The sequence below is a fragment of the Lysinibacillus sp. NPDC048646 genome, assembly GCF_050272295.1.
Lineage (GTDB): Bacteria > Bacillota > Bacilli > Bacillales_A > Planococcaceae > Lysinibacillus.
The window spans coordinates 1-115,343 of the sequence record NZ_JBNNLZ010000011.1 but is presented as its reverse complement, the minus strand read 5'-3'; the positions used below and the strand labels follow the sequence as shown (position 1 = coordinate 115,343).

Genomic DNA, 115,343 nt, shown 5'->3' with positions numbered 1-115,343 from the left:
GTACAGGAATTGTAATTTCTCCATTCACTGTAGTTATCGTTTTCGTCATGTTGGTTTGTTGTGTTTCTTCATTTGCCGCTGAGTTCGCCGTACTTTTTGTTTCTCCACAGGCAGCTAAGACTAACATTATAATCAGAAATAATGGCATGATAAACTTCTTACGTTGATATTGTGCTAAGCGCAATTTTAAACCCTCCAAATATAATCATTGATAATAATTCTCAATTGTAATTGTAATGTGGTGAGTTACCATTGTCTATGCACTAGAATGATCTACAGCTATTCATTTTTATGATGTTAACACCTTCATTAGTTCATGTAGCTGTGACTTTGTGGACAACGGATCATATCCATAAAACAAGTTTGATTGGTTAATCACATATACTTGCTTCCGTTGCACTGCCTCCATCTTTAGCCAAGATTCTGATTGAAATAATTGCTTTACCCGCCTTCTCCCCTCCTTATGTGTAGGAAGTGCCGTAATAAATATATGATCAGCTGGGTAATTTGCGATAGCCTCAATATCTTTCTCAATATAGCCGCGTTTTTCTATATTATGATTAAGCATAGAGGCGGGTAAATGAAACCCCATTTCGTCATACAAAATTTGGCTTCCTCTGCCATAGCTACTATTAATACAATATGCGGTATTTTCACCGATTTCCCATACAATGGCTGTCCCTCTTATGCCTAGATGGTAATCAAGTTGCTCATTACAATGCAAAATTAATTTATCATAATGACTAAACCATTCCTCCGCTTGTTGCTGTCTATCTACAATATCTGCAATAAGGCGAAACTGCTCACGCCAACTACTATGCATAAATGGAACTTCAAGTATTGGAGCTAATGAAAGCAATGACTTATTTCCCTTTGCTGTATCATAGTTAATGATTAAATCAGGCCGCACTGCCGCGATATTTTTATAGGTGGACGTTGTATCCTGCTCATAATTATCTAGCTTGTATACTGGGCTTACTTGCTTAACATCATCTAGCCATTCAGAATAAACCCCCAATTCAGGTATAACACCAAGTGCAAGTAGACATGCAGTATGATTCGTATTAAGCGAAACCACTCGCTTTTGCTTATTATAAAAAGCGGAAGGAGACATCCCCACCAACTGCTTAAATTTGCGGCTTAAATAGGTACCTTCTTTGTAGCCAACTTCCTGCGCCAGATTATCTAATTTAGGCATGTTATATAGCAACTTCTGCTGAGATTCACGAATCCGTAGTAAGGCGAGATATGCACTAAAAGTTTGGTCTGTATGTTTGCGAAAAGCACGTGAGAAATGCTCTGGGCTGACTTGTGCTAGTTGGGCCATCTGTTCCCGCGTTAAATCTTCATGAAAATGTGTATCCATATAATTGAGTATTTGTTCTAGCCAGGAATCACCAGGTCGAACTCTATCTTCCGATTCTTCGGAAAGTGCTTCAAGAAGTTCTAAAAATAATTTTTGAACATGGAATGGGTTACTGTTCATAGATTCGCTCGATATTATTTCTAACTCTGAAGCCATACGAATTATCTCGTAAGAGCAGTCCGAAAGCGGTTCGGAATGCTTCAATATGCTCGGTTCAGATTGGTCGTTCGTTAAACCATGGTATTGGATAAGCGTTCCTCGAAGTCTAGCATGTAACTTGGTTGTGATGTCTAATTCTTCTGCATTATGCCAAAGTACCACGCATCCACGTGATAGCTTGTATTGTTTTCCCTTTAAAGTTAGAAATCCTTGTCCATCATAAATAACTAAAATAGATGGTAACGAAGAGATTTCCTCAGATTGATTAAGGACCTTTTCTAACCTAGTAATTTGTATCGGATAATAAAATGTTTGCGATAAAAGTGCTCCATCTTGTGAAATCAGATTAGCCATCTATGTCCCCTTCAATCCTTTGACCTCTAACAAATTTGCTAGGATTGATTCCATATTTATCTTTGAAAGTTTGTGCAAAATAACTAGGGTTAGCGTAACCTACTTGACTAGATACTTCATTCACATTCATCTTCCCTTCCTGTAATAATAAATACGCCTTTTCCAAGCGTTTTTCTCGTAAATAACCAAAAACTGTTGTGCCAAACATCTCTTTAAAGCCCTTTTTTAATTTAAAATCGTTAAGTCCTATCGAACGCGATAATTCCATTAATGTGGGCGGATCTATCATATGTTCAATAATCATTGTCTGAGCTAGTTTGATTTTTGATATATCACTTTTTGAGAATTCTGCTGGTCTTGGAGAATTATCAAACAGGAAAGAACGAAATGTCATAGATAGTAGTTGTAATGCACAACATTCTAACTCTATATTTGTCATATGTTTGCTGTCTACTGCATCCAACATTTGCTTAACAATAATAGATGCGGATGGTTGCATTTTTTCTTGAAAAATTCGGAACGATTTCTCTCCAATAATATGGGAAAATTCTTTCACAATACCTCTACCACCGCCCGTTGCTTGCATAAAATGATTGAAAGTTGAAACTGGCATGCCAATGCCTACCATTTTATAACATTCATTTTTATGAAAAGAAAAATTTGCTGCTACTTGCTCTATAAATTGAAGTGAGCATGTCCCTGAAGCCATTTCGTGCTCTAATCCTGAAATCTGAATTCCTCTAGCACCTTGCATACAAAAACTAAGTTCAACCATTGGCTGTTTCGTAGACATTTGCATTTTATAATTTTGATAAAAAGTATAGTCGGAGATGACCACTTCTAAATCTGAACGTGGAATCAAGCGATGTATCGTTCCTTCTTTAACATTGGATTGGAATGCCATATACTCTGTTGGGGCGCCATGTTTCTTTGCTATGTCCAACGCATTGAAAAAATGGCTAAAGTTCTGATGAAAGTTAGTTGTCAATGTTTCATCACCATCCTTTATAACTCTCATTGAGAATGATTTTCATTATCTGTTGAAAGTATAGCAAATTCATGATTCATTTGCTATTAAATGAAAAATAAAAAAAGAGATGGGTTAGATTACTTTATTGTTACTAACAATACCTTTACTGTACTTCTTTCGATTGAAGCATCAATGTAAGAAGTACACACAAGAAAAACATAACTGCACCAAAACCGTAAGCGGATATATAACCACCAGCGTATTCTATTAATCCACCAGCAAGCACAGGGCCGATCATTTGACCAACTGCATAAAAAATAGATATAAAACCAATGGCAGTTGCAACATACTTAGGTTGCACTTGTTGACTGGCTTTCATTTGGATTAGCACAAGAACACCGCCAAGTGAAGAACCCCAAATAACTGCTGATACAATAAATCCTGCTATAGTTCCGCATACAATTGGAAGAATATCTCCAACCACAGACAATACTAAAGCAGCAAGTAATGCTTTTTTTACACCTATTCGATCAGCGAGCATTCCCCATAACGGAGCACCTCCAATTGAAACAATACCCGCTATCGCATAAACAGTTCCTGCCATTGCATTAGAAAGTCCAAGCTCTTTCATATAGCTCGTTTGATATAAATTCGGTATTAAATAGATAATACCAACGATAAAATAGAGCACTGCAATGAAATACAGTTCTTTACTTCTCCACCCATTTGTATTTTCGTCAGCATTTACATTTTCATGTGATGCATGTGGAGCTTTTAAAACAAACGCTGCAAGTAACACTACTATGATTGTTATGCTTGCAAATATTAGCCAAGGGCCTCGCCATCCAAGCTGTGGGAAATGCTGTAACATAAATGGCACAAGTATACCGGATAATAGCATCCCAATACCTGCCCCACTCATTAACAGTCCCATCACTGTTCCTCTTTTCTTTGGGAACGAGCCAACTGCTATTGATAGAAGAGGTGTATAAACAAGCGCACTACCCGCGCCTGCTAAAAACAAACTTATAGCTGCCCACCAAAAGTTCGTGACAAATACAAGACCTGCTAGGCCTGCAACAACAAGTCCACTACCAAACAGCAACACTTTTCTCGCCCCTATACGCAGCGTCAAAATGCCTGCCATCCCTACAGTTAACAAATAACCTAAAAATAATATTGTTCCTAATAATCCAGACTCTGTCGTAGTGAGTGACAGACCCTCCTGCATGAAAGGTAACATAATTCCATAGGCCATTCTGGCAAAACCCGTGGTTGTAATGATTAAAAACATACCTGTCACAACGAACATCCAAAAGTGGTTCCTGTCTTTCTTTAAAGGACTAGCCATTTCTAAATTCCTCCTACACTCTTTCTACAAATGACAATGATTAACAATAAAAACATTGTTATCGTACCCCTTTGCTTATTTGTTCTCTACCAATTGACGGATATAATAGTGGTTTCCCGGATCTTTTATGATTTAGTAATTTCCATAGCAACAAAAAAGCTCCCATACCTTAATGTAGGCACGAGAGATTTTTCAAAGGCTTATTCCTTTTTAAGTAAACATATTATTTTCCCCTTTCCAGTAAACTATCCACAATAAATTCAAGCTGTTTATCTAAGGAAATAGGATCACTGAAGAAAGAATCATATTCATCTATGATGAATACCCGGTTATTTTTAATAGCCGGCAGATCCTTCCATAAAACCCCAGATGTTGATTTTTCAAAATCGGCGTTATCTTCAACAAATATATAATCTCCAGCAAACTCTGGGAGTTGTTCTAAAGAAAAGGAGACCCATCCACCCTTTAAATCGATTGCTTCTTTCTGAATTAACTCAGGCGCCTTTAAACCAAACTCTCCGTACATGATTTCTCCGCCTCTTCCAAATTTATCACCATATGCATATATTTCTTTTTCACCCACACCGAGAATTGATATTGTTTTATTGCCTACCTTCTCTTGAATAAGTGGTTGGTACTCAGCAGTTTTTCTATCCCAATTAGCAATCCATTCTTCTGCAACTTCTTCTTTCCCAAACATTTTTCCAAATTCAAGGAATTGCTCTTTAAAATCCTTTTCTTTAGGCTTAATAGCAATGGTTGGGGCTATTTTTTGTAGGTTTTCAACATTTTCAGAGGACGTTTTTGTAATGATTAAATCTGGCTTTAATTCGAGAATTTTTTCGAGTGATTCATCATCTCCAATATTCTCGACACCATCCACTAGTCCATCAAAGTATCGATTTCTTAAGCCAAATTGAGACAATCCAACAGGTTTTATGCCAAGTGCTAGTAAGTAACCAGCGTAACTTTCTGCAGTGACAACAATCCTTTGTGGATTTTCTGGAATTTCAACTTCGCCATTACCAGTAGTGACAATTTTAGTTCTTATTTGGACTTCTTCGGCCTGAGAAGTTGTTGTCTTTGTGCTTCCGTTTGTTGAACTATTTTCTATTGCTCGCTCAGAACATGCACTCAATAACAAAGTAAAGCATAAAAATAAAGTTGCGAGCATGTGCATTTTTGTAGGTTTAACCATTAATAAGTCTCCTTTTTTAGTATATTGATAATGATTATCACCAATATATCGTTGAGAAGCTTGTCCAACAATGGATAATTCTATGAAGTTATCTGGAGAATCTTCTGTTTTTCGCTGATTTAATGCTATTTTTCTATATTTCGCAGGTGAAACATCCTTATATTTTTTAAAAAGGCGGCTAAAGTAATACGAGTCTTTATATCCTACACTTTCGGCAATCTCACTGACTGTCGCATCGGTTTCAACTAACATCATTTCAGCCTTTTCAATTCTGGTGAAGATTAAATATTCAATTGGGCTAAATCCCGTCTTTTTTTTAAATAAAGAAGATAAATGAGGTACACTGTAGTTCAAATTTTCTGCAAGGGATTCTAACATGATGTTCTCAGCATAATGCTCCTGTATATAGACAATGACTTGGTCGGCAAGCTCTGGTAGCTTCACCTCAACTCCCTGTGCGTGGAGCTGTTCCAAAATATTATAAGCAAATTGATAGAATTGCGCTTTCACATGGAATCGATCAATCAACTGTGGTTGTTGCCATGTTTGATTCATCAATTTCACCTGATAAAAAAGGGTGCTAGGATAATTCGGCAAAAAACTATATTGCATATGGAATGGATTACTTTTCTCCATCTTCTCTATGATGCTCTTTGCACATGGTAGCGGCATTGTTGCTCGATAAAATATCATATAATATTCAAATTCTGCTTCTGTTAAGGATATGCTCAGGTGAATTCCTTTGCCGCTATGTATCACTTGAAATTTTTGAAAAAGATATTCGATTTTATTCAGTTGCACCACAGCACTGCCGCGTGTTGCAAAAAGGAATACACTAGCAGGCAACTTATAGACATCCAAAGATTCATCCTTTTTCAACCTATTATGACGTACATCCAATACTTTAATAGAGGCATGATTCCATAGAAAAATATGATGATTAATGTCCAATGTATTCACTCATTTCTTTTGTTTGCAATTACTAACATAACCATTATAATGATAATGATAATTATTATCAATTATACATATTATCTTTCCATTATTCGTCTACCTTTTTTAGAGCATTTTGTATAAACATCAATTAGACTACTTTATTTTCTCCATTGTGCAAAATAACAGGCTACATTATGCTTTCTTATATCGATAATGATAATCATTATCTATTTCATTTATATATGGAGGAACTTACATGAAAAAGCTAAATCGATATATGCTCATTTGTAGCGTACTATTAATATTTGGGTTATTGCTAACTGCTTGTAGCTCAAAGAACGAAGCAACAGGTAAGAAAGAAGAAAATCCAGTGGAAGAAGCAAAGGTACGTGTTTATAAGGATACTGTAGGCCATGAGGTTGAAATTCCTGTTTCACCGGAAAGAGTGGTTTATCATGGCGAAGGATATGGTGACTTACTTACTTTAGATGTAAACACAGTTGGTGCTGGCTTCGCATGGATTACGAATTATGCATGGGAAGATCGTGTACAAAATGTTGAGGATGTAGGCTTCCCTATTAATGTAGAAAAAACACTAGCTTTAACGCCTGACCTTATTATTATTGCAACTACCGATGAAAAAATATATACACAGCTTTCCAAAATCGCACCAACTATAGTACTTGATACATTCGCTCCTTTAGAGAAACGCTTATCAGAGCTTGGCGATATACTAGGAAAAAAACAAGAGGCCACTGCATGGGTAAACAACTATAACGAAAAAGCAGAAAAGATGTGGAAATCGCTAATTGATGAAGGCACTATCAAACCCAATGAAACAGCTTCTGTTTTGACTTATTATCCCGGGGATCGTTTGTTTGTCATGGCACGTGCTGGTCTCTCACAAGTTCTTTATGAATCGGAAGGTGGCTTTAAACCAGGAGAAAATATCCAACAAATTCTTGATGAAGAGAAAGGCTTTGTTGAAATTTCCACAGAACTTCTCCCTGAGTATGCTGGAGATCAAATATTCATACTTACTCCAACAGATGATGAAGCGAAACAATCCACTAATGATATGATGGAAAGCAACATATGGAAAAACTTGCCTGCTGTCAAAAATGGACATGTTTACACGATTGATATTCAAAAAAGTGACAGTGATGCTTCTACAAGAGAATGGTTACTAGAAGAAATTCCTACTATGTTAAAAAAATAAATAATTCGTTAAGAGGCATTTCATCTATAGTTGAAATGCCTCTTTATATTTTATACAATACCATTAATTGATAATCATTTTCATTTATATAAAGGGGCGAAAAAGTTGGAACATAAAAAGCCGACTTCTTGTGAAACTGCATTGCTTTTTCATCTATCCGATATTGACTATATTACTCGCTCGACACATTGGTGCTGTCCGCAAATAATGGCTATGCAACATACATTAATTATTTTTATTTCAGGCAACGGAACGTTAACTATTGATGATAGTCCATACTTAGTTACACAGGGCAAAATCTTTCTCCTTTCGCCTGATTCGGTCATGGATTTTTCAGATATTGATAAGCATAATTATAGTTTTTATAAAATATCATTTACGACCATTCAATTACAACAACAAATACCTTCTACATACAAAGAGAGTCTTTTTTCTAATCAGGTAGAGTATCCCATCTATCCTTACGCACGCTTAATTCGACTTGCTGAGGAACTTTACAAAACACCGCTCCATTCTAATCCAATTAAACAACAAAGTCTTTTATATGAATTACTCAGTGTTTTGTGTGAATATCAACGTCAAAAAGATCATACATTTGATGTTTCAAAGGCTGTTGAGCAAACCATTGACTATCTACATAAGCACTATCAAAAACCACTAACTGTTAAACAATTAGCAAGTTTAGCACGTGTTGCCCAATGGCAATATAGTACAGTCTTTCAAACATTAACAGGTAAAAAACCGCTTGATTATTTAACTGAAATACGATTAGAGCATGCACAAGTACTTCTTCAACAAACCAATGAACCGTTAAAGGATATTGCGCAGCTAGTGGGCTTTAGTGATGAATATTATTTTAATCGACGCTTTAAGCAAATGATCGGTATGCCTCCAAAGCAATTTGCACGGAAGCAAAAGAAAAAAGTTATGGTAAAGGATTGGACCGGTCATAAAGTTGAAATCCCTTCCGCTCCTAGTCGTGTCATTTATCATGGGGAGACATTTGGAGATATGCTCATTTTTGATATACAACCAATTGGTGGAGATAAAACGGCTATTAATAAATCATTCTATAAAAATCGTGTGCCACTTGTTCAGGATGTAAATTTTCCAATCGATTTTGAAAGATCTTCTGAACTAAATCCAGATTTAATTATTTTTACGAATGCTGACGAACAGCAGTATCAGGTTTTATCAGAAATTGCCCCTACCGTTACACATAATTCTTGGGACACCCTTGAAAAACGTATTGCTCTATTAGGACAATGGCTTGGCAAGAAACAAGAGGCTGAAGATTGGCTTTTTCGTTTCAACAAAAAGGAAGATATGATGTGGCAGCAATTACAAACGACTCTTGCGCCTGGTGAAACGGCATCTGTTTTTATATTCGATCGAGGTAAACGTCTTTTTGTGATGGGGTGTACCGGTTTATCGACCGCTCTATATCATCCATATGGTTTTCAACCAAATAAATTAATAGAGCGATTAATTCAGTCAAGAGCAGGATACAAAGAAATATCGATCGCGTTACTACCTCAATACGCAGGAGATCGGATCTTTATGTTGTTCTCAGATAATCTTGAATCAAGACTCGCTACAGAGGCGCTCATAAACAGCTCCATATGGGCAAGCTTACCTGCAGTTAAGAAAGGAAATTTTTATTTTGTAGACGCGAGGAAATGGAATTATAGCGATGCTTACACAAGGGAAAAGCTCCTTGGAGCATTGCCTCGATTGATTGGACAGACAATTTAATGTTTACTCAATAAATTTCGGCAATTTTAGATTTTTGGCTGTGAGGTGGATTCGCATGTTGAATAAAGAGAAAACTTCTAGCACGATAGAATGAAGGTCTGGTAGACAGCAACATACTAACGAGTTATATGCAATTTGCTGAGGAAGAGCATGTGAGTGTCCTTCCTGTAATGCTGAGCCGAATTCCACGATTTCTTGGATAAAATCTTCACTAGCCAGTAGTCATCAGCAATAGAAGATGTAATTCAATTAGTAGTAGGTGAAATTAATTTGTATTAGCCGCCTTATTTCAACGTGCAAATTCGAGAGATAAAGCACCATTAGAGCAAAGTCTGTTCCCACTATATTAACTAGCCATGCAGGGAATCCTAGCTTGGCTAGTTTGATATTATTTTAGCTTGCTCTTTTAACCATCGCCTTCTTTCTAATAGATGGATGTCACAACTTTTTGGCCTTTCTCCTAATTCTTACAGTTATTGTGTCGTCTTAATATTTTCTACAATCATTTCTAACTGCTTCTCTAATGAAGTTGGGTCATTAAAATAGTATGCATTTTCATCTATTGAAAACACCCGGTCATTTTTAACTACAGGAAGATTTTTCCACAATTCATTTTCCTTTATTTCTTGCTCTAAACTCTCTGAAATAAAAAGATAATCTCCAGCATATTCAGGTAGCTTTTCGAATGAAAGTGTATAATAACCTTCTTTACTATCAATCGCCCTCTGCTGAATAATATCTGGCGCTTTTAACTCGAATTCTTTGTATATGATTTCTCCACCTCTCCCATAAAAATCTCCAAATGCCCCCATTGATTTAGCAGTTCCTCCGAGAATAGCAACTTTTTGATCACCTACAATTTCTTGAATGATTGTTTTATATTTCGCTATTTTTTTATCCCAATTTGTAATCCAATCCTGGGCTTCTTTGTCTTTCCCTAGTATTTGCCCATATTCAAGTAGCTGCTCTCTAAAATCTTTTTCGCCATACTTGATTGCAACAGTAGGAGCAATTTTTTCAATTTTATCGAGATTTTCCATGTTATCTAATGTAAATATTAAATCGGGCTTCATATCTAATATTCTTTCCAGTGATGTACTATCCCCATAACTCTCAATACCTTCGATTTTTCCTTCAAAAAATGGGTTACTTAATGCTCGATCTGACATTCCAACTGGTTTTATACCTAATGCTAGGAGATAGCCTACATGGTTATTTGCTACAACTATGATACGCTGAGGATTTTTTGGAATTTTCACTTCTCCATTTGCGCCTTTATATGTATACGTTTCTACGGTTGTTGTTGCACTTTGACCTTGAGTGGTTGCACTCGTATTCGTACTGCTCTCCATCGAACATCCACTAAGTAATAAAGTGAAACATAGCAATAATGATGCTAATAAAGATGCTTTTCGACCCTTAAACATAATTAAATCTTCCTCTACTTTATATTGATAATGATTATCACTATCAATATATCGCCAAATTTGGCGCCAAACAATGGACATTCCAATGGCATTTTGAGGACTATCTACTTCTTTCAGACGGCTTACTTCACGTTTTCTAAAGCGTAACGGTGAAACCCCTTTATACTTTTTAAAAAGACGACTAAAATAATATGGGTCCTTATAGCCAATACTTAAGGCAATTTCCTTTAATGTTGCATCTGTCTCTACCAATAAGTTTGCTGCTATATCAAGTCGAGTTCTGATTAAATAATCAATTACACTGTATCCTGTTTTCTTTTTGAATAACGAAGATACATGAGGAACACTGTAATTCAAGGTTGCTGAAATGGACTCCAGTGTAATGGATTGAGCATAATGGTCTTGTATATACATAACAACTTGCGCTACAAGGTCAGGCTCTATGATGTCAATTCCTTGTCTATGAAGCTGCCGTAATATACTGTGAATAAATTGATAAAACAATGCTTTAACATAGAAACGATCCAAGACATCTGCCCGATTCCATTCCTGCTCCATTAGCTTAACCCTATGAAAAATAGAAATTGGATAGCTTGGTACAAAACTGTACTGTAAATGAAACGGATTACTCCTTTCCAGCAGACGCAATATCTCTTGATGACTAGAGCTTGGAATCGATGCTTTATAGAAAATTAAATAGTATTCCAGTTCATCATCTGTAAGAAGTATATCTAAAATAGTCCCTTTTCCACTATGTAGGACTTGAAACTGGTGAATGATATATTCTATATTATCAAGCTGAACCTGTGCTTGACCTCGAGTGATAAAAATAAAACCATTAGAAGGCATTTTGTAATTGCGTAAATCCTCTCCCCATCTCAATATCTTATGGCGTACATCTAACACTTTTATTGTGGCATGATCCCAAAGCAAAATATGGTCTTTTACGTTCATTTAAATAAATCCCCCCTTTTTCTCTATTATAAATGATAATTATTATCAATTAAATTAAAAGTATGCAGAGGGAAAATTTCTTTGTAATAATAAAAAACCCACTTGATTTCGAAGGATACCTCGGAAATCAAGTGGATTATATTCTAGATAATGTGTTTACAACAACCTTATGTGATCTTACTTTTCCTTACCTAAATGTTCCTTGAGCATGTTAGCTATTTCTTCGACCTGTGCCTCTACTGCGATTGGATCATAGGGCCAAAATCGTTCTGGGTTCAATTGAAAGACGCGTTTATTTTTCACGGCATCCAATGTTGACCATACCGGGGAATGCTCATCAAATTCTGCGCCACCAGATATATCCAAAAAGATATAGTCGCCTGCATAATCAGCAATTTTCTCCTGTGAGATATTCAAAGCATTTATTTTGGTTTCAATTAAATCTTTGCGAACTGTCTCAGGTGGTGCTAAACCTAGCTGTTGGTAAATCGCCTGTCCGCCTCTATTCACACCATCACCATAAATATAAAAATCCTTACCAAAAGGACCCATAAGCGAAAAGGTTGTTCCTTCCTTAATCAAACCTTGTATCGAAGCTTTTGCGCTTATTACTTTTGAATCGAAGTCTTCTAGCCACTTTTCAGCTTCTTTTTCCTTACCTAGTATCTCTCCAAATGCTCTCATTTCTTCATGAACTTCATGATAGGTTCCATAGGGTATGACTAATGTCGGGGCAATTTTTCGATATTGTTCATTTAATTTTTCATCTCCACCAACAGTAACAATTAAGTCCGGTTTAAGTGACAAAATCTTTTCCACAGAGCCTCCATCAATTTGTCCAATGTCTGTGATACCATCGCTCAATTCCACCGTATAAGGACTTTCCAATTCCCAATATGGAGCCCCTACTGGCTTAACTCCAAAAACTAAGAAGTTTGCTAAATAGCCCTGCGTTACAATCCTTTGTGGATTTGCAGGTATTTCAACATCACCATCAATTGTTTTGATGATTTTCGTTTCTAAATTCGTAGTCGTATTACTATCCAATTTAGATGAATAGCTGTTTAAATCGCTCTCTCCTGTACTCCCACATCCACTTAAAGAGAATACTAGCAGGACTGTTAAAATAATACCTGCACAAATGTCGCGTTTAGCCTTGCACATCTTATCTCTCCCCAATCAATAATGATAATCTTTCTCAACTAATGCTTTTATCGTATCGATTTATTGGACAACCGTCTATTTCAAAATGTGACAATCTCTACATGGACAATCGTTACATCGGTAAATTCATCAGACTAAGTATTAAGGAGTTTTTCAAGCATAATATCTAGTTGTTTTTCTAAAGTAACGCCATCATTACACCAGAAATCATTGAGTTTAATAGGGTAAATTTTCTTTGAAGGATCATTTAATAGCTCCCTCCACGCCTTCCGCTTTCGTAGCTTTTCTGGGAAATGGTCGTAGTATTCCTCTGTGAGGACAATAAACATATGGTCTGCAGCATATTCAGACAATAATGCTTCAGTGATAAATAGATGATTATTCACATCTAGCACCTCTTGCTGAATACGCGGATGTGGCTTTAAATTTAATCCATTGTATAAATTATAAGTTGCTCTAGCAGTCGTATTCCAAATACAAATTGTATGATCTTCCCAAACCTCATATAACCCGACAGTCTCATCCATCTGGACAACGGATTCAAGCTTAGCACTAGCACAATGAGTAATTGCTAAATAATGCTGTATCCACTCATTTGCCGCAGCTTCACGTCCAACAATTCTCCCCATAAGCTGAACCGCTTCCAATCGATCTAACTGATTCCATGGAAGCACCAATACTTGTGCAAGCTGTTCCAACTTTTCTAGTTTTCCTGGCCAATAATATAAATATTCAGGGGCAACAATTAAATCTATGTCCATATTCACTAATTGCTGTACCCCCTTATCCTGTTCTAAGTCAACTGTACTGTAAAGCTTCTCTCGTAAAAGAGGAGATACCTCCCAAGGGGTAAAGGGAGCAGCAATGGGCTGAATGCCAAGAGCAAGTAAATCACCACTATACTGTAGGGCAACAATATGCCTAGGCTTAGGTCGCTGGCGATATTCTCTTGGCGCTATACCTACAATTTGTTTGAACTTACGGCTTAAATATAAACCATCTGCATAACCAACCTTACTCGCAATGTCATTTAATGTGGCATCACTTGAAAGTAGATACATCTTTGCCTTATCCACCCTCACCCTAGTCAGATGATTGGAAAAGCTACGCCCTACCTGTTTTTGAAACAATCTTGAAAAATAACTCGTATTAAATCCCATCAGCTCTGCCAGGTGAGAACGAGTCAGATTTTGATCGTAGTGTCGGTTTATATAGTCCAGTGCTTCACGCATAATAAAATTTACCTTTTCCCCATAAGGTTTCAGGGCTTGGGTAAACAAATGTAAAAGTTCCTCTAATAAATAATTTCGTTTTGCTACTAAGTAGGGTTCACTTGAAATTTGGTTTGTTGTAAGCTCTTGTAGAATAGTGGTTGCACGATACGGTAAAGTTTCGAAGCCCGCAACTACCCATTGAGCAGGCAGTTCATTACCCACCTGATAAAGTAATACATCATCATTTTCTTCTGCAAGATAATAGTTTTGGTATGAAACGATATTTAAATGAACCACTTGATGAGCCTCTTTCACCAATTTCACTTTTTTATCTGCGCAAAGGAAAATCATTTCCCCCTTCGAAAGGAAGAGCCTCTCATCATCTACATAAATTTTTATAGAGGTGTCGCTAGTTAACAATGATGGAAACTTGCTAAGAAGTATGTGTTGTTCATTACCCTCTCGCCATTTTATTACTTCCGCGTTCTTTAGTATGTACATTACTATCACCTCAAGATTATGTCATGTATCTCGAATCTAGTTATTGAAACTATTATAAATGATAGTATTTCTCAATAAAAGCCAAACTACGGTAGCTGTCTACAATAGTTTGGCTTATTATTTTTCACCGCGGTCAATTTATTCCACAATTACTATCCTTCATATATTCCAATACTGCACTATTGTCTACAAAAATAAAGTCTCCTGCATAATCAGGAAGCTTTTCAATAGAAAAGGCGGCCCAGCCCTTTTGACTATCAATTACTTCTTTTTAATAGAATTTGTCATTTTAAGCGTTGGTGTGATATTAACCGTATCCTTGGTTCTTTCTAAAACGGCATTAAAGGCTGGACCAACTCATTATACATTAGAGCTTCCACCATTCCTTAAACCCAAGTTTTGAAATATAATTTCACAAGCAAGAATCAATAAAGTATGGAATGTTAAAAACAGAACGGTTATCGTTGTGGCACCTGCTTCCATTTTGAATTGGGTATTCGCAAATATATACTATACGAGTATTTTAATGCACTTTGTGAACTTTTTAGATCCGTTTGGTCAAGCTCTTGGCAAGGATGGACCTTATTATGGCTGCATTTATTCTTGGTTTACCAGCTAATGAAATTGTTATCCCTATCCTGATAATGGCGTATGTATTCCAAGGAGTATGCTTGAAATGAGGGTTTATCGCAGCTAAAGTAAGTATTATCGTCGACCAAGTCTGGACTTGGCTGACAGCTTTAAATATAATGCTATTCTCACTACTGCACTTCTCTTGTGGAAAAACTTTAGTCAATATTTATAAAGTAACAAAGAGTCCCAAATGGACATTTATGTAATTAATAATTATTTGCTATAGGTGTTACATGGCTATCTGCACATTTGTTCAAGCATTTGGATGGGTATGATGATGCAGGGGCTGTCCACCAAGAAAGCGCCTCGCCATAACAAAAATTGATCTCATATTTTTGAAGGAGCACACATTATTTAATATAGCACCATGCCTCTAAATAAAGCGAAAACCAAGTGATCTTTATATGACCACTTGGTTTTTTGATAATTATTGGATTGAAGGATCTTTATAACCAACTTTCGCATAAAACTTACGGAAATTACCATACTTATCTTCTAATACAATTGTCACCCAGTCACCATTAAAGAATTTGGCTGGATGTGTCAACTCTCTTGTAATACGAGCCTCATTTGTCGCAACTATTCCTGTTCCTTTTGCTAATGAGCTATCTGTACCATTTACGACTGCCTGTATCACTTGTGCTGGTGACCTACCCGTTATAACTGAGGCATCTGTTCCTGCTGTATCTGATAAATAGTAGTACTTCAGCAATTCACCGTTCTCATAAAATTGTTGAGCAGAGCCCATCAAGTCAAATGTCACTTGAATTTTTCTATCGTCACCTGACGTATTTAAGTAACTTAGTTTAATCTCCATAAACTTCGCATCCAACGATCTGTACAGATATTGACCAGTATTAATGAACTTATGTCCTTCATAGCCTGGAATAACAAAGTCTCGAGTCTCATCTCTCATTGTAACAGTAATTGTTTTATTTGCGTCATTAGGTAATTTCGGTTTAATAATGAGCTTACTTTCTTTCGTTGTATCCGCCCCTACTGTATAAGACACAGGTTCGTATTTGTTTGTCACATCCACTTCATTACCATTCGTGTCTTTTGTCGTAATCGTCAGCATATCTGCCAAGTCTACAATAACTTTATCACTTGTATCTACAAGTTGGGATTTACCGTTTACATCACGCATAATTGTTTCACTAAACGTGATGGTAAATGTATCATCATTATTGCGGTAAATAAGTCCTGGATACTTTTTCTTGTCCATAGGGGACGTCATGCCAATGCTTGGTGGTGTACCATCAGAGTAAAAGTCTTGTTTCATCAAGCCTGTTGCTGATTTATCATGGTCATTATACGAATCGTTCGCCTTATAAATCGTTAAGTTACCAGGCGTATCCTCTACTCCAACGTAAACTACATATTCAGTATGTGGCTTTAATGTTACTCCTTTCGCATCTACTGTTCCCGAAAGACCTTTTCCTATTTTTTCAATGGATGGACTAGTTTTAAGTTTTGCTTCTAAATATTTTTCATCTGCTGGCGCAGTTAATTTAGCGTCTGGATTGTCAATTAAATTTCCATCCTTATCTTTAATTCTTTTTTCAACAAACCAGTAATGAACTATTGCTGTTTCATTCGTTTCAAAGCTAATTGTTGCTTCTGTATCTTTATTTTCCTTTGGCTTAATCTCTAAATCACGAATTAAAGGTGCCTTAGTATCTTCAAATACTTTCTTAGGATCTGATATCTTTGAAAGCTCTCCACCACGATCTCTTAGTACCATGTAAACAGAGTAGCTACTAAACGGATCCAGATTATTTTGTTCAACAGATACAGGGAATTTTTGTGTAGTTGTTTCTAAATCTGCTGTGTCTGAGCCACGTTGAATATAGATATCTTTTCCACCAATTTGGAAGTAACCAGATTTATTAGAATCACCTGCAAATTCATTAGTAAAATCACGTTCTGTAATGTTATGATCTGTTAAATACTGTTTGAAAGTCTTCGTCTCACCATTATCGACTACTGTATCTGGTAGTATCATATAGTAATACGTACCGGCCTTGTTCGGCTCGAATTCGATTTCTGCTCGACGGAAGCCATCAGATTCATCAGCTTTATTTACTATGTTTCCTATTTTTATAGTAGGCTTCACAGTATCTTCGTGTTTATATTCCGCATAGTTACGAATAGAGTCGCCTGGCTTCACTGTATTCGTATTTTCAAATGCATTGTCCGCTAAATCTTTAACACCAGGTAACACCGTCACACGCAATGTATCACCATTAACAAACCCTGTATCAGATGGAATAGTTAACAATACTTTCTTGTCTCCAGGTTTATACTCTACAGCTGATGGTTTAATCCCCTTTTCTCCCGTCAGATTAACAATAACTGTACCTGTTAACAAATAATTGTTAACATCGCGAGCACTTTCTGGATCTAGTGCTTCGCTCACAGTTAGCTCAAACTGATTGTTGCTCTTCCTTACTAGCTTTCCTTGTTCCACAAATGGGTGGATATTATCAAGTTCTCCTGTTGTAAATTTCGCCATCGCCGCTTCATCTGCGGAGTTATTACCCGATTCATCTTTCATGACTACATAAAGTTGATACACTGTATCAGCATCCAGTTTTGTTAAAATATCTCTGATTGCAAGTTTGCCTGCTAATGCCTCACCCTTCCCTGTTGGATTAGCAATAATTTCAGCAGTTGTCGGATGAGGAGCTGACTCTGTAAATTTACGTACATAATAGTAATAATCTCCTGGCTCACTTGCTGTAAATGTAAATTCAGCACGTGTTCCACCATGTAAAGGATTTACCTCTAGCGATTTTACTACTGGTGGTGATGCATCCTTCATTTGGAATGCTTGCGATACAATGTCGGAAGCATTTTTCGCTCCATCAACTACCATTATGTAGATGACATATTCTTTTTTCTCACCTAAATTAGAAACTTTGAGGGAATTAGTGCCATTCACTGCTGCACCTGTTCCACTCGCCACATTCTCAACAGAATGACGGTTCACCATTTCTCGTTTTGTCGGTACTTCAGCGCCTTTTTCACGGACAATATAGTAGTACGTACCGACTTCGTTGGAGTGGAAGTCTGCTTGAATTTCACTACCGTTCAGTACCTTGACACCTGTAATGCTAATAATTGGCTTTGTTTTGTCATCTGGCTTTTGATTCTCAATATCGTCCTTATCAATCGGTTTGCCGTCTGGATCTGTAATATTGCCTATATTATCCTTATCCTCTAGGAAGTCATCGAAAATGTTATTCGGTGATTCGCCCTTCGGAATAATGACTTTGTCAATATACGTATAGTCGCCAATATCAAACCAACCATATGCATTATCAACATATAGCGTGCCTACTCGACCATCTATATACAGCTCTAAATCCGTAAAGCTATTGTAATTGATCCAGTCGATATTACTATCTCCGTATATTGTTAGCTTTGTCTCTGTATCGAGATTCAGTGTGCCAATATTACCTTGAATTTCAAATTCACGGACATTCCCGATAATGTCTACACGTGGTAATTTCGTATTCGTTTCGATTTTCGTACCACTTTGAGACACAACGAGGCGTGACACCGAGCTATTGTAAAATTCGATGTGTTTTTCAACATTTTTCATCGTCACTTTATCTTTTGACCAGTTGACAAATGGCTTATCTTTATCAGGGTTCTGATTTGTCCAATTTTGAAGATCTGTTGATGGATTACTATTTGTCGAATTATCCTCTTCTGGTTTTTCAGGGTTAGACCAGTTGATAAATGAAAAATTATTGCTAGCTACACGTCCAATGTCTAATGGCTTATAGGTAGAAACATTTAAATGTAAAGGTGGACGTACGGTTTCGTTAACAAGCATTGTGCCCGTTAATGTTACATTTGAAAATTCAATATAGTTGCCATTGACAACAATTGTCGCGCCAAAGGATCCGTACTCACCATTTAGCTCTAAAAATCTAGAACTTGTCCCACTTGCATTCAACGTTAACTTGGATACAGAGTAAAGCGTTTTACCCGTAAGGTCCCCTTCAATCAGAGCACCCTTTAACACATCTGCATTATACTCGTTAAAAATATGTGAAAGACTTTCTGGCACTGTGTAAGGTTCAGCATTTATGTAGATAATATCATCCTCAACGCCTGTAACCTTGTAAGATGTTGCATTGCTCTTTTTGTCTTGAGAACGCACTATGAAAGACGCAATTTGTCCTCGAGTTACTGCGTTAAATGGAGAGAATGTGACAGGCGTTGTCCCTTCAGTAACTTTTAAATCTACTAATGTTTGAATATAGGCTGCGTTACTCGTTTGACTATTCACATCTTGGAAACTGTGATTGTAATTAGAAGCCACTTCAAATTTAAAGCCAAGCACTAAGATTTTCGCTAATTGCCCACGCGTTATAACTTCATTTGGCATAAATGTTCCGTTTGAATAACCAGCCATAATGCCTGCATTTTGAAGAGCAGCAACATATTTATAGTATTCGTTACTTTTTGGAACATCTTTAAAGTACGGGTCTTCTACATTTCTTACATCTAATTTTAAAACCGTCGCCAGCATTTTTGCAGCTTGGCCGCGCGTTACATTTTGGTTTGGACGGAAAGTTTTATCTGCAAACCCACTAATGGCACCCTGCGAGTATAATTTTAAAATATTTTCATAATGGCTAGAATACTGATTTATATCTATAAAGGGTGAAGTAGCGGCTGCTACCTTTTGCGGCGGTGGGATTACAACCGCAATTCCACTTGTAGCAAAAACAGTCGCAATAAGCGCCTTGTTTACCTTTTGGATTTTTGTTTTATCCATCTCACTCTTCCTTTCGATTTAGGATTGATGCGTACAATATTATTTTCATCATATCCTTTATATCGACAGGTTGATAGCGTACCTTCATAGATAATTCTAAAATAATGATGAGAAAAGCATTGATAATTCACTCGGTACAAATACGTTTTCTACCTCACTGCACATGGGCAGTAAAACTGTCATGAGTTGCCCATCAAAAAAACAGTTTGGACACTGTACGCCGCAGCAATCCAAACCGTTCTACTAACCAACCACTTATCTTTTCCCGTTTTTTAATTCCTTCAATCTACTACAATATTGGACCAAAAAATATATTCACGATCGATTGCGTAAAATTACCTATATCGAACTACTCTTCACGTGAATTATAAAAAGCCAAGAAGCATCGGTGCTCTCTTGGCCTTTACGATATATAGGCATACATCAATTCGTCCTTGTGTTGTCATAAGGGAAAGGGGGATAACCTTACGTCTTGCCAAGTCGATCGAGAGATGTGTCCCGAGATTACGTATTATTTGAACGAGGTTTTTAAGTCATATGGCGAATGACTAAAAATAGCTTGCCCAAATGATCGTTGCATTAATCATGTACCCCAATAATTACAGATGTAAGCCTGTTTATCTTCATTATTTTATATTTTTTCTTGGTCTACTACTATGACTCGATTTCGTCCAGCCTGTTTTGCGAAATATAGAGCACCATCTGCTGCTTCTATAAGCCCTTCTGTCGTATCGGCCATCTGCGGATACACTGCAACCCCTGCTGATAACGTCACTGGACGACCACATGGACTTACGGAATTGGCTAAAGTTTCACGTAGTTGCTCAGCTACTTGTGCCGCTTCACTGGCTGTTGTATTTGGCAATAGCATGATGAATTCTTCACCCCCGTAGCGACAACAAATGTCCCCATCTCGTGCAACTTTCTTCATATTATTGGCTAAATATTGTAGTACCTTGTCCCCCACAGCATGGCCATATGTGTCATTAACACTCTTAAAATGATCCAAATCCATCAAAATAATAGCATGTGGTAATTTTTCTTCCTGCCATTTTGCTAACACTGTATCCATTGTCCGACGATTCGTGACACCTGTTAAAGGATCAGTCGTGGATTGATCCTTAAAATACGACACTTGACCCTGTAAAAACGACAAGCTTCGGACAAGCGCACTTTTCAAATAATAGGCTTCAAAATACCAGCTGCGAACGGATTTTAACCCTTCTACATTTTTCTTATCCAAGCTCTCCTCTGTTAAGGTCGCTAATTGCTGCAATGGATGTGCAATACGTGCTGCCGCCCAAAGTACAATAACGATGGATATTAACATAAGGGGTAACGATTTTATCCCAACATCCTGTACACGATCGAATGACGGTTCTAATGCAACATTTAATGGTCGCTGTGAGACGACACCCCATCCTGCCACTGGAACGGCACTATAACCTGCAAGCATTTCAACACCTTTGGTATTAACAATTTGCAGTGACCCGCTCTTTCCAGCAACAACCGCCTGAACAACTTTATTTTCAATCGCGATATCATTGATGCGACTAGCATCTTGGTGATAAATAATACGTCCATCCGCATCCACTACATACACATAAGAACCATCATGATAAAAATGCTCTCCCAGTAGCGAATAAAAGACATTTTGTTCCTTCAAATAGATTGTTCCAGCTACCATCCCAAGGTATTCATTGGTTTCCGAAAAAATAGGATAAGATATAAAAATAATAAGTCGTCCTGTTATCCCCTCATAAGGCTTGGATACAAGGGGGATTTTCTTGGTTAATGCTTCTTGTGCCCCTACAGAGGTTAACACTTCCCCCTTCACTTCTACAGAGGGAGGAGAAACTGATAACACAAGACCGTCTGCATTGGTTAAAAGCACCGAATTAAACATATTATTTTGCATTTTCAGTCGTTCCGTTACTTCATTTAACGCAATTTCGTCATTCATTTTAGACGCAATGGTATCAGCACTATAGCCTAAAATCTGAAACGACTCTTCTAAATATGAACTAGCAGTTGTCGCTAACTTTTGCGCATATACACGGTTCGTTTCTAGAGAATTTTCCTTGATGGAATCGACATTCATTCGATAGCCGCTCCAAATGCTCCCTATACTCGTGAAAAAGAATGCAGCCATCGCCACACCCATAATCAGATGCTTCAATTTTATTTGTCTTGATTTCATTTCTATTCTTTACCCCTATTTATAGTATTTCATTGAATCGTGACTATCTCTCCACAATAAAATCCAAATATTTTCTCTATTCATCTATTAAAGCACAAAATATTCCCAATTAAGCATAATTCCTTGTTTTTCGTAGAAGAGAATATGTCAAAATCGTGTTGTTTCTCAGGTAATCCTATAACCAAAGTCATATAGTAGGAAAAATACCAAAATCTTTATATCGTTTAATAGGTAAAAATGTAGTAATTTTATATCTATAAAGCTACTACATTTTTGATATATTTCTATTATAATTGTGATTTTATAAAAGAGGGTTTGATTTATATATGTTGCATAGAACTGTTCCAATGATTTTCAGCTTTAGCATGGCTTTTTTGGCGAATGCTTCTCTTGTTCAAAAAAAGGCCTCGTCTTCTAAACTGACGGACAACAAAATTCAAGCTTCGCGATTCAAGTCTCTACCTCTTGCAAGCTACAAAAGTGAATATGATATGGTGTGGCATCGTTACTATGAGGATTACGCTCAATTTCATCTTATTGGTACACACCATGGCAAAGAGGTTGGTGGCTATGAAACACGTATTGGGTGTAACGTTTTTGGTATTCACATTGGCGCTAATCGTACCGATGTAGAAAAGAAATACGGCTTGCCACTCACAGCTATTCACCGTCACAGTAAGCGCTATTTGCTTAATTATAATAACCAAACAGGCAGCCCTACCCATGGGACTTATCTTATTAATCAACACTATGTCACGTTTTTCTATGATTTGCATAAAAATGATATTGTCCGCTCAGTTACGTGGGTATCCATTGCAACTGAAATGACCAAGCCCGGTTATTATAATAGTCCTTCAGAATTACTGCGTGCAGGGTATGAGGATTTGATGGCTGAACTCATTAACCAGGATCGGGTTGAAGAAGGATTACAGCCCCTGATCTATGAAAAAAGATATAAACGAATTGCTCGTCAACACAGCAGTAACATGATTACACATGATTTCTTTAGTCATGAGGATCACCTAGGCAATCATTCCAATGATCGCCTCGCGGCTGATGAGGTAAATTTCTACTGGTACGGCGAGAATATTGCCTATGGTCAGTTTAACAGTATATTTGCCCATGAAGCACTGATGAATTCAGCAGGACATCGAAGAAATATTTTGAGAAAAGAATTTACACATGTTTTTGTCGGTGTTTCTTTTAAGGATAACGGTGCACCCTATTACACGATTAACTTCTATTCCGAGTAAAGGTACTATTATTGATTTTTCACAAGTCTAAACCTATCGGCAATACTAAAAAATCTCTATGTACAGCACAGTACATAGAGATTTCAGATTGACATCAAAAGGTGTTCGGAATGTGATCATTCAGAATACCTTTTGTCATTTTATCAGAAATAGTAGTGACAAATAGCCCCTATTAACGACAGCAGCACGCTACGAGCAACTATTTTCAGACTTTGCCATTTGCGTGTCACACCTGGAAATGTTCATGATAGTCATATGCGGTCTTCAGGCATCATTTGGTCAACTGTCAGCACCTCTAATTGATATCGTTCATTATTTATATTTCTTCACCCTATCCATCACCTCAATCATTTGTAGACGTACACTAGTTGATTGGAGCGCAGGCGGCGACTTCGGCGGGAATAGTATGAGCTGAAGACCCCGCAGGAGCGTAGCGACGAGGAGACTGAAGCCATGCCAGCGAAAAGCGTCCGCCGTAGCGGAAATCAACGGGTTCATATAAATACTTAAGAAATTCCCAATTGGCGTAACTAAATGGTCTTCAGGCATCATTTGATCAAATGTCAGCACCTCTAATTGATATCGTTCATTATTTATATTTCTTCACCCTATCCATCACCTCAATCATTTATAGACGTACACTAGTTGATTGGAGCGCAGGCGGCGACTTCGGCGGGAATAGTATGAGCTGAAGGCCCCGCACGAGGAGACTGAAGCCATGCCAGCGAAAAGCGTCGCCGTAGCGGAAATCAACGGGTTCATATTTAATAGAAAAAAGACTGTAAACATACTCCATTCCGCGACTGAATTTTCAAATAACAGCTATTTATTGTCTGAATTTTGCTAAGAAATCTATATTCTAAATTTTTTTACTTTTATTGTTATGCTGACATATAATTTTCTGAAAAATTATTTTATAATGAAATTTAACATAGTCAAGACAATTGTATATCTGTTATAATACTGATAAATTTATAATATTCTGTATTAATACAGAATTTAGTAAAACACGCTTTTCACAATATGGGGATAATGAGAAAAGTGCTACAATGCTTCTTACTTTTGTAGCCTACACAAAAAGGGGTTGGGAGATTTGGGTATTTTAAAGGGGTTAAAAATTCTCGATTTTTCTGCATTAATACCGGGACCAATGGCGACAATGATATTTGCTGACTTAGGCGCTGAGGTTATTCACGTTGAATCTTCTAAGCGTGTAGATTTAACACGCATTATGCCTCCATACGATGAGGATCATGAGGCGTATATTCATCAACATTTAAACCGTTCTAAAAAGTCACTCACATTAAATTTAAAATCACCGGAGGCTGTGGAAATAGTAAAGACGCTTGTCCAAGAGTACGATGTGATTCTTGAAGGTTTTCGACCTGGGGTAATGCAACGTCTCGGTATCGGATATGAGGCGTTAAAAGAAGTGAATCCCAAGCTAATTTATTGCGCTATTACAGGCTATGGTCAAACAGGTCCATATAGCAATCGACCTGGACATGACAACAACTATCTTTCACTTGCAGGTGTACTCGATTACTCACGTCATAAAGACAAAAAGCCTGTCTCAATGGGTATTCAGCTGGCAGATATTGCAGGTGGCACGATGCACGCGGCAATTGGGGTACTTGCTGCTGCATTACATCGGGAAAAAACTGGGGAAGGGCAATATGTCGATATTAGCATGACTGATGCTGTATTTTCACTCAATGCTATGTACGGCTCGGCCTATATCGGTGGCGATCGTGTACCACAACCTGAGCAAGAAATTTTAAATGGCGGCAGCTATTACGATTTCTACAAAACAAAGGATGGACGCTTTTTCTCAGTCGGGAGCCTAGAACCACAATTTCGCAGGCTACTGTGTGAGGCACTTGATATTCCTGAACTGATTGATAACACCTTTAATGATTCGTACTACACACAAATACGTTTTAAAGAGGCTGTTCACGATGCATTTTTATCAAAAACCTATGAAGAATGGCTTGAGGTCTTTAACGAAAGTTTCGAAGGATGTGTGGAACCAGTGTTAACCTTCCCAGAAGCATGTAAGCATCCACAGCTACAAGCTCGTGACATGATTGTTGATATTCCAAAGAATGACGGCACAACACAAAAACAAATTGCTTCAGCTTTTAAGTTCGATGGTTACAAACCTGTGTATAAACATGTTGGTGCTAAACTGGGCGAGCATAATGAAGAACTTCTTTCCGCACTTGGCTATAGTGCTGAAAAAATTGCTGCTCTACAAGAAAACGGTGTTTTAGAATAAAAAGAGAGTGTCCAATGACGTCTTTATATGACGCTTTAGGCACTCTTTTTTGTATATAAAGATTATACATAAGCACTTATAAACAGTCGTAGCTTACCAAAATGATCATCAATGAGTAAATATTTTTTATATACTTCCATTAATTTTTCAAATAGCTCATACTGTTCAGTCACAAATAAAACCTTCAAAATATTTAACATGTGTAAAGAAGAGCTCTGTGCTACAAAATAATAAGGTGCATCTGGCTCACGGTAATTTTGACGCCACTCATCGACAGATAGACCAATATGTTGCAACGAATTGTTAACTTGTAGCGCAATATCTTGTTGAACTGACGCCTCAATCGCTATAAATTGCTCATTACTAAAGTTTTGTTGCACTAAAGCCGCATGTATTTTTTTGTTGGATGCCAGCACATTCTCTCTGATCAGCGTTAGCGCTTCTTGATAACGTTCCATCTTTACATAATTATCAAGTAATACTGCATATAAATTTTCTAGATAATTTAACGCATAATTTTTTATAATCGCTGGTGGTGTTGGCTTTCGATTTGGCAGTAAATCTTTATACTCTAACATAATCTCTATTGCATAATTATTCAGTCGTTCATCCTCTAATAAATACTCGCCGTAATGAATAACGGTTTCATGATCCTTTTCTTCATGCCCCATATGCAATAATAGGTACGCAATGAGTACTTTTTCTTTTTCTGTTAATGCATACATTGAATAACGCCAGTCTGCTTCAAAAGAAGTGATCAATGCCTTCACACATTGATAATCCCCTGCCGACAAACGGTAGTGAGTCACAATTTGATAAAGGCGCAGTTGCTTTTTTGCCAGACAACTAGCATTATGGTTATCCACATAAGTTATGCACTTATCCAGATTTTTTCTGTAATTACACACAAACTTATTCACATGTTCATAAGTTATTTGCGCTGAACGTTCAAAATGGCGCATCATTTCGTGGATAAATGTGAATTGTTCTAATGGCCTGTGGATAAGTAGTGAATAAACTTTTTTAGTAAAGAGCCAGTGCCAAAATAATGCTTCTTCTTTATAAATCATATGCACAAAATATTCATCTTTAAATTTATATAAAAATATTGTTTGTAAGTCATCCACAGGCAATGTTACCTGCCAACGTTTCCCGAAAACAAGCCAGATTAACCGCTCTAAGTCCATTGTATGCTGTGCGAAAAGTTGCTCAAAAAAAGTTTCTTTCCCTTTTTGCGTATAAAAAAAGGCATTGAGTCGGTCATGTACAAATTTCTCATCAAGGCCTTGCTTTTCAAAAAAAAGTTGTAGTTCTGTGGATACTCGTCCCCAATATTTCCGAGCTGTAGAAAATGCAATATTCATCGCAGCTTCCTCATTGACCAAAAATAAGTTTGGTGACAGTGTAGTTCCTAATATTTTTGGATCCGTCTGTGTGCTGCTTTCCGCCCATTTTGAAAGCAATTTTTCCGCACCTTTTTCGCCACTTTGACTATATGTCATGCATAATTGCTCATCACAATCCAACAGCATACAACCGGAGCCCCCCATCAAATTCTCCCAACAAAGATCTTCCCCCGTCATGTAAAAATACGTTCCTATAAAACACTCTTTCTCCAATATAACAAATCCTATCCAACATATGCTAAAAAATTACGGATATGCACAACAAAAGTGCAAATGCGTTTGTTCCAGTTCGACATAACTCCTTACTAACAACATAAAAAGCCATCTATGAGGATGCATATGCATCCTCATAGATGGCTCGTAAAATTTATGTTCCAATAGGACAAAATAAGGCAAATGAGCGCCATGGACAGTCGCTCATAAGTTGGTAGCCCAATCGCATTGTCACAAATAGCTCATTGCCTATGTTATATGCACAACTTCAAAAAAGTTATACACAATACCTAATTGTAAATCGAGAAACTCCACATTCTCATAGCAGTAGACGTACAACCAAAAAAATAGTTACAAAAAAAGTGTCTCAGCGGAGACACTTTTTTTCACCGAATGCAAATCTAATGACTTTCTCCAACGAAATCTGGACTTTTATGCTAGAAATTTTACCAAAACATTGGATATTTTCGAGTTTCACGTAAATTATTTATCAACAAACCAAAAACTACGATAATGAGGGCACCGATGAGTACAGGCATGACTAAATAGCTCCAGCCATAGCCTCCTAAAATAATAATAATCGGATTGGCTCCAGCTGGGGGATGTATCACCCCTGAAAGTGCCATACAAAAGATTGTTAAAGCTACACCAAGGCTAATGGATACAATACCCTATCCTAACAGAGAATACACAGACAACCCAATTACAGCCGATATAAAATGCCCGCCAATAATGTTTCGTGGTTGCGATAATGGTGCATTCCATACAACAAATACAAGAACGCAGCTGCCGCCAAGAGATGCCATTAACCACGGTGCTCCTGTATAGTTTGTTAAACAAAGCAAGACAAAAATACATATTAGTCCACCAAACGCGCCTGTTGCAGCATCAGCAAAATTTGTTCTTGAAGGAGCATGTCCCCCTCCATTCATCTTGGCTATGTATGTTTTTATACGATGATTTTTTTCTTCCTTTTCCTGCACACGAACGAAATCTGCCATCACTCGCCATCCTTTATATACAATAATTCTGTCGAACATAGTCTTTTTTCTATCTTTTCTGAGCATTTCCTATTATATCAGCTAGTGACTAGAATTCAATTTCTATTTGTCATATTTTAGACAAAACTAAACTTTATGAGCAACTCTATCAATTGCTCGAGAGATATCTTACAGTGCTCATGTCTTCAATCTGGAGCCTATCATTATGGGTTGACTCCAGATTGAAGACAAAAGGTTTCGGAATGCTGGGGATTCCTGAAACCTTTTAATTTTTCATTCAAAATAAGGATTGGTCAAGTAAAGTCAATGTCTCTTACAAGCACTATTACGCTGTTTGTGTTTCTCGCCATGTCAAAGTAGCGAGTTTTTTCAAATTCATGGCAATAAAAGTAAGCATCGCCTGCATGGACAATTTTTTGAGACCTCGAAAGGTTTTCCAACGCATACCATGATTTTCCTTTGCATCTGTGCAATGACACGTTCAAATGTTTCTTTGCGCTTAAGATTTGACACTTTAAATATATACCTGAAACTAGATATAATTCTGCCCATTTATATTTTACAAGATGAATGGGCAAGCATGTGGTAGCGATCTACGAAAATTGTTGTCAATTTTCTATGTATTTAAGGGAATTCCAAGAAGCAGTCTGGAGATTTAATTCATATTTATGGGAATCGGACGAGGTATTCAATGGCGAATTGATATGATCGCGTATTGGCATGTTGGTTAAGAAATTATGTGGTAACAAAACTATAATAGTAAAAATATATATATTATTACAAAAATACCAAATAATAATCACTATCAACCCTAAAATATTAATAACAATTATTTTTTTAAAACTGAATCGCTTGAAAATGAATCCTAAATTAAAAAAAATAGCATCTTTAATGATGTTAAAGATAAAAAATAATCCAGCATATATAAATATAACATAGCCTTCTGATTGTCCTATAAGAAATAATGTAAGAAACAAAGAAAATCCCAAAATGATAAAATAATAAATACTCATCTTATTTTGACTCATTTTTTCTACCTCTTTCATGATATTAGCGAATGTTATTACTATCTTAGTACAAAACACTAAGCCCAAGTACGGTAGTATTTTGTTTGACTTCCAGCTTTTTTAGTATAATCGGGGTCCCAATACATTTGGACAAAATACTCTTGGGCAAGGCTACCTAAAGTTTGATGATCCCATCTCTTTTTCTCATAAAAAATAGCCTGTGCATTAATATTAGTTTCTATCGCATATAAAATTAAACCAGCTGAGAATATTGTTCCAAGGACTGGATTTACTATTGATATAATAATAGCTAAGGCACCTGAAGTCATGTTTTGAATATTTTGTTTCAACTGTAAATTGCCTTGTTCCGTCCCTTTGTACTGAGTATATTCATGAGCAGGATAACCGGTATCTGAAACATAATAGGACAATGGTTGAATTATATTCTCATCCATTCCTATGAATTCTCTTTCTAAAGTAGCTATAACCTCTCCAGTTTCATCGTATATTACCTCTTTAATTATTTCAAAACTCTCCTTATCACCATCTGGACTGTATACTTCTGCTTTAATAGATCCATCGCTTTGTTCATACTTATATACCTCATAAACCCCATCATCGAATGTTATTATTAATTAATTTGTAGGGAGGGAAACTATGTTTAAAAAGCCAATATTTATCTCTCTATCATTGTTTTTAGTATTAACCCCAATGTCTCAAGCCTTAGCTAATACTTCAACAATTGAGGAAAGTAATCCCACACCGCCATCTGGTTTCGGGATTTCGACCCGACGTACTGGTTGCGGTTCATAGGTTCCCGCTAGAATTTGCGCTTTAATGGATTCCAGTTTTAAGGATGTGCTGACGTAAGGTTTGTACGGGCATCAAGTCTACTCCATGGCTTCCTTTATTCGCTTCCACTCGCTTTAATGCTTGTATCATATTCAGACGTGCTAGAATTTGATTCAACATCACCATTTCGTTCCTTTCCGTGAATAGCTTGTCTTCTTATGCCCACCTGACTGCACCCTCCGCAGATACCCTCATGGACTTCACCATTACTTTCTAAGCGTGAGGTTTCTCTGTTTTCTGTGTTCATTCATTCAAAATGGAATGCCAAGGGCTATTCTCTCTTAGTTGTTCAATCCTTCCGATTAGTTCTAGACCCAATCGTACTATGACCTCTGCTGACTTCTGATGGTTCAGCTACTTGTCACCAAGTAATTTATGAAGGGTACTTCACGTTTCCATCAGACCTCCCCGGGTAAGCGCATGCACTTTCACACCATCTATCCGCCTCATTTACTCGATATGACCCTCGACAGAAAGGACTTTGTTTTGCATTGCAAACTCATCCAATCATATCTAGCCTTCTATGAGATTCGTGTTCCTCGGACCAGTGTTTTGCCTCCAGCTTCCTTCAGATTCCGCGTCGCCACGGACACCCTTGCTCTTGGCTAACCTCTACTTCTGTCTTCGGGGTTCGGGACTTACACCCTATAGTTCATACGCATGCCGGGCGCACTTAAAAGATCTAAGTCCTGTACAATACCGGACTCAGATCTTAGAAGCTGCTTAAATTATTTGTCTAACTTATTTGGGTCAGATCAACTCGATTTTTTGTTGAGTTTATCTACAGTCTGAGCCTACCACTAAGGGTAGGCTCATGCATTAATCATATTGCTTTTTCACAGGTTTAAAAATTCGCGCTTTCTTCAGCACCGTTTTCGGCACTTGGAAGGTTGCTGTTACAACGCCAGGATGACGACCGATTTCAATAGATCCTGTTATCGTTGCACGATTCATGACTTCCGGCTCGCTCATCTCAAATAACCGTGCAGCCCGACGAATGGCATTATCTGTTGCCTCATTTAATGTTGTACCCGACCCGACAACTGATACTGGGAAGGCTTCCTCCACCTGCTTGACACCGAATTCCTCAGCTAATTCACGTGCACGTCGCTTTTCTTCTTTCGTAAAAGGCTTCGCTGTGTATGGCAAATCTTCTTCATTTGGTAAGATAATTGGACCTTCTAATGCCACTTTTTTCAAGACATTCACCTGAAGCTGAACAATACCTGCTACATCTGTTGTATGCCCAGCAATTTCCCCATCACCCTGCATCGCATGCATATCACCTATATATACACCGCCACCGGGTACCTTAACAGGACAAATAATCGTGGCTCCCTCGCGTACTCGGTTTATATCCATATGACCATCTGTTCGATGTGTATCGAGCTCAGCTTGTGTAAAGGCATATTCATGCGGTGCGCCAATCAAAAATGACCCAAAGTCACCAGCATTATGTGAATCTGGCATGGCCTTCGAAGGTGTTGTCCCTAGCTGTCCTAAAAACGGACGCATTCTAGCCATAATACCTATTAAATCGCTTGGCGCCAAAGCTACCACTGGATTTTGCACAGAATTTTCAGGAGTTCGCATATAATTTTTAGCATCGAGTGCAATACGACGAGCACCTTCACGGCCAACCGTTACACCGATGTTGCCCTTTTGATCTAGTGCCATTGTATAGCCATTTGTCATTTTAAATGGTGAAGTTTCTGTATCGCAGGTTGAACAGCGAATTGCCTGCGAACCTATGCCTCTTACTACAGTACTTGGGTGAAGCTTACCACAGCCTGGGCATTTTACTGACACGAATGGATCCCCAATAAATCGATCGATGATTGCCTCATCATGACCCGATGCCGTTGCAAGTGATGTCACCTGAATCGACTTAATTGTAATGACAATGGCGTCGCCCACCTCAGCACCTTCTACAAAAACTGGCTTTGTTACTTCGTGCCCACCACGAATCGTAGGTGTCAGCATTGGCCCCCAACATCCTGGTGTTGTGTTAGCAATGATCGTACCCCCATCTTTTACAGGGCCAAGCATTTTCTGTTGCGGGTCTAAAATACCATTAATGAACTCATTTACGAATAATGTTTCCACAGATTGCGCTTGCTGTACAATACCCTCGTCTTCCGGTTGTTTAACTTTCTCATGTAATAGCAATTTGGTTACCATGTTTTCCCACTCCAATTCCTAAAATTTTTATATGTAGTAATTTACTCCCTATAGAAGGGTAAAAGAGAGCTCTCCACTTAAACGAGCAGAGAGCTATGACAATTATTTATTCATGTACAAATCAAAAATATGTGAGAAATCTTCCTTTACATACTTCTCCTTATGGTCTATCATCCACTTATTTGCGAAGTTTGTAATTTCCTTGAATGACGAAGCTGGTGATATATTATCATTACCAATGCGTCCCATTGATGCAGATGCAATAGTAAGGCTCTGCTCCGCAACACTAAACTTGTAGGCATCCTGCTTTTGTTCGTAACTAATGGCATGTAACGCCTTATATAAGTCCTTAATCTCGTCAATATAACGCTTATGAATGTCGATAGATAGCTTATTATTGCCGATTGTAAACTTAATTTCGACATCGAGATCAATAGTTCCTGCTGTTTCGAGTAAAACCTCACTAATTTTAAACATTGAATAGTCGTATCGACGTAGTAATCGTTTTTTACTCATCGCATTTTCACCATCTACATGAATGAGGGCTCGATTTGTAAAACAATATTCATCTGCTTTTGTTTTAATTAGAAAATAGATTTTCTCGTCAATTTCATGCAGGATAAAATCATCTGCATCCGTTTTGTCAAAATCTTCATGAGATACGACTACTCCAATATCTGAAAGCCCTAGTGCATCTGCTGCAATTTTTTTGAACATCGTCATTCCTCCTGGATTGTTATTACTATTACTACGCTTAGGCACTCTTGAAAGTTTCATATAAATCAATTTCGCCTTGGCGTCATTGCGTCCGGATTTTGAATTGTACCTAGGCCTGCACGATGCAGGTCAGTTAGCAGTTTTCGCAGGATGCGAAGGTTTTAGGCTAACATCCTTATATTCATTCCTTTCAAAATCCGTGACATCCACCGGAGGCTTCGGGCCAACATGATGTTGGTCACTCAGGCGTTTTCACAGGATGTGAAGTTCTTAGCCTGAGTTCCTCTATTTCAGCAGGTGTTAGGACACCCACTGAAAAGAAACCACATCGGCATTCATCTCACCACCTTCAGAGGTGGGAGTCTTCTGTATCTGTCGCTACGCTTTCGGTACAAAAAATATCTGCTGAATGAAGATAAAAAGATCTTTGTGTACGGTTATACACAAAGACCTTAGATAGATTATTGTAAAGGTATTGTCACAGAATCCATTTTTTTTATGTCCGTACCTTTTCCTGAGCCTAAAGAGAAGTAAATTTTAGGCACCAATGTAATGGATGTGGCTGCTGGGTCAATGGCTAGCACTGTAGCACTTGATTTGTATGAGATGCCACTGTCTTTACTTTGAGCACCATTCCCATTCACAACATACGAATTCCCTAGGTTATCCTGAAGTTCATCGAATTGTACAGTAATTTCTTGCCACTTATTCAGCACTTCTGGATCCCCTTCATATTCATAATGAATCACTGTTGACATATCATTTTTTCCAATGGCTGTGAATCGAGTTGTGACATCATAGTTATTAACTGTTTCGTTTACTAGCTGTAACTCAGCTGCCAACTTCGACACTGTAAAATGAAAGTCCCAATCCCCTTTAAATCCTGTATTAGTATTTATGTTGGTAAATGCTTGGGGTTTCCACGTTATATCTATTTCATCTGGTGCTTCCTTATCGAAATAGGGTGTTAAATTGGCAAGCCCAACATATTTAGTCTCACTTATCTTTTCAAGGCGTGCACCTCCTCCCATCGCTACCGAGTCCTTAATATTAATAAAATCACCTTCGATAAATGGATTTGGCCCTAAATCAATCTCTGTTTCAAGCGCATAGGATATCGTAACTGACGTCCCATCATATACAGCACTTTCAATCATCATCGATATACCGTTACTGGTTTGCACTTGTCCAATATCCGTCGCATGACTCTGGAAATTTTCAAACATTGTATTCTTATTATCAAAATAGCTAGCGATATTGTTCATAAATGGAATTTGCGTGGCAAGTGTTGGAAAAGCAAAATTAATAGTAGTGAACGCGCTCACGCCTATTATTGCTGCCGCAGTGAAATGACGAACCCATTTCGCAGGACGCTTTTTCTTAGTCTTGCTTAAAATAGTTTGTTTTAGCTGCACCTTCTGCGTTGAAGATAATTCCATCGGTTCAATTGCGTCCACATCTATATCTAACCAATCTTTATGGCTTTTCGTCATGTTAATGCCTCCTTTAGCTGAATTGTCGTCGCTAATTTTTTCTTCCCTCGGTAAAGACGGTTTTCAACAGCTGCCTTCGTCAAATGCAAGGCCTCTGCAATTTCCCTAGTAGATAATTGTAGATAGTATTTCATCATAAAAATATCTCGATCAATACTTTCTAATTGACTAATTGCCAACAGCAATTCGTTTCTTTGCTCTTTTTTCACAAGCTCTTCCTGTACGTCTCCTAAATCGGATTTCTGAGCAAGCTCCTCGTCACTATGTTCACGCGCTTGCTGTTTTTCAAGCTTACGAAATAGGTCAATAGCTTTGTATTTGGTCAGCATCCCCATCCATTTTTTAAAATCTTCAGGCTCCCCTTTAAACTGCTTTGCATTTTGCCAAACTGCTAAAAACACATCATTTACACAGTCCTCGACAGCATCTTTACTAATGCCAGACAACACCTTAAAGGCGATAGCGTGCACAAAACCTGAATAATGTTCAATTACGTATTCAAGCCCATCTTCCTTGTGTTTCTGTAATCGATTTATAAAATTTTTAGCATTACATCCCATCTTCTCGCCTCCTTTGTTTCGTTCAAATTCTTTTTCAATAACTATATCGAAGCACGCAGGCTAAAACTCTCATTTATTTTAGTACGACATTTCGTCTTCTTAGCGGGTTTCATTTATAATTAATTTCATAATGAAGAATTGCACTCCATGCTACTTCCCAAAATACAAGCTATGCGCTATTCTTTAAGTTCTATCGGTTATGAACATCAATTATAAAATTGAAAGGGCGTGTGAAATCATGCAGGAACCAATTATTTTAGTGGTGGACGACGAAGCTGACTTAGCAAATTTACTAAAGGCTAGTCTTCAAAAAGAAGGCTTCAAACATATCCATACAGCTGGCTCAATTACCGAAGCCTGGACGAGCTTTCATCAGAATTCCCCAAATATCGTGCTACTTGATGTGATGCTACCAGACGGTGAAGGATACGATTTATGTCGACGTATTCGAGAAGTATCACATGTACCTGTGCTTTTCATGTCGGCTAAAACAGAGGAAATAGATAAAATCTTAGGTCTTGCTATTGGTGGTGATGATTATATTACAAAGCCCTTTAGCCCAAAAGAGGTAGCCTACCGTGTGAAGGCACAGCTACGCCGAGCAGGCTATCAAACACAGGAAGCACCGCCGACCAATACATCGGAAGCCTTACAGGTTGGACCTTTTCTGCTAAATGGTGATGAAACCGAGGTACATAAGGACGGCACATTATTGGAACTAACTGCTAAAGAGATTGGTTTAATGGCCTGCTTTATGCACAATCCAAATCGCATTTTAAGTAAAGAAACGCTTTTTGAACGTGTATGGGGTGAGGATTTCTTTGGCTCTGACAACACGGTCATGGTGCACATTCGACGTCTCCGCGAGAAGATTGAAATCGATGCATCGAAGCCTGTTTTCATTACGACTGTCAAAGGACTCGGTTATAAATTCATGGTTCCGAAAGAGGCACAGACATGAAGTGGCGGCTTACGGCACGCTTTTTATTTTCTGTGATATCTATTGTCATCATCGTTATTTTCGTGAATACCGCAATTCTTATTGGACTCCTTATTTATCAGCAGGTAAGCCATTTTAATAGTACTACCGCTAGTACAGAAGAGGCCTTTGTCCGAGCATTTGAGCAGTACATTGATGAGAGTGGTACTATCAGCGATGAAGGGCTACAGCAATTACATCAACGGAATGCATGGATTCAATTGCTTGATCCAAATGGGCAGGTCATTAATTCACATTTCGCCCCTGAGAATGCCCTTTCTCATTATGCGCCTGTCGATTTAATTCAAGTTTACAAATATAAGGAATTCGATGTTGATACAACCGTTTATGTAGGAAGTAAAAGTGAAAATGATATCAACTATTTAATTGGAATTAAAGGTAGTGGCGTTTCAAGGTATGTCGCCCACCTGTCTGGCGAGTCGACTTTAAAACTTATCGGGAAATACGGTCTACTAATTGTCTTCGCTGATTTACTTGTGGCGACTCTTGTAGGTTGGCTATTCGGCCGCGCTTTGACCAAGCCTCTTTACGCAATGATTGAACGCATTCAACATTTAAAAAATCACAAGCATTTACCCATAAAAATGCCGAAGGGTATCTATCAGCCTGTATTTGAAAATTTAAATGAGGTGTCGAGCGAGCTAGCTGCATATGAGCAGGAGCGTAAACGATTGGAAATAATGCGGGAGGAGTGGATTAGTAATGTCTCACACGATATGAAAACGCCACTCGCTTCTATTAGGGGTTATGCAGAGCTACTAAATGATGGGGGCCTAACGCCAAACGAACAGACCGAATATACACGTATTATCGAAAAACAGTCATTGCATATGCAAGATTTACTTGACGATTTAAACTTAACGATGCGACTAAGGCATCAGCAATTACCACTGTCATTTACCGAGGTCAACATAGTTCATTTTATACGCGAAATCGTTATCGATACACTCAATATGCCTCAATATGAGCAAGCTAATATTGATTTTGATGCCAACACTAACCTAATCCAGCATAGTATTGACATTCACTTTATGCGCCGTGCTGTCATGAATTTTTTACACAATGCATTGCTCCACAATCCCCAGGATGTAAATGTACATGTCCTTGTCGAAGAGCATTCAATTACAATTTCTGACGATGGCCATGGTATTTCCGCTGAAGATCTACCCCATATTTTTGAGCGCTACTACCGTGGTACAAATACCGAACTAACACACGGCACGGGACTTGGTACTGCCATTGCTCGAGATATTATAGAAGCCCATGGAGGGTCCGTGACCATTACTTCCGAAGAGCAACAAGGGACAACGGTTAGCATTCAATTAAAAGAAACTTTCCAAGAGGCCAAAACGCAGTAAAAAATATTTGTCGATGCTTTGCCTATGCACAGAGCTTAGATATTGCTGACACGCTTAATATTCACACAAAAGGAGGTGCCTCAGCATATTTGCTGAGACACCTCTTTGCTCGTTTTTATTTCAAATGTTTTTGTACCTTTGCAGGCATATCCTCAAACTGTACTTCATCATATGATGTAACTACGTTTTCTTTTTTCACATAAAGCTTTAAATAGGCATCATGACGTAAATTTTTTTGTGCAGAAAACTTCAGTGTCGTTTCGTCGCCCTTGTCATTAAAGGCTGGAAGCTCGTACCAATACGACTCTAAAATCTGTCCGTCACCCGCCTTATATTCCTCTACTTCACCATCAGAAGTAATATGCACATAATATGTGTCTTTATTTAAACGGTTAAAGTCTACTGTCATGAGCACGATTAGACCTGCCACGAACAATATAAACAATGCTCCAATACCAAAGAAAACCTTCTTCATTTTATTCGGCCTCCTGTCTCACAATTTTATAAAATGATCGTACTGTAAAGATATAATATAAACCATAAATTGCTGAATATGCGATCATCCATAGCATAACTGGTTTTGCCATATCCATATTAAATAACTTCGAAAAGGCGATCAGCGCAAACGAACTATGCACAATGCCCACAACGAGTGGTGCGCCAAATATCACAGCGACCTGACCTGCTACCGTCTTCAAAATTTGCTTGCTGTTAACACCAATTTTATTTAAAATTGCATATTTCGCCTGATCTTCTTCCGCTTCCGTTAATATTTTAAAGTAAATGATGCTTCCAGTAGCCGCTAGAAATACCAGCCCTAAAAAGCTTCCTACAAATAGTAGGGATCCGACTGTAGCTATACTATCTTTGTAGCTTTGGGGTACGCTTGAGAACCCCTCTTGTTGCTCTTTTGAAAGCTGTTCGTAGATTTCCTGCGACACGCTCTGTTGCTTCAAGTCATTTTCCATACCCACTACCTGCATCAAGACCTCGTCTGCATTTGCTGCCGCAAACTCCTTGTCATTGACGACAAGAACCGTACCAGCTGCAATAAAGTTTAACACACTATCTGTATACATATCATCGACATGGAATGCGTCACCGTTTTTCAACTTAAAATTTTCACCTGTAAAATCATGTGAAAAGCGTTCATCATAACTAGCATCTAGTAAGATTGTTGAACCATCTGCAATGTGAAACTTACTGTCTTTCCCCTGCAAATTTGCCAAACGATTGTAATCAGATTCCTTCAATAATGTATATTCAAAATACGCTAATTCATTATCAACACGTAAACTTTTCGCAGTAAGCGATTCATTATACAACACATTCTTTTGAGAAAATTCTACAGGCTCGCCCTTCCACATAAATGTATTAGGCAGCATTTGGCGTACTGACGCCTCTGTATTGTAATACATCCCAAAAACGCCACCACCTGCTGTAATGGTTGTTGCACTTAAAATTGCAATGATAGACAGCGATTTCGCATTTGCTCGAATGCGATACAATAATTGCGATACACCAATTAAATTCAAGCCCTTCCAAGACCAGGATGTCGCCTTTTTCAACGCTGTAAGTACAAATACACTGACACTATGGAACAGTAAGTATGTCCCAGCAATTGTCACACCAATGACCAAAAGCGGTGTCCCAAGTATTGTGAATAAATGCCAAATTGGACTCGTGAAAATATCAGAAGCCGCTGTATAATAGCCAAATGCAATGAGCGCTGTCCCAAGTATAGCCGCTACTAATGATGCACGAGGAATTTTCTCTCCCTGCTTTTCTGCATGGAATAAATCAATGAGCTTAAACTGATAAATTACTCGGTAACCCTGTAATGATGTGAATAAGAACAACACTGCAAAAATCCCTGCCGTATTTAATATGGCTTCTGACGAAAACGTTAAATTCGCTACCACCTCGTAGCCCATGAGGCGTACTAAGATTGTGAGTAGCACTTTCGACATAAAGAATCCGATGACAATGCCTAGTACGAGTGACACCAATCCGATAACTAAGTTCTCAAAAAAGAGCATTAAGCCAATTTTTTGTTTACGGACACCTAGTAGCGAATACAGTGCCACCTCTTTTTTTCGCTTCTTCATAAAAAACGAATTCGAATAAGCAATAAAAATGACAATAAAGAATAATAGTACAACCGATGATGCACTCATCAGCCCTTTAATTTGCTGCGACATTCCTGTTACGGAAGAAATATCTTCATTATATTTTAATGTCACAAATGTGAAGTAAATCATGATACTAAATACCATCGAGGCAATATATAAAAAGTAATTTGACAAATTGCGCTGTACATTTTTGCGAGCTAAGCTAAATAACGTCATTTACTCCACCTCCGATGCTAGAAAGCACCTGTAAAATCTCTTGGAAAAACTGCTTTCTTGTTTGTGTACCACGATGAATTTCCTTAGAAAGCTGCCCATCCTGGATGAATAAAATACGTTGGCAGAAACTTGCCGCAAACGCATCATGTGTAACCATCATAATTGTGGAAGCCTGCGATTGATTTAAATCACTTAAACTTTCTAATAAATCTGTCGCCGATTTTGAATCCAACGCTCCTGTTGGCTCGTCAGCAAAGATCAGCTTCGGCTCCGTTACTAGTGCACGAGATGATGCTGTACGTTGTTTTTGACCACCGGAAATTTGGTACGGATATTTATCGAGTAAATCGCGAATGCCAAACAACGCTGCTATACGGTCTACTCTGTCGTTTATTTCCTTGGTTGGTACCTTCGCAATGGCTAGTGGTAAAACTATATTTTCACGAACCGTCAAAGAATCGAGCAAATTATAATCTTGGAAGATAAATCCCAAATTGTCTCGACGAAAATCTGCGAGCTCGGTATCTTTCATGCGTGCTAAACTTACATTACCAATGACAATCTCACCTGTCGTTGGCGTATCAATCGTCGCTAACACATTGAGCAAAGTGGATTTTCCGGCACCCGAAGGCCCCATTACCCCAACAAACTCACCTTTTTCTACTTGAAATGTTATATTCGATAGCGCCGTAAAAGTATTCGCGCCCTTGCCATATCTTTTCCCTACATTTTCTACTTTTAATAATGGCGTCATATACGCTCACCTCTTCCTTCTGACTACAGTATACAACCCCAAACTTACATCAAAATTGTCGTAAGCTTACATCAACCTTAAATCAAACACAAGTTATCGGGACATTTTAGAATTTTATCGCCTAACTTTCCGAGAACACTAAAAAAAGATCCATACACAAAATTGTGTATGGATCCGTCATATCTTATACCCTTATAACGCGCCAAGTTAACTACAAACGCCCATTCATTCTTGCAGCCTGCTGTAGTGGATCCCAGACTCCATTGTATGGTGGCGCGTACGCTAAATCTAAATCTAGTAAATCAGGTAAGGTCATTTTGTTGTATAACGCTGTTGCAAAGACATCGATACGTTTATCGACTCCAGCTGGTCCCACAATTTGTGCACCCAGTAGCTGTTGATCTCGCTTCCGTACAACAATTTTAATATACAACCGTTGAGCTCCCGGATAATAGCCAGCGATATGACGCGCTGATAATTTAAATGCTTCATATTCAAAGCCAAGTTCTTTTGCCATATGTTCATTAATACCAGTTGTACCTACTGATAAATTGAAGAACTTCATAATAGATGTACCAACAATGCCACGGAATGGCGCAAACTTCCCAGCCATATTCAAGCCTGCTAGTCGCCCCTGCTTATTCGCGGTCGTTCCTAGTGGTATATAATCCAAGCGTTCCTTAACAATGTTGAAATGCGTCGCACAATCACCTGCGGCATATATATTTTCAACAGAAGTTTCTAGATGGCGATTGACGATAACTGCGCCATTTTTAGCAAGTACAATTCCTGTCCCCTCTAAAAATTGCGTATTTGGTTTAATACCAGTTGCAACAATCACCAAATCAGTATCTAGCGCCCCATTCTCTGTAATAACACGCTCTACTCGCCCATTCCCCTCAAATGCCTGCACCGTTGTATTTAGCAAAAGTTCAATGTCCTGCTTTTTTGCTTCATCATGGATATGCTGCGCTAGCTCTGCATCTAAGATTTTCGTAACATGACTGCCACGTTGAATAAGCCTTACTTTTTTACCACAAGCATGTATGGTTTCTGCCATCTCAAGTCCAATATAGCCACCACCCATGATTGTCACCTGTTCAATATCAGGTGTTAAATCCGACAGTAAATCCTCTAATTGTGGAATGGTTTTAACTGTGTGTACACCTGTTAAATCCGCTCCTTTTTTCACAGGCATCGTAGGGTCCGCTCCCGTTGCGATGAGAAGCTTATCGTATGCTATTTCGAACGGCTCTCCGGATGCTTGTGTACCCAAAACAAGCTGCTTATCTACGTCGATCCGTTCCACCTCATGGCCAACTCGAGCATCAATGCCATACTTATCACGAAAAGTCTCCACATCTCTAGCAATAAGACGTTTTGTCGATGAAATACGACCATCTACAACATAAGGCAATCCGCATTGTCCATATGAGTATATAAATCCACGTTCTAAGGAGGTAATCTCTGCCCCCGGTACATTTCTATAAATTTCCATTGCAGCTGACATTCCAGCCGCATCTCCCCCGATAATTACGTATTTCATCGTACAAGCCCCCTTATTTTTTTCTCGTCGCTACTAAGTTTGCATATTCGTCCATATACAGTCGGCGTTTACCGCCGCTCACAATCACACGCACAACATGTATGGCGATAACTAGCCATAATAAGAATGCTGCTGTAAATGCTAAGATTGTTAAGACAATTTGCAGTACATAAAATGGTGAATCCATATCTAACTTAATTTGGCCTAGTATATGAAGAATCTCAAAAACAGTGATTGTCGCTAGAATGGCCACACAACGGCGCCATGACTGCACGGTGATATTTTTCGTTTTATCGCTTGTCATCGTAAAGCGCATAACCCTCATCCCAAATGTTGCACCACGCGAGATGCTCGGTACGACACCAAATAGAAGAATATATAAAACGATTTTTACGACAAATTCGAGTATATCGCTATAGCCAGTTACAGCACCTACTAGGAGCCATACCATGTTTACAATAAATATATCTATAACAAGTGCTAATAGAATAGACAGAGGCTTGACGATATCTTTTTTTGCTACTTCTGCAGCCTTTGCCTCGACTGCCTCCTGTGATGGAAACAAAGCCCACACTATTGGCGCTAACAAGAAGCCAATCAGTGCACCTATACTATTAAGCAATAAATCATCCACATCAAAAATTCGATATGCACAATTAAAGATGCCATAAATACCTGTTACTTGTGTTGTCTCATAAAACAATGTTAACAAAAAGCTGAACATAAATGCACGTTTCCAGTACCTGCGATTTTTTAAAAAATAGCGTAAGTATACACCAAATGGCATCAGCAATAAAAAGTTAAAGAATGCCTGAAAAAATGCTGGTTGTTTAGTCAAATAGAGCCATGTTGCGGGACTTGTCAGCACAATACCACTATCTTTCATAATATCTGCAATAAATTGAAATGGGCGCAAATTATAATGTACTGTGTCTGCTGGCTGTAATGAGCATGTATCACGTGTTTCCGGAAATGGTAACAACACTAAGCATAAGGCCGTTAAAAAATAAAAAATAAATGAGAACATAATGATTGTTTTCGATACTGACAAAAAACTATATTTACGATATGTATAAATGAGCCATGGCACAAATAATACAAATGACAATAGTATGGTTATCAACATTGCCACTAAAATGGAATTTGTATAAGTTGACATAATAGCACCTCTTTTGTTTAAAAGAGAACTCAATAACCTTTCAGTTCTCTCCGTTTAACTTCTCCACATCAAGCTTAACCTATAATTACAACGATAATATGTCATCAAACTTAAAAAATTCTTAAATTGAAAACAAACTGTCCCCCTTTTAAATTCAGAGGAATACAGCAAGTTCAAGCTTATGCCATACACTAAACACGTTTGCTTAGTCGAAGAAATCAAACAACTACTTTAGGAAGAATTAAAAGGCAGATAATGATAAACCTTCGTTTTCCATTACCTGCTGCCATATTGTACTTATGCTTTTGTGATTTCTTCCTTACAGAACGCTAAAATTTCTTCTAACTCTTCGTCTTCCAGTGCGAAGTCTAAATACTCGCCCTTGGCTTTTTCCATGAGGAAATAATTTAATATAAACGGCTCACTATCTTTTTCCCCAATTAGTACACGAATCTCGATGCCTGCTTCATGGTACAGTTCATCTTCTTCATCAATCTCTACATCTAAAATGAACTCAAAGCGTTTACCTTCAATAATATTCGTCGGATCTAAAATTTCTTCCATTGAAAATTGTGTAATATTCATTTGCGCTAGCTCCTTTATCTTTACCTGTTCTTTTATATAATAAATCAATTTCAGCATGGGTCAACTAGAAAACCCGTATACACCCTAAAGCAATTATGCCACAATAAGGTGAAACGCCCATTAGCAGGCTAAGCTTAGCCCCTGATGGCTCATTGAATCAAAGGGCTTCATGCGCGCTCAAGCCATGAAATGAGGGGTTTTCTGCTCATTAATTTACACTATATGACTTACATAAAGGAGGCTTTTTACAGTGAAAGAGCTACTATATTATCAAGATGCGATGCTACGCGACTTTGACGCAACAATTGCACGGACAGGCACGGAGGAAGACGGCCGCCAATACGTTGTGCTGTCAAATACTGCTTTTTATCCTACAGGTGGTGGTCAACCACATGATACTGGCACCTTAAATAATATTCCGGTCGTTGATGTTGAAAAAATTAACGATGAAATCCGACATTATATTGAGTATGAAGCTTCAACTTTAACTGGAGAAGTTCATGGCAAATTGAATTGGCAACGACGCTTCGACCATATGCAGCAGCACGCTGGTCAACATATTTTAACTGCAGCATTTGTAGAATTATTTGATGCGCAAACGGTAAGCTTTCACTTAGGAAGTGAGCAAGTAACAATCGATATTGTCGCCGACATTCTGACAGATGAACAGCTTGTTGCGGCTGAAGCGAGAGCAAATGAAATTATTTTAGAAAATCGCCCAATTGAGACGAAATGGATTACGGAGTATGAACTTGTAGATTACAACTTACGAAAAGAGGTAGCAGTCACAGGAGATATTCGCCTTGTTATTATTCCTGATTATGATTACAACGGCTGTGGTGGTACGCATCCACGCTCTACCGGTCAAGTCAGCGCTATTAAAATTCTTGGCACAGAAAAAATGAAGGGCAATGTGCGTGTCTCCTTTGTCTGCGGGCAACGTGTATTAGCTGAGCTGGCAATGCGAAAGGCAGTACTAGCCGATGTTGCGCGGCAACTGAGCGTTCCTGAAGTTGACGCAGCGAACGCGCTCACAAAAATACTAGCAACACAAAAGACTACTGAAAAGGCACTTGTGGCGGCAAAAGAGGAATTACTGAGCTTTGAAGCGAAAGCATTGGCTTCTAATAACGACCTCATTATTACTGCCTCATTTAGTCAACGCACTGTACAAGAACTTCAAAAATTAGCACGTTTTATCGTAGCTGAGCGTTCAGATGTCACTGCATTACTTGTCTCCCAAAATGAAGACAAGCTACAGTTTGTGGCAGCTCGTGGCGCACACGTAGAAACAAGCATGAAGGACATCGCCGCACATGTACTTCCACTTATTAATGGAAAAGGCGGCGGTAGTGAGCAAATGGTCCAAGGTGGTGGTGAATGTATCATTGCTACTGAACAATTACTCACTGCCATGCAAGAAGCCATTATTTGAAGAATAATGAACAGGGTGATTTTCTTTTTCACTGTGATGTTCGATCAGGGACAGGGGCTTAGTAATTTTTGGAAACGTTGAAAATTAAAAAAACAAAGTGAAACTTCAATTAGTGGGGGGTTCTTCATCGCCCACTGATTGTACGTTGAACCAATCGGGCTTTTACGGTCAGTTAATTGCCCATCTAGTTAACTCGTTCTCATCTTTCCACTTAAGATGGGCGCCTTTCTGGCCGTTCATACGGGAAAATAACCCCTAGATAAAAAATCTAGGGGTTATTTATGAGACTATACAAATTCATGTATCCACTCGAATGAGTAGGCTTTTTTATCGCTCCATATTTTAGATAATTATGTTTTATTTTTATTATATTCCTCAATTCCTAGAAAAACGAACAAAGCTCCGATTAAAAAAATTGCAAAATTATTGTCTAATCCAATTATTAAAAATATCCATCCAATAAAAAGATAACTTGCTACTGCAGAGTTTTTGTAATCAATTTTTTTCGCCACTATATTACACCTCTTCTTCTTGGAAATAGCGAGCTGTAATAAAATATATACTTACAGAAAAAGCAACAAACAAATAAAATACAGCATCTTTTAGCGAGTGTAAGTAAAATAAATATAAAATGCCGACAAGTGGTATGATCAAAAATCTAAATAAAGGTTTTTTCCAGTTCTGCTTTGTTTGAACCCATAAAACTCTAAAAGGTAAAAATAAAACTCCGAATAAGACCACATAGATAAAGTTAGTAATTATTCGCATATTTTTATTTGCTCCTTTCTTTATATTTTTATTGAATACTTCTGTTAAATTCAGGACTTTATCTAACAGCTCTAAAGAAATTGGATCAGGCACACTTTTTCCTAATTCCCACTTGGAAATTGTCTGTCTTGTAACAAAAATTTCGTCTGCTAGTTGTTGTTGAGTGAGTCCTAATTTTATTCGCCTTGAGCGAATTGCTTCTCCAATAGTCATTAATCTTTCACCTCAAAATATATGCATTTTCCAAAAAAGAATAAAGCAACAATGGTCGTTGCGCACGCAACACCAAAGCTTTCCTTCGCAACTTCCTAAATAAAGAGAAGTAAATTTTCTAATAAGGGATTTCGTCCTTGTTGTTACTGCTTAATTCAATTGTTATGTAAAATCAAAATGTTTGGAAATGTATAAATGAAATTTTACTTACTTCATAAACGGCACGACTATTATCAGCAATTTATTACGTACGGCATTAGTAAAGGCAATAGCGTATAAAATTTCCGCAGTACTTGCTAAAGGTATAATTTTATCTTTGTTGTAGTTAATTATTTCATTATCATTTTAGATTACTGACTTTGACCACATTTCAGGGTTCTTTACCATAAATTTAATAATGTCATTTTTTGTTTTGTTCATATCCTTCTTTTTCATAAAAAACCAATAGCTTAGAACCTATGAATAATAAAAGTACAGCTAATAAAATAGTAAAGTATATGTTCAATAGACTAATCCCCTTTTTTTGGAGCTCACATGATAGGTCATCTCATTAATCTACAGAGATACTATTTCGATTAGAGACCACTAAATCATATATAAAGTTATCTATACCCTTATACTTTAACATTACTAAAAAAGGTAAAATACCAAAAAATAAATTCACTTGTTACTGGCTATAGATGCAGATATACCAGTAACTAATTCTTTATTATTAGCGACACTATGCAAACGCTTGGATACCTCTTTAATTTCTAATTTAATATTCCTCTTATCCACCTTTTATTTATAATTATTATATTTTTTTACAATCATCTTCTGATAACAACCCAAATAATACCAAGGAATTAAATATTTTGGAGCCTTATTATAATAAAATTTAAATATTTAACCCCCCAATATAACCGTGATACAGCAGTTTTCTATCTCCCCCGTAATTGTACTTAAAATTGGTTTTCTTTTACTGGATAAAATTAAAACTTTTCCCATGTGCAATTGATTATAATTTACTTTTTTTGCTGATTATAAATGGTAGAACATAATCTATATATTTTTGAGGGGAGGATTTATATGAGTACTGACAATAACGTTTCACGTCGTGACTTTTTAAAAACTACTGGAATTGCTGCTGGTACATTAGTCGGTGGTGGATTAATAGGTGGGCTTGTAGGCTATAACATGAATGGCAAAGGGACTTCCACTTTAGATCATGGTAATGGAACTACAAATGAAGCCACTGGATCACCTAAAGCTAAAATGTTTTTCATGAACGAACGAGATTTTAGTGTTTTATCTAAAGCGACTGAACACATATTTCCAGAAGATGATTTAGGTCCAGGTGCGATTGGCTTAGACGTACCCTATTTTATAGATCATCAATTGGCCGGACAATATGGCAGTAATTCCAAGGAATATATGCATGGCCCATTCGGTGAAGGTGCACCAACACAGGGCTATCAAAGTCGCTTAACGCGTGCAGAAATCTTCAAGCAAGGTATTCAAAAAATAGAGGCCGAAGCACAAAATCGGTTCAAAAAAAGCTTTAACGATTTAGATGGTAAGCAAATGGACGAAATTTTAACTGCCTTCCAGAAAGGCGAAGTTCAGATGAGCGGTGTCACATCGGCATTCTTCTTTGCCTTACTACGAGCGGCTACATTAGAGGGCGCTTACGCTGATCCGATGTATGGTGGGAACCGAAATATGGATGGCTGGCGTATGAAGAGCTTCCCTGGGCATCAGATGGCTTTTATTACACAAATTGAAGATGCGAAGTTCCAAAAAATTGAGCCTAATCCATTAGGCAACCACTAGGGGGTTTTACAGATGGTAACAACATTACCAAGTGTAGACGTTGTAACAGTCGGTGTAGGGTGGACTGGAGGCATTGTCGCTGCGGAGTGTTCAAAAGCTGGCTTAAAGGTTGTAGGTTTGGAACGTGGGCAAAAGCGTGGAACTGAAGATTACTTGAATGTCCACGATGAGTATCGTTATGCAATTCGATATGACCTAATGCAAAATCTTTCGAAGGAAACTGTATCCTTCCGTAATAACAGCAAAATGAGGGCTTTACCAATGCGTCAGCTTGGTTCCTTTTTACTTGGAGAGGGTCTGGGAGGATCTGGGACGCACTGGAACGGTATGTCTTATCGTTTTCTACCGTATGATTTTCAGATTAAAACACTGACCGACGAACGCTATGGTCCCAATAAATTAGGACCCGATTATTTACTACAGGATTGGGCATTAACCTATGATCAGCTGGAGCCCTATTTCGATAAATTCGAAAAAACAGCCGGCATTTCAGGGGAAGATAAGAATCCTTTTGCTGGCAAAAGAGCTAATCCTTTTCCAACACCTCCTATGAAAATGACGCCGATGCTAGAGCAATTTGAAAAAGCAGCAAAAAATCTAAAATTATCACCTTATATGGTTCCTTCTGCTAACGTATCAGAAGTCTATAAAAACCCTGATGGTGAAACGATTAACGCCTGTCAATATTGCGGATTCTGTGAGCGTTTCGGTTGTGAGTATGGCGCAAAATCTTCAGCAGAAATTACGGTTGTACCTACTGCTTTAAAAACAGGAAACTTCGACCTACGCTTTAATTCCAATGTTGTTGAAATTTTAAAGCAAGGGAACAAAGTAACTGGTGTCAAATATATCGATACAATATCTGGTGAAGAATTTATTCAACCTGCTAATGTTGTTGTCTTAACAAGCTATGTCTTTAATAATGCCAAACTATTAATGATTTCCAACATTGGACAGCCCTATGATCCAGCAACAGGGAAAGGAACACTTGGGCGAAACTACTGCTATCAAATTTTACCAGGGGCTGCAGGATTCTTTGATGAGCAATACAACACATTTATGGGCGCAGGCTCACTTGGTATGACCGTAGACGATTATAACGGTGATAACTTCGATCATAGTGAATTAGACTTCATACATGGTGGAAATATTGCGTTAACACAAACTGGTACCCGTCCTATCGGCTCAAACCCAACTCCTCCTGATACACCAACATGGGGACCTGAGTTTAAAAAACAATCGATCCACTACTATACACGTTCATTTGGTATTGGTGCGCAAGGTGCTTCTATGCCACATAAAGAAAACTATATGTCACTTGATACGGTATACAAGGATGCTTATGGTTTGCCATTAATGCAATTAACATACAACTTTACTGATCAGGACCGTGCACTTCATAAATTCATCTCAGCACGTGCGGCTGACATTATGAAAGAAATGGGCGCTAAAACAATTGTCCCGAGTGCAGAGATTACGGATTACAATATTGTACCGTATCAAACAACCCATAATACAGGGGGAACCGTTATGAGCTCTACGCCGGAAAATGGCGTTGTCAATAACTATCTTCAACATTGGGGCGTAGAAAATCTTTTCGCCGTTAGTGCCGGAAACTTCCCACATAATAGTGGCTATAATCCAACAGGCACTTTAGGCGCGCTAGCCTATCGCTGTGCAGAGGGAATTATTAATTACAGCAAATCTGGTGGGTCTTTAGTTTAAGAAAAACATAATCCTTGCTATTAGACGAGGGCTATGTTGAAAATCCTATGCGTTTCCGCGCAGTCGTTTCAATACTTTACCATTTAAGAGGAGGCATAAAATATGGGAGGTCTTGGTGCAATTGGTGTTCCTGGATTAATCATTATTTTGGTTATTGTGTTAATCGTTTTTGGACCGAAAAAACTACCTGAAATTGGTGGTGCAGTTGGTAAAACTTTCGCCGAATTTAAAAAGTCAACAAAGGGCTTAATGGATGACGACGATGAACCAACAAAAAAGGTAGAAAAAAAATCTGACGTTTCGTAGGAGGTGTTCCTATGGATCCATATGAAGAAAGAAAATATTTAAGTCCGCTTGATAAAGAACAAGACGAGCCTCTCGTATCTGTGGAGCCTTCTATTGAAATTCCACCAATTGACACTGAACAGGGTATCGTTATGAATAAGCCTCTTATTCCTGTGGACTCTTTGCTTGCGCATATCACCGAACTACGTAAGCAAATCATCAAAGCGCTCGTTGTATTTATACTATTTTTTATTGTCGTGTTTTCGACAATAAATTTTTGGTTTCCATACGTAACTCGTGGACACTCACTCATTATTTTAGGTCCACTTGAGGTCGTTAAATTTTATATGACAATTTCCACAACACTGGCACTTGGGCTGTCCATGCCATTTTTCGTTCACTTTCTTTGGAGCTTTGTTAAGCCAGGTTTAAAAGAAGAGGAAAGTCGATTTCTTGGTTTGTATGCACCTGTTATGTTTTTACTTTTCGTATTAGGTGTTGCGTTCGGCTATTTTGTCGTTAATCCACTCAGCTATACTTTTTTAGTAAGCATTGGTGCAGCTAATTTCAATGTCATGGTATCAGCGAGTGAATATATGCAATTTTTAATAATGACAACAGTACCACTTGGACTATTATTTGAATTGCCTATTGTCGCAATTTTTTTATCATCTATTGGCCTATTAACTGCTGATTCCATGAAAAAAATACGAGGCTGGTCCTATATCGCAATGGGTGTGGGCTCTGCTGTCATTACTCCCCCTGATTTTATTAGCCAGCTACTCGTTTTAATTCCAATGATTATTTTATATGAAATAAGTATTTTCCTCGTTAAACGTTTGGAACGTAAGCAAATAGAAGAAGCTGTTCAATAAGAAAAAGAGGTAGTCTCATCCTTGAGACTACCTCTTCTTTGACTTTAATTCTATGACGACAATTTCGGGTAAATTAAATATCCGATATGGAACAGTGCTATTACCTAACCCCCGACTCACAACCATTTTAGTCTCCTGTCCCTCGTAAACACCGGCTGTATATTTCGGGAGCATGCCCTGACCAGGCGCAACAAGTCCACCAAGTCCTGGGATACGTACTTGTCCACCATGTGCATGCCCAGTGAATGCTAAGTCGATACCACTTGCTACATATACATTAAACACTTCAGGTCGATGGGCAAGTAACAGCTTTAGCATATCTTGCGGTACATAAGTTGTCGCAATCTCCAGCATTTCCTCTGTCGATCTACCCATTAACGGATCTTCAATCCCAACAATCGCCAGGCGCTCCCCGTTGCGCTCTAATACGGTCGATTCGTTGGCCATCACATGTACACCTACCGATGACAGCGCCTCATAAATTTCACTAATCTTATTCGTCGCTACTTCATGGTTTCCTAGTACATAATAAACATCCGCTAATTCAACTAGTCCTCGAACTGCCTGCAAGCTCTGCTCCAAATCAAAGCGATTGCTATCTATGACATCACCCGTAATAAAAATGATGTCTGGCTGCGTCGCTTTAACCTTGGCTATCAGCCTCTTTTGATTGTCGCCAAAGAGTGCATCATGTAGGTCTGATACTTGCACAATACGTAGCCCATCAAAGCTTTCTGGTACCTTCTCTGATTCGAATACATGCTCACTTACAACCAGCCAGTGATTGTTTACGTACAAAAAAATGACTATAAAGACTAGAAAAAAACCTACGTATAATAATTTTTTCAATCGCAATCGCTCACTTCATGGCTACTTATTCAGAAAATCTTCTGCATCTACCATTATAAGCAAAAAACAACCTGATTGTAAGTACATACTCCGAAAATCTACTAGATTGCGAAAAAGACTAACCCAGGTAGTAACTTTGAGTAGTCTTCTCAACATTTCTATGGACCTAATGCACAGCACACTTTATCTTATAGCTGCCATAAAATCCCAGTATAGTAATGAATACCACTTGGCATATATTCATTAAAAAAATGTCTTTCACATTATCAATTATATATAGCCTCGTTCGGATTATTGTAAGGTACATTTATTTGAACCTCTCACCACTGAAGTCACGACACTCTTCTCTACGCATACAATTGGTCGAGGATATGGAGTTTCAAATCCTATTTTCCCTTGCGCAACATCCTGAGCACACCTTTCACCCCTCTGAGCTTTACAAATTGATTTGGGAAGAAGAGAAGTATTGGACAAACTCAAGCATTAAAAGGACATATAAGTAATCTTAGAAAAAAGTTAGACTCCATCCCCGAATAGTTTTTTCAGTTGCTGTGCCATTTCTTCTAGCTTTTCTGATTAATATCACCAATTGTTTCAACGCCACAACACCAACCTGTCCATTTGCATAGTCAATATATATCAACAAAATAGAATTACGGATTTAATTTCTATTTAATCATCTAATTGAAATCTCGAAAATATTTTCCATATTAATTCATTGCGGTTTGAAACATCTACTTTTTGAAAAATAATTTTCAAATGATCTTGTACGGTGTAATTTGAAATAGCAAGGTTCTGTGCAATCTCTTTTGTTGGAATGCCTTTAATAATTTCAAATACAACCTCTTTTTCTCTTGATGTAAGATTATTGGCTGTAATTAAAAAAGCTAACATCTCTTTTGAAGATGCTTCATTTAGAAATATCGCTATTTGCTGTTCATTGCTACTTGTTACTACATAGGATGCACGAATCGCAATATAACCTGTATCTTTAATTGGTACGAGTAAAGACGTATGAGCATTCAATTTGTCGGCCAAGAGCTTAGCACAAATCGCTTGTATAGGTTTAGGTATTTGATATTGTGATAATCCTTCATGATTTCTTAAGAGGGTAAGCAAATATGAAGCCTTGGCATTAATAGAAATAACCGTTAATTTCTTGCCAAAAATAATAATGCCTTTTTCTCCTTCTTCAGAAGGAATCCGCTCCTCAATAATAAAATGATAATACGCCTTTAATGCCTCCCCCATTACTGGAATCAGCATTGTTACTTGTGCCAACTCGTCATCTTGGAACAATGGTGTCTCATTATTAGCCTTTTTAAAGAGCGTTAAAAATCCATAGCATTGCCCTTGAAATGTCAGTGCAGCTCTTATTTCATCACTAAAACCATTTGGTTGAAGTACCTCTCTAAATCGTAAACTTTGCGATAAATGTCTATTGTCGGCGTCACTCAATCTACCTATTAGCTGACCACTCTGTACCAAAAACTCATAATTATTTACATCCGTTGATTCATACTCTAATGACATTATTTTATGATGAATAGCCTCTACTGAATGCTCTGTTACTGCACCGACTGAAAAAAGCGTAGAGGCATCTGTTAATGTACAACAATATACATCAAAGCTTACATGCTGTTGAAGTATTTTAATCATCGATTGTCGGTATATAAATGAACTCTGACTTTCCTGTAAACATTGTTTCGATTTTCTACGCCAATACTGTATATCTTTCATCGACTTATACCCCTTCTCCAATACATCCAAAAATTAAATTTCTTATGATCGCCATTAAAAATTCAACATTTAGCACTCAACCATTCGCTTGGTACAGAGTCGCCTTACCGCTTGAACTTACCCTAGGAGACACTGCGCTATATCCTTTAATGCAGATAAATTTTCAATGCCCCCCAGATTTATGGGATAGTACATTTTGAATAACAAATTATAATTGAGAATAGTTCTTAATTATATTGTACAAGAGTACAGCACGAAGAAATACAGTTCATTACAAGTGCTGTGAAATAAAATTTTTTAGGGGGCCCTTTTTATGAAAGAACCATTACAGCGTTGGCAAAATCCAACTGTTTACACATATCAACAAACCATTCGCCAAAAAATTATAGGCTACGACCTTATCTATGATTTAATGACAAATATGCTTCATAATCATCCATGTACGGATCGTATGCTCATTGTCGGTGCAGGGGGGGGACAGGAGCTTTTAACACTTGGAAGAACATTTCCTGCTACTAAATTTACTGCTGTTGATACTTCAAGCCCCATGTTGCAACTAGCCGAACAACAAATTGGTCAACTTCATGTTCCACTCGATGTAGAGTGGCATGCAACAGACTTACGTTCGCTTAAGATGGATGAACCATTCGACATAGCTACCTGTCATTTAGTGTTACATTTTATTGAAGACCTTCATGTAAAGAAAGCTTTGCTAAAAAAAATCGCAGACAGTTTAAAGGACGGTGCTGTTTTATTCGTTTCATCTATTAATGCTGATTTAACAGCGCTTACTTTTAAACACCAGCTACGCCATTGGCAAAGTTCAATGCTCCAAAATGGCATTTCTCAAAATGATTGGCAACGTTTTGAGCAATCATTTGGCATGACTACCCATCCCATTAAATTTGAAACACTGGTTGATTTACTACAAGAGGTGGGTTTTACAACAGTTATTCCTTATTTTAAATCACATATGATTGATGCTTTAATTGCTACTAAAGAAGAGGCTAAAGAGGTTTTTAAATGCTGAAAGAAAATATATTAATTGTAGGTGGCTATGGTGAAGTCGGTGGTAAAATTGCGAAATTGCTACTCCGAAAGTATCCAAATCGAGTATGGATTGCTGGCAGAGACATAGAAAAAGCTAAACAATTTTGTGCACAGCAAAATAACTTGGCTACTCCTATTCAACTTGATGTCACGAATACAATCAATGGTCAACAATTAGCCAACGTAGCCCTTGTCATCATGTGTCTAGAGCAAGAAAACACCCAATTCGCGGAACTCTGTCTTCATGAAGGGATTCAGTATATTGATATTTCTGCAAGCTATTCCTTTTTACAAAAGTTAGAATTACTAAATCCTATCGCTGTTAAATACAACACAACTGCAATACTTAGTGTCGGTTTAGCTCCGGGGCTAACAAATTTAATGGCGATGCATGTGGCACAACAATTCTCCTCGCTAGAAAAACTTCATATTTCTATTTTACTCGGGGCAGGCGATTCTCATGGCACAGCGGCTATTCATTGGATTTTAAATCAATTGAATAACAGCTACACGATTGCTTATCAAAAAGACACGCAAAAAGTTACTAATTTTACAAATAAGCGTGTCGTAAATTTTGTAAATATAGGGAATCGTAGCTTATATCAATTTAATTTTTCTGATCAACATACACTATCTAAACATTTCCCTACAAGTCCTATCATTACTAGGATGGGCTTTGATGTTGAATGGCTCAATCTACTTGTCTCCTTTTTACAAAAAAGTCGCCTTTCCATATTTTTAAAGTGGAAATGGCTAAAAAATATAGTGGCATCTCTCATGCAAAAGTTGAAGATTGGTTCTCCTATATGTGTTATTAAAATTGAGGCTACAGGAATTAAGCAACATAAAAAAATGGCTGCATCGTTAACCTTTGCTGAAAATGATGAATCCTTCATTACAGCTAAAATAGCCGCAACAGTTGCTCAGAAATTGCTAGAAAAGGAGTATTCATCTGGCACACTCCATATAGAGGAGCTATTTACGCTTGAAGCATTAAAAGAACAATTTGTTATTCCTACTGTGCAGACTGAACAACATATAAATAATTTCTAAAACATAAAAACGCATTTAGCTGCTCTTATAAAAGCAAATCTAAATGCGTTTTATTTTCATTCGCCTTAGAGAATTCTACCTCTATAGGGAATAACGGCGAAATTGATTTAAAGTACTTTTTCTAAGAAATCTTTTGCACGTTGTGTTGATGGTGCCGAGAAAAACTCTTCAGGTGATGCATCCTCAATCAGCTTACCACCATCAAGGAATAAAATACGGTCAGCAACTTCACGTGCAAAGCCCATTTCATGTGTGACGATTAGCATCGTCATTCCTGTATCTGCTAAGTTTTTCATCACAGCTAATACCTCTTTGACCATCTCTGGGTCAAGGGCTGAAGTTGGCTCATCAAATAACATTACCTTTGGATTCATTGCAAGTGCTCTGGCAATCGCAACACGTTGCTTTTGACCACCAGATAGACGGCTTGGATATTCGTTACGCTTTTCAAAAAGGCCAACCTGCGTCAGTAAATCTTCGGCTTTTTTTGTTGCTGTCGCCTTATCCATACCTTTAACGTTAATGGGTGCGTATGTTAAATTTTCAAGCACTGTTTTATGCGGGAAGAGATGAAAATGCTGAAATACCATGCCGACTTCTTCACGCACTTTCATTATATTTGTTCCTTTAATAGTTAACACCTCACCAGCAATTGTTATTGTTCCGCTTGTTGGCTCTTCTAATAGGTTCAAACAACGAAGAAATGTAGATTTACCAGATCCCGAAGGACCAATAATCGCGATAACTTCCTTTTCTTTTATCCCTGTTGAAATACCTTTTAGTACTTCATTTTGTCCATATGATTTGTGTAAATCTTCAATTTTAATCACTTTTTCTCATTCCTTTCTCGATTCGTTTACCAAGGAACGTTAAAACAAGCGTCATTAAATAGTAGATTAAACCAGCCACTAATAATGGCTCAAGATAGCGGTATGTTGCCCCACCTACAATATAGGCACGACGCATAATATCAAGAGCGCTAATAACTGTTACAACTGCTGACTCTTTATTCAAGGTTATAAATTCATTCATTAATGAAGGTAAGATATTTTTCAGTGCTTGAGGAATAATAATGTCCTTCATCATCTTTGTATAAGGTACACCCAGCGCCATTGCAGCCTCCTGCTGTCCTTTATCGACCGCATTAATACCAGCACGAATAATTTCAGAAATATATGCTGAAGAGTTTAAACCAAAGGCAATAATTGCTGTGGGTACAGGGTCAATTTGAATATCTAATAATTGCGGTACTGCATAGTAAATAATCATTAATTGCAGGACAAGCGGTGTCCCACGAAAAATAGACGTATAAATATCGGCAAACCAACGAAGTGCTGTAATCTTACCAATTTTGCATAATGCTAATAAAATACCTACTATAAAACCTATAATGGTTGCACCAATAGTAATTTGAAGTGTAACACCTATTCCTTTTAATATATAAGGAATAGAGGGAATTATAGCTGTAAAATCTAAATTCACAGCGTTCCCTCCTTTCTTTTGATCGATTAAACCTTTACGTGGATGGTCTGCATTTAGTTAAAATGAAAAGCACAAGCGATAGCCCAAAATAGAGCTATCGCATTTCAATTGAATTATTCAGCTTTTTCTAACCATTTTTCTTCAAGCTCTTGAATTTTGCCTTCTTCAGCTAGCTCTTTTAATGCTTTGTTAATTTTATCTTTCAGATCGCTTCCCTTTGGAACAGCAATTGCTTTAAAGTCTTCAGGTTGTTCTTCTACTGGAAACGCCGCTAATTTATCATTTGTCTTCAGATAACCTTTCGCTACGCCACCTTCTAAAATTGCACCGTCTAAACGTTTAGACATCATATCTTGGATAATTTCAGGAATACGTGTACGTCCTTCGACTGCTACATCTACTTTTTCCGCAATTGCATTGCCTAAAGTTTCTTGAATCGAAGCTGTTTGCACACCGATTTTTTTGCCAGCTAAATCAGCTTCTTTTTTAATGCCGCTGTCCTTTTTCACAACGATAACTTGCTCTGTTTCATTGTATTTATCTGAGAAATCTACAACTTTTTCGCGGTCTTCATTTGGTGTCATACCAGAAATAACAACGTCTATTTTACCTGCTTGTAAAGCTGGTACTAGGCTGTTGAAATCCATATCTTGTACTTGCATTTCTACACCAATTTTTTCACCGACTAATTTAATTAAATCGATATCAAAACCAATAATTTCTTCACCTTTTGCAACGTCAACATATTCAAATGGTGCGTAGTCTGCAGATGTACCCACTTTTATTACTTGTTTCTCTTCCGTCCCTGTACCAGCGTTTGAGCCTGCATCACTTGCTTTATCATCTTTTGCACCACATGCAGCAAGGACACCAATGACTAGAACGAGCATAAGTATGAATAACTTGTTCTTCATATTCAAAAACTCCTTTGTATATATTGTGTATTAAAATCCAATTTCCCGAAAATAGCCGACTGGATATTTATTCATATCACAGAATAAAAAATCTATCTGCTAATTAAGATATACTCTTTCAAAATAATTTTCAAGCCAAAAGTTAAAAATTTTTGCAAAATATTTTAAACTAAATTTTCTAATAAATCAATTTATTTTTAGTTTTCCGTCATTTTTTAAAATTAAAAATAACCTCCATCTACAGATAATTAGCGTTACTATACTATTTTCCTTCTACTAAACATTTATGCCTGCTTCAAGTGAATTCCAATACTTCCCTTGCTTTGAAATTATTCTACACCAAAAAAAAGACCTCCCGGATAGGGAGATCTTTTACTTATTTTTCATCTGAAAACAATTTGGACTTCAGCTCATCTTCACCGGAGCCTTCTGCTAAAGGTACACGTGAACGATAAGCAGCCCGACATATTAAATGTCCTGCTACAGGAGCCGTTACAAAGACAAAAGTTATTCCTAAAATTAAACGTACACTAACATAACCATCGTGCACCCAAAAATATATAAATGTGCCCAATAGACATGTTAAGACCGATAATGTCGAACTTTTTGTCGCAGCATGTGAGCGTGTGTAAACATCAGGCAAGCGAATCATCCCAAATGCGCTAATAACACTAACAATGGAGCCTATTAGAATTAGGATGACCGCTGTCCATTCAATCATTTGACTTACGTTCAACAATCACACCTCTTTCTATATATTTCGTAAAGGCGATTGTGCCTATAAAGGCCAATATGCCTAAAATGAGAATTGCCTCCAAATATGCCTTCGTTTTTAAGACAATCGACACGATGGCGATCGACGAAAGTAGGTTGATGCCAATCGTATCAAGTGCAATTGCACGGTCTGGCATCGATGGTCCTCGAATAACACGGTATAGCGACAACGCAATCGAAACACTAAATAATGCAAGTGCTAATAGTAAAATATTTTCAATCATTAGCGTGTCACCTCCATTATGGCTTGTTCAAACTTTCCTATTGAACGAATTACTGCGTCCTTAGATTGCTCCATATCCATTGCATGAATATAGAACAAATCACCCTCCTCAGAAACCTCCATCACAACAGAGCCAGGTGTCAGGGTTAGTAATAACGCAAGTGCTGTTACTTCCCAATCTCCTTTAAGTTCTGTTTTATACGTAAAAATACCTGGCGTAATATTTAGCTTAGGTGTCGTAATTTGTCTTAACACACTGTAACTCGATAATAATAGCTCCCAATTAAAGAGCCATAATAATTTAATGATTGAAAACACACGACGCAGATAAAACTGCGTCCCATAAAAGCGGTGCATTGCATATAAAATACCGACCCCAACGATAAAGCCCATTAAAAATGTTGTAAATTGTGGTGTAATTTCATCCTGCAACAGCAACCAGAGTGTTGCAATGAATAAGTTCAATATAAATTGCATTGCCATTACTCATTCACCTCGCCTTGCCATTTTGCACCGTCTAACACCGCATCTATATATATCGAAGGCGTATGTAGCGTTTCAGCTGCATCTGTAATATATGGTGACATCCACTCTGCTCCAATACCTAAAGCAATTGTACAAAGTGCCAGCAATATCACAGGCAACTCAACTCGCCTCGGCAATGATTTTTCATCCTCTAGACTTATAATTGTTTCACCAAAGAATGAGCTAAGAAAGATACGTAGTAATGAATATAAGACGATTAGGCTCGATAAGAAACCAAGACCTAATAGGACGAAGTTACCGCCTTCAATAGCCCCTTGTCCAATTAATACCTTTCCTAAAAAACCACTGAGTGGCGGAATTCCTGCTAGCGAACACATCACTATAAAGAACATCCAACCAAAGACAGGATAATTTCGAATGAGTCCACTCATTTTATCTATAGCGGTCTCACCAGTAAGATATATCATCATGCCAACTGCTAAAAATAGCATCGCCTTTGCCACCATATCGTGCATTAAATAGTATGTTACACCCTGTAATGCCGACTCCGTTCCAATTGCAAGACCGGCTACTATAAAACCAACGCCAATAAGGACATTATAGGAAGCAATTGTTCGCACATCTCGACCAGCAAGTGCCCCCATACAGCCTGCAATAATTGTTAGTCCTGCCATAACACCGAGGACTGTATGTGTTACCTCTGTATTATTTGTGAATAACAATGTAAACGTACGTACGAGTGCGTAAATCCCTACTTTTGTTAAAAGTGCCGCAAATAAAGCTGCTATAGCAGTCGGCGGTACACTATATGAACCTGGTAACCAGAAGAATAATAATAGACCCGCTTTCAAACTAAAGACAATCAAGAAAATAAGTGCCACTGTCGTAATCAGTGGATCATTGCCTGCCTCCATCACACGAACCGCAATATGCGCCATATTCAATGTTCCAACCGTACCGTATAAAAACGCCAATGCTACTAAGAATATCCATGATGCGACGATATTGATGAGCACATACTTCAACGCCTCACGTAGCTGAATTTTCTCGCCACCTAAACTAATGAGCGCATAAGACGCAAGAAGCATCACCTCAAAACAAACGAACAGGTTGAAAATGTCGCCCGTTAAAAATGAACCATTCACACCTGCTATCATTAGTAAGGTAAATGAATAAAAATACATTTTTTCATAACGCTCACCAATCGTAAAAATTGCATATAACACACAAATTGCTGCAACAATATTGGCTACTAAAACCAGTAATACAGCAAATGAGTCAGCAACAAACGAAATCCCAAATGGGGGTAGCCAGCCACTGAAATCAATACGCATTACACCCTGTACCTGAATCTCCATCAAAAGTACAATACTGATAATCGCGACAAAAACTAACGTTAATAAGCTAATGATGCGCTGTAATAAAACATTTTCACGCATGAATACGAGCAAAATAGCTGTAATGACTGGCACAATTAATGGTAAAACAATAATATTACTCATCCGGTGTACCTCTCAATTCATCAAAGTTCCCCGTACCATTCATTTTATAGGCACGGTAGCCTAGAACGAGCACGAACGCCGTCACTGCAAAGCTAATTACAATCGCTGTTAAAATTAATGCTTGCGGAAGAGCATCTGTATAAGGCCCCTCCGATTCTCCAATCAGTGGCACACCGCCTTTTTTCAGACCACCCATCGTTAAAATAAGTAAGTGCGCTGCATGAGATAATACAGCCGTTCCTAAAATCACACGTAATAACTGCTTCGAGAGGATTAAGTAAGTAGCCACAGCTACTAATACACCAACTAAAACTAGTATTAAAGACTCCATAGGCTACTCATCCTCACTTATACTTAAAATTATTGTTACAACAACGCCAACTACAGTTAAAGCCACGCCAGCCTCAAATATAGTTACTGTCGAAAAACCCATCTTCCCGAATACCGGCACATCGATATACGTATGTGTCTGCGTTAAAAATGGCACATCGAAGAATAATGAACCAACTGCTGTGCCCGTGGCAAGCAATACGCCAAGCGCTGCTACCTTCTTAAAGTCAAACGGCATCCCTTTGTGTACTGTTTCAATGTCATACGCCAGGTAAAGCAGCACAATACCTGAAGCAAGTATAAGACCACCGATAAAGCCACCACCTGGTGCATGATGCCCTGCAAAAAAGAGATACACACCGAGTGTCAAAATAATGAATACGACAGCCTTTGTGACTGTTCGTAAAATAACATCATTGATTTTCATGATCTGCCTCCTCCTTTCGCGGCTTGAGCTTTGTCAGTGTATACACACCTAAGCCTGCAATTAGAAGAACCACTACCTCTAGCATCGTATCAAATGCACGGAAATCACCTAAAATTGTATTCACGATATTCGAACCGCCTGCTAATTTATAGGCATCATTAAAGTACACCGACACGGGTTCAAATTTGTCATAATGCACAACTGCTAAGCCCACTAGTGTCACAGTTGCCCCTACAAAAATAGAAATAACTGCATTCGACCATTTTACCCGCTTACGTGTGATTTCAGGCATTAAATCAGGCAAATATTTAAAGCATAGGAGAAATAATGCTGTTGTCACGGATTCAACGACTAATTGTGTCAGTGCTAAGTCAGGTGCACGGAAAATCACAAAGAAGAACGCTATGGAGTAACCAAGCACACCATTTAACAGCATGGCAGTTACACGACCTTTAGCGAAAAGCATCCATACTGCTGCAAACATCATAACGAATACTAAAATAAGCTCATACGACTCAATCGCTGAATCTTGTACAAAGTTAAAAGCAAATGCTTCAGACCAAATAAAGTACCCCGCAATAAGCGCTACAAAGAATACATAAATATAGACAAAATAATGTGTTAGATTGCCTGTCATATATTTCTTTGTGAAGTTTGTTGAGCTCTTTTCACCAAACTCAACCATACGATTGTAATAAGCATTGAATGTATATTTTTGTGAAAACACACGATAGAGTGGTTTCCACCTTTCTAATGTTTTAAATAAAATAACACCGACAAACACTACACCAAATGTCATTAGTAACTCTGCATTAATGCCATGCCATGCATGAATATGTGGCGTTAATTCGCTAGCACTAGGGAATGTTGGGTAAATACTTGCCATTGCAGGCTCTAAAATATAATGTCCAAGCACATTTGGAAAAAAGAAAATGCCAACAACAAACAAACATAGTATTATTGGTGAAATCAACATACCAAGTGGCGCTTCATGCGGCTTCTTGTCCATTTTATCGGGCTTTAGCTTTCCGAAAAATGTACGACCAATTAAAATCATACTGTAGACAAAGGTGAAAATACTTGCTACCCATGCCACGACTGGGAACACAAGCCCCAAATCAGCAATTGAAAATGATTCAACATCGCGGATGGCTAGAACCGCAGTAAAAAACATTTCCTTACTGAGGAAACCATTAAATGGTGGTAATCCAGCCATCGAAAAGCCACCAATGACCGCAATTGTAAAGGTTACTGGCATCAATGCCATCAAGCCACCTAAACGACGAATATCGCGCGTTCCTACTTCATGATCGACTATACCGACCATCATGAATAACGCACCCTTAAACGTGGAGTGATTAATAAGATGGAACAACGCCGCAAAACTTGCCTGTGTATAGAGAATTGAACTTTCTGCATATCCGAAATAATGTCCGACTGAGCCAAGACCCAATAAGCTCATAATTAATCCAAGTTGACTGACCGTCGAATAGGCTAGTAGCGCCTTTAAATCTGTTTGACGTACCGCATTGAATGAGCCCCAGAATAATGTCACAAGGCCGATGCCACTCACTAGCCAGAACCAAACAGCCTCTCCACCAAACACGGGAGAAAAACGGGCAACGATATAAATCCCGGCCTTTACCATTGTCGCAGAGTGTAGATACGCACTAACAGGTGTTGGTGCCTCCATCGCGTCTGGCAACCAAATATGGAAGGGAAACTGTGCAGACTTTGTAAAAGCCCCAATTAAAATAAGCAATAATGCGGGAACAAACAATGTATGCTCACGTATTACCTCTACGTTAGCCACAATGTCACGAATACTAAACGTTCCTGATGCGACATACAGCATAAGAAAACCAGCTAACATTGCAAGTCCACCAAAAACAGTAATGGTCATAGCTTTTCGCGCACCAGCACGTGAAGCTTTACGATGATGCCAAAATGCAATTAGAAGGAACGACGACACACTCGTTAATTCCCAAAAGGTATACAGCACCATTAAATTATCTGAAAAAACGACGCCAAGCATTGCGCCCATGAATAGTAATAAGTAGCAGTAAAAATGATGAAGTGATTCTTTCGTTGATAAATAAAAAATAGAATATAAAATGACTAAACTACCTACACCGGTAATCAGCAAAGCAAAAATCATACTGAGTCCATCAAGGTATGTTGTGAAATTTATATCAAAAGAGGGAATCCACTCATATGTATGGATAAACGTTTTACCCTCGGCAATTTGAGGAATATACCTTGCGAGTAAAAGAAACAATATGATTGGAACGGATAAAACAAACCAGCCAAGGTGGGCAACACGCCTTAGTCGCCTGTAGAGCAGTGGAATAAGTGCAGCACAAACAAATGGGAAAAGTATCATAATGAGAACTATAACCAAAGGAAGACCTCCTACTAACTGAACTAACATATCAGAATTTCTCTTAAAATTGGATTTATATCTCGTACTAATGACTATTACTTCAAAACGAAGAGTAGCGGGCGATTAAGCACCCGTAAGTACTCGATAGATACAACTAATAATAGCTGGGCATATTGAAAATCCCTAACAATTAAAGTTACAATTTATCAAGACACTTGACTATCTATTTAACTCACTGCATAATAATGTGGCATATAGAGGCAATTGGTTTAAATGCACGTAATGCATAAATCAAATAACTGTAGCGCATGGAGATAAGCCTATTTCTTCAAGGGTTTTCCGATATATCGTAAATAACTTTTATACAGTATTAAGTATACATTATAAATGTGCATAATGCACTGTAACTGCATCAGTTTTAGCTGTTTTAGGATATTTTTTTCAAAACAGCAGTAGAAAGAACAAAATAACAAAAGGATAAGAGGTGTGATTTTTTTATGAAGCATGTAAAAGGGAGATTAGATGAAAGTATTTTAGTTTGCGTTTATTACGGTCTTAATGGTGAGCGCTTAATTCGTCGCGGTCATAAAATGGCAGCGATGCTCGATTGCCCACTCTATATTCTTTCAGTCGATTCTGAACCCCTTGATGCATTTGACGTGGAGAAATCCAGTTACATTGATCAGTGGAAAGACCTATCAGAAGAGCTTGAGGTCGAAAAATTTATTTTGTTAGATAATGAAAAACGTCCTATACAAAAAGTCATTGCTGAAGTGGCAAAGAATTACGGTATTTCACAAATCATCGTAGGTCAAAGTGCACAAAGTCGTTGGGAGGAAATTACAAAGGGCTCATTCCTGAACGTTCTTTTAAAAGAAGTTCCTTTTGTAGATTTCCACATCGTAGCGGTTCAACGCCCTACTGAAGATGATGCAAATGATACATATGAAAAAGGTGTACGTGCTTACTTAATTAAAGAGCACGATGACTTTAAGGTGGCATTTACATGCCCTAAATATGTTTCGATCGAGGGTATTTTCTTCAAAGAAATTGGCACCGACTTTGACAACGGTATTTTCAAATTCACGTATAATGATAAAATGCATGAAGTTCATATTTCAGAAGGCTTCGTTATTGATAAAGGCAATCTCCCAGCAGAATTTTTATCACCATTACGTCAATAAAGTGAAACTTCAATCAGTGGGGTTTTCTCCATCCCCTACTGATTATTAATGCGGGATAAAATAAAACACGCCTTTTATATAGAGGGCGTGTTTTTCGTCTATGCTTTCGTTTTCTATCCATCGATTTTTATGTTCTATCCGCCACTTGTCCTATTCTAGCCGTCTGAGCCTTATAAAGGAGCTGTTGCAGGCTTATCCTTTGGTAAGAAGAACGCCACAAGCAATAATAACGGCAGTATCGAAACGACCATCATTGTAAAATCAATACCCTTATGATCCATCAGCACTCCAATTACCATCGCACCGATCGCACCCATACCAAATGCAAAGCCCGTTGTTAAACCGGCCATTGTCCCAATTTTTGACGGCACAAGCTCTTGTGCATAGACAACCGTTACTGAAAAGCTAATCATAATTAGTGTGCCTATAATCACTAAAAATATCATTGCAGCCCATAAAGGTACATACGGCAACGCTAAACAAAACGGCATTGGCACAACAACTGATAAGAGGATCACATTTTTTCTGCCAATACGGTCTGATAATGAGCCACCAAAAAATGTCCCAATGACCCCAAAGGCCATAAAGGTGAATATTAAAATTTGACCAAGGCGTAAATTCACATCATAATGATCCATTAAATAAAACACATAGAAGCTCGTAATATTGGTTGTATAAAATGATCGTGCAAAAATAATAGTAAATAATAATGTTAACGCAATGCCCACCTGTTTTTTTGTAAGTGGTGGCAAAGATGACACCAAAGTTCTTTTTTTCTTCGATGTCCGTTCTTGCTCAAGTTGCTTCTTATACCATTTGGCTATCTTACTTAATAAGAATATGCCGAAAGTTGTTAATACTAATATAAACGCGGCTCCACGTTGTCCAAAAATATCTAAAATATAAGCACTTATTAGCGGCGCAAGTGCTTGACCAGAGTTTCCTCCCACTTGATAAATAGATTGTGATAATCCTCTTTTAGAACCTGCCGCCATAAATGATACACGTGAGCCTTCCGGGTGAAATATCGCTGAACCAAAGCCTAAAAATAATACAGCTATAATAATTACCCAGTATTGAGTTGTAAATGCCAAAATGATAATGCCGATAAATGAGCTAATCATACCGATTGGTAATGCATATGGCATCGGCTTTTTATCACTGACAAAACCGACAACTGGCTGTAAGGCAGATGCAAATATATTTAATACAAACGAAATAAGTCCTATTTGCGTGAAGGTTAAACCCAAATCACTCTTTAGAATTGGGAACATCGCTGGAATAACTGCCTGCATCGTATCATTGATAAGATGGGCAACACCAATAGCAATCATTATCGGATAGACAGGGTTGTTAATGTTTCCTATTTGTCTGTTCATTACTGTCATCACACTTTCTAATCTTTCTTATTGTTCGTAATTGTCGCATACAATCACTCTTTTTGCACAAGCTATGCAACGACAGCTATAAAAGGAGTTGATGATTGTATGGAAAGTTTTTTTCATGCTAATTTTTGGGAAATGATTCTTCGTACTACACTTTCATTTTTTGCGTTACTTATTTTGGCCCGTATTCTTGGAAAAAAACAACTTGGTCAATTGACATTTTTCCATTACATCACAGGGATTACATTCGGATCGATTGCATCAGAAATAGCCTCACAGCATGAAACACCTTTTTTAGACGGACTCATCTCACTTATTTGGTGGAGTGTTTTGACATATTTAATGACTATTATGACTATCAAATCTGCAAGAGCGCGAGTGATTATAGATGATAAACCTACCATCGTTATTAACAATGGTCTAATTCTTGAATCAGCGCTGAAAAAAAGCCGGCTTCATATGGATGAACTAACAATGTTATTACGTGAACAATCGGTTTTTTCTATACAAGATGTGCAATACGCACTTTTTGAAACAAATGGTAAGCTAAGTGTCTTACCAAAACCATCTGAGCAGGCCGCTACGAAACAAGATGTCAAAGCAGACATTACGCCGCCTACTTATATGCCAACAGAAGTCGTTTCAGATGGGCAACTTATTTACGAAAATTTAGTCGAGCTTGAGTTGACAGAAGATTGGCTCACGAAAAAACTGAAAAAGCAAAATGTTAACTCAGTTGAAGATGTCTTTTTTGCTCAGGTTCAAGCAAATGGCTCCTTATATATCAGTCTTAAAGACAAAGCAAGACGTTCAAGCCCTTAAAAGCTTGTCCTGTTTTGCTTAATCTACTTTCATAATGTCTAACGGTGTCACAATACCAATTAATTTTTGTTGTGGTTTCCCATGCTCCGTAATCAATAGTGCCTCAAAACGGCGCCCCCGCTCGACACCCTGCTTAAAAATTTCCTCTGCCTCATATATCGTTATGTATCTACTCACAAATTTGTAATTCACTCTATTTTTTTCATGCATTAATATATCATGTAATGTAGGCACCTGTTTTGGTATTTGGTTACCTCCCATCATCGTCGCAAGCCAATTAGCAATACCTACTGTTGTAATAAGACCTTTAAATTGATCTTTATGGTACACAGGAAACTGTGTAAATTTACGATTACGGATAACTTTCAATACATGTTTTAATGAATCCCTTTCTTGAAAAACATGTACTTTTTTACGAAACATTTGACCGACAAGTGTCGGTTTTGCAAGCGTAGTATCCATATATTCAATTCGTTCTACCACATCTACATGAGGCTCAGCAATTACATATTCCATCGATGTACGATGATGGACAATTGCATTGCGTAAATCCGCATAGGAGCGTAAATCATCTTCATATTTACGTACCAATACATCCTTCTTCTTTGCTTGATCTATAAGACGGTAAAAAGGCATAAAATCCTTCACACCAACGATATCCCTTAACCGGTGATCAATTCGGTTAAAAGCTGTGAGAAATCGATCGGAATTTTGCGTAACCAATCTTATCACCTATCTTCCTATTATTATCTTATATTTTCCGATTTATTTGACAAATTTCGAGTTATAGCTTCATTATATTCCTAAGTTATGGATATTCCAAGAAAAGTTAAAGTTAAAATGTCTCTTAATCCTTAAACCGAATGATTACCATATCTCCATACACAAGTGGTTTGTCCTACACTAAAAATGCCACTTTCTTTTAATGGAAAGTGGCATTCTCTTTGAATTGAATATAAACCTTATTTTTATAGTCTACTAGATAACTCTATTCTCATGTTATTTTGCTTGTCCACCTGGCGACATACTCAACTCGGAATTTTTCCCTGCTTTTACGAGGAAACTGCTTGCATAGGAAGGAAACTTTTGCTGTACTTCACGTGCTAGTGCTAATACTGCATCTAAATCGATATTTGTCGCAATGCCCATTTCCTCAAAGCCATGGATAATATCCTCTGTCGCAATATTCCCAGTTGCTAGCGGTACATATGGACAGCCTCCAAGACCTGCAATCGAGCTATCGAAATCTCGAATGCCTGCTTCGTAGCCTGCAACCGCATTGGCAAAAGCCATCCCTCTTGTATTATGAAGGTGTAGAGAAAAGTGGAAATGCGGGAATTTCTCACGTAATGTTGTCACGATTTCCTTGATTGCATAAGGGTTCGCCATACCTGTTGTGTCGGCCAATGAAATATCAGTAATACCCATTTCGTCATATTTCCCGCATAGCATAATATGTCGTTCAATTGGCACATGCCCTTCATAAGGACAACCAAATGCCACCGAGATAGAACCTGATACTTTTATTCCCGCCTCCTTACAACGTCGTGCAATTTCAGGGAAATCTTTCATTGCATCAAGCGTTTTCGCATTGGCATTGTGTAAGCTATGCGAATCTGTGGATGACAGCATTAACTTGACTTTGTGTACGCCAGCCTCAATGGCACGATCTAGTCCCTTTAGGTTCGGAATTAACGCTCGAAAGATGACATCTGCATCACGACGCACACCTTTTAACACTTCACTCGCATCGCTAAGTTGTGGTACAGCTTTTGGATGTACAAAAGAAGTAACTTCAATCTGAGTAAAGCCACAGTCGATTAAACGATTGATGACATTGACTTTTTCTTCTGTTGGTATGTTTTCTTTAATGATTTGAAAACCGTCGCGCGGACAAACTTCTGTAATCGTTACTGAATCCAACATATAATCCTCCTTTATATAACTTCCTTATTTTTTAAACTTTTGATTTCTTCATCTGTTAAGCCGATCAGTTCTTTTAAAATATGTTCATTATGTTCACCTAAGTCTGGTCCCACATTCATAATAGCTCCTGGTGTTTCAGAGAATTTTGGCACAACCCCTGGCATTTTGATTTTACCTAGACGTGGGTGATCGATTTCTACAATATTTTCACGAGCCTTGTACTGCTCGTTGTTAAAAATATCTTCTATACTAATGATTGGGCTAATCGGTACACCAAATTCATCGAGCTTCTTTTGTAGCTCATCACGTTGATAGGCTTTCACCCAGTCCGCTACAATGCCATTTGTTAAATTAAAATTTTCAAGGCGAACTTTATTTGTATAGAAACGCTCATCCTCTAGCATATCCTCGCGGTTCATCGCAGCAGCAAGGCGTTCAAATGTACGATCTGAACTTGTTACTAGTACAACCCAGTGTCCATCCTTCGTTTGGAATGTCCCCGCCGGACTCGAGTGCCCACTTAAGCCTGGCGATCGCTCTTTAATAACGCCATTTTGGTCATAGTCTGCTACAAGGAACTCCATCATGCGAAACACCGATTCATATAGACCAATATCGACCATTTGTCCTTTTCCATCGTTGGCATCACGGTAGTATAGTGCTGTGCTCGTTGCAAACGCAACATACACCCCTGTAATGTAGTCTACTAATGAAAAGGACGGACTAATCGGTGGACGATCTGTATAGCCATGCAAATAGGTAAAGCCACTAAAAGCCGTTGCTGGTGTACCAAAACCCGCTTTATGTGCATAAGGGCCTGTTTGTCCATAGCCACTTACACGCACGAGAATAATGTCAGGATTTGCTGCTTTTAATATTTCATAGCTAAGTCCCCATTTTTCTAATGTACCGGGTCTAAAATTTTCAATGATGACATCTGACTTAGCAATCAGTTTTTTTAATATCGCTTGCCCTTCTTCACCATGTAAATCGAGTGTTAAAGATTTCTTATTACGTGCAAGCGCTGGCCAACGAAGAGGTTCATCCCCTTTAAACGGCCCCATGCTACGTAGAGAATCCCCTCTATTAGGCATTTCAATTTTAATGACTTCTGCGCCAAAATCCGCTAATAATGTTGCTCCAAATGGCGCTGCAATCATCGTCGATAAATCTAAGATCCGTATTCCCTTTAATGGTCCCATTCCCATTGAAATCCCTCCTACTACTGATTAATGGCATCATTTATCATTGATTAGGTCATAGATGCGCTTCATTGATGGTTGCTCTTCTATCTGCTCGATAAAGGAGATAATTCTCGACGCACCTTCTTTAGACAGAATATTCTGACTGTTTTTAGTGAACTTGTTGACTAATTCTTGCATATTTAACGTACTATTTGGTCCACCAACTGCATTCAACAAGGTTTGCTCAACGATTGTGCCATTTGTCATGAGGATTGAGACCTTTGCTGCCATTTCTGTTGGATAATTTACATCAAATATCGGGTCATGCTCGACTTTGATTTTCGTAGCAAGTGCACGAATTGTTTCATCTAAATACGCCTGTTCTTGAAAAACTGTATGGTCAGTGCGATGCAAATGATACCATGACGCTAAAGCAAACGGTATGCTAAATTTAGATGAAAGAATGTTTTCCGTTATTTGTTTATTAAGAGTCGATGCGCGTTGATATGTCGAAATGTTTACATGTGCAATATCCGAAATGCAGATATGATACTTTTCAATCAATGATTGGAAATTTTCAAGTGGTACATGAACATAACGACAAAATGCATGCTGTTTAAAATAGTTCTTCTCAATTGCATCAAAGGATGTTTCAAGTGGTTCCTCAACATCCATTGATGACCCTAATAATTGAGAAAAAATATACGTTGTATTGCCATTAGGTGCTTCAAAGCCTGCTTGAAGTAAGTGCCAAGCTTTCACTGCACCTTCAAGAGCTTCAGCAACGTAAACATTACGAATACTTGAGCCTTCCAGTGCCGCTTCCCATTTTGTTGGCGTAGCAAAGGTTGCAGCTATATCAATCAACTTTCCCAGTTCTTCTGTCGTCGCTCTTTTAGCAATGCCATAAGCAACGGCAGCACCTAACACACCCCATGTACCATGTGCATGTAAACTCGGTTTTAACGTTGTAATTTTTCCAAAGTGTGTACAAAACTCATAGCTTTTTACTAAGTCCATTAAAAAATCTTTGCCCGCATAGTGTGGGTCTTCTTGTGCATGCAATAATAGCATCGGTACAACGTGGACAGCTGGGTGTCCTTTACTCCATTGGTTGCCTTCATCTAATTCAACTGCAACAGAAGCTACACCCATTAAAAATGCTGCTGATAGTTTATTGACTTTTTTATCGGATGCAATAAGTGCAAAATCTCCTACACTTATGGATGCAAATTGTTGTACAAGCCGTTGCTGTTCTTTTTCATTCATCCCCATAATTAGTGTACCAATTGTATCTAATAAAACTTTTTTTGCCGCTATCGTATTTTCTTCTGTTAATTGAAATGAACGATTCATCATTTTCTCTGCAATGGAACGCATAATTTAGCCTACTTTCTATTCAAAATAGCCTACATATTTAGAAATCATCTTTGCACTTTCAATACATTTTATTTTCAAAAACGCTGTTTTTTCTTCTGATATTCTTTGCAGGGGTCCTGCAATCGTGAGACCTGCAATAATCGTGCCATTGATTCCTAGAATCGGTGCGGCAATCGCATAAGTACCGACAATACGCTCCCCTTGCGTAAATGCATAGCCATCTCTACGAATTTGCTGAAGTTCATTTAAAATCTTTTTTATATTAATCTCTTCATCTAGCTGAACTTCCTTCAAAATACGAATTTGCTCCTCTTCTTTTAAAAATGCTAGCAATACTTTTCCAGAAGCACCTAAGTGAGCGGGCTTTCGTTCACCTACCCGTACAAAATTCCGAACATCTAATGGCGAATCAATTTTTTCCACACATACACGGCTTATGCCATCGAGTATATTTAACTCGACTGTTTCTTGCGTTTCCAACATCAGCTTACGCATTTCGGGTAAAGCAATATGTCGGTAATCGAGATGGTTTTGATAAATACTCCCTAGTCTAAAAAATTGATAACCTAGTGAATATAAGTGAGTCGCATCATTTTTGATGATATAACCATCCAGCTCGAGTGTATTTAAAATACGGAAAATCGTACTTTTTGGCATTTGTAATTTTTGTTGGATTTCTTTAATCGATAATTCTGGTGTGTCTAATGAAAATAAAGATAAAATTTCCATCATTTTTTCAATTGCTTTTATCAACCTGTCACCTACTAGTATTTGAGAGTTTTATTTTGTAATACCTAAATAAGATGCCTTAAGCGTTTCATCATTTAGTAGTTCTTGCGCAGTTCCACTCATTACGACTTCCCCATTTTCAATAACATAGCCACGATTAGCAAGCTGCAATGCCTGATTAACATTTTGTTCAACTAATAAAATCGTTACACCATTGTTTTTAATTTCTGAAATAATATCAAAAACTTGCTTTGTCAATAAAGGTGATAATCCAATAGAAGGCTCATCTAAAATCAATAACTTAGGTTCAGCCATTAAAGCGCGACCAATCGCTAACATTTGCTGTTGTCCACCACTCATTGTACCAGCAAATTGCGATGTTCGTTCCTTTAAAATTGGGAATAAATCATAACAATAATCCAAATTCTTTTTTAAATTGGCACGTGCTTTCCTAGTATAAGCTCCCATCTCTAAATTTTCCAGCACTGTCATATCTGAGAATAATTTTCGATCTTCCGGGACTTGTACTAATCCAGCTTTGACAATGTATTCAGCTGATTTTTTATTAAGAATTTGATTATCAAAATGGATGACTCCAGATTTCACTGGGATCAAACCTGAAATGGCACGTAATGTCGTAGTCTTCCCCGCACCATTAGTTCCTAATATACTTACAACCTCACCCTGATGTACCTCGAAACTTAAGTTACGTAAAATATTCAGATTGCCATAACCTGCGTTTAAATTTTCGACTTTAAGCATGTGTAACAACCTCCCCACCTAGGTATGCTTCAACAACACGTGGATCTTTCGTTACTTCTTCTGGTGCACCCTCTGCAATTTTTTCACCAAGATGCATAACGACTACACGGTCCGATAATGTCATAACAGCTGACATTAAATGCTCAATGAAGAAAATCGTCACACCGCTATCGCGAATATCTTTGATTAGTTCGATAAATTCATTTACTTCCGTTGGATTTAACCCAGACATAACTTCATCCAGGAACAAAATCTTTGGCTTTGTTGCTAATGCGCGGGCAACTTCAACCTTCTTTTGCTCCGCGAACGTTAAATCCTTCATGCGATCATGCGCTTTATGTGCCATGCCCATGTATTCAAGTTGCTGCATCGCGATTTCACTGGCTTCTTTGTATGTGCTCACCTTATTAAAAGCACCTACAATTACATTTTCCAGTAGCGTTAAGTTACCGAATGGTTGAACAATTTGGAACGTCCGCGCAATACCACGCGCACACATATATTCGGGTTTTAAGCCATGAATAGACTCACCATTTAATGATATCTTTCCCTCCGTGGGTGTATGGTAGCCACAAATTGAATGGAAAAGCGTCGTTTTACCAGCACCATTGGGACCGATTAAACCAAGGATTTCACCTTCATTTAATTGTAAACTAACATTATTGACGGCTACTAGACCTGAGAATCTCTTCACAACATTTTCAAGTTTTAGCAATGTCATTAGCTTTCCCCTCCTTCTTCAATTTACGCAAACGTATTTTTTCTTGGAACCAACCAACTAAACCTTCTGGTAGGAATAAAATTACTAATACTAAAATTAAACCGTATACCATTAAATGAACCCCAGCAAAGCCACCAAAAAAGTGAGATGTTAATTCACCAAGTGGTACAATAATTAAGGCACCCATGAATGGCCCTAAAATGGTTCCCATTCCTCCTAAAATGGCTGGTAGAATAATAGATACGGACACATCGTTTCCGAATGTTGTTGGTGGGTCAATGTACAATAGGTATTGTGCATAGAATGTACCGCCCACAGACGTCAGCGCACCACTAATTGCTATCGCCATCATTTTATTTTTAAACGTATTTACTCCCAATGATTGGGCCGCATCTTCGTTTTCACGAAGGGCAATCAAGTTAAAGCCTAAACGTGATTTACTGATGAAATAAGTTATGAGTGTCACGATAATCGTTAATACTAAAATCACATAGAAATAAGTTATACGAGATTCAAATTGGAACATAAGCGGATTACTTCCAATCGGTAATAAAATTCCTAATGTTTTATTGAAGTAATCCATATTTTGTACGATGATTCGTAAAATCTCAGCAAACGCAAGTGTCCCTAACGAGAAATATGCGCCCCGTAATTTGTAACGGAATGAGAGGAAACCGATTAATAAAGCAATTAATATCGCCACAACTGCACCTATAATCATGCCAATCCAAGGTGAAATATTATACTTTACTAGTAAAATTGCCGATGCATATGCACCCGTACCAAAAAATATAGCATGACCAAATGAGAACTGCCCTGCATAGCCACTTAAAATATTCCATGCCTGACTTACTAAAGCATAATACAAAATCAAGATACCCATATGAATGTAATATTGGTTATCGGTAAAGAGTGGAAAAAGAGCAATAAACACAACGGCAATCAGGTATAAAATATATGATTTTTTCATCGTGTTTTACCTCCAAACAAACCATTCGGCTTCAGTAATAGGATGAGAATAAAGATCAAATATGTCATTAAATCCTTTAAGCTACCCGGTAATAATACGCCTCCTAATGCCTCACTGACACCTATTAAAATGCCTCCTACTAAAGCGCCTAAGAAGTTACCTAATCCACCTAATACTACAACAACGAAAGCTTTTAAAATAAAGCTTGCCCCTACAGTTGGGGATGTGTAGAAGAATGGTGTAAGTAATGTACCCGCGACACCTGCTAATGCTGCACCAATCCCAAAAGCAATATAATTAATACGTTTAATATTAACGCCAACAAGTGATGCACCCTGGCCGTTGATAGACGTTGCACGAATCGCGCGTCCAATAAATGTCTTTTTTAAGAAAAAGAAAAGACCGATTGCTAAAAATACCGCGAATACAAAGGCAATTAATTTTGTCGTATGAATATTTAAATTAAAAAGAGAAATTGTTGCAGGTAATCCATCGACTGTTACACTTCGGAAATCTGGCTTAAATAAAACTAACGCTAAGTTTTCAACAAATAATGTAATCCCGAGCGTAACTAATAACTGATTGTGATCTGGAGCATCTGCCATACGTTGAAGTACACCACGTTGTAATCCAGCGCCAATAAAGAATAGTGCAACCGCACTTAATGGTAAAGATAAATATGGATTTAATCCCATTAAATCAAAACACCAATACGTGACGTACATTCCAAGCATCATCAGAGCGCCTTGTGCGAAGTTGATGATTTTCATAACACCGAAAATCAGCGTTAAACCAATTGCTACAAGACCGTAAATTCCTCCCATTAAAATGCCATCAATCAATGATTGAAAAAACAATTCTGCACTCATGCTGTCTTCCCCCCTTTGTTCATTTCATCCCTAAATCAATTTCGCCTTGGCGTAATTGCGTCCGGATTTTGAATTGTTCCATTTTTAGGAAGTCAACCTAAAACCGTCACTTCCTGTGACAACGGTTAACTGACCTGCATCGGTAAAAACGCCACGTCCTATGGCATTACCGAAATGACCGACATCGTGTCGGCCTCGTGCAGGCCTCCTTTCAAAATCTGTGACATCCGCCGGAGGCTTTGGGTCAATATGAAGATAAATGGGAGAACGCTTCTATCGAGTTGTGGATCATAAGCGTCCCCCATTTAGAACACCGGTAATTAATTTCGTGGATATACTGGCTCAACCTCTAAGTACTCTGCTGGTCCAACTACCTTTGATGCGCCATCTGTGATTTGGTTTAATACTGCTTTTGCATTTATGTTTTGACCCTTTTCATCAAACTGAATTGCTTCTTGAGGCAAAATATGATCCTCTAAGTTTGTTTCTGTTAATGCTTTACGGATTGCTTCTCGATCTGTTGATCCCGCACGTTCAATAGCATCAAGTAAAACCGTTGTCGCCATGTAAGAGTACGCTGCGTTTGGTCCCATTTCACGACCATATGCTTCTTTATACTTCGCTTTTACATCATTTGCTAAATCACTATGTGGATTAATTGTGTAGTTAACATCCATCAATAAATTGTTGATTGATTGATAATCCGTAATAAATTTTGCATTACTAAATGCACCGTTAGCTACCCCTATAATGGCGCGAGGTTTATAGTTAGAGTTTTGAATACCTTCCACTAGCATTACCCCATCACGAAGATATGTTGTTACCAACACGATATCTGGCTTACTTGCAGAAATTTTATTGATTGTTGATGATAAATCAGCTGTCGAAGATGCGTGTGGTAAAACATCTAAAATGTCTAAACCATAGTCTTTTGCATTGCCCTTGATGGCCTTTGCAATACTTGTACCGAATACACTATCTTCATGTACGATTACAGCAGTAGATAGTTTTTCCGTTGCATTTTCATTTAAATCTTTGAAATACTTTAAGAAATCGATGGAAAATGAACTTGCTGCTGGTTGTAAACGAAAAGTATACTTAAAACCACGTTCCGTAATTTCATCCGCTGAACCAATATCAACGATGAATGGTAAACGTGAACGCTCTGCTTCTTGAGTTGCTGGTAACGCTACACCACTTGAGTAAGCACCAACAATGCCAACTACACCTGCACGATCAAGTTTTTGTACTTCCGAAACCCCTTTCTCTGGTGAACCCTCATGGTCTGCCTCTACCAATTCAACAGATTTATTTCCTAATGATTGGATACCGCCTGCATCATTTTTTTCCTTAATTGCTAATTTCACTGCATCTCGCATTTCTTGACCTTCTAATGCTAAGCCACCACTTAATGGATGAAGTGAACCAATTTTAACTGAATCCCCTTTGCCTGCTCCATCACCACTGTCACCCGATGTTGAAGCGCCGCTGTTACAAGCTGCTAAAACAATAGTTAAGAAACATAACATGAATACAACTGACCATTTTTTCATATAATACTACCCCTCTCATTTTTAAAATCTATTATTTAAGAATGCTAGATTGTACGATGCACAAATTTCCCTCGGCCGTTTTCTTTGATTGCCTTACCATCAGCTACAATAATTTCTCCACGACTTACTGTAAAAGTTGGCCAACCAACTAACTCCCATCCGTCATACAACGAGAAGTCACAACTTTCTGACATTTCTTTTGCCATTAATGCCTTTTTCGTTTGAAGATCAACAATCGCAAAGTCTGCATCCGCCCCCACTTCAATGCGCCCTTTCGAGGGAAGATTATACGATTCTGCTAATGATAACGACATAATGTCAGCAATACGCTCTAACGGAATATCACGTTTGACATAACCCTCCGTCAGCATTAATGGTAATAGACCACCTGCACTTGGGAAACCGAATAATGTCTCCCATGTATCACCGGATTTACCTAGTTTTTTTTCTAAACTACTCGGTACATGGTCTGTCCCTATAGCATTAATAAACCCTGTTCGAATACCATCCCATAGTTTTTCACCGTCTTCTCGTTTATGAACAGGTGGTCCTACTTTTGCTTTAATGCCTACCTCATGCTCGTCGTGTAGTAATAAATAATGTGGACAAGTCTCTACCTTGACATTGCCCTCGGTTAGCCATTGCGACTGTTTCAGCACCTCAACACTATCGCCTGATGTTAAGTGCACAATATATAGATTGCCATCATAAACTTTGTTCATATAAAGTGAGCTGAGTAAAGATTCTGCTTCTGCATGCCCAGGGCTTGTCTTGCTCCATGTTGATAGCCCTTTGTTCTCGTCTTCCGCTTGTAACTGGGCTGTTAGTTTACGATTAATATCCATGTTTTCGCAGTGTACAGCCAGTAAAAGCTTTGGTGATACTTCTTTGAACTTCGCCAAAATGCGACCTAAATCATAGGCTGATAAATCTATACCGTCTGTAATTTTGAACTTATCGTTTAACTGACGTTCATAATTGCGGAAGAATTTAAAGGATGTAATGCCTTCCTTGTCAACTAGTTCTTCTAATTCATCTAAGTGCTGTTCTTTCAAAATACCTAAGCTATATGTGAAATCAATGTACGTCCATTTCTCAACATCTTTTTTCACCTTTGGAAACCACTCTAAGTAACTTACTGGCTGACGGTCAAAGTTAACGACCGTTGTAATACCAGAAATGGCATGCTGCTTCGTATCTAAAAAATCTTGTTCTATTGAATTGTAAATTCCTAAGTGCTGATGGGCATCGATAACACCTGGTAAAATATGAAGCCCTGTTGCATCAATTACCTCTGTAGCTTCTGCTACTTCTTCATGATCTAGAATGGCAACAATTTTTTCATTTTTTACGCCGATATTTGCTTTTCTCACGCCTACACGTGGCATGACAACTTCACCATTTTTAATGAATAAATCCAACATTTACTTCACCTCTTCCGACTCTTTTACCACGCTTCTCATATAAGACTCGATATCTGTCGATGGCACAACATCACAATATTTCATCCATAAATCCAGTAGCGCTGCTTTATGTGAAAGTTCAATGCGATCAAATACAGCGTCTTCTACAATGGCAACATTGAAGTTATGCGTCACCGCATCTACCGCAGTTGCACGAACACAGCCACTTGTAGAACCACCCACAATAATTAATGTATCAACTTGCAATTTTACTAAATAGCTAATGAATGGTGTACCAAAGAAAGCACTAGCATAACTTTTATCAACCACGATATCGCGATCAGTCGGCTTTAAGCATTCGACGATATCCGATGCGGGATTGCCATCTAAATATTTTGTTTGGTCTCTCTTTGCCTTTGTCGAGAATGAATCAAATTGAATCGTTTTCTTCTGCACATTGCGTGTATATAACACAGGAATTTCCTGAGCGTCTGCTAGCACCTTTAATTGCTCAATTTTACGAATCCCTTTCCAAGCGACGTCACCGCCTCCGCTTGGCCATTCATCTAATTGATCTTCAATCGGTGCATCAGCACCAATGTAATTGTGTTGTGCGTCAATAATGATAAGAATCGGCTTTTTTCCTAATCCGCGACTTTGACCATAGCCTCCTTTTTCAATGACTATCTTATCAATCTCTGTTAAAGCTGACTCCCAAATTCTTGTCATCATATTGCTCCCCCTTTTTCTTCAATCAATGACTCCACAATATGTAGTCCAGCAATGCGCCCAAAGCCCAATGCTGCAAGTAAGCCATTGCCCGACATATAACCATACGCATGATTGCCCGAAACACCGACTGCACTACCTCCAACAGCATAAACATTTGGAATTATTATTTCATTTGTATCCAACACCTGTGCACGTGGATTAATGAGTAATCCCCCTTGTGTATGGAATAATGCTGGAATTACTTTAATTGCATAAAATGGAGCTTCAAGATTTTGATCAAAAAAAACGCGACCAAAAGCATCTGCCTGTCCATTTTGTTGTTGTCGATAATCCAAGAATGTAAATGACAGCCGTTCGACATCGACTTGAATTTTCTCTGCTAAAACTTCAATTGTTTCCGCTGTTTTAAATGCTTCCATCTCCGCAATTTGCTTGTAATCCTCAATTGATAAAAGGTTCCTATGAATACGCTCATCATAAATAATATAACCGTATTGTTCCGGTTGCTTTAATACTTCACGCGCAAATTCTGAATAGCCTTGTGTTTCATTAGCAAATCGTTCGCCTAAACTATTTATATAGAATCCACCCATCATAACCGTACCCCAAGTTACAAGCAGTCCTGTATTTTCATTGATGGCTGCATGACCTTGATAAGCGGTTAAACTCTTGGTAGCAGCACCTACTTGAATCCCTGCTTCCATTCCTTCCCCTGTGTTCGCCTCATAGCCAAAATATGCTGCATCAGCGATTTCCGGGATATGCTGCTTCACAAGTTCTTTATTACCACCAAAGCCATTTGTCGCAATGACTACTTTTCTCCCTTTAATATATTGCGTACCTTCTGATGATGCGACTTGGATTCCGATGACATGGCCTGCATCATCTTGAATGAGTTTTTGCAGAGATGTTTGAAGTAGAAGGTAAATATTATCAAGTGCATTAACATTACGCTTTAGTTTCTTCATTAACTCTAATCCTGAACGACTTGGTGGTGCGTGCATGCGTAATGCACTGTGACCAGGATATTTAAATTCCGAAACGACAGACATTTTAATTTGCAAAGAATCATTCATCCATTCCACTAGCTCCCCTGACACTGTTGCTAATGCCTCCACCAGCACTGGATCACTTTCATGATGGTTTTTTATTAATATATCCGCCGTCATTTTTTCAACCGAATCATCAATATCTAATTGATGTTGGAATTTCGTATTACAAGCCGGAATCATGCCTGCACTCGCCGCGGTATTGCCAAGTAAATGCTCTGTTTTTTCAAATAATGCTACCTCTAGCCCTGCTTGTGCCGCTGTTAGTGCGGCGATTAAACCGCCGCCACCTGCACCTGCAATGATTACATCAACTTCTGCATCCCATTCCATGGAAACCCACTCCCCATCTGTTGATCTTTCTCTAAATTAAAAATAAAATGCTTAATTGTCTGCACACATTCTTCATCAAAGACCGCACGTAAATACCCTTCAGCTTTCTGAGTAATCATTTTATCTAAAAATTCAGTATTTTCATCTCCTGTTGCACCCTCAATATAATGTTCAAGCAATTTCTTACTATATTGAATCTTTGCCCTTGTTGCCCGAATAGATGGGAGGAGCGCATTAATGGATGGATCCTCCTTCACCATAATTTTACTGGCCAAGGCTTGTATATTCTCTTCAGTTGATGGATCCTCAACTTGATTGTAGATGGCTGTAGCAATAGCATATGGAACTGAAAACTTGCCAGCAAAGTGATTTGCATCATTTTGTTGATGTAGTTTCGCTGCATTCGCATATGTATCAATCACCACTGATTTTAAGTCGTTTACTGAGAAATTAGGGATTTTACGAATCAATTGTAGTACAGCATCGATTGGTCCATGGCAGAACCGACAGCTATCATAAAACTTAAAATAGGTTTTCTCCAGATAATACTTACTGAAATCTGTCTGGAACGCCTCTTTATGAAAGCCTGTGCCTATAATATCTTCATACAGACTTTCTACATTCTCTAGGTCACTTCCATAATCCGCTTCTAGCAAGCGTGGTAATAATGTTAGCGTTAAATTATTCAACCCAATTGCAATATTTCTCGCCTCATCTCCCTTGAAGATAGATTTCCACAATGTCGGAAAAGCAAATTGCGCTGCTAAACCTGCTGCACGAAGTATTGCGTCATCCTCTCGTATATTTAGAAGTTTCGCAAAGGCAAAACCTCCTCCAATCAAGCCCCAATTAGCATGAGGATGAATTTCAGGTTTTAAGTCGATAATTTCACCAAAACGCGCACTAATTTCATATCCCACAATAAACGATTCTAAAAATGCTTTAGACGTTGTTTGCCTTTCAATAGCTACTTGTAAAAGTGCTGGTAAAAAATGTGCGGATGGGTGCCCTTTTGCTAGCATATTACCTTCATCTAGTTCATTGGATACAAGTGTAACCCCCTGAACAAAACTAGCAAATGCTGCAGGTCCATCACGGAACTGCTGATATAATGCTGCTGTTCGCTCACTATAGCCATCATTTAGCATAATACTGACTGAATCTAAAATGACTAACTTTGCCTTTTCCTGAAGATGCTTCGGATAAGTTTCTAACGAAAAGGTTTTGTAAAATTTTAGAATTGAATCGTACATAGCTAGCCTCCTTGTTCCACATTATGGAACGCGTTTACTTTTTTCTTAATTCCACAATAATTCCTCCTTAAACTTTTTTCAAGCTTTTTTTATTTTTTTCTGCTTAATACATGCTTTATCTCATATAAACGCCTTTTTGTATTTATTAGAAATTTTAAAAAATTAAATTGACAAACTTCTATTGTTCCTTTTAAATTCAAATTAGGATAATCAAAAAATAGAAATACGTTCCGTATCGTGGAACGTTATGAGAGGGGTATTCTTTTGGGACAAACTATAATTGAGAAAATTGTATCGATTCATGCAGATAAGGAGGTCTTTGCTGGTGAACTCACAGTTGTAAATGTGGATTTTTTAATGGCATCCGATACAACTGCTCCTTTAGCCATTAAAGCATTTCAAAATATGGGTGGCGTACAAATTTTCAACGCCTCTAAAATGGCATTGGTTATTGATCATGCTTCACCTGCACCAAATCAGCGTATCGCTTCATTACATGACATGATGCGTGAATTCGCCAATGAACAAAACATTAAACTCTACGATGTTGGAGACGGGATTTGCCACCAACTGATGATTGAAAATGAACATGCCAAACCTGGTCAATTAATTCTTGGTGCAGATTCTCATACTTGTACATATGGGGCTATCGGAACATTTTCTACAGGGGTTGGTTCAACAGACTTAGCCGGCGCAATGTTAACAGGCCAAACTTGGATTAAAGTACCGGAAACCATTCTCATTAACATCAATGGTCCATTACAGCCGGGTGTATCTGCCAAAGATATCGTACTGTATGTTGTAGGAATTGTGGGAATTCAGGGTGCGACATATGATGCCATTGAGTATGCAGGCTCTACCATGTCTGATTTATCATTAGATAGCAGAATGACAATTGCGAGTATGTCAATAGAAATGGGTGCAAAGGCAGGCTTTATCCATACAACTGGTTTAGAGTTAGCTTATGCCTTTGAACATGTTTTACCTGATGCGAGTGCGACATACAAACGTGTAATTGACATTGATGCAAGCCAAATTACAAGCCAAGTTGCTGTTCCACATTCTCCTGATAATGTTAAATCAATTGAGGAAATTGACGAAATCGAAATTAACCAGGCATTTATCGGAAGCTGTACAAATGGCCGTTTAGAAGATTTACATGCAGCTGCTAATATTTTAAAAGACCAGCGTGTTCATCCAAAAGTACGCCTGATTATTGCACCAGCCTCACGTAAAGTATTTTTAGATGCAGTAAAGGATGGCACAGTAGAAATTCTAACAAACGCTGGTGCTACATTCTTACCATCAGGATGTGGTCCGTGTGTAGGTACACATTTAGGTGTACCAGGAAATAATGAAGTCATTGTTTCATCAACAAACCGTAACTTTCAAGGACGTATGGGCAATCGTGAGTCAAATATTTATCTTGGCTCACCTGCATTTGTGGCAACAGCTGCCTTGCATGGCAAAATTAAAAATCCACAACTGATATAAGGGGGTATTCAATATGAAAATCACAGGAAAATCACATGTTTATGGCGATAATATAGATACAGACCGTATTATTCCAGGGAAATATACTAAGACATTAGATTTACAATCATTGGCTGACCATGTAATGGAAGATTTAGATCCAGAATTCAGTAAAAAAGTAGAAAAGGGTGATATCGTTGTCGCAGGTGAGAACTTCGGTTGTGGCTCATCACGCGAGCAAGCGCCACTTGCACTAAAAACAGCTGGTGTTTCATTAATCATTGCAAAATCCTTTGCTCGTATTTTCTTTAGAAATGCTATAAATATTGGCTTGCCCATCATCGAACTAAAAGATTATCACATTCAGCCAGGTGACATCGTTGAAGCAGATCTAATTTCAGGTCTTGTTACAGTAAATGGAGAATCATATACAGGGACAAAAATGCCCCAAGTTATGGTGGATATTTTGAATAATAATGGCTTAGTAAATTATTTGGCTAAGCATAAAACATATAAGCTATGACTGAACATCTCCCTGTCCTTGAAGCATTGACAAAGCTTGCTGCTGACAATGTTGCGGATGGTGGAAAACCATACAGCGCCATTATCATAAAAGATGGTGTACAGATTGCCGCAGCTGCCAATCTTTCGCATAAAATACCTGACCTGACACAGCATGCCGAGCTGTTAGCCATTCAAAAAGCCTGTACCATTCTTAAGACGCCAGACTTATCAGGTTGTATCTTATATGCAAGTGCTCAACCTTGCCTCATGTGCCACACAGCAGCAAAATGGGCAAAAATCAAACAGATTTATTATATTGTACAACGTGAAAGCATCCCTCAATCGATGCTGGCCCAATGGATGACTTCGCCGTTGCCAGGAGAATCCCTCTCCTATCCTCCTGCCAATCGATTATTCTATTATTGGGATAAAAATCAACAATAACAAAAACCGAATGCTTCAAGAGCACTCGGTTTTTGTTATTGTTAGAACATTCTACAATTCAATATCTTTAGTTATGATAGCATCGTATTATTCATTTCTTCACGCTATGACTCTCTTGTTTGAGTAGTGCAGGTTAAATCTTTGTCATTGATGCATTCTTCTTCATTGTCAAAACGCCAATACTCATACATATTATCGTGATTACTAGCGTAATAGCTAAACTCCACCAGTAATCCGACATCTCCATCGTGCCACGAATCAGCTGTACACCATATGTCGGAAGTTTCCATGGTGTTACTGTCCAAAATACACCAACTAGGGCATCGATAATTTGTCCGACAAAAATAATGACAAATGCACTTGCTGTTGCAACAACAGTTGTAAACGCAGCACTCATCATCAAGGTCACTGCGAAAACAAATACTAACCATAAAAAGTACGTGCAAATACATGCAAGCAAAATCCCAACTTCAAATGTTCCATATAACACAGCTATATAGTAAACACTTGCCGAAAAACCAGCTACAATGCTTATAAAACCTATAGTACTCATCACAACAAATTTACTCATAAAGTATGCTCTAAAAGAAATTGGTCGTACATACGTTAAGGTCGCCATTCCGTTGGCCCGCTCCTTACTAATAGTCCCGACAAATGAGGCCATTAGTACCAGTAACCCGAACGTCTGAAACTGCCCAATGGACGCCTGTAATAAATCAGCTGTTCCTAATTCTGGCATCAACATTTCAAAACCCTCTGGTAAATTACCAACGGCCGATAAAATATCCATCATGTAGTAGTTCGTCAAAGGATCTGTCATACCAAGTAGTGCAAAAACAAGTGGTATCCATAAAAATTTCCAACTACGCCATGCCTCACGAAATTCTTTTTGAAGAAGTACGCTGAACCCATTCATACTCTTTTCGCCACCTTCATGAAAATTTCCTCAAGCGATGCCGTTTGTCGTGCCACTTTTCTCACAGTATAGGGACACGCACTTAGACGTTGTAATAACTGTTGCATACTCGGTCTTTCCTCACGAATATCTACATATACATAGCAACCCTGCGCTTTATTCATAAGCTCTGATTGACTAGCAAAAAGTCGCGCCTCTTCCTCCGTGCTAAATTCTACTATATAACAAGGCTCATCAAAACGTTGCCTCACCTCTCGCAATGTTCCCTGCTCCACAAGCTTTCCATCACGCAAAAATAATAATTGATCTGTCATTTCTTCAGCATCATTTAAAATATGCGTCGAATATAAGATCGTCGTCTCTTGTTGTAAACCTTTCAACAAATCTAATACTTCTCTACGCCCAACTGGATCTAATGCAGATACAGGTTCATCTAATAACAGTAATTTAGGCTTATGCACAATTGCCTGGGAAATACCAAGGCGTTGCTTCATACCACCTGAAAACGTCGCAATTTTTTTATTTAGAGCATTTTCAAGACCCACAAACTCTAATGTTTTTTGAGCCTCAACTTTCGCTTTTTTAGTAGGTACACCACTTAGCCTCGCAGCCATTTCTGTAAACTCTAGCGCACTTAACCATGGGTGAAACTGTGGATATTGTGGTAAAAAACCAATATTTGCACGCAAATCTTCACCTGACATTTCTACGCTACCTTTCGTTGGCTTTAATAAACCGGTTAACATTGATAACGTTGTTGTCTTTCCTGCCCCATTTGGTCCAATCAATGCTGTGGAGGTATGTTCGTCTAGCGTAAAATTGATGGTATCTACAACTGTTTTTTCTGCAAAGCGCTTTGTCAGCCCTGTCACCTGTAGTAGAGTCGTCATGATTGTTTTCTCCCAACTATAAAATAAGCAATAGGTCCAAGTAGATTGACAAATAAAATAATAAATACCCATAAAATCTTAGGACCATTCGTTGCATGAATTTTACGCAAATCGAAAAGTGCCACAACCACTAAAATAAATTGAACCACAATCAATGGCGCAATAACCGCCCAAGGCACTTTGGCTAACTCCTCCAACATACAAACCACCTCATTCTTTGTTATAATTTAACTATAACAAAGATTGTTCTAATGTGCATAGAACAAAAAAGCCCTTTTTAAAAACTATTCGAACAGTTAGAACTTTCCGTAAAATTATTTGTGCATCGTACAAAGGGAGCGCCTGGAACGGAAATCAACTGTTTCTTACTATTTATTCAAAAAGAAAAAGACTGTAGACAAACTCAAATTTCTTTGAGTTTGTCCACAGTCTGAAAAGATGTACAAAAACCAAGGTTGGTACATCTTCTTTTATTTATACAATTTCGTTAAAGCCTCCGACATATTTGGCCGAATCGTTACTTGTGGACGAGCTTTTTTCACAGTTAGCTCCGCTTCCTCTAAAGTATTCGCCAAGCCAAGTTCCATTAACACAGCAGTCGCTGCCACTCCCGCTCTGCCGCTACCACTACCGCAATGGAAAAATACCTTCTGACCAGCATCATAAACCGTAACGATTTCTTGCGCTACCCGCTCAATGGATGATGCTGCTTCTTGTTCTTCATCTGCTATCGGTAAATGCATGTACGTATAGTTTGCTTTTGCCTGTTCCTCAGCAGATAATCCATGAACACGAACGTCAATTACGACATCTACACACTCATTTGAAAATGCCGCTCCTACATCCTTTGCGCCACCAAAATAAAGTCGATCTTTTACTAACACATCATAGTTTTTCTCCATCATATACACGCTCCAAACTACTACTTTAGCAAATGCTTTATATCATTATAATATGGAAGAGCTGTTAATGCTCCAGCTTTAGTTGCTGCTAGGGCACCCAGCTTATTGCCAAAACTTGCACAGCGAACAAGCTCTTCCTCAGTTGTTGGTAGACCGTTGTAATGTACATCTCTTAAAACACCTGCCATAAAGGCATCTCCAGCGCCTGTTGTATCTACTGGTACAACCTTTTCTGTTGGTACATGTATAACCTCGCCGTTCAATACTGCGTATGTACCCTCTTCCCCTACTGTTACTAAAATGATGGGTACTAAATAACTGTCTAATTGCTGAATTCCTTCTTCTAATGAAGTGGTTTCAGTTAAGAAAAACAGTTCATCATCCGTTACTTTTAAAATATCTACATTTTCGAAAAATGAAGTAATGGTTTCACGGCAAATTTCTTCACTGCTCCAACGTAATGGGCGTATATTGGCATCCATTGCGATTATTGCGCCTCTATCCTTCGCCATATCGACGGCAGCACGAGTTGTTTTCAGTGCAGTAGGGTGAAACATAGTGCCTGAACACACAATTAGTGCCGAAGCATGCTTAAAGGCTGCTTCATTTAATTGTGTTGCCTCTACTTGTAAATCTGGTGTCTCATCGACATAATCTTTGAATATACGCTCACATGCTTCTGTTAAATGTACATAGACGCCACTTACACGCTTCGCTTTGTCAAATACTGCATAATCTAGGCTTACCCCTTCTTTTACAAGGCCATCTCGAACGAATTGTGAAGCTTCGTCATCCCCAGTTATTGTAATCAGTGCTGAAGGCGCACCGATACGGCTAATACCAGCAGCTACGTTTACCGTAGCACCACCCATATATTTAGTAAAAGATGTGTTCGTCACATCATCTGCAATATAGTCAATAAAAGCATCTCCGTAGACTAAAATAAAATCCTTATCTTCCTTTGTCATTGTTGTCCTCCCGAAAGTCTGTTCATTTTAGATTAACACGAAACTTGATTTCATTTAAAGTTTTAAACTTTCGGAAAAATATTAAAAGAATTCTTCTTTAAAGTAGTGAATATTTCAAAAGCTTGTGACATCCTTTATCTTTGTTATACTTGCCTATAGAAAGGTAGGGATTTTGAAGATGAGTATTACAATTCGACAAGCGCAACTACAGGATGCCCATGCCGTTGTACCATTAATTATTGATGCTATTGGTGATATTGCAAACCGTTTAACAGGTGAACAAACTTTTGCGTCTGTTGAACAAGCACTTATAGTACTTTTCAAACGAGAAGACAACCGCCATTCCTATTTAAATACTTTTGTTGCTGTCAAAGATGAACAGGTCTTAGGTGTTCTTGTTTACTATAACGGTGAACAAGCCATTGAAATGGACGCTAATCTTGTGAGATGGCTCGAAGCAAAAAATGCGCCAAATATTGTCATCGATAAAGAGGCTCATGAAGATGAATACTATATAGATACAATTTGTGTGGCACCTGAAGCTCGTGGTAAAGGAATCGGCACATTGTTGCTACAATTTGCTGAAGAACAGACGAAAAAATTAGGTTTTAAAAAATTATCATTAAATGTTGAAACGCAAAAAGAAGACGCTCGTCGCCTATATGAACGTATGGGATATGTTATAACAGAGCCGTGGTCTATAATCGATGAACCCTTTCATCATATGGTGAAACAGATTTAGGATGTGAAATACACTAGCATGAAAACAAATTTATTTTATCCTCTATTGATTGTCATCGCATCAAGTAGCTACGGAATTCTATCGACAATCGTTAAAGTAGCGATGTTGCACGGCTTTACTTCAGCAGAGGCGGTATCTAGTCAATATATTATTGGCTTTATGTTGGTTGTGACTATTTTTATTGTTACGCAAAGACAGCTACCGAAACTTTCAAAAAAAGGTCTACTTATTTTGGTTAGTGCCGGAATGTTTACGGGCATTACAGGTATCGTATACGGTGAATCATTAAAATATTTACCAGCATCCCTTGCAGTTGTGATGCTCTTCCAATTTACATGGATTGGTTTATTGTTGGATTGTGCACTTCATAAACGTTGGCCAAGTCGACCTGAAGTGATGTCCCTCATTACTCTATTTGCTGGGACGATTTTGGCGGCTGGTATATTGAATGTAGATTTAAGCGGTATTGCTATACAAGGTTGGATATTTGGTTTTGCTGCTGCATTTACCTTTGCTTGCTTTATCCAGTTTAACTCTCGTCCTGTTGAAGGTATTACAACGACAGCACGTGTATTGATTGTTTCCTTCGTGGCACTTATTATGGTTAGTATTTTCTTAAGCCCTGAAATTGCGTGGAATGGAAAATTATTCCTAGGCGGTTTGTGGAAGTATGGACTAGCACTCGGACTTTTCGGTATTATTTTACCGATTTATCTATTTTCTATTGCTGTTCCTAAAGTCGGTGGAGCCCTGGCCTCCATTTTAAGTGCAATCGAATTACCTGTTGCTGTTACGGTTTCAGTAATTGTATTACATGAGCCGCTCACTTTTTTACAGGTACTTGGTATTATTCTTGTCATTTTAGGTATGATGCTTCCAACAATACTCTCTCAGTTACGACAAAAGAAAAGCACTTTTGAACCTAAAAGTGCATGACAAGCGTTAGCTATTACGATACGATTGTAGACTGGACCATCATTTTCCTACGAAGATTGAAAGGAATTCGAGTGTGTGGCACAATCACTTACATTTTAAAAATACAACTACTCCTTAAAAATGGGAATTCCCTTTTTTAAGGAGTTTTTTTGACATTTTTTTAAATTTCATTGATAACCATTATTTACATAGCTTATGATGACTAGAATGGTAGAATTTTTTAATTATTCTAACATTAATGCTCGTTGTAAGTATTATACTGCAATATGTAAGCTACACACTAAGTAGGAAGGGGAAGATGATTATGAAAAAAATGCGTATTTTCGGTTTTTTACTTGTGTTGATGCTCGCTGTCTTAGCGGCATGTAGTAGTGATGACAAAAAGGATACTACAAACGATGCAACTGATGGCGACAAGGCGGACGTAGAAGCAACTCCATCAGGTAAGCTTGTCATTTACACAGGGCGTGATGAGGAAATGGTGCAAGGCGTAATCGATCAGTTTAATGAGAAGTACCCGGATATTGAAGTGGAGTTTTTAACAATGGGCGCTCAGCAGATCTTAGAGCGTCTACGAGGCGAAAAAGCAAACCCACAGGCAGATTTTTGGTGGGGAGGTACGCAATCAGCGCTAATTGTCGGTGCAAATGAAGACTTACTACACGCATGGAAGCCTAGCTTTATCGATACAATTGATAGCAATTATAAAGATGCAGATGGTCGCTGGTTCGGTGAAATGTTACTACCAGAAGTAATCATGATTAATAGTGATCTACTAACTAAAGAATCAGGTCCACAAGATTGGGATGACTTATTGGATCCAAAGTGGAAGGATCAAATCTTAATTCGGGGTGTGTTAGCATCTGGTACGATGCGTACAATCTATTCATCCATGATTGTACGACAAGGTGCAGATTCACCCGAGAAAGGCTATGATTGGCTATTAAAATTGGATGCCAATACGAAAGAATATACACAAGATCCAAATGCACTTTATTTAAAGCTAACACGTCAAGAGGGCAGCATTTCTTTATGGAATTTGCAGGATATTTTGCTAAAGAAATATACGACTGACTATCCATTCGATTACATTTATCCAAAAAGTGGTGCACCACTTTTAGTGGATGGTGTTGCTGTCGTAAAAAATGCGAAAAATGTGGAAAATGCTCAACTATTTGTTGAGTTCTTATTTGAAAATGAAATGGTAACGAAATTAGCCAATGATTACTACCAAATTCCAACTCGCTCTGATATTGATAAAGCAACAATGCCTGAATGGTACCAGGAGCTAGATTTAAAAACATTTGATATTGATTGGCAGCTGATGTCTGATAAAGAAGCTGAGTGGATGGAGCATTGGGATACGAATATTAAAGGCAGTGGGAAATAGTAATTAAATTATTGATGTTTGTAGAGCCTCGAGTAATTTTTTTGCTCGAGGTTTCCTGTACAACTAGTTGTCAGTGAGAAAGGAGCATTCCATATGAAAAGTGTCAAAATAGAAAATGTCTCTAAGCAATTTGGTCAAGTGCATGGCGTAAAGGATTTAAATCTGACGATTAAAGCTGGTGAGTTTTTCACTTTCCTTGGCCCTAGTGGCTGTGGAAAAACGACAACATTACGTATGATTGCCGGCTTTTATTACCCTACCGAAGGCAAAATTCTTTTCGATGAACGAGACGTGACGTTACTTCAGCCAAATAAACGCAATATCGGTATGGTGTTTCAAAACTATGCTCTCTTTCCACATATGACTGTAGATGAAAATATTGCTTTTGGTTTACAAGTACGAAAGCTTTCGAAAGCTGAGATACAGCAAAAAGTTGACCGAATTCGGGGACTTGTACACTTAGAACAATATGGTAGACGCAAAATCAATGAGTTATCTGGAGGTCAGCAGCAACGAGTTGCGTTAGCACGAGCACTTGTTATTGAACCAGACATTCTATTACTCGATGAACCTTTGTCCAATTTAGATGCTAAATTACGTGAAGAAACACGTATTGAAATAAAACGTATACAAACGGATCTCGGTGTCACAACAATTTATGTAACGCATGATCAAATGGAGGCGATGTCCATGTCTGATCGCATTATGGTGATGGACAATGGATTCGTTAAGCAAATCGGTACACCGCAGGAGATCTATAATCGACCATTAAACCGCTTCGTTGCTGATTTTATTGGTGAAACGAATTTAATCGAAGCTACGATCGAAGGCGTTAATGGCGATGACATACAGGCAAAAACGGTGAATGGACTCATTTTTACTGGGCGAAAGCAACACAGCTCCCCTACTTTAACGCATATGATTGGAGACAAAGTGTTTATTTCCATTCGTCCTGAATCCGTTAACCTAGGTCCTGGTGAGAACGAACTTATTGGGAAAATTTCATTTGTCGAATTTACTGGGGTTAGTGTGAATTACATTGTCGACTTTATAGCGTTTTCTCTGAAAGTCATGATTATTAATACTAACGGTCAGTTAAAGCAAATTGGTGAAGACATCACCTTGCACATTGCACATGATTCACTGTACTTCTTAGGGGAATAGGAGGAAACCGCTATGGAAAAACCGCCTGTCAATTCTAATCAAGATACTGCATGGGCAAGGCTAACCCAATCAAAATGGTTTGTATATATTTTAATTTCACCATTTTTTTTAGTGTTGTTCGCCTATGTGGTATATCCCCTCTATCAAACTTTTCTTCAAAGCTTTACTGGCGATGATGCGCTCTCTCATTATAAGAAATTTTTCAGTCTTGCAAGTCCTGCAAACCTCGAGGCACTATGGACTAGTTTATATATATCTATCATCAGTGTTATTTGCTGTGCAATTGTCGGTGTGACCATGGCCTTTTTGTTGGAACGTTATGATTTTCCAGGTAGACGTTTGCTCGCTATTTTAGTACTGGTGCCCATGGCTCTTCCCCCCCTTGTAGGTGTACTTTCTTTTACCTTCTTGTACGGGGAGAGCGGTATTTTCCCACGTGCTCTTCAGCATTTGTTCGGTCTGGATCAAGTACCTTTTTCGTTAAAAGGAATCTGGGGTGTTATCGTTGTACATACATTCACCATGTACACATACTTCTACTTAACCGCTTCCGCAGCCATTAAAGGATTAGATCCATCCTTAGAAGAAGCAGCCACTAGCTTAGGTGCTGGGCGTATTCGTGTATGGACAAAGGTTATTTTACCTATGTTGACACCTTCAATTGTTGCCTCTGCGTTACTTGTATTTATGATCTCTATGGCATCCTACACAGCTCCTCTAATGTTTGGAGTAGAGCGCACGATGACGATGCAAATATACTTATCACGTACGAATGGGAATTTAGAAATGGCAGCTACTCAGTCCATGATTTTATCTTTTGTTTCTATTACATTTTTAATCATTATGCGTTGGTATCAAAACCGCCGCAATTATCAAAACTTGAGCAAGGGCATTAGCGTACATCGATCTGAGATGTCTTCAAAAAGCATGAAAATCTTAGCAACAATTGCATCTTTTGTCGGTACACTAATATTAATTTTGCCGATTTTAGTGCTTATTTTAATTTCTTTTTCGGTCGATGGCGCTTGGAAAACACAAATCTTGCCGACTGACTATACAGTCGATCATTATATTGCGCTCTTTACGGATGAACGGACATGGCGACCGATTTGGAATTCTATTCAAATGGGGGTTATTGCAACCCTCGGCAATATAATATTTGGAGTAGCGGCAGCCTACGCAATGGTGCGTTTGAATTTCAAAGGAAAAACGCTACTCGATATTTTGATTATGGTTCCTTGGGCGTTACCTGGAACAGTTGTCGCCGTCAATTTAATCGCCGCCTTTAGCACAGAAAATATTTTTGCCTTTAACCAAGTACTAATTGGGTCATTCTGGATTTTACCGTTAGCCTATTTTATTAGACATTTACCGCTAGTTTTCAGGTCAACCTCAGCGTCCCTTGTACAATTAGATCAATCTATCGAAGAGGCGTCAAGGAGCCTAGGTGCCACCTGGTTATATACATTCAGGCGCATCGTTATACCACTAACGTTTACTGGTATATTGGCAGGTACATTGCTAGCACTTGTCCAAAGCTTAGGTGAATTCGTAGCTTCTATTCTTATTTACAGCACTTCCACTATTCCACTGTCTGTTGCTATATTTCAAAAATTATATGCATTTAAGTTTGGAACAGCCTGTGCATATGGCGTCTTACAAATTTGTTTAATATTAATTGTTCTTATTATTTCTGAAAAGTTATCAAAAGGCAGTGCTGGCTCAGCCATTTAACTGTCAATCTATTAGGAGGCAATGGATATGTTTGAAGATTTCCGTAACAAAACACAGCAAGAGGATGGGATGATTTTCCCTTCTAATATTTATCGTAAAATTGTGTTGCAACCAGCTTATGAAGAAGCAAAGAAAAATTTTTTAACAATTATGCTTCAGATTAATATTGCACATTTAAAAATGTTAGAAGAACAAGGACTCGTAAAAAAAGATGAAGCACAACAAATCGGTATCGCACTAAAGAAACTAGATCTGAACTATTATCGTATAGAGAATTACAGCCCAAACTACGAAGATTTATTTTTTCGCATTGAAAATAAATTAATAGAATTTGCTGGCGATGTTGCTGGGAATCTTCACATTGGTAGGAGTCGTAATGATATGGGTATCGCCATATATCGCATGACTTTGCGTATGAAATTATTAGAGCTTATGCGTGAACTACTGATATTACGAGAGGATCTAATCGCCGCGGCCGAGGAGCACATCAGCACCATTATGATTGGGTATACACATACGCAGCAGGCACAGCCAACTACCTTTGCTCATTATTTAAAAGCTGTAATTGACCAACTCGATCGTGACTTTGAACGCATGCAAAATGTCTACAAAACAGTTAATCGTAGCAGTATGGGGGCGGCAGCATTGACGACTACTGGCTTTAATATTAGTCGTGAGCGTATGCGAGACTTACTGGCATTTGACGACATAATCGAAAATGCTTGGGATGCAGTTGCCGGAGCTGATTATATTGCTGAAGCAGCAAGTATTGTACAGCTTGCTGCACTCAATCTTGGTCGTACATCACAAGACTTTTTATTGTGGGCAACTCAGGAATTCAATGCATTTACACTAGCCAGCCCGTACGTGCAAATTAGCTCCATCATGCCTCAAAAACGCAATCCTGTGTCGATTGAGCATACACGTTCACTGCTATCAGCGGTCGTTGGTGATGCAAGTACGGTACTGCAAATGGTACATAATACACCGTTTGGTGATATCGTTGACACTGAGGATGATATGCAACCTTATTTATGGCGTGCCATCGATCGTTTAATAGGCATTTACAAATTATTTGGTTCCCTCGTAGTGACGATGGATGTAAACAAGAAAAAACTACGAGATCGTGCAGAAAATAGCTTTGCGAATGTAACAGAGCTTGCTGATACATTAGTACGCTCTGAAGGTATTTCTTTCCGCCAAGCACATAGTATTGTAAGTAAATGCATCAAAGTATTACTTGCTCATAATGAAGAATCACTCGCAAGCCTTACATGGGGGCTAGCAAATACACAATCCAAGCTGGTAACAGGCAAACCTTTAGTCATTTCTGAAGAAGATTTCTATCATACTTTAAAACCAGAGTTTTTCGTAGGTGTCCGAACATTGCTAGGAGGTCCCGCACCCGAAACAATGCAAGCATCACTTGAACGATCTAAGGCTTCTGCTCATAAACTATATGAATGGATTCAACTAAAAGAATCAACTATTGATGAAGCAGAAAAACAGTTAGTCGTGTTTTTAGAGGAATGGAATCAATGAACGATTGGTTACTAATTATTGATGGCGGGGCAACAAAAACGGCATGTGCAGTTGTGCATGCCGAAACCGGTGAGATTAAATACACGAAAACAGCTGGCGGATCCAACTATCAAGCAATTGGTGTTGACTCTGCTACAGAGATTTTACAAGCATTATTAACATTCGTACATGCATTTTTACAGGGACAAACGAACTCGGAAATTGCTGTAGCCACTTTTGCTATGGCAGGAATTGACTCTTCGAAGGACCATGCCGTAGTTAAAACCATGGTTCGTGAAGCAATTACAACATCACAGTTAAGTATAGAAACGCTTATTATTGAAAATGATGCAGAAGCGACATTATTAGGTGTTACTGCTGGACAAACAGGTGCCTTGCTTATTGCTGGAACTGGCGCCATTGCCTATGCATTTGATGGCAGGCGTATTGAACGCGCTGGAGGTTGGGGTCATCGCGCTGGAGATGAGGGTAGTGGTTACTGGTTAGGGCAAGAAGTCGTACGCGCAATTTTTCGTATGGAGGATGGGCGCGGTGAGCCGACAATATTAAAAAATGAAGTCTATAACTTTTTACGTGTTCAGGATGTTACGGAGCTTGCAGCGTGGTTATTCCGCCCAGCTTATACAAATGCTCAGCTTGCAAAAATGAGCGCATTTTTAGCCGATGCCGTTGCAAAAAAAGATTCTTGTGCCATTCAAATCTCCACGAGGGCTGCCCATGAACTAGTACTTCTGGCTTGTGCAGTGTTAAAAAAAATAAGCTATCAAGGAGAAGCCATAAACCTTTATTGTAATGGCGGTGCCATTAAGCATAACCCATTGATTTTAAAGATATTTTCACAGGACATGACGTCGATGTATCCACAAATCCAAATTTCGTTATGTCAGCATCAGCCAATTCATTATATTATTGAACGAACAAGAAGAGCATATGACAGTATGTGATGTCATATGCCCTTTATCATTCCCCTTAGCTTAGTATGCGAAAAACTAAATCAAGCTATAGTGCCATTTTCTTCAGTTCATCTGTCATGAAGTAAAGATAGCCATCCTTTACGAATAGATCCTTGGTTTCTTCACGATTCAATACTTGTTCACCACTACCATCAGGGCGAATTTTCGATAAATATGCGCCGTGTGAATAATTACTGTAGTATAACCAACCATCTGCATAAACAATATACTGTGCTCGTGAGCTTGTAATACGCTTCGATTTACCTGTAGAGATATCGAGCACATACAATTTATTGTCATCAGAGACATTGCTATAAAATAATTGTTGCCCTGTTTGTGCAGGAAAGTCAATATCATGGTAGTAGCTATAAATAGTACTCGTTGCTTTCGGATAATCAGCTGCAATCCATGTATGATCACGTGCCATTGTTCGATCATCAACTAAAAAGTATTGGTATCGTATAATACCCTTACGATCTGGCACTGGATCATTCCACGTTGTATCAAGGTGATACCATTGACCATTCAGTTTCACTAAGTTCCAAGCATGTCCTTCCTGTCCAACATAGCCGACAATATACTGCGTCTCGATACCAAGTTTTTGTAGCATTGCATGTGCTAGTAATGCATAACCCTGGCAAACACCACCACGCTCAGCTAACACTGTATATGCGCTATGTGGACTCGCTTTCGTATTATCAGTATAAGCGGTGTTTGATACGATATAATCATTGACCGCCTTCACTTTCTCTACATCAGTCTTCGCGCTCTTATTAAGAGTAGACACGATCTCTTGAACATTCATCTCCACATAAGCTGCTTGCTCAGGAGTCATTAAATAACTTTGTTCGCCGTAAATTGTGGCCTGTTTTTTTCCGTATTCATATCGAATAGAGTGTTTACTAATATGGCCATACACATAATCATCTCGTTTAATGGCACTGTCATAGGCCTCCTCTACTAGCTGCTCTATGCGTTGTGTGCTGCCTTTATATTGAATTTCGAATGTTGGTGAAAAACTACTGTAATAAGCATACATTGCATCTGCCAATTCTTTAGCATTCGTTACAACGAGCTTGGCTTCAGGTTTCAGCGCTGGTGCAGTCGTGGCCACTAACTCAGCTGCATCATTTCTATCTTCTATTGGGGTGGCTGTTTCGATTGAGGCATCTTCTGAAAGTTTTGCTGTGACATCCACGATTTTGTCTTTTGTTGCTAGAAGCATCGTTTGAATGTCATCGTTATTTGCCCATGTCTTGATTTGCTGCACTGTTGCTTTACCAGCCGTATATATAGGATCAATAAAAATAATTAAAATAACAATTATAGCTAATTTTTTCCACAAAATCCTCACCTCCAACCGTATTCCTACTTACATTATATACAAAAAAAGCACAAAGAACTCACATGGAAGCCCTTTTGTGCTTAGAAATTATGGATGATTTGTAAATGAGGCTTTGAAATCTTTACTCAGCAACTTTTTATCTATATATTAATCAATTTTCAGCTTTTGCTCTTTTGCATTAATCTTGTAAATTAAATTATTATCTCTAATCATTAAATCCGATACCGGTTGTTTCACTAGCACACCAGTCTTTAATGTTTTTAAATTCAGCTTCGTTAAGTACCCACCATTACTATAGTCGCTATAATAAAGATTGTCACCAACACCTGTAATATACAGTGCACGATTATCAATAACCTTTGTTTTCTTACCAGTCACTAAGTCAAGGTTATACAACTTGTCATTGTCCGCTGTATTACTAAAGTACAGCGTGTTATTGATCTGATATGCAAAATGTACATTTTGCATATAGCTATAGGCTGTACTTGTTGCAACAGGATAATCAGAAGCAATCCAAGAATGGTCTTTCTTTAACTGTGCATCCGTAACTAAAAAATAATCATACGAAGATGCGCCTATTCGGTTTGGTAATGGGTCATTCCATGTTGTATCTAAATGATACCACTTGCCATCAAGTTTCACCATATTCCAAGCATGGCCTTCACCACCGTTGACATAACCTACTACATACTGTGTTTCAATACCAGTTTGCTCTAACATTTTATATGCTAGTAATGCATAGCCTTGACATACCGCTTGCCCTTCCATTAATAATGCATATGCACTGTGAGGACTTGCTTTTGTTTTAGCTCCATATGTTGCATTCGAAACAATGTAATCATTAACAGCTTTTACTTTTTGGAATGATGTCATAGAAGGCTTTATAATCGTTTTTAATACTTGATCAACCTTCTTCTGTACCGTGGCTTCTTGTGTTTGATTCGTGAGATATTTCACTTTAAATGTCACGTTACCCTTGGTGTCTGAGGTAATAGAAACATTTTCCAAATGTCCACTCGCATAGGTTGCCTGTTTCTGCGCTTTTTCTAATGCCAGCATAATATTTTTATTGAAATCAGCCATTGGCCCACTATATGTAACTTTAATTTCCGTAGAAAAGTTATTCATCTGTTGTGCTACTTCATTTATGAGGTTATCCCAAGCAGTTACCTTTGAGCTGGACATTACATTGTAAGCACTTTTAGGGGAAGTCTCGACTGTATCGATTTTTGCATTTTGTGCATAAGCAGCTGTTGGGCTTAACAACAATACTGCGACACCACTTAGCAACCATTTTTTCATAATAATTTCTCCTTCCCATTTATAATTATTCTTATAATAATTATAAAGGAAAAAGTAACTATAAATCTATCGTACAAGTTCACTACATATGACTTTTTTCCAAAATTATATATTTATGAATATAGGTGTTTAAGCTCACTTTCACAACATTGATACTAAAGTACATCATTTTTCTGCACAAAATAAAAAAACCCACCATTTGCAGTGAGTTCTCTCTTTTATATTAATGTTAGCGGTTGATGATGCTTACGATGCCGGCCTCAAAAATTTAACGGCTTTTTACAACTAAATTTACAGCTTCTTGAATTACTTCATTCATTTTTTCGCCGTCACCTTCAGCATTTTGTACACATTCTAGAAGATTCGTACTAACGATTACGCCAACTGTACGGTCGACAGCTGAACGTACCGCTGATAGTTGTGTAATTACCGCCTTACAATCCTTTTCTTCGTCCATCATTTTTAAAATACCGCGTAACTGACCTTCCATCCGCTTTACACGATTTTTCACTTGATCTGAATATTCCACATTCATTCCCCCTTCTTTTTATACTCGCTACGTTCCATTGAGTAATTATCATTTTTATCCTAGCCCAATTGGTCGAAAATACACCTGTAATGTTACTTTCTCCTTGGTTTTAAATAATTCAAAAGCATTTTTGCAATAACTGTACTTGCATTGATAACTTCATCATACTGAATGACTGAGTTTTTCTTCAAGCGTAGCTGACCAATTTCTACTTCAAAAATTGGACATTTTCTTTTAAGTGCAGTTATCAGCATATTTGTATCGTACTCAAAGCGATCACCTTTCACTTCCATTAGCCATGGCAACTCTTCTATCGATATGTAACGTAAACCAGTTTGTGTATCCATGAGTTTTCTATGAAAAAGCAACTCAAAAAACAGGCTTGTCGCACGATTACCCCAATATGAGGCAAACGTACTATCGGTCGAATGAAAATTACGTACTCCTAGCACAATTCCTTCAGAAAATACCTTGGTCATCGTTAAAACTAGTTTCACATCGTGTAAGGTATGCTGACCATGTGCACCTAAAGTTATAACACCTTGAAAACGACCTTTTTGCGCCCAGGCATAAGCAAAGGCTGTTTTTAATGCGCCACCTTTCCCAATATTCAGGTCATGCTGCAATACTCGACAATTATCAATAGTTTTCAATTCATCAAAAATACCGGCATATTTTTGATCACTGCCATCATTTACTATAATAATTTGTGTGATTGTAGTGGCTAATAGTTGATGCACATAGGTTACAAACGATTGTTGCGGATTATATGCTGGAATAATAGCTGCAATATTTTTCATCACTCAATCCCCCAAATGGCTATAAACTAACCCTTATATCAAATAGTATCATGTAACGAGGACAATTCAACTGATGAAACCCTTTGAATAATATTAATAACTTCATTATCTTCCCGATAAATGAAAAAAGAGACTGTTTTCGTCATTTATTGAAGTAGGGGTGAGTACTATCGTCATACAATATGAAATACTACGTGAACAATGTAAAAAATTGCATGCATTGTCCCTCACAAATTTAGCTAAAAATTTACAAGGTGCTAGTACATCGACAGTAACAAAACCGGCCGTGTCCTTGCAAAAGTCACGGCTTGTACTCGAGGAGATTTTATACGAGATTTATAAGCTAGAAATGCATGCCGAACCCAAGCAAAAAAGTATTCGAGCATTCATGAATAATCGCAGCTTTATAGCGAAAATTCACCCCCGACGCATTTATTTATTAATGAATCTTGTCCGAAAAATGACAATTATTAATAGTAATAGCATTGTTGAAGCGAAGGCAGCAAAAATTGTTCTCGACTATATTAGTGATATTATTGAATGGTTTATCAATCATTATGATTGTAGTTTTAAAGCTACTATATCCGCACGAAAAGGTTCTCTATTTGAAGATATGATGCCCCCGTTTGACATTAATATCCTCCTTCAGGAAGACCAACCAACAGATGACTACGAATATGCTGCCAATTGGTTTGAATTAGCAGCAAACGAGGGCAATGCCAGCGCACAATACAATTTAGCTGTCCTTTATAATCACGGACGTGGTGTAAAGAGAGACTATAAAATTGCAAGAATGTGGTATGAAAAAGCTGCGGCTCAACAGGATGCAAACGCCCTTTATAGCTTAGGTGTCCTCTATCATTTAGGGCAAGGGGTAGCCCAAAATTATGATGAAGCTGCACATCAATATAAAGCTGCGGCTGATTTAGGTAATGCCGATGCACAATACAATCTCGGCGTACTTTACAATCAAGGACTTGGCATGCCTATTAATTTTTCCGAGGCTGCTAAGTGGTATGTTTTAGCTGCAAACCAAGGGAATACAAGTGCTCAAAACAATCTCGGCTTTCTCTATCATAACGGAACTGGTGTAGCACAAAGTTTTGAAGAAGCTATAGCCTGTTTTGAAATGGCTGCATTAGCTGGCGATGCAAGTGCACAGTACAATCTAGGCTATATGTATATAAAGGGACGTGGGATTGCACAAGATTTTCACGAAGCCGCAAGATGGTTCCACTTAGCTGCATTACAAGATCATACTAATGCTGAGTTTCAATTGGCCATGCTATACAACACAGGGCAAGGATTACAACAGGATTCTGTCGAAGCTTTAAAATGGTTTAAACTTGCGGCGCATAAAGGACATATTAATGCGCAGTATTGCCTTGGTGTACTATATGAAAAAGAAAAAAATAGTACACGTGCTGAGAAATGGCTACAGCTCGCTGCTAATAATGGTCATATTAATGCAGGCTATGAACTTGGGCGCCTTTATGTAAATCAACTTCAGCAACCTGAAAAAGCGTTACACTACTTTAAAGTAGCGGCAGAAAAAGGCTATCTGGAAGCTCAATTTCAGCTAGGATTGTTATATGCAACTGGTGATGGTATCACACTAAACTATCCTGAAGCTGTTAAATGGTGGCGTGCTGCTACAGACCAATCACATATACGCGCTGAATATCAGCTAGGGTTGTTATATGAGCAAGGACTAGGCATCACACAGGATTTAGATGAGGCACGGCGTTGTTACCGACTAGCGGCTATACAAGGACATGCGGGCGCACAATATCAACTTGGTAATTTATATGACAAGGGGGTAGGTGTCGAGCAAGACTACACGGAAGCAGCAAAATGGATCGAACAGGCTGCAGCCAAAGGACATACTAAAGCACAATTCCAGCTTGCTCAAATGCATAGTCACGGACAAGGCGTACCAAAGGATTTTGCAAAGGCTGCTCAGCTTTATCGACTGGCTGCCACTCAAGGTCACCAAAAAGCACAATTCCAGCTTGGTATGCTCTACAAAAAAGGCCAAGGCGTTGCACAGGATTATAGCGAGGCAACACGCTGGCTAAAAAAATCGCTAGAAAAATTACAGTAATTAATGATTGCAGGCATAAATGCGCCCAGATTTTAAATTGTGTTCTCACAATTCAAAATCTGGGCTTTTGTAGGTGAATTTTAATTAAGCTAAAACTTTTTTATCATCAGTTTTATAAAAGCTTCTGCCGCTTTACTTAAGTATCTATCATTACGGTATCAAGTTCGCATATTGGCGCGTTTTCAATAATATAGCCACCTTAATTTCGATCATAGCGGGTGTCTTCTTCCTGAATGAAACAATCGAGGTATATCATATTATTGGTACCTTTATCATACTAGTCGGCGTGACGGGAACGATTTACTGCAAAAAAATAAAAAAAGACAGTTGAAGATAGTTTGCTACATTGAAGCTACGATAAGAAGACTTGGGTATGCAGAATATGCCGTCGAAGTCATCTTTTTAGTATCCATTGCTTTCTTGAATACGCTTCTAATTGTCATCTTTAATGTTCGTTAAAAATCAATTTACTCCCACTTAAAAAGAACAGAGAAACCCCGAATAGGGCAACTTTGATATGTTCCCCATTAGGTCTACGGGGAGCATATTCAGTTTCCACTATTCGAGGTTCCGTTCATTCCTCAACTAGCAAGGGTATTTCATTAATGTTTCATTTCTTCTTTTTGATTAATCATAAATGTTACCACAATAAATAATGCAAAACTAATTAATAAAGTTGTCCCACCTACAATAAAGAAAATCATTGTAAATGTATTACTAAAATGAAATGGATTGATATTGTAGAACCACATACCTAATGTTAAACCAAAAACACCGAAAATTGCCGTCCAACCATGTGCTGCGACTAATTTTTTAGATTTCACTTTGAAAGCACGGTAGAAAATTCCCCAAGCAAACATACTTAACCATCCGACAAGTAAAATGTGTGCATGTATTGGTCGATACTCATAGCTACCTGAACCTGACATATGTGAACCTAAGTACGTACCTAATAATGCAAAAATAGCAGCCAGTCGTATAAGGCGTAAACTCCATTGTTGTTCCATACGATAATTCCTCCTAAGTTTTCTTCAACTTACTTAGAAGTTTACCGAGTGAATATGAACTTTACATGAACTCTTCATTACAATTTTGGCAAGCAAATTCGGACCTTTGTACCCGAATGAAGAGTACTCTCCATCTGTACTTCGCCCCCATGCAACTCAGCAATTTGCTTAACAATTGCTAAGCCAAGACCAGTTCCCTGTTTTGTTCTTGATTCATCAGCTCGATAAAAACGATCATATACCTTTTCCAATTGCTCTGCTGTCATACCAATGCCACTATCCTGGATTTGAACTTCGATAAAAGCCCCATGTTCTTGCAAATGAATATGGATTTCTCCACCTTCAACATTATATTTAATGGCATTTGTCAATAAATTATCCCATACATTCTGCAATAGCCCAGCATCTCCATCATACATAACAGCATCTAGCTGATACGTTAACTGCACACTGGCTTCCTCTAGCTGCCAACGGTATTTACGCACCGTATCCTTCAATTGTTCGTCCACACGATATGGTTCACGTTTCAATAACCTTGTTGATTGGTCGAGGGAGGTCAGCAATAGTAATTGCTTCGTCAATATCGAAAGCCGCTTCGTTTCTAACTCAATAATCGTAGCGTATTCCTGTCGTTCCTTTTCTGAAAGCAGGGGATTTTTCAGCAAATCCACATAGCCTTGAATATTTAATAATGGTGATTGAAAATCATGAGATACATTGCTAATAAATTCCTTGCGGATCCTATCATTTTCCTGTAATTTCCCCGTCATCACATTAAAGCTATCAGCCAGTTGCCCAATTTCATCCGCACGCTCTATCTCTAGCAACGTATCGAACTTCTCATGTGCAAGCCGATGTGTCGCCTCTGTTAATTGTGTAATAGGACGAATTAACGCCTTTGCAAAAAGTAGCATGGCTAGCAAGCTCAATACTGCCATAACAAGAATTAAACCACCTAGTATTGTATGCACCTCTGAAAACAATAGGCGAATATCCGGTCGAATAAACAATGCATATTGCTCATTTTCATACGTAAAAGGCACCCCTATTGTGTTAATCAGTTCATTGGCAAAAAAGCCCGTCACAAAAGTCTCCTTCGGAAAATCACGCATACCGTGATAAATTCCTCCGTCTAATACACGCTGAATAACACTGGATGACAACGTTTTCTCTCGATATTCTCCACCGTAATAACGACCATCTTCGCCGGTTGTGACATAAATTTGATAACCAATTTCTCCGAGGGTCGTTAGATAATTATCTAAATCTCCCGGGGTAGCTGACTCGATATATGCTGCAATATCTGTCGCAATGTTAACATTCTTTGTATCATTTTGTTCCTTCGTCACTTGATGATAATAAGTATTTGTCATTAAAAAACCCATACACAAACTGCCAATCATGATGAGCATGGTCGTAACAACAAATTTACTATATAACGTTTTAATCATGCTACAACCTCTAGTTTATAGCCTACGCCACGTACTGTTGTAATCTCCACCTTTGTATCATACCGATGTAATCGCTCACGAATCCTCTTCACATGTGTGTTTAGCGTCTGTTCATCTCCATCATAATCATAGCCCCAAACTTGTTCCATTATCATACTACGTGTAAATACCTGATTCGGGCGTGACGCTAGAAGTGCTAATAATTCAAATTCTTTTAATGGCAAAATAAGTGTGTCTTCACCAATACCAACCTCAAAGCTTCTACGATCAATTATCAGTTTTCCAATTTGGACAGTCCCCTGATTTTTCTTATCAAGTCTACGCAAAATTGCTGCTATGCGAAATAGTAGCTCTTTTGGTTCAAACGGTTTGACTACATAGTCATCCGAGCCTGCCAAAAAACCACGTTCTTTGTCTTCAAGCTCGCCCTTTGCCGTTAATAACAATACCGGTATGTCATAATCCTGACTCAATGTTTCCGTGAGTGTAAAACCATCCATACCTGGCATCATTACATCCACTACAGCCAGATCAGGCAAATTTGCCTCAAGCAATTGTAACGCCTGTTCTCCATTTTCTGCCCGTAATACCTGATAGCCTTCACGTGTTAAATAAATATTGATTAATTGTAAAATATGCACATCATCATCAACAACTAAAATCTTCACTCATTCTTACCTCCATTCAAAAAGGGGCCACTACCAAGTGTAGTAACCCCTTTATTTTATAATGAAAATATAGAAATCAACAATAATATAACTAATGGTAATACAATTACGATATAGCCCCGTGGATTCGCCAAATTCATTGTCCATCCGACACCAAAGCGTTTCTCTACAAAAACGGATGGGTCCTGGGAATTCATATAAATCAGTCCACCCTTCCAATAACGATCCTCATCCACATCCATTACTTCTGACACTACATTGTCTACATAACTCAGTCTCAACTGACGTTTCTTCCATACGTAAAGAAGTAGTGAACCCAACACCAGTACCAGAAAAGCAATAAACACTGGTAATAATTTTTTCCCTTCAGCTATCGAAGGGTAAATATTACTTAGCTGCAATACTGTCAATAATACAGTTAGTGCATAGCTTAATAGCATAATGTACCAGCTCATATATTTTCGTGTTTTTAACTGATCTTCTAAAGACTCCTCTTGGCGATTGACAGCTAATTTTATCGCTGAATTCTTAACGGAATCCGCAATGCCCCACATCATACACTGCATCATCAGCATAATAAGCGGTAGAGAAATCACACTAAAATACGTTTTCCTTTTCCAAGTATCGACCTCTCCGGTAGGACCCCAATGCACGGCAATAGCATTTGGTATTTGGTCATAATGCAGCCATGTGAATATTATTAAAAATATAGTCACCCCTATAGGTACCATATAGAATGTCCAAGGGAGCATTTCATCACGACTATGAGCAGTTAAATCCACTGCACGCACTTGCTTTAAATTCATCCCCCAGTGCTCACCCTTTTTCAATTTAGTGATCTTCTGGTGATTCAACCAGTACAGCACCATACTCACTGCAAGCATTCCAAATAAAATTACAAGTAAGAGAGTACCTTGTGCGATTTCTGAAGGCGCAAACATCCAATTTATAACGAGCAATATGACTAAGAATACTACACCAGTAATCCCCACTATTTGTGCATAACGCTTTTTCACAATACTTAATGTTGGATGTTTTACATGTTGTTCAGGTACCGTTACACCGAATACAATTGTCTCTCGCACTAAATATGGCACAAATACTTGCAAAGCCAATGTCATAATATACGAAATTGTAAAAACAGCTAGTAGCATCTTGCTACACTCCTTCTGCCGGCATTTGTAAATCAGCAAAGACCTTTTTCATCATACACTCAATTTGGTCTACAGTGGCACCAAGCACCATTCCCTCCGCCACAAGAGGCTTTAGATTTTTCTCAATTTGTTGTAATTGCCCAGGTGTTAATGCGCGTTCCTCCGCTGAACGAATAATTGCCCCCGATTTTGCACGAATCGTTAAAATACCTTTCGCCTCTAGCTCATGATAACTTTTATTCACTGTATGCATATTAACACCTAAGTCAGCCGCTAAATTACGTACCGATGGCAATGTATCACCTGGCTTCATTTTTCCTCTTGCAATCCCTTCAATAATTTGCCGTGTTACCTGCTCATAAATTGGCACGTCCGACTGTGGCTCTATTTGAATTAACATTCTTATCAGCTCCATGTTTGTTATACAAATAATATAACAAATAGATGTCACAATTGCATTGAAATGAACAGCTGATAAACATGAGCTATCCGCCATAATAAAGAAAAAAACTAGAAAATGGTAAGATAAATGATTTGGCGTCGATTTATTGGGACTAGTTCCCTTAGCAGGTTCATAAAGAACTTTTTATTGTTTCTATAAATTTTTGTACAAGTAAGCTATGTTTTTCATCCTTTCTTGTACAAATTGCGATTTTATGTTTAATAGCTACATGTTCGACATAAACTCTCGCCAATTTACCACTATCTACATATTCGCGAACGGCTAACGATGAAATAAAATTTGCACCATAACCAGCCATTACCGAACGAATGGTTTCATTAATTCCGTTAAATTGCAGGGCAATTTTTGGAGGTTTTACTTGATACGTTTGGCATAAAGAAAAAAGGTGTTCCCTCATCGAACTTCCTTCTTCACGCATAATAAATGGTTCTTTCACCATATCAGCTAATGAAATGACTTGATTGGCATAAGGGTGATCTGCAGATACAACAAACCAAAGTTCATCTTCAAATAGCTCTTCCCATGTTACTTTTTCGGATCTTTCTGACACCCCGCCTCCGTAAATAGCAATATCAGCTTTATAATGCATTAGTTGTTCTAACGCATCCTTCGTATTAGTAGTTGTAATAATTAAATTTACATCCTCATTCGCACCTTTAAACGTGGTTGCCCATTTAGGAATTAAAAAATTCGCTGGTAAATAAGTAGCAACAAGATGGATTGTTCCTGCCTTGGCAAGCCGATAATCCTCAATAAATGATTCAATATGCTTTTCAAGCGAAACAAGTTTTTGTGCTTTTTCAGCTAAAGCTGCCCCGAATTCAGTTAACACAACGCCTCGCCCCTGTTGCTTAAATAATGGAACTCCAATTTCATGTTCAAATTTTTTAATTTGGCTAGAAACAGCAGGTTGACTAATACACATCAATTCAGCTGCTTTTGTAAAACTCCCTGTTATCGCTACTTGATAAAATAATTTTAAGCCATGTATATTCATGTTTTCACCTCTACCCATAACAAATAGTTATGAATGAATAATAATAATATATTTTTATTATGATTCATTCTATCATACACTTTTGTTGCAAGAACAAAAACACAATAGAAAAGAGGGCACTGTTATGTTGAATAACGTTTGGAAATATGTGGATGAATACTTTATAGATAAACTAATACCGTTTGATGAAACACTTGAAGGAGTATTACAAACGAATAGAGAGGCTGGCATTCCAGAAATTGATGTCTCACCAACACAAGGTAAACTTCTATATCTACTAGCTAAAATCAAAGGAGCTAAAAATATTCTAGAAATTGGCACCCTTGGTGGTTATAGTAGTATATGGTTTGCGCGTGCTCTCCCTGAAACAGGTAAAGTATATACGCTTGAAATTGAACCAGAGTATGCGAAAATAGCTGAACAAAATATTCAAAAGGCAGGTTGCGCAAATAAAGTTGAAGTGATCGTAGGAAAAGCATTGGATACTTTACCTACCCTAAAAGATAAATGCCCTTTGTTTGATTTAATTTTTATTGATGCAGATAAGCCCAATAATCCACAATACTTGAAATGGGCATTGGAATTAGCGAATCATGGGGCACTTATAATCGGTGATAATGTCGTTCGTAACGGGGAAGTGATTGACGAAAAAAGTAAAGATGAACGCGTACAAGGTATACGTCAATTTATGGATTTATTAGAAAATGAACCTCGCATCGAATCTACAGCCATTCAAACAGTTGGTAACAAAGGATACGATGGCTTTGTAATAAGTATTGTAAATTAGCTCACATCGCGAAAATCATGTTATAGACTAGACATCAACTTTTCTTTCGATGAGTCACAGTAACCAAATATAGAATGTTCCCAGTAAAAAAGCTGTGTCACAATTAGTTGGACACAGCTTTCTTATATCTATTTCGTAGTAACTGCCAATTCCTCTTTTAATCGGAAAATAGCCTTTTCTACATCTACTACTTTTCCTAATTCATTTAGTGATTCACCGATTAACTTTACTGCTTCTTCAAGCATCACTGGCGTGGTGTTCCCCATATGCCCAATGCGGAATGCCTTGCCAGCTAAATGTGCTAATGAACCTGCTACTATCACACCTTTTTCCGCTAAATTTGCGCGGAATTTTCCGTCCTCTATCCCTGTTGGATACAACAAGCAACTCAGCGTGGGTGCAGCTACCGCTTCTTCTGCGAGTGCTTCCATCCCATACGTAGATAAAGCCGCCCGCACTGCACGGCCATATGAAATATGACGGGCCTCTCGCTTCGTAATACCTTCATCTAAGACAATGTTCATCGCCACATCATACGCATAAATTAAATTAACAGGCGGTGTTGCAAAGTATTTTCCAGGGTCATTCATTACCGGAATCCAGTTTGTAATATCACTATAATACGCAGGAATAGTCCCTAATGCCTGACGTGCCTTTAAAGCTGATTGGTTGAAGGCAATTATGGCTAAACCTGGTGGTACACCAATGGCCTTTTGTGAACCAGTTAACACTACATCTAATTTGTAGTCCGGATGACCGAATTCTTTGCTCATATTTTCATCAAGCGCTGCCGTTGCGACAACGCCGTCTAATATTACAAGTGCACCTGTTTTTTTTATGATTGGCACTAATGCATCTAAATCTGATACTACACCTGTAGATGTATCTGCATGCGTAATTGTTACAGCCTTAAAATGGCCCTCTGCTAATTTTGCCTCAACTGCCGATACCTCAACTTGTTTACCCCATTCTGCTTGAAGCACCTCAACATTGATACCATATGCAGTTGCTAGTGGTGTAAAACGATCACCAAAGTAACCATGGCTAATTACAAGAATATTTTCGCAGCTACCCACTGTATTGACAATTGCCATCTCCATTGCTAATGTTCCAGACCCAGCTATTATAAAAACCTCGCCATCCGTTTGAAACAGTTCCTTAGTTTTTTCTAATGCATTTTTATAAATGCTAACGAAACGCGGATCTGTATGACCTCTCGTTTCATTTGCTAATGCATCGTATATTTCATCTACTACTGGTGTTGGTCCAGGAACTAGCAACATTTCTTTATTACGCATCTCTTTTCCCCCTTATGTTATACGTGCTCCATTCTCATATGTTTCTTCAATAAATATCTTAATATCCTCTAAATTATATAAAAAATGCCCTATGAGCTCCCCATCTAAGCTCACAAGACATCTTTCATCCCTTTTTAAATCTCTTTACTTATAATTTATAAGTAGACCCCTTTTATTGAAACTATGCTCATTTTCTTTCGGTAAGGAACGAGGGAACAGACCCCGCTCGTTACATCAGTGATATAAAGTGGACTGCATTCGAGTTCAGCCCATTGTACTAAAGTTGGACATGTTCGTTAGTAGATTCACATCAATTAATTTAGTCTTTCATAGCCTGGAAGTGTCAAGAATTCCACGAATTCATCTTGCTCAATTAAAGATTTAAACAGTTCAGCAGCTTCATCATAGCGACCACTGTTATAAGCCTGCTCCCCAACAGCCTCTTTAATTTTCACAAGCTCCTCTTCCAAGATTTCTAGCACAAATGCTAGTGTAATACCACGTCCGTCATCTAAAATACCTTTTGGGTGACGGATCCATTGCCAAACTTGTGTACGAGAAATTTCTGCTGTCGCAGCATCCTCCATCAGATTATTAATCGGTGCGGCACCATTGCCTCGTAACCAAGAAGCAATATACTGAACCCCTACACTACAGTTAATACGAAGACCTTCAATTGTAATTGTACCTTCTGGAACAGCTACTAAATCTTCTGCAGTCACGCTTACATCCTCACGCTTTTTATCGATTTGGTTTGGCGTTTTCATAATTGCATCAAACTGCTCCATTGCTGTTGCAACCATGCCTGGATGTGCTACCCAAGTACCATCATGACCATCGGTTGCTTCACGACGCTTATCTTCAGCAACCTTCGCAAATGCTACTGCATTGGCCTCATCATCACCTTTAATCGGTATTTGCGCTGCCATACCACCCATCGCAGGTGCGTTGCGTTTGTGGCATGTTTGAATACATAAAGAAGTATAAGCTTTCATGAAAGGTACCGTCATCGTTACCTGACCACGATCAGGTAAAATCACATCAGGTTGATTGCGTAAACGTTTGATATAGCTGAAAATATAATCCCATCGTCCACAGTTCAGACCAGCTGAATGTTCACGTAGCTCATATAAAATTTCATCCATTTCAAAAGCAGCTAAAATTGTTTCGATTAAAACTGTTGCCTTAATCGTGCCTTGCGGAATGCCGATGTATTCTTGTGCAAAGATGAATACATCATTCCATAAGCGAGCCTCTAAATGACTTTCAAGCTTCGGAAGATAGAAGTAAGGACCTGTACCTTTTGCCAGTGCATTTTTTGCATTATGGAATAGATATAGACCAAAGTCAAAGAAGCTACCAGATATCGGTTCACCGTCTACTTGCACATTCTTTTCAAGTAAATGTAGACCACGTGGACGTACTAATAAAACGGCTGTTTCTTCGTTCAATTTATATGTTTTACCATTTGACTCTTGTGTAAATTCAATTGTCTTATTAATAGCATCACGCATATTAATTTGACCGCCAATCATGTTTTCCCATGTCGGTGAAGATGCATCTTCAAAGCAAGCCATAAACATTCTTGCACCAGAATTTAACGCATTAATAACCATTTTACGTTCAACTGGCCCTGTTATTTCTACACGACGATCCTGTAAATCTGCAGGAAGTTGTGCAATTGACCAATCTCCCTCACGAATTGTCTTAGTCTCTGATAAAAAGTCGAGTTTTTCACCAGCATCAAGACGTTTTTGACGTTCTTGGCGAACATCTAAAAGTTCTTTACGACGAGCATCAAATTTTTCATGCAGGGCAAGAACAAACTCAAGGGCTTCCGGTGTCAAGATTTCTTTTGTTTGTTCATTTTGTTCCCCAACAATTTTAAGCTTACCTGTAGTTGCTTGTTCCATCAGTAGTTTCCCCCACCTCTTGCGATTTTAAGTGCAGTTCTCCCCCGCTTAGGAGGTGCGGAGGAAACTGAGCTATGATTATGAATTTAGGATTCGATGTACTTTTCTATCTTATACGAACTGTTCTGTTTCTGTAGAACCAGCCATAGCAGTTGTTGAAGATGTACCACCTGAGATAACTTGTGATACATCATCAAAGTAACCAGTACCCACTTCACGTTGGTGACGAGTAGCTGTATAACCTTTTGATTCAGAAGCAAACTCAGCTTGTTGTAGCTTAGAATATGCAGCCATTCCGTTATCTTTATAGTCATGTGCAAGCTCAAACATAGCGTGGTTTAGAGCATGGAAGCCAGCTAGTGTTACAAATTGGAATTTATAACCTAACTTACCAAGTTCACGTTGGTATTCAGCAATTTCTTCTTCTGAAAGATTAGCCTTCCAGTTGAATGAAGGTGAGCAGTTGTATGCAAGCATTTTTCCTGGGAATTCAGCATGGATTGCTGTTGCAAATTCACGCGCTTCTTCAAGTGATGGTTTAGAAGTTTCGCACCAGATTAAATCAGCATATGGTGCATAAGCTAAACCACGAGCAATCGCTTGCTTAATACCTGGTTTTGTACAGAAGAATCCTTCTGGTGTACGTTCGCCAGTGATAAATTCAGCATCACGTGGATCAATATCAGACGTTACCATATCAGCAGCATCCGCATCTGTACGTGCGATTAAAATTGTATCAACGCCCATCACGTCTGTTGCAAGACGAGCAGCGATTAAGTTGCGAACAGCATTTTGTGTCGGTAGTAATACTTTACCTCCTAAGTGTCCACATTTTTTCTCAGAAGCTAATTGGTCTTCTAAGTGAACACCAGCAGCACCTGCTTCAATCATCCCTTTTACAAGCTCGAATACATTTAGAGGTCCACCGAAACCTGCTTCAGCATCTGCTACGATTGGTGCGAACCAATCAAAATTGTCTACACGACCTTCAGCATGGTCAATTTGATCAGCACGTTGTAATGCTTGATTAATACGTTTTACTACAGCCGGTACAGAGTTTGCTGGATATAATGATTGGTCAGGGTACATTTGACCAGAAAGGTTAGCGTCAGCAGCCACTTGCCAACCTGATAAGTAGATTGCTTGTAATCCTGCTTTAACTTGTTGAACCGCTTGGTTCCCAGTTAAAGCACCTAATGCATTGATGAATGGCTCTTCATGTAAAGAGTTCCAAAGTCGTGAAGCACCTTTAGTTGCAAGAGTTTGTTCAATTACAACAGAACCCTGTAATTTTACTACTTCTTCAGCCGTATATGCGCGTTCAATACCCGCCCAACGTGGGTTTTCTGCCCATTGTTTTTCTAAAGTTTGGATTTTTTCTTGACGTGTTGACATATTGAAATTCCACCTTCCCCTTTGTGTACAATATACTCTGTTAAAAAACTTTTAAACATCTGTTCCATAACAGGTTTATTTGTTGTAGATTAATATATAACAGAACATCTGAATTTTCACTATTTTTAGATAAAAGGCCGAATTTTTATGATGAAACCACTTTTTTCTGCGACGAAATTTGGTAAACTGTTTACAAACAAGGGGGTTATTCACAATGAATGTTGAGCACAATTTATCACCAAAAGATATTTCACAACAGTTTATTACGATGTTAAAAGACTGGATTCCATCCAATTCATCAATCGCTATTGCTGTTCAAAACACTTATATCTATTTTCATTCTGGCCATCAAAATATTCATTTGGAGGTAGGACAGCAAGTTCAACCTGGTAGTATTGCAGAGAAGGTATTAAACACTAAAAAACGGACAGATGCCATTTTAGATAATTCTCTTTTTGATATTCCTTACTACGGGATAGGTTATCCGATTCATATTCAAGATGTTCCAGCAGCACTTGTAGTAGTGTTACCTTCAACCTTCTCTGTTCAGAAATTAGAACCTTTTCAATTTTTAACTGGCAAACAGGATGAAGATTGGAATCCTGTTGCAATTGAAAAAATATCCCACATCGAAAGTCTTCAGAAAAAAACGTGGTTTTATGTAGAGGGGGAACAGTTTAAAACAAGCATTACACTAAAAGAATTACAAATGCGTCTACCGTCATTCTTTATTCGCATTCACAGATCCTATATTGTTAATATTCATTTTATAAAAAAAATGTCACGTGATCTCACTTCAAATTTTATTGTCACGTTAAAAGATGGAAGTGAATTGCCGGTCAGCCAATCCTATATCAATACTCTCCGCAATGCCCTTGAATTTTAAAGATATAATATAAAAACAGCTGCTCCATGAATTTTCATTCATAAGGGCAGCTGTTTTTTGTAATATAATAAAAGCCTGAGATTTAACTCTCAGGCTTTTTGTGTGCCTAGCGACGTCCTACTCTCACAGGGGGAAGCCCCCAACTACCATCGGCGCTAAAGAGCTTAACTTCCGTGTTCGGTATGGGAACGGGTGTGA

Annotated in this window: 98 protein-coding genes, 1 rRNA gene and 4 pseudogenes (1 of these 103 running past the window's edge); 30 read left to right on the top strand and 73 right to left on the bottom strand. The window is 38.2% G+C overall.

Annotation, left to right across the window (positions count from 1 at the left end; translation table 11 throughout):
* The 5 genes from ACQKII_RS13635 to ACQKII_RS13615 form a co-directional block, all read right to left on the bottom strand.
* Positions 1 to 184, bottom strand: the beginning of a protein-coding gene (locus ACQKII_RS13635; RefSeq protein ID WP_427460037.1) for an ABC transporter substrate-binding protein. 776 nt of this gene lie to the left of the window's left edge; only the first 184 of its 960 coding nucleotides appear in the window; the start codon lies at positions 182 to 184; the stop codon falls past the left edge of the window.
* Positions 185 to 289: 105 nt separating this feature from the next.
* Positions 290 to 1,879, bottom strand: a complete 1,590-nt coding sequence (locus ACQKII_RS13630) for an ABC transporter substrate-binding protein (protein WP_427460035.1) — start codon at positions 1,877 to 1,879, stop codon at positions 290 to 292.
* The gene (locus ACQKII_RS13625; RefSeq protein WP_427460033.1) at positions 1,872 to 2,897 is read right to left on the bottom strand and encodes a helix-turn-helix transcriptional regulator; all 1,026 of its coding nucleotides are present in this window, start codon (positions 2,895 to 2,897) and stop codon (positions 1,872 to 1,874) included. The genes ACQKII_RS13630 and ACQKII_RS13625 overlap by 8 nt, the downstream gene beginning before the upstream one ends.
* 115 nt (positions 2,898 to 3,012) lie before the next feature.
* Positions 3,013 to 4,200 carry an MFS transporter gene (locus tag ACQKII_RS13620; RefSeq protein ID WP_427460031.1) on the bottom strand — a complete coding sequence of 396 codons (1,188 nt, stop codon included), beginning with the start codon at positions 4,198 to 4,200 and terminating at the stop codon, positions 3,013 to 3,015.
* Positions 4,201 to 4,423: 223 nt separating this feature from the next.
* Entirely contained in the window at positions 4,424 to 6,358 is a 1,935-nt protein-coding gene (locus tag ACQKII_RS13615; protein ID WP_427460029.1) for an AraC family transcriptional regulator, read from the bottom strand.
* A 232-nt stretch (positions 6,359 to 6,590) separates the two neighbouring features.
* Here ACQKII_RS13615 and ACQKII_RS13610 point away from each other — a divergent pair, with 232 nt between their 5' ends.
* Positions 6,591 to 7,553 carry an ABC transporter substrate-binding protein gene (locus ACQKII_RS13610; protein WP_427460027.1) on the top strand — a complete coding sequence of 321 codons (963 nt, stop codon included), beginning with the start codon at positions 6,591 to 6,593 and terminating at the stop codon, positions 7,551 to 7,553.
* Positions 7,554 to 7,658: 105 nt separating this feature from the next.
* Positions 7,659 to 9,308: an AraC family transcriptional regulator gene (locus ACQKII_RS13605; RefSeq protein ID WP_427460025.1), complete on the top strand. Its 1,650-nt coding sequence runs from the start codon at positions 7,659 to 7,661 to the stop codon at positions 9,306 to 9,308.
* A gap of 473 nt (positions 9,309 to 9,781) precedes the next feature.
* On the opposite strand, the gene ACQKII_RS13600 is transcribed toward ACQKII_RS13605, so the two are convergent.
* The 3 genes from ACQKII_RS13600 to ACQKII_RS13590 all read right to left on the bottom strand — a co-directional run bounded on the left by ACQKII_RS13600 (position 9,782) and on the right by ACQKII_RS13590 (position 14,418).
* Complete coding sequence (locus ACQKII_RS13600) at positions 9,782 to 11,689, bottom strand: AraC family transcriptional regulator (protein WP_427460023.1); 1,908 nt, start codon at positions 11,687 to 11,689, stop codon at positions 9,782 to 9,784.
* Between the two features lie 177 nt (positions 11,690 to 11,866).
* Positions 11,867 to 12,853 (bottom strand): ABC transporter substrate-binding protein, encoded by a 987-nt coding sequence (locus ACQKII_RS13595; RefSeq protein ID WP_427460021.1) that lies wholly within the window; start codon positions 12,851 to 12,853, stop codon positions 11,867 to 11,869.
* A 134-nt stretch (positions 12,854 to 12,987) separates the two neighbouring features.
* The gene (locus tag ACQKII_RS13590) at positions 12,988 to 14,418 is read right to left on the bottom strand and encodes a helix-turn-helix domain-containing protein (protein WP_427460019.1); all 1,431 of its coding nucleotides are present in this window, start codon (positions 14,416 to 14,418) and stop codon (positions 12,988 to 12,990) included.
* A 421-nt stretch (positions 14,419 to 14,839) separates the two neighbouring features.
* On the opposite strand from ACQKII_RS13590, the pseudogene ACQKII_RS13585 reads away from it, so the two are divergent.
* Positions 14,840 to 15,404, top strand: a pseudogene (locus ACQKII_RS13585) (nucleoside recognition domain-containing protein); the annotation flags it as partial.
* Positions 15,405 to 15,628: 224 nt separating this feature from the next.
* On the opposite strand, the gene ACQKII_RS13580 reads toward ACQKII_RS13585, so the two are convergent.
* Positions 15,629 to 19,996 carry an S-layer homology domain-containing protein gene (locus ACQKII_RS13580; RefSeq protein WP_427460017.1) on the bottom strand — a complete coding sequence of 1,456 codons (4,368 nt, stop codon included), beginning with the start codon at positions 19,994 to 19,996 and terminating at the stop codon, positions 15,629 to 15,631.
* 631 nt (positions 19,997 to 20,627) lie between these two features.
* On the bottom strand, positions 20,628 to 22,196 hold the full coding sequence (locus ACQKII_RS13575) for a sensor domain-containing diguanylate cyclase (RefSeq protein ID WP_427460015.1): 1,569 nt from the start codon (positions 22,194 to 22,196) through the stop codon (positions 20,628 to 20,630).
* Between the two features lie 326 nt (positions 22,197 to 22,522).
* Here ACQKII_RS13575 and ACQKII_RS13570 point away from each other — a divergent pair, with 326 nt between their 5' ends.
* Together ACQKII_RS13570 and ACQKII_RS13565 are read left to right on the top strand one after the other, a co-directional pair.
* Positions 22,523 to 23,449 (top strand): CAP-associated domain-containing protein, encoded by a 927-nt coding sequence (locus ACQKII_RS13570; protein WP_427460013.1) that lies wholly within the window; start codon positions 22,523 to 22,525, stop codon positions 23,447 to 23,449.
* Between the two features lie 1,093 nt (positions 23,450 to 24,542).
* On the top strand, positions 24,543 to 25,727 hold the full coding sequence (locus ACQKII_RS13565) for a CaiB/BaiF CoA transferase family protein (RefSeq protein ID WP_427460011.1): 1,185 nt from the start codon (positions 24,543 to 24,545) through the stop codon (positions 25,725 to 25,727).
* A 62-nt stretch (positions 25,728 to 25,789) separates the two neighbouring features.
* Here ACQKII_RS13565 and ACQKII_RS13560 read toward each other — a convergent pair whose 3' ends face one another.
* From ACQKII_RS13560 to ACQKII_RS13545, 4 genes and pseudogenes are all read right to left on the bottom strand, one after another.
* The gene (locus ACQKII_RS13560) at positions 25,790 to 27,259 is read right to left on the bottom strand and encodes a hypothetical protein (RefSeq protein ID WP_427460009.1); all 1,470 of its coding nucleotides are present in this window, start codon (positions 27,257 to 27,259) and stop codon (positions 25,790 to 25,792) included.
* A 533-nt stretch (positions 27,260 to 27,792) separates the two neighbouring features.
* Positions 27,793 to 28,347: pseudogene (locus ACQKII_RS13555) on the bottom strand (HPP family protein).
* 325 nt (positions 28,348 to 28,672) lie between these two features.
* Positions 28,673 to 28,848, bottom strand: a pseudogene (locus ACQKII_RS13550) (transposase); the annotation flags it as partial.
* A 583-nt stretch (positions 28,849 to 29,431) separates the two neighbouring features.
* Entirely contained in the window at positions 29,432 to 29,809 is a 378-nt protein-coding gene (locus tag ACQKII_RS13545; protein WP_107925355.1) for a hypothetical protein, read from the bottom strand.
* A 202-nt stretch (positions 29,810 to 30,011) separates the two neighbouring features.
* Between ACQKII_RS13545 and ACQKII_RS13540 the strand changes: the two genes are divergently transcribed.
* Positions 30,012 to 30,167: a hypothetical protein gene (locus ACQKII_RS13540; RefSeq protein WP_427460061.1), complete on the top strand. Its 156-nt coding sequence runs from the start codon at positions 30,012 to 30,014 to the stop codon at positions 30,165 to 30,167.
* Here the strand turns inward: ACQKII_RS13540 and ACQKII_RS13535 are convergent.
* The 5 genes and pseudogenes from ACQKII_RS13535 to ACQKII_RS13515 all read right to left on the bottom strand — a co-directional run.
* Positions 30,104 to 30,329 (bottom strand): annotated as a pseudogene (locus ACQKII_RS13535) (group II intron reverse transcriptase/maturase); the annotation flags it as partial. The gene ACQKII_RS13540 and the pseudogene ACQKII_RS13535 overlap by 64 nt on opposite strands.
* A gap of 696 nt (positions 30,330 to 31,025) precedes the next feature.
* Entirely contained in the window at positions 31,026 to 32,387 is a 1,362-nt protein-coding gene (locus tag ACQKII_RS13530) for an acetamidase/formamidase family protein (RefSeq protein WP_427460007.1), read from the bottom strand.
* 102 nt (positions 32,388 to 32,489) lie between these two features.
* Entirely contained in the window at positions 32,490 to 33,104 is a 615-nt protein-coding gene (locus tag ACQKII_RS13525) for a PH domain-containing protein (RefSeq protein ID WP_427460005.1), read from the bottom strand.
* A 461-nt stretch (positions 33,105 to 33,565) separates the two neighbouring features.
* Positions 33,566 to 34,597, bottom strand: a complete 1,032-nt coding sequence (locus ACQKII_RS13520; protein ID WP_427460003.1) for a DUF4179 domain-containing protein — start codon at positions 34,595 to 34,597, stop codon at positions 33,566 to 33,568.
* On the bottom strand, positions 34,594 to 35,157 hold the full coding sequence (locus ACQKII_RS13515) for a sigma-70 family RNA polymerase sigma factor (RefSeq protein WP_427460001.1): 564 nt from the start codon (positions 35,155 to 35,157) through the stop codon (positions 34,594 to 34,596). The genes ACQKII_RS13520 and ACQKII_RS13515 overlap by 4 nt, the downstream gene beginning before the upstream one ends.
* Before the next feature lie 238 nt (positions 35,158 to 35,395).
* Between ACQKII_RS13515 and ACQKII_RS13510 the strand changes: the two genes are divergently transcribed.
* Together ACQKII_RS13510 and ACQKII_RS13505 are read left to right on the top strand one after the other, a co-directional pair.
* Positions 35,396 to 36,118, top strand: a complete 723-nt coding sequence (locus ACQKII_RS13510; protein ID WP_427459999.1) for a response regulator transcription factor — start codon at positions 35,396 to 35,398, stop codon at positions 36,116 to 36,118.
* Positions 36,115 to 37,515 carry a sensor histidine kinase gene (locus tag ACQKII_RS13505; protein ID WP_427459997.1) on the top strand — a complete coding sequence of 467 codons (1,401 nt, stop codon included), beginning with the start codon at positions 36,115 to 36,117 and terminating at the stop codon, positions 37,513 to 37,515. Before ACQKII_RS13510 ends, ACQKII_RS13505 begins: the two co-directional genes overlap by 4 nt.
* Before the next feature lie 115 nt (positions 37,516 to 37,630).
* Here the strand turns inward: ACQKII_RS13505 and ACQKII_RS13500 are convergent, their stop codons facing one another.
* From ACQKII_RS13500 to ACQKII_RS13475, 6 genes are all read right to left on the bottom strand, one after another.
* On the bottom strand, positions 37,631 to 37,990 hold the full coding sequence (locus ACQKII_RS13500; RefSeq protein ID WP_143996523.1) for a YxeA family protein: 360 nt from the start codon (positions 37,988 to 37,990) through the stop codon (positions 37,631 to 37,633).
* A 1-nt stretch (position 37,991) separates the two neighbouring features.
* The gene (locus tag ACQKII_RS13495) at positions 37,992 to 39,863 is read right to left on the bottom strand and encodes an FtsX-like permease family protein (protein WP_427459995.1); all 1,872 of its coding nucleotides are present in this window, start codon (positions 39,861 to 39,863) and stop codon (positions 37,992 to 37,994) included.
* Positions 39,850 to 40,617, bottom strand: a complete 768-nt coding sequence (locus ACQKII_RS13490; protein ID WP_427459993.1) for an ABC transporter ATP-binding protein — start codon at positions 40,615 to 40,617, stop codon at positions 39,850 to 39,852. Before ACQKII_RS13490 ends, ACQKII_RS13495 begins: the two co-directional genes overlap by 14 nt.
* Before the next feature lie 211 nt (positions 40,618 to 40,828).
* Entirely contained in the window at positions 40,829 to 42,163 is a 1,335-nt protein-coding gene (locus ACQKII_RS13485) for an FAD-dependent oxidoreductase (protein WP_427459991.1), read from the bottom strand.
* A 13-nt stretch (positions 42,164 to 42,176) separates the two neighbouring features.
* Entirely contained in the window at positions 42,177 to 43,322 is a 1,146-nt protein-coding gene (locus ACQKII_RS13480) for a VanZ family protein (RefSeq protein ID WP_427459989.1), read from the bottom strand.
* A gap of 297 nt (positions 43,323 to 43,619) precedes the next feature.
* Positions 43,620 to 43,907 carry a DUF6509 family protein gene (locus ACQKII_RS13475; protein ID WP_427459987.1) on the bottom strand — a complete coding sequence of 96 codons (288 nt, stop codon included), beginning with the start codon at positions 43,905 to 43,907 and terminating at the stop codon, positions 43,620 to 43,622.
* Between the two features lie 250 nt (positions 43,908 to 44,157).
* Here ACQKII_RS13475 and ACQKII_RS13470 point away from each other — a divergent pair, with 250 nt between their 5' ends.
* Positions 44,158 to 45,342, top strand: coding sequence for an alanyl-tRNA editing protein (locus tag ACQKII_RS13470; protein ID WP_427459985.1), 1,185 nt, complete (start codon positions 44,158 to 44,160; stop codon positions 45,340 to 45,342).
* A 350-nt stretch (positions 45,343 to 45,692) separates the two neighbouring features.
* On the opposite strand, the gene ACQKII_RS13465 is transcribed toward ACQKII_RS13470, so the two are convergent.
* Positions 45,693 to 45,854, bottom strand: a complete 162-nt coding sequence (locus tag ACQKII_RS13465; RefSeq protein ID WP_427459983.1) for a hypothetical protein — start codon at positions 45,852 to 45,854, stop codon at positions 45,693 to 45,695.
* A gap of 4 nt (positions 45,855 to 45,858) precedes the next feature.
* Positions 45,859 to 46,323, bottom strand: a complete 465-nt coding sequence (locus tag ACQKII_RS13460; RefSeq protein ID WP_427459981.1) for a helix-turn-helix domain-containing protein — start codon at positions 46,321 to 46,323, stop codon at positions 45,859 to 45,861.
* 1,068 nt (positions 46,324 to 47,391) lie between these two features.
* Here ACQKII_RS13460 and ACQKII_RS13455 point away from each other — a divergent pair.
* The 4 genes from ACQKII_RS13455 (at position 47,392) to tatC (ending at position 51,020) form a co-directional block, all read left to right on the top strand.
* On the top strand, positions 47,392 to 48,135 hold the full coding sequence (locus ACQKII_RS13455) for a gluconate 2-dehydrogenase subunit 3 family protein (RefSeq protein WP_427459979.1): 744 nt from the start codon (positions 47,392 to 47,394) through the stop codon (positions 48,133 to 48,135).
* Between the two features lie 12 nt (positions 48,136 to 48,147).
* Complete coding sequence (locus ACQKII_RS13450; protein ID WP_427459977.1) at positions 48,148 to 49,860, top strand: GMC family oxidoreductase; 1,713 nt, start codon at positions 48,148 to 48,150, stop codon at positions 49,858 to 49,860.
* A 102-nt stretch (positions 49,861 to 49,962) separates the two neighbouring features.
* Positions 49,963 to 50,166: a twin-arginine translocase TatA/TatE family subunit gene (gene tatA / locus ACQKII_RS13445; protein ID WP_143996532.1), complete on the top strand. Its 204-nt coding sequence runs from the start codon at positions 49,963 to 49,965 to the stop codon at positions 50,164 to 50,166.
* Positions 50,167 to 50,177: 11 nt separating this feature from the next.
* The gene (gene tatC / locus ACQKII_RS13440; protein WP_427459975.1) at positions 50,178 to 51,020 is read left to right on the top strand and encodes a twin-arginine translocase subunit TatC; all 843 of its coding nucleotides are present in this window, start codon (positions 50,178 to 50,180) and stop codon (positions 51,018 to 51,020) included.
* A gap of 27 nt (positions 51,021 to 51,047) precedes the next feature.
* On the opposite strand, the gene ACQKII_RS13435 is transcribed toward tatC, so the two are convergent.
* The gene (locus ACQKII_RS13435) at positions 51,048 to 51,869 is read right to left on the bottom strand and encodes a metallophosphoesterase (RefSeq protein WP_427459973.1); all 822 of its coding nucleotides are present in this window, start codon (positions 51,867 to 51,869) and stop codon (positions 51,048 to 51,050) included.
* Between the two features lie 672 nt (positions 51,870 to 52,541).
* On the bottom strand, positions 52,542 to 53,609 hold the full coding sequence (locus tag ACQKII_RS13430) for a helix-turn-helix transcriptional regulator (protein ID WP_427459972.1): 1,068 nt from the start codon (positions 53,607 to 53,609) through the stop codon (positions 52,542 to 52,544).
* A gap of 313 nt (positions 53,610 to 53,922) precedes the next feature.
* Here ACQKII_RS13430 and ACQKII_RS13425 point away from each other — a divergent pair, with 313 nt between their 5' ends.
* On the top strand, positions 53,923 to 54,639 hold the full coding sequence (locus tag ACQKII_RS13425; RefSeq protein ID WP_427459971.1) for a class I SAM-dependent methyltransferase: 717 nt from the start codon (positions 53,923 to 53,925) through the stop codon (positions 54,637 to 54,639).
* Positions 54,633 to 55,712, top strand: a complete 1,080-nt coding sequence (locus ACQKII_RS13420; protein WP_427459970.1) for a saccharopine dehydrogenase NADP-binding domain-containing protein — start codon at positions 54,633 to 54,635, stop codon at positions 55,710 to 55,712. The genes ACQKII_RS13425 and ACQKII_RS13420 overlap by 7 nt, the downstream gene beginning before the upstream one ends.
* 107 nt (positions 55,713 to 55,819) lie before the next feature.
* Here the strand turns inward: ACQKII_RS13420 and ACQKII_RS13415 are convergent, their stop codons facing one another.
* The 10 genes from ACQKII_RS13415 to ACQKII_RS13370 all read right to left on the bottom strand — a co-directional run bounded on the left by ACQKII_RS13415 (position 55,820) and on the right by ACQKII_RS13370 (position 64,251).
* On the bottom strand, positions 55,820 to 56,542 hold the full coding sequence (locus ACQKII_RS13415; protein ID WP_427459969.1) for an amino acid ABC transporter ATP-binding protein: 723 nt from the start codon (positions 56,540 to 56,542) through the stop codon (positions 55,820 to 55,822).
* Complete coding sequence (locus ACQKII_RS13410) at positions 56,535 to 57,194, bottom strand: amino acid ABC transporter permease (RefSeq protein WP_143996539.1); 660 nt, start codon at positions 57,192 to 57,194, stop codon at positions 56,535 to 56,537. The genes ACQKII_RS13415 and ACQKII_RS13410 overlap by 8 nt, the downstream gene beginning before the upstream one ends.
* A gap of 113 nt (positions 57,195 to 57,307) precedes the next feature.
* Positions 57,308 to 58,108 (bottom strand): transporter substrate-binding domain-containing protein, encoded by an 801-nt coding sequence (locus ACQKII_RS13405; RefSeq protein ID WP_427459968.1) that lies wholly within the window; start codon positions 58,106 to 58,108, stop codon positions 57,308 to 57,310.
* Positions 58,109 to 58,484: 376 nt separating this feature from the next.
* Positions 58,485 to 58,844 (bottom strand): Na+/H+ antiporter subunit G, encoded by a 360-nt coding sequence (locus ACQKII_RS13400; protein WP_143996541.1) that lies wholly within the window; start codon positions 58,842 to 58,844, stop codon positions 58,485 to 58,487.
* Positions 58,822 to 59,106 (bottom strand): Na(+)/H(+) antiporter subunit F1, encoded by a 285-nt coding sequence (locus ACQKII_RS13395; RefSeq protein ID WP_143996542.1) that lies wholly within the window; start codon positions 59,104 to 59,106, stop codon positions 58,822 to 58,824. The genes ACQKII_RS13400 and ACQKII_RS13395 overlap by 23 nt, the downstream gene beginning before the upstream one ends.
* Positions 59,106 to 59,588 (bottom strand): Na+/H+ antiporter subunit E, encoded by a 483-nt coding sequence (locus tag ACQKII_RS13390; RefSeq protein WP_143996543.1) that lies wholly within the window; start codon positions 59,586 to 59,588, stop codon positions 59,106 to 59,108. Before ACQKII_RS13390 ends, ACQKII_RS13395 begins: the two co-directional genes overlap by 1 nt.
* On the bottom strand, positions 59,588 to 61,093 hold the full coding sequence (locus ACQKII_RS13385) for a Na+/H+ antiporter subunit D (RefSeq protein ID WP_427459965.1): 1,506 nt from the start codon (positions 61,091 to 61,093) through the stop codon (positions 59,588 to 59,590). The genes ACQKII_RS13390 and ACQKII_RS13385 overlap by 1 nt, the downstream gene beginning before the upstream one ends.
* A complete protein-coding gene (locus tag ACQKII_RS13380; RefSeq protein ID WP_143996545.1) occupies positions 61,086 to 61,424 on the bottom strand; it encodes a Na(+)/H(+) antiporter subunit C in 339 nt (112 codons plus the stop codon). The genes ACQKII_RS13385 and ACQKII_RS13380 overlap by 8 nt, the downstream gene beginning before the upstream one ends.
* A 3-nt stretch (positions 61,425 to 61,427) precedes the next feature.
* Positions 61,428 to 61,850 (bottom strand): Na(+)/H(+) antiporter subunit B, encoded by a 423-nt coding sequence (locus tag ACQKII_RS13375; RefSeq protein ID WP_427459963.1) that lies wholly within the window; start codon positions 61,848 to 61,850, stop codon positions 61,428 to 61,430.
* Positions 61,837 to 64,251, bottom strand: coding sequence for a Na+/H+ antiporter subunit A (locus ACQKII_RS13370; protein ID WP_427459961.1), 2,415 nt, complete (start codon positions 64,249 to 64,251; stop codon positions 61,837 to 61,839). Before ACQKII_RS13370 ends, ACQKII_RS13375 begins: the two co-directional genes overlap by 14 nt.
* 479 nt (positions 64,252 to 64,730) lie before the next feature.
* On the opposite strand from ACQKII_RS13370, the gene ACQKII_RS13365 reads away from it, so the two are divergent.
* Complete coding sequence (locus ACQKII_RS13365) at positions 64,731 to 65,417, top strand: universal stress protein (RefSeq protein WP_143996548.1); 687 nt, start codon at positions 64,731 to 64,733, stop codon at positions 65,415 to 65,417.
* Between the two features lie 170 nt (positions 65,418 to 65,587).
* Here the strand turns inward: ACQKII_RS13365 and ACQKII_RS13360 are convergent, their stop codons facing one another.
* Positions 65,588 to 66,796, bottom strand: a complete 1,209-nt coding sequence (locus ACQKII_RS13360) for an MFS transporter (protein WP_427459959.1) — start codon at positions 66,794 to 66,796, stop codon at positions 65,588 to 65,590.
* Positions 66,797 to 66,904: 108 nt separating this feature from the next.
* Here ACQKII_RS13360 and ACQKII_RS13355 point away from each other — a divergent pair, with 108 nt between their 5' ends.
* Entirely contained in the window at positions 66,905 to 67,624 is a 720-nt protein-coding gene (locus ACQKII_RS13355) for a YetF domain-containing protein (protein ID WP_143996550.1), read from the top strand.
* Positions 67,625 to 67,642: 18 nt separating this feature from the next.
* Here ACQKII_RS13355 and ACQKII_RS13350 read toward each other — a convergent pair whose 3' ends face one another.
* The 14 genes from ACQKII_RS13350 to ACQKII_RS13285 all read right to left on the bottom strand — a co-directional run bounded on the left by ACQKII_RS13350 (position 67,643) and on the right by ACQKII_RS13285 (position 82,488).
* The gene (locus tag ACQKII_RS13350) at positions 67,643 to 68,272 is read right to left on the bottom strand and encodes a CBS domain-containing protein (protein ID WP_369436322.1); all 630 of its coding nucleotides are present in this window, start codon (positions 68,270 to 68,272) and stop codon (positions 67,643 to 67,645) included.
* Between the two features lie 351 nt (positions 68,273 to 68,623).
* Positions 68,624 to 69,550, bottom strand: coding sequence for a hydroxymethylglutaryl-CoA lyase (locus ACQKII_RS13345; RefSeq protein ID WP_427459956.1), 927 nt, complete (start codon positions 69,548 to 69,550; stop codon positions 68,624 to 68,626).
* 11 nt (positions 69,551 to 69,561) lie between these two features.
* The gene (locus tag ACQKII_RS13340) at positions 69,562 to 70,758 is read right to left on the bottom strand and encodes a CaiB/BaiF CoA transferase family protein (protein ID WP_143996552.1); all 1,197 of its coding nucleotides are present in this window, start codon (positions 70,756 to 70,758) and stop codon (positions 69,562 to 69,564) included.
* Between the two features lie 30 nt (positions 70,759 to 70,788).
* Entirely contained in the window at positions 70,789 to 72,114 is a 1,326-nt protein-coding gene (locus ACQKII_RS13335) for an MmgE/PrpD family protein (RefSeq protein ID WP_427459954.1), read from the bottom strand.
* Positions 72,115 to 72,129: 15 nt separating this feature from the next.
* Complete coding sequence (locus ACQKII_RS13330; RefSeq protein ID WP_427459952.1) at positions 72,130 to 72,867, bottom strand: IclR family transcriptional regulator; 738 nt, start codon at positions 72,865 to 72,867, stop codon at positions 72,130 to 72,132.
* Between the two features lie 27 nt (positions 72,868 to 72,894).
* On the bottom strand, positions 72,895 to 73,605 hold the full coding sequence (locus ACQKII_RS13325; RefSeq protein WP_143996555.1) for an ABC transporter ATP-binding protein: 711 nt from the start codon (positions 73,603 to 73,605) through the stop codon (positions 72,895 to 72,897).
* Positions 73,598 to 74,326 carry an ABC transporter ATP-binding protein gene (locus tag ACQKII_RS13320; RefSeq protein WP_427459950.1) on the bottom strand — a complete coding sequence of 243 codons (729 nt, stop codon included), beginning with the start codon at positions 74,324 to 74,326 and terminating at the stop codon, positions 73,598 to 73,600. The genes ACQKII_RS13325 and ACQKII_RS13320 overlap by 8 nt, the downstream gene beginning before the upstream one ends.
* Entirely contained in the window at positions 74,307 to 75,296 is a 990-nt protein-coding gene (locus ACQKII_RS13315; RefSeq protein WP_427459948.1) for a branched-chain amino acid ABC transporter permease, read from the bottom strand. Before ACQKII_RS13315 ends, ACQKII_RS13320 begins: the two co-directional genes overlap by 20 nt.
* The gene (locus ACQKII_RS13310; protein ID WP_143996558.1) at positions 75,293 to 76,165 is read right to left on the bottom strand and encodes a branched-chain amino acid ABC transporter permease; all 873 of its coding nucleotides are present in this window, start codon (positions 76,163 to 76,165) and stop codon (positions 75,293 to 75,295) included. Before ACQKII_RS13310 ends, ACQKII_RS13315 begins: the two co-directional genes overlap by 4 nt.
* A gap of 320 nt (positions 76,166 to 76,485) precedes the next feature.
* On the bottom strand, positions 76,486 to 77,718 hold the full coding sequence (locus ACQKII_RS13305; RefSeq protein WP_427459946.1) for an ABC transporter substrate-binding protein: 1,233 nt from the start codon (positions 77,716 to 77,718) through the stop codon (positions 76,486 to 76,488).
* A gap of 44 nt (positions 77,719 to 77,762) precedes the next feature.
* Positions 77,763 to 79,142 carry a dihydroorotase gene (locus tag ACQKII_RS13300; protein WP_427459944.1) on the bottom strand — a complete coding sequence of 460 codons (1,380 nt, stop codon included), beginning with the start codon at positions 79,140 to 79,142 and terminating at the stop codon, positions 77,763 to 77,765.
* Positions 79,143 to 79,853: an isochorismatase family protein gene (locus tag ACQKII_RS13295; protein ID WP_427459942.1), complete on the bottom strand. Its 711-nt coding sequence runs from the start codon at positions 79,851 to 79,853 to the stop codon at positions 79,143 to 79,145.
* Entirely contained in the window at positions 79,850 to 81,235 is a 1,386-nt protein-coding gene (locus ACQKII_RS13290; protein ID WP_427459940.1) for an FAD-dependent oxidoreductase, read from the bottom strand. The genes ACQKII_RS13295 and ACQKII_RS13290 overlap by 4 nt, the downstream gene beginning before the upstream one ends.
* On the bottom strand, positions 81,208 to 82,488 hold the full coding sequence (locus ACQKII_RS13285) for an MmgE/PrpD family protein (protein WP_427459938.1): 1,281 nt from the start codon (positions 82,486 to 82,488) through the stop codon (positions 81,208 to 81,210). The genes ACQKII_RS13290 and ACQKII_RS13285 overlap by 28 nt, the downstream gene beginning before the upstream one ends.
* 264 nt (positions 82,489 to 82,752) lie before the next feature.
* Between ACQKII_RS13285 and ACQKII_RS13280 the strand changes: the two genes are divergently transcribed.
* The 3 genes from ACQKII_RS13280 to ACQKII_RS13270 are packed head-to-tail and all read left to right on the top strand — an operon-like array spanning position 82,753 to position 84,909.
* Positions 82,753 to 83,982, top strand: a complete 1,230-nt coding sequence (locus ACQKII_RS13280; RefSeq protein ID WP_427459936.1) for a 3-isopropylmalate dehydratase large subunit — start codon at positions 82,753 to 82,755, stop codon at positions 83,980 to 83,982.
* Positions 83,983 to 83,995: 13 nt separating this feature from the next.
* Positions 83,996 to 84,484, top strand: a complete 489-nt coding sequence (locus tag ACQKII_RS13275; protein WP_427459934.1) for a 3-isopropylmalate dehydratase small subunit — start codon at positions 83,996 to 83,998, stop codon at positions 84,482 to 84,484.
* Positions 84,481 to 84,909: a nucleoside deaminase gene (locus tag ACQKII_RS13270; RefSeq protein ID WP_427459932.1), complete on the top strand. Its 429-nt coding sequence runs from the start codon at positions 84,481 to 84,483 to the stop codon at positions 84,907 to 84,909. Before ACQKII_RS13275 ends, ACQKII_RS13270 begins: the two co-directional genes overlap by 4 nt.
* Positions 84,910 to 85,042: 133 nt before the next feature.
* Here ACQKII_RS13270 and ACQKII_RS13265 read toward each other — a convergent pair whose 3' ends face one another.
* The 5 genes from ACQKII_RS13265 to ACQKII_RS13245 form a co-directional block, all read right to left on the bottom strand.
* Positions 85,043 to 85,825, bottom strand: coding sequence for an ABC transporter permease (locus ACQKII_RS13265; RefSeq protein WP_427459930.1), 783 nt, complete (start codon positions 85,823 to 85,825; stop codon positions 85,043 to 85,045).
* Positions 85,822 to 86,715 carry an ATP-binding cassette domain-containing protein gene (locus ACQKII_RS13260; RefSeq protein WP_427459928.1) on the bottom strand — a complete coding sequence of 298 codons (894 nt, stop codon included), beginning with the start codon at positions 86,713 to 86,715 and terminating at the stop codon, positions 85,822 to 85,824. Before ACQKII_RS13260 ends, ACQKII_RS13265 begins: the two co-directional genes overlap by 4 nt.
* Positions 86,712 to 86,915 carry a PLDc N-terminal domain-containing protein gene (locus ACQKII_RS13255; protein WP_427459926.1) on the bottom strand — a complete coding sequence of 68 codons (204 nt, stop codon included), beginning with the start codon at positions 86,913 to 86,915 and terminating at the stop codon, positions 86,712 to 86,714. The genes ACQKII_RS13260 and ACQKII_RS13255 overlap by 4 nt, the downstream gene beginning before the upstream one ends.
* A 270-nt stretch (positions 86,916 to 87,185) precedes the next feature.
* The gene (locus tag ACQKII_RS13250; protein WP_427459924.1) at positions 87,186 to 87,620 is read right to left on the bottom strand and encodes a protein-tyrosine phosphatase family protein; all 435 of its coding nucleotides are present in this window, start codon (positions 87,618 to 87,620) and stop codon (positions 87,186 to 87,188) included.
* Between the two features lie 17 nt (positions 87,621 to 87,637).
* Entirely contained in the window at positions 87,638 to 88,585 is a 948-nt protein-coding gene (locus ACQKII_RS13245; RefSeq protein WP_427459922.1) for a carbohydrate kinase family protein, read from the bottom strand.
* 178 nt (positions 88,586 to 88,763) lie between these two features.
* Between ACQKII_RS13245 and ACQKII_RS13240 the strand changes: the two genes are divergently transcribed.
* The 7 genes from ACQKII_RS13240 (at position 88,764) to ACQKII_RS13210 (ending at position 97,037) form a co-directional block, all read left to right on the top strand.
* The gene (locus ACQKII_RS13240; RefSeq protein WP_427459920.1) at positions 88,764 to 89,327 is read left to right on the top strand and encodes a GNAT family N-acetyltransferase; all 564 of its coding nucleotides are present in this window, start codon (positions 88,764 to 88,766) and stop codon (positions 89,325 to 89,327) included.
* 18 nt (positions 89,328 to 89,345) lie between these two features.
* Positions 89,346 to 90,263 carry an EamA family transporter gene (locus ACQKII_RS13235; RefSeq protein ID WP_427459918.1) on the top strand — a complete coding sequence of 306 codons (918 nt, stop codon included), beginning with the start codon at positions 89,346 to 89,348 and terminating at the stop codon, positions 90,261 to 90,263.
* A 304-nt stretch (positions 90,264 to 90,567) separates the two neighbouring features.
* On the top strand, positions 90,568 to 91,653 hold the full coding sequence (locus tag ACQKII_RS13230; RefSeq protein WP_427459916.1) for an extracellular solute-binding protein: 1,086 nt from the start codon (positions 90,568 to 90,570) through the stop codon (positions 91,651 to 91,653).
* Positions 91,654 to 91,746: 93 nt separating this feature from the next.
* Positions 91,747 to 92,817, top strand: coding sequence for an ABC transporter ATP-binding protein (locus tag ACQKII_RS13225; protein ID WP_427459914.1), 1,071 nt, complete (start codon positions 91,747 to 91,749; stop codon positions 92,815 to 92,817).
* 12 nt (positions 92,818 to 92,829) lie between these two features.
* Positions 92,830 to 94,551 carry an ABC transporter permease gene (locus tag ACQKII_RS13220; protein WP_427459912.1) on the top strand — a complete coding sequence of 574 codons (1,722 nt, stop codon included), beginning with the start codon at positions 92,830 to 92,832 and terminating at the stop codon, positions 94,549 to 94,551.
* A 27-nt stretch (positions 94,552 to 94,578) separates the two neighbouring features.
* Positions 94,579 to 96,093, top strand: a complete 1,515-nt coding sequence (argH, locus tag ACQKII_RS13215; protein WP_427459910.1) for an argininosuccinate lyase — start codon at positions 94,579 to 94,581, stop codon at positions 96,091 to 96,093.
* Positions 96,090 to 97,037, top strand: coding sequence for an N-acetylglucosamine kinase (locus ACQKII_RS13210; protein ID WP_427459908.1), 948 nt, complete (start codon positions 96,090 to 96,092; stop codon positions 97,035 to 97,037). Before argH ends, ACQKII_RS13210 begins: the two co-directional genes overlap by 4 nt.
* Before the next feature lie 55 nt (positions 97,038 to 97,092).
* On the opposite strand, the gene ACQKII_RS13205 is transcribed toward ACQKII_RS13210, so the two are convergent.
* The 4 genes from ACQKII_RS13205 to ACQKII_RS13190 all read right to left on the bottom strand — a co-directional run bounded on the left by ACQKII_RS13205 (position 97,093) and on the right by ACQKII_RS13190 (position 101,022).
* Positions 97,093 to 98,400: a transglutaminase domain-containing protein gene (locus ACQKII_RS13205; protein ID WP_427460057.1), complete on the bottom strand. Its 1,308-nt coding sequence runs from the start codon at positions 98,398 to 98,400 to the stop codon at positions 97,093 to 97,095.
* Positions 98,401 to 98,538: 138 nt separating this feature from the next.
* Positions 98,539 to 99,693 (bottom strand): transglutaminase domain-containing protein, encoded by a 1,155-nt coding sequence (locus tag ACQKII_RS13200; RefSeq protein WP_427459906.1) that lies wholly within the window; start codon positions 99,691 to 99,693, stop codon positions 98,539 to 98,541.
* A 268-nt stretch (positions 99,694 to 99,961) separates the two neighbouring features.
* The gene (locus ACQKII_RS13195; RefSeq protein ID WP_427459904.1) at positions 99,962 to 100,222 is read right to left on the bottom strand and encodes a metal-sensitive transcriptional regulator; all 261 of its coding nucleotides are present in this window, start codon (positions 100,220 to 100,222) and stop codon (positions 99,962 to 99,964) included.
* A gap of 92 nt (positions 100,223 to 100,314) precedes the next feature.
* Positions 100,315 to 101,022, bottom strand: a complete 708-nt coding sequence (locus ACQKII_RS13190) for a glycosyltransferase family 2 protein (RefSeq protein ID WP_427459902.1) — start codon at positions 101,020 to 101,022, stop codon at positions 100,315 to 100,317.
* Between the two features lie 160 nt (positions 101,023 to 101,182).
* Here ACQKII_RS13190 and ACQKII_RS13185 point away from each other — a divergent pair, with 160 nt between their 5' ends.
* Complete coding sequence (locus tag ACQKII_RS13185; RefSeq protein WP_427459900.1) at positions 101,183 to 103,126, top strand: SEL1-like repeat protein; 1,944 nt, start codon at positions 101,183 to 101,185, stop codon at positions 103,124 to 103,126.
* 602 nt (positions 103,127 to 103,728) lie between these two features.
* Here the strand turns inward: ACQKII_RS13185 and ACQKII_RS13180 are convergent.
* From ACQKII_RS13180 to ACQKII_RS13155, 6 genes are all read right to left on the bottom strand, one after another.
* On the bottom strand, positions 103,729 to 104,133 hold the full coding sequence (locus ACQKII_RS13180; RefSeq protein WP_427459898.1) for a hypothetical protein: 405 nt from the start codon (positions 104,131 to 104,133) through the stop codon (positions 103,729 to 103,731).
* 77 nt (positions 104,134 to 104,210) lie between these two features.
* Positions 104,211 to 105,584, bottom strand: a complete 1,374-nt coding sequence (locus ACQKII_RS13175; RefSeq protein ID WP_427459896.1) for an ATP-binding protein — start codon at positions 105,582 to 105,584, stop codon at positions 104,211 to 104,213.
* A complete protein-coding gene (locus tag ACQKII_RS13170; protein ID WP_427459894.1) occupies positions 105,581 to 106,252 on the bottom strand; it encodes a response regulator transcription factor in 672 nt (223 codons plus the stop codon). Before ACQKII_RS13170 ends, ACQKII_RS13175 begins: the two co-directional genes overlap by 4 nt.
* Positions 106,253 to 106,308: 56 nt before the next feature.
* Positions 106,309 to 107,406 (bottom strand): DUF1648 domain-containing protein, encoded by a 1,098-nt coding sequence (locus ACQKII_RS13165; RefSeq protein ID WP_427459892.1) that lies wholly within the window; start codon positions 107,404 to 107,406, stop codon positions 106,309 to 106,311.
* Positions 107,407 to 107,410: 4 nt separating this feature from the next.
* Positions 107,411 to 107,806: a GntR family transcriptional regulator gene (locus ACQKII_RS13160; protein ID WP_427459890.1), complete on the bottom strand. Its 396-nt coding sequence runs from the start codon at positions 107,804 to 107,806 to the stop codon at positions 107,411 to 107,413.
* Positions 107,807 to 107,978: 172 nt separating this feature from the next.
* The gene (locus tag ACQKII_RS13155) at positions 107,979 to 108,866 is read right to left on the bottom strand and encodes a LysR family transcriptional regulator (RefSeq protein WP_427459888.1); all 888 of its coding nucleotides are present in this window, start codon (positions 108,864 to 108,866) and stop codon (positions 107,979 to 107,981) included.
* A 124-nt stretch (positions 108,867 to 108,990) separates the two neighbouring features.
* Here ACQKII_RS13155 and ACQKII_RS13150 point away from each other — a divergent pair, with 124 nt between their 5' ends.
* The gene (locus ACQKII_RS13150) at positions 108,991 to 109,653 is read left to right on the top strand and encodes an O-methyltransferase (RefSeq protein WP_427459886.1); all 663 of its coding nucleotides are present in this window, start codon (positions 108,991 to 108,993) and stop codon (positions 109,651 to 109,653) included.
* Positions 109,654 to 109,781: 128 nt separating this feature from the next.
* Here ACQKII_RS13150 and ACQKII_RS13145 read toward each other — a convergent pair whose 3' ends face one another.
* From ACQKII_RS13145 to aceA, 3 genes are all read right to left on the bottom strand, one after another.
* Positions 109,782 to 110,951, bottom strand: coding sequence for a pyridoxal-phosphate-dependent aminotransferase family protein (locus ACQKII_RS13145; protein WP_427459884.1), 1,170 nt, complete (start codon positions 110,949 to 110,951; stop codon positions 109,782 to 109,784).
* Between the two features lie 314 nt (positions 110,952 to 111,265).
* The gene (aceB, locus tag ACQKII_RS13140) at positions 111,266 to 112,864 is read right to left on the bottom strand and encodes a malate synthase A (protein WP_427459882.1); all 1,599 of its coding nucleotides are present in this window, start codon (positions 112,862 to 112,864) and stop codon (positions 111,266 to 111,268) included.
* A gap of 111 nt (positions 112,865 to 112,975) precedes the next feature.
* Positions 112,976 to 114,259 (bottom strand): isocitrate lyase, encoded by a 1,284-nt coding sequence (gene aceA, locus ACQKII_RS13135; RefSeq protein ID WP_427459880.1) that lies wholly within the window; start codon positions 114,257 to 114,259, stop codon positions 112,976 to 112,978.
* A 214-nt stretch (positions 114,260 to 114,473) separates the two neighbouring features.
* Between aceA and ACQKII_RS13130 the strand changes: the two genes are divergently transcribed.
* Positions 114,474 to 115,145, top strand: coding sequence for a LytTR family DNA-binding domain-containing protein (locus tag ACQKII_RS13130; protein WP_427459878.1), 672 nt, complete (start codon positions 114,474 to 114,476; stop codon positions 115,143 to 115,145).
* Positions 115,146 to 115,249: 104 nt separating this feature from the next.
* On the opposite strand, the gene rrf is transcribed toward ACQKII_RS13130, so the two are convergent.
* A 5S ribosomal RNA gene (gene rrf / locus ACQKII_RS13125) occupies positions 115,250 to 115,343 on the bottom strand; the annotation flags it as partial.

Excerpts from the sequence above, each read along its gene's own strand:
- ACQKII_RS13570 (WP_427460013.1), top strand. The coding sequence starts at position 22,523 with ATGTTGCATAGAACTGTTCCAATGATTTTCAGCTTTAGCATGGCTTTT.
- ACQKII_RS13200 (WP_427459906.1), bottom strand. The coding sequence starts at position 99,693 with ATGAAAAAATGGTTGCTAAGTGGTGTCGCAGTATTGTTGTTAAGCCCA.
- ACQKII_RS13160 (WP_427459890.1), bottom strand. The coding sequence starts at position 107,806 with ATGTTAATTCAAATAGAGCCACAGTCGGACGTGCCAATTTATGAGCAG.
- aceB (WP_427459882.1), bottom strand. The coding sequence starts at position 112,864 with ATGGAACAAGCAACTACAGGTAAGCTTAAAATTGTTGGGGAACAAAAT.
- ACQKII_RS13325 (WP_143996555.1), bottom strand. The coding sequence starts at position 73,605 with ATGCTTAAAGTCGAAAATTTAAACGCAGGTTATGGCAATCTGAATATT.
- ACQKII_RS13630 (WP_427460035.1), bottom strand. The coding sequence starts at position 1,879 with ATGGCTAATCTGATTTCACAAGATGGAGCACTTTTATCGCAAACATTT.
- ACQKII_RS13335 (WP_427459954.1), bottom strand. The coding sequence starts at position 72,114 with ATGCGTTCCATTGCAGAGAAAATGATGAATCGTTCATTTCAATTAACA.
- ACQKII_RS13385 (WP_427459965.1), bottom strand. The coding sequence starts at position 61,093 with ATGAGTAATATTATTGTTTTACCATTAATTGTGCCAGTCATTACAGCT.
- ACQKII_RS13165 (WP_427459892.1), bottom strand. The coding sequence starts at position 107,406 with ATGCTACTAGCTGTTTTTACAATTTCGTATATTATGACATTGGCTTTG.
- ACQKII_RS13265 (WP_427459930.1), bottom strand. The coding sequence starts at position 85,825 with ATGAATGGGTTCAGCGTACTTCTTCAAAAAGAATTTCGTGAGGCATGG.
- ACQKII_RS13460 (WP_427459981.1), bottom strand. The coding sequence starts at position 46,323 with ATGACTATTGGAGAAGCAATTCGCTCAAGGCGAATAAAATTAGGACTC.
- ACQKII_RS13290 (WP_427459940.1), bottom strand. The coding sequence starts at position 81,235 with ATGGAATGGGATGCAGAAGTTGATGTAATCATTGCAGGTGCAGGTGGC.
- ACQKII_RS13230 (WP_427459916.1), top strand. The coding sequence starts at position 90,568 with ATGAAAAAAATGCGTATTTTCGGTTTTTTACTTGTGTTGATGCTCGCT.
- ACQKII_RS13500 (WP_143996523.1), bottom strand. The coding sequence starts at position 37,990 with ATGAAGAAGGTTTTCTTTGGTATTGGAGCATTGTTTATATTGTTCGTG.
- ACQKII_RS13255 (WP_427459926.1), bottom strand. The coding sequence starts at position 86,915 with ATGTTGGAGGAGTTAGCCAAAGTGCCTTGGGCGGTTATTGCGCCATTG.
- ACQKII_RS13270 (WP_427459932.1), top strand. The coding sequence starts at position 84,481 with ATGACTGAACATCTCCCTGTCCTTGAAGCATTGACAAAGCTTGCTGCT.
- argH (WP_427459910.1), top strand. The coding sequence starts at position 94,579 with ATGTTTGAAGATTTCCGTAACAAAACACAGCAAGAGGATGGGATGATT.
- ACQKII_RS13620 (WP_427460031.1), bottom strand. The coding sequence starts at position 4,200 with ATGGCTAGTCCTTTAAAGAAAGACAGGAACCACTTTTGGATGTTCGTT.
- ACQKII_RS13485 (WP_427459991.1), bottom strand. The coding sequence starts at position 42,163 with ATGAAATACGTAATTATCGGGGGAGATGCGGCTGGAATGTCAGCTGCA.
- ACQKII_RS13360 (WP_427459959.1), bottom strand. The coding sequence starts at position 66,796 with ATGAACAGACAAATAGGAAACATTAACAACCCTGTCTATCCGATAATG.
- ACQKII_RS13275 (WP_427459934.1), top strand. The coding sequence starts at position 83,996 with ATGAAAATCACAGGAAAATCACATGTTTATGGCGATAATATAGATACA.
- ACQKII_RS13430 (WP_427459972.1), bottom strand. The coding sequence starts at position 53,609 with ATGAAAGATATACAGTATTGGCGTAGAAAATCGAAACAATGTTTACAG.
- ACQKII_RS13490 (WP_427459993.1), bottom strand. The coding sequence starts at position 40,617 with ATGACGCCATTATTAAAAGTAGAAAATGTAGGGAAAAGATATGGCAAG.
- ACQKII_RS13380 (WP_143996545.1), bottom strand. The coding sequence starts at position 61,424 with ATGGAGTCTTTAATACTAGTTTTAGTTGGTGTATTAGTAGCTGTGGCT.
- ACQKII_RS13510 (WP_427459999.1), top strand. The coding sequence starts at position 35,396 with ATGCAGGAACCAATTATTTTAGTGGTGGACGACGAAGCTGACTTAGCA.
- ACQKII_RS13300 (WP_427459944.1), bottom strand. The coding sequence starts at position 79,142 with ATGTTGGATTTATTCATTAAAAATGGTGAAGTTGTCATGCCACGTGTA.
- ACQKII_RS13175 (WP_427459896.1), bottom strand. The coding sequence starts at position 105,584 with ATGATTAAAACGTTATATAGTAAATTTGTTGTTACGACCATGCTCATC.
- ACQKII_RS13475 (WP_427459987.1), bottom strand. The coding sequence starts at position 43,907 with ATGAATATTACACAATTTTCAATGGAAGAAATTTTAGATCCGACGAAT.
- ACQKII_RS13130 (WP_427459878.1), top strand. The coding sequence starts at position 114,474 with ATGAATGTTGAGCACAATTTATCACCAAAAGATATTTCACAACAGTTT.
- ACQKII_RS13340 (WP_143996552.1), bottom strand. The coding sequence starts at position 70,758 with ATGGGAATGGGACCATTAAAGGGAATACGGATCTTAGATTTATCGACG.
- ACQKII_RS13600 (WP_427460023.1), bottom strand. The coding sequence starts at position 11,689 with ATGAACGTAAAAGACCATATTTTGCTTTGGGATCATGCCACAATAAAA.
- ACQKII_RS13595 (WP_427460021.1), bottom strand. The coding sequence starts at position 12,853 with ATGTGCAAGGCTAAACGCGACATTTGTGCAGGTATTATTTTAACAGTC.
- ACQKII_RS13240 (WP_427459920.1), top strand. The coding sequence starts at position 88,764 with ATGAGTATTACAATTCGACAAGCGCAACTACAGGATGCCCATGCCGTT.
- ACQKII_RS13515 (WP_427460001.1), bottom strand. The coding sequence starts at position 35,157 with ATGGGATGTAATGCTAAAAATTTTATAAATCGATTACAGAAACACAAG.
- ACQKII_RS13610 (WP_427460027.1), top strand. The coding sequence starts at position 6,591 with ATGAAAAAGCTAAATCGATATATGCTCATTTGTAGCGTACTATTAATA.
- ACQKII_RS13590 (WP_427460019.1), bottom strand. The coding sequence starts at position 14,418 with ATGATTTTCCTTTGCGCAGATAAAAAAGTGAAATTGGTGAAAGAGGCT.
- ACQKII_RS13180 (WP_427459898.1), bottom strand. The coding sequence starts at position 104,133 with ATGGAACAACAATGGAGTTTACGCCTTATACGACTGGCTGCTATTTTT.
- aceA (WP_427459880.1), bottom strand. The coding sequence starts at position 114,259 with ATGTCAACACGTCAAGAAAAAATCCAAACTTTAGAAAAACAATGGGCA.
- ACQKII_RS13425 (WP_427459971.1), top strand. The coding sequence starts at position 53,923 with ATGAAAGAACCATTACAGCGTTGGCAAAATCCAACTGTTTACACATAT.
- ACQKII_RS13450 (WP_427459977.1), top strand. The coding sequence starts at position 48,148 with ATGGTAACAACATTACCAAGTGTAGACGTTGTAACAGTCGGTGTAGGG.
- ACQKII_RS13150 (WP_427459886.1), top strand. The coding sequence starts at position 108,991 with ATGTTGAATAACGTTTGGAAATATGTGGATGAATACTTTATAGATAAA.
- ACQKII_RS13315 (WP_427459948.1), bottom strand. The coding sequence starts at position 75,296 with ATGAAAAAATCATATATTTTATACCTGATTGCCGTTGTGTTTATTGCT.
- ACQKII_RS13455 (WP_427459979.1), top strand. The coding sequence starts at position 47,392 with ATGAGTACTGACAATAACGTTTCACGTCGTGACTTTTTAAAAACTACT.
- ACQKII_RS13395 (WP_143996542.1), bottom strand. The coding sequence starts at position 59,106 with ATGATTGAAAATATTTTACTATTAGCACTTGCATTATTTAGTGTTTCG.
- ACQKII_RS13525 (WP_427460005.1), bottom strand. The coding sequence starts at position 33,104 with ATGTTCAAAAAAATTGCAGCAGATGCACTAGGGCTTTCAGATATTGGA.
- ACQKII_RS13530 (WP_427460007.1), bottom strand. The coding sequence starts at position 32,387 with ATGGTAACCAAATTGCTATTACATGAGAAAGTTAAACAACCGGAAGAC.
- ACQKII_RS13575 (WP_427460015.1), bottom strand. The coding sequence starts at position 22,196 with ATGAAATCAAGACAAATAAAATTGAAGCATCTGATTATGGGTGTGGCG.
- ACQKII_RS13245 (WP_427459922.1), bottom strand. The coding sequence starts at position 88,585 with ATGACAAAGGAAGATAAGGATTTTATTTTAGTCTACGGAGATGCTTTT.
- ACQKII_RS13210 (WP_427459908.1), top strand. The coding sequence starts at position 96,090 with ATGAACGATTGGTTACTAATTATTGATGGCGGGGCAACAAAAACGGCA.
- ACQKII_RS13540 (WP_427460061.1), top strand. The coding sequence starts at position 30,012 with ATGTTTAAAAAGCCAATATTTATCTCTCTATCATTGTTTTTAGTATTA.
- ACQKII_RS13305 (WP_427459946.1), bottom strand. The coding sequence starts at position 77,718 with ATGAAAAAATGGTCAGTTGTATTCATGTTATGTTTCTTAACTATTGTT.
- ACQKII_RS13390 (WP_143996543.1), bottom strand. The coding sequence starts at position 59,588 with ATGGCAATGCAATTTATATTGAACTTATTCATTGCAACACTCTGGTTG.
- ACQKII_RS13375 (WP_427459963.1), bottom strand. The coding sequence starts at position 61,850 with ATGAAAATCAATGATGTTATTTTACGAACAGTCACAAAGGCTGTCGTA.
- tatC (WP_427459975.1), top strand. The coding sequence starts at position 50,178 with ATGGATCCATATGAAGAAAGAAAATATTTAAGTCCGCTTGATAAAGAA.
- ACQKII_RS13505 (WP_427459997.1), top strand. The coding sequence starts at position 36,115 with ATGAAGTGGCGGCTTACGGCACGCTTTTTATTTTCTGTGATATCTATT.
- ACQKII_RS13355 (WP_143996550.1), top strand. The coding sequence starts at position 66,905 with ATGGAAAGTTTTTTTCATGCTAATTTTTGGGAAATGATTCTTCGTACT.
- ACQKII_RS13155 (WP_427459888.1), bottom strand. The coding sequence starts at position 108,866 with ATGAATATACATGGCTTAAAATTATTTTATCAAGTAGCGATAACAGGG.
- ACQKII_RS13480 (WP_427459989.1), bottom strand. The coding sequence starts at position 43,322 with ATGTCAACTTATACAAATTCCATTTTAGTGGCAATGTTGATAACCATA.
- ACQKII_RS13145 (WP_427459884.1), bottom strand. The coding sequence starts at position 110,951 with ATGCGTAATAAAGAAATGTTGCTAGTTCCTGGACCAACACCAGTAGTA.
- ACQKII_RS13285 (WP_427459938.1), bottom strand. The coding sequence starts at position 82,488 with ATGTACGATTCAATTCTAAAATTTTACAAAACCTTTTCGTTAGAAACT.
- tatA (WP_143996532.1), top strand. The coding sequence starts at position 49,963 with ATGGGAGGTCTTGGTGCAATTGGTGTTCCTGGATTAATCATTATTTTG.
- ACQKII_RS13405 (WP_427459968.1), bottom strand. The coding sequence starts at position 58,108 with ATGAAGAACAAGTTATTCATACTTATGCTCGTTCTAGTCATTGGTGTC.
- ACQKII_RS13580 (WP_427460017.1), bottom strand. The coding sequence starts at position 19,996 with ATGGATAAAACAAAAATCCAAAAGGTAAACAAGGCGCTTATTGCGACT.
- ACQKII_RS13495 (WP_427459995.1), bottom strand. The coding sequence starts at position 39,863 with ATGACGTTATTTAGCTTAGCTCGCAAAAATGTACAGCGCAATTTGTCA.
- ACQKII_RS13235 (WP_427459918.1), top strand. The coding sequence starts at position 89,346 with ATGAAAACAAATTTATTTTATCCTCTATTGATTGTCATCGCATCAAGT.
- ACQKII_RS13365 (WP_143996548.1), top strand. The coding sequence starts at position 64,731 with ATGAAGCATGTAAAAGGGAGATTAGATGAAAGTATTTTAGTTTGCGTT.
- ACQKII_RS13625 (WP_427460033.1), bottom strand. The coding sequence starts at position 2,897 with ATGAGAGTTATAAAGGATGGTGATGAAACATTGACAACTAACTTTCAT.
- ACQKII_RS13420 (WP_427459970.1), top strand. The coding sequence starts at position 54,633 with ATGCTGAAAGAAAATATATTAATTGTAGGTGGCTATGGTGAAGTCGGT.
- ACQKII_RS13190 (WP_427459902.1), bottom strand. The coding sequence starts at position 101,022 with ATGAAAAATATTGCAGCTATTATTCCAGCATATAATCCGCAACAATCG.
- ACQKII_RS13545 (WP_107925355.1), bottom strand. The coding sequence starts at position 29,809 with ATGGATGAGAATATAATTCAACCATTGTCCTATTATGTTTCAGATACC.
- ACQKII_RS13250 (WP_427459924.1), bottom strand. The coding sequence starts at position 87,620 with ATGATGGAGAAAAACTATGATGTGTTAGTAAAAGATCGACTTTATTTT.
- ACQKII_RS13560 (WP_427460009.1), bottom strand. The coding sequence starts at position 27,259 with ATGCTGTTGGATTGTGATGAGCAATTATGCATGACATATAGTCAAAGT.
- ACQKII_RS13220 (WP_427459912.1), top strand. The coding sequence starts at position 92,830 with ATGGAAAAACCGCCTGTCAATTCTAATCAAGATACTGCATGGGCAAGG.
- ACQKII_RS13345 (WP_427459956.1), bottom strand. The coding sequence starts at position 69,550 with ATGTTGGATTCAGTAACGATTACAGAAGTTTGTCCGCGCGACGGTTTT.
- ACQKII_RS13520 (WP_427460003.1), bottom strand. The coding sequence starts at position 34,597 with ATGACGAAAAGCCATAAAGATTGGTTAGATATAGATGTGGACGCAATT.
- ACQKII_RS13260 (WP_427459928.1), bottom strand. The coding sequence starts at position 86,715 with ATGACGACTCTACTACAGGTGACAGGGCTGACAAAGCGCTTTGCAGAA.
- ACQKII_RS13310 (WP_143996558.1), bottom strand. The coding sequence starts at position 76,165 with ATGAGTGCAGAATTGTTTTTTCAATCATTGATTGATGGCATTTTAATG.
- ACQKII_RS13225 (WP_427459914.1), top strand. The coding sequence starts at position 91,747 with ATGAAAAGTGTCAAAATAGAAAATGTCTCTAAGCAATTTGGTCAAGTG.
- ACQKII_RS13295 (WP_427459942.1), bottom strand. The coding sequence starts at position 79,853 with ATGATGACAAGAATTTGGGAGTCAGCTTTAACAGAGATTGATAAGATA.
- ACQKII_RS13320 (WP_427459950.1), bottom strand. The coding sequence starts at position 74,326 with ATGACATTGCTAAAACTTGAAAATGTTGTGAAGAGATTCTCAGGTCTA.